The following is a 111,967-nucleotide window of genomic DNA, read 5'->3' as shown; positions in this document are numbered from 1 at the left end:
CCCACGTCGTAGGCCCGCTCGGGGTACTTCTTCATGAGCTTCGCGATGCCGGTCGGCTCGGCCATGGCGGCGGTGATGCCGACGATGTCGGCCCGCTCGTCGGCGATCGCGACCAGCTCGTCGGCGAAGACGCCCGTCCACTTGACCGCGGCCGGGGCGAGCAGCTTGCCGGTGTCGATGTCGAAGGCGCTGCTCGGGCCGTGCAGGCAGTCGGCCTCGTCCTCCTCGGCGGGCCGGTAGCCGAAGCCCTTGCGGGTCACCGCGTGCACGATCACCGGGCCGCCGAACGACTTCGCCTTGCGCAGCGCCGACTCGACCGCGACCTGGTCGTGGCCGTCGACGGGCCCGACGTACTTGATGCCGAGGTCCTCGAACATCGCCTGCGGCGCGACCGCGTCCTTGATGCCCTTCTTGACCGCGTGCAGCACCTCGTACAGCGGCGGGCCGACCAGCGGCGTGCGGCCGAGGGAGTCCTTGACCAGGTCGAGGACCTTCTCGTAGCTCGGGTTGAGCCGCAGGTTGGACAGGTGGTCGGCGAGCCCGCCGATCGTCGGGGAGTAGGAGCGCCCGTTGTCGTTGACCACGATCACGAGCGGGTTCTTCGCGCCGGCGATGTTGTTGAGCGCCTCCCAGCACATGCCGCCGGTCAGGGCACCGTCGCCGACGACCGCGACGACGTGGCGGGGCTCGCCGCGCAGCGCGAACGCCTTCGCCAGGCCGTCGGCGTAGGACAGCGCGGTCGAGGCGTGCGAGTTCTCGATGATGTCGTGCTCGCTCTCCGCCTGGCTCGGGTAGCCGGTGAGGCCGCCACGCTGGCGGAGCAGGTCGAAGCCGCCCTGGCGACCGCTCACGATCTTGTGCACGTACGCCTGGTGGCCCGTGTCGAAGAGGATGCGGTCCTTCGGCGAGTCGAAGACCCGGTGCAGGGCGAGCGTCAGCTCGACCACACCCAGATTGGGGCCGAGGTGGCCGCCGGTGCGGGAGACCTTGGCCACGAGGAAGTCGCGGATCTCGGCCGCGAGGACCTCGAGCTGCTCCGTCGAGAGGTCGCGGAGGTCACCCGGGCTGCGGATCGCGCTCAGCAGGGTGGCGGCCTCGGTCTCTTCAGTGCTCATGGGGCCCAACTGTAACGGGGTCCCGCATCGGCGCACGTCGGCCGGTTGAATCTTGACAGCTTCCACACATGCCCGTTACCAGGCCACCGCAGGTGGGACCGGTCGCGCCCGGGGCGTCACCCCGCGGCCGCGGCGGCGAACTTCACGGTGTCCCCGTCCTGCACGAACAGCGTCAGCGCCGCGTCGATCGCTGAACTGCGCACGGTACCGGCGACAACACCGTGCGTGAGCGAGCCCACCACCCGGGTCGCGCTGTCGGTCCACTCGGCGATCGCCTGCGCGAGATAGCCGGTGTACCGCGACTTGTCGGCGTCGAGCCGGGCCGGCACGGACCCCTTCTGCGGGTTGAACGCGTCCTGGCCGCTGACCGAGCCGCACTCGATCAGCCACTGCTCGGCGGCCCGGCGGTGCGGCGCCCCGGCGGGCAGCGTGAACGAGTCGGACAGGAAGTCGTAGACCCCGTCCGACCCCGGGGTCGGCACGACCGAGTAGCCCTCCTGGAACACCAGGCCCCTGGTCCGCAGGTACGCGTCGGCCCAGTCGCCCATCACGTTGTACGCGGCGGTCCCGGCGACGACCTTGTCCAGCGCCGGCTGCCAGTCGTCGGCGGCGGCGTCGGCGGCGTCGGACTGCGCCAGGACCTCGATGAACCGCGTGAGCGCCTGCCGGGCGGGGGCGCCGGCCCAGTCGGTCGCGCCGGTCCACAGGCCGGTGTACCCGTCCGCGCCCAGCTCGCCGAGCAGCACGCACTCCAGCAGGTGCTTCTGGGTCCAGGCGGGCCCGATCGACAGCGGCAGGACGCCGCGCCTGCGCAGCGCCGCCGCCTGGGTCAGGAACTGCGGCCAGGTCTCGGCCGGGGTCAGCCGCTGGGCCTCGAGGACCGCCGGGTTGTACCAGAGCAGGTTCGCCCGGTGGATGTTCACCGGCACCGAGTAGATCCTGCCGTCGAACGTCAGCGCCTCGACCAGCCCCTTCGGCAGCCGGTCCCGCCAGCGCTGCTGGTCGTACAGGTACCGGACGTCCTCGACGTAGCCGGCCTCGATGTCGCTGGCGAGCTCGAGGCCGGCGTGCGCCTGGTACGAGTCGGGCGGGTCGTCGTTCTCCAGCCGGGTCGCCAGCACCGTCCGGGCGATCGTGCCGGCGCCGCCCGCGACGGCGGCGTTGCCGAACTCGATGCCCGGGTTGCGCTGCCGGAAGTCCGCGACGAGCGCCTCCAGCCCTTCCTTCTCGCCGGGCCCGGCCCACCAGGAGAAGACCTCCACCTTGCCGGACCCGTCGTCGGCCGGCTCGTCCCCGGCGACGGCGCACGCGGGCAGCCCGAGGAGCGCCAGCCCACCGGCGGCGAGCAGACTTCTCCGGCTCAGTCCCACTTCCGCAGTATCTTCGCCGGGGACTGCCGCGTCAGCGGTTCGGCGGCATCCAGTCGGAGTCCGACCCCTGCTGCGCGGGCGGCTGCTGCGGGTCGTGAGCCGGCGGGCCGTACGCCTGCGGGTCGTACGCCTGCGGGTCGTACGCCTGCGGCGGCGGGGTCAGCCCGGCCTCGTCGGCGAGGGTCGCCGTGGTCAGCGGCTCGACCCGGGCCCGCATGTCGGCGTACGCGGCGAGGGTCAGCGGCGCCGTCAGCACCGCACCCGCCCGCGCCAGCAGGTCCGCCACCACCGTGCCCGCGACCACCGCGACGATGTACCCGGTCCCGACACCCCCGAACGGGCTCGACGACTCCGGGTCGAACCTCGGCGACCCCGGCACCAGCTGGATGATCGTGTTGACGATGTACGCGACGACCCCGATGCCGATGCTGATCCCGGCAATCGTCGCGATCCGGCTGATCGAGGCCGCCAGGTCCTGGTGGAACAGCCGGAAGCAGCGGCTGATCGCCGACGCCCCCCGCTCGAACGTCACCACCACCGGCAGCACCATGAACACCGCCGCGAGGTAGATCGCCGGCACGACGCACGCGCACACCCCGGCCAAGGTGATCAGCCCGGCCAGGATCTGCCACCCCAACAGCGGGAACATCCGCCGCACCGCCAACCCCAGCGCGGCCCCGATCCGCGGCCGCACCCCCGCCGCGACCGACACCGCCACGTGGTTGCACGCGATCGCCACCACGAAGCTCACCATCACCGCGAGGAACGCCCCGACGACCGTGAACCCCAGGACCGTGAACAGCGGCCCGAGATCCGGCGTGACCGGCCGTCCCGTGTCCGGGTCCACGGTCCGGCTCGCCCGCTCCAGCTCGTCGGTCATGTTCAGCAGCAGCAACGCCTGCGGCACGCTGAACAGCAGCGACACCGCGAACCCGATGAGCTGCAGCACCGCCAGCGACCGCCAGCCCTGCCTGAGCACCGCGACCGCCCGCCGCCACCAGCCCGAGTAGTCCGGGCTCACCAGGGGGTCACCCTCCCCGATCACCCCGGGGAACGCCCCACCGGCCGGCACCGCGTGATAGATCATGTACGGCTGCGACGGGTCGTACTGCCCCGGGTACGGCTGCGACCGGTCGTACCCGCCCGCCGGGTACTGCGGCTGCCCCACATACCCGCCGGGCGCCGCCTGCCCCGGATACCCGGGGTAGCCCTGATACCCGGGATACCCGGGCTGCCCGGGTGCCGCGTAGCCCGGCTGCGCGCCCTCACCGGCAACGGGCGCTCCGGGCACCGTCGGCGGCCCGGCGGCCGGCACGGTCGGCGACCCGGACGCCGGCACGGTCGGCGACCCGGACGCCGGGGCGGTCGGCGACCCGGACGCCGGGGCGGCGGGTGGCGCGGCGGCGGCCGGGGTGGTCTCCTCCGGCGGCGCGGTCTCCCGCTGCTGCCCAGGATCGGCCGGGGGCACCGGCTCGGATGGCTGGGCCGGGCCCGTGGACTCGTCGGGCCCCGGGGGCTGGGTCATGGTTCCTCCGTATCGCGGACTGCGCCGGGCGGCACGACACAGAAGATAGGGCCACGCGGCCAGGACCGCCGCCCCCACCGGTGGCGAACCCGGTCACCCGATCAGTCGAGCAGCCCCGAATACACCGTCGTCAGCACGAACCCGACCAGCCACAGCCCGCCGCACCACCAGGTGAGCCGCACCTCGGTGGCCCTGTCGGTGGCCCGCAACGCCTTCACCGCGAGCAGCGCCGACGTCACCATCACCGCGAGGCTGGCGATCCACACCACCCACGCGGCCTGGCTCCGCTCCACCTTCGGCCCGTCGTCGAGCCCGAGCACCAGCCGGATCAACGGCACCAGGAACAGCACCGTGAACGCGATCGTCACCTGCGCCACGGTCCGCCGCACCGGCCGCCACTGATCCCTGCGCCCGCCGCCGCCCGCCCCAGCGCGCCCCGCGGCCGCCGGCTCCGACACCCCAGACGCCTCGGACCCCGCAGCCGCACCGGACGGCTCCACGACACCCGCACCAGACGGCTCCACGACACCCGCGCCCGACGGCTCCACGGCACCCGCACCAGACGGCTCCACGACACCCGCACCCGACGGCTCCGCGGCACCCGCGCCCGACGGCTCCGAAACCGCCGACGGCTCAGACAGCCCGGAAACCTCCGACGCCTCGGACGGCTCAGGTGCGCCCGACGAACCAGAAACGCCCGACGACCCAGAAGCCTTCGGCGACTCCGAAGCGTCCGACGGCCCACAAGCCCTCGGCGACTCCGAAGCGCCCGACGGCCCAGAACCACCAAGCGACTCAGACGGGTCCGACCGCCGAGAAGCGCCCGGCGACTCCGGCGCACCCGGCGGCGTGGACGCACCACCGGCGCCAGCGCCCCCGGCCGCCGCCCCCGAAGAAGGCCGCGCCCCCTCGCCCCCGCGCGGCAGGTCGTCCGCCCCGGAGGCTCCCGTCGGCTCAGTCACCGGACCGCCGCCGGGCGAAGCGGGGTGAGAACAGCTCCAGCAGCCGCACCGTCTCCTCGAACGGCAGCTGCCCCGGTGCCGGCCGGCCGCCCATCGCCGAATAGGTGATCCGCGAGCCGAGCACCGGCAGCATGACGCGGGAGGCGGCGCCCTCGGCGCCCATGCCGATGACGATCACGCCGCGGTGCTGGTGGCGCAGGGTCAGCTCGGTGAGGGTCCGCACGTCGTCGGGGCCGTGGGCCATCGTGCTGATCTTGACGAGGTCGGCGCCGGCGGCGAAGCCCTCCTCGACGAGCGAGTCGAGCGCGGCCGCGGACGGGGTGGCGGCGAAGTCGTGGTGGGACAGGACGACGAGGGTGCCGTGCGCGCGGGCGGCGGCCACCACGCCGGGGCGGATCTCGGCGGAGGCCAGCTCGACATCCACGGCGTCGACCTCGGGCATGACCGCCTCGTAGAGCCGCAGCCGCGCCGGCTCGTCACCCGCCCAGTAGCCCCCCTCGTCCTTCGACCGGATCGTGGCGAGCGTCGGCACCCCGGCGAACGGCCGCACCTGCTCCAGCGCGTGCTCGGGCTGCGTGGAGGCATACCAGTCGACGCGCAGCTCGGCGACGTCGACGCGCAGGTCGCGCGCGAGCGCCGCGTCCCGCGCGGCGTCCTCGTCGCCGAAGCTGACCGCGACCAGCGGCACCTCCTCGGCGAGCCGCTCCCGCAGTGTTGCCATACCCGACACTCCCCCCGCCCCCGAAACCACCGCTCAACGACAGGGGGAGTCTACGTGCCAGGTACGACACTTCACCGCCGCCGGCGCAGCGTCCGCTCGTAGTCCTGGAAGCGGGCCTTGGCGATCACCGAGCGGTCCGGGGCGCGCAGCACGAGCCCCTCGGCGCGGCCCTCGGCGCCGTCCAGCCCGACGAGGGTGGCCGGCAGCGTCGCCGTGAGCAGCTGGTGCATGTCCTCGATCCCGGCCGGCAGCTCGGCGCCGGGCCGGTGCCACAGCCGCGGGGTGAGCTCCAGCCCGGCCTGCGCGGCGAGGGCGACCAGGGCGTCCTCGGGCAGCCACGGCTGGCCGCCGGACTCCCGCCACGCCGAGATCTTCGCCGGCGACCAGGTCAGCGGCTCCTGCCAGTCGGCCAGCTCGGCCACGTCGAAGAGGCGCCACCCGAAGCGTGCCGGGTCCCGGGTGTACTGCTTCGCCGCGCCGCCGACCTTGCCGCCGTACAGCTCCAGGTAGTACACGCGGATCCCGGCACCGCGGGGCAGCCGCTCCGCGACCGGCTTGAGCTGCTCGACGATGCCGAGGGCCGGGTTGCCGATGAGGTCGCCCTTCGCGTACAGCAGCTCCTCCCGCGACCCGATGAGGTAGGACCCGTCGGGCAGCAGGACGAGCCGGCTGTTGGTCCCGTCGACCTTCTCGGTCGCGACGACCTCGCCCGGGAACACCGTGGCCGGCGCGGCGAGGCACCCGGAGCCCGGCTCCAGGGTGTGGTATGTGGCGATCGACGGGTACTTCGTCAGCGAGTTGAGCAGCCGCAGGTCGACGGCGCGGACATCGAACATCACCACATCATCGCCGCCGGAAAATGGCGCGCGCCACGCGAATATCCGCTGCTACGGTTCCCGGCACACGATGTCCCGTCGTGGTGACCCGGTGCGTAGACGCCGGATACTTCGAATCCTCATCGAGAGGTCGCAGGTTCGAATCCTGCCGTCCCGGCCCATCGGGGCGTAGCTCAGCGGTCAGAGCACTGTGTGCCGGCGTCGCCTGGATCTCGGGTCACCACGACGGGACATCACCGTCTTCCCAGCACACCAGCCCCGAAGGAGGGTGATCCCACCATGGCCAAGTTCAACCGGCAGCGCACCCGCCGCCCCGACGGGGTCACCTACCAGGGTGGCGCCGGCTACGCCCGCGACCCGCGGTCGGAGCTGTTCCTGCTGGCGGTCGCCAACATGGTCGGCGAGCAGACCTTCTACGAGCCGGGTGCCGACCGCGACCAGCGCTACCGCGAGCTGATCGCGGCGGCCGCCGTCGCGCACCCGCAGTGGACCGCGGCGCTGCTGCGCTGGCTGCGCGGCGGCGCGAACCTGCGCACCGCGGCGCTGGTCGGCGCGGCCGAGTACGTCCGCGCCCGCCTGGCCGCCGGCCTGGTCAACGGCACCGGCGAGCACCGCCGCGTGGTGGCCGACGTGCTGCAGCGCGCCGACGAGCCCGGTGAGCTGCTCTCGTACTGGACGTCGCGCTACGGCCGGGCGGTGCCGAAGCCGGTGAAGCGGGGCGTCGCTGACGCGGCCCGGCGGCTGTACACGCAGCGCAGCCTGCTCAAGTACGACACCGCCAGCCACGCGTTCCGCTTCGGTGACGTGCTCGACCTGACCCACCCGTCCCCGTCCGGGCCGGCGCAGGGCGACCTGTTCACGTTCGCGCTCGACCGCCGGCACGCCCGGCCCGAGCCACGCGTGGCGGCGTCGCTGGCGACGGTCGCCGCCAACGCGGCCCTGCGCGCCGACGCGGCGGACGACCCGGCGGTGCTGCTGGACCCGCAGCGGCTCCGCGTGGCCGGCATGACCTGGGAGGACGCGTTGTCGCTCGGCGGCTCGCGGCTGCCCAAGGCGGCCCTGTGGGAGGCGATGATCCCGTCGATGGGGTACATGTCCTGCCTGCGTAACCTGCGTAACTTCGACCAGGCGGGGGTGTCGGACGAGGTCGCGGCGGGGGTCGCGGCGCGGCTGGCGGACCCCGGCGAGGTGGCGCGGTCGCGGCAGCTGCCGATGCGGTTCCTGTCGGCCTACCGGGCGGCACCGTCGCTGCGCTGGGCGTGGGCGCTGGAGCAGGCGCTGAACCTGAGCCTGGCGAACATCCCGTACCTGCCGGGCGACACGCTGATCCTGATCGACACGTCCGGCTCGATGCACTCGCCGTTCTCGAAGGACGGCACGCTCATGCGGTGGGACGCGGCGGTGCTCTTCGGGTTGGCGCTGGCGCTGCGGTGCGAGCGGGCGAAGGTCGTGTCGTTCTCGACCCGCACCACGGTGTTCCCGGTGCAGCGGGGTGAGTCGCTGCTGCGCGGGATCGACCGGTTCAAGGCCAAGGGGCACTTCCACAACGGCGGCACCAACACGGCGTCGGCGGTGCGGGAGCACTACCGCGGCCAGCACCGGGTGGTGATCCTGACCGACGAGCAGGCGTCCTTCGACGGCGACGTGTCCACGTCGGTACCGGCCACGACCCCGCTGTTCACCTGGAACCTGGCCGGGTACCGGATGGGCCACACCCCGCAGGCGCGCAACCGCTGGACGTTCGGCGGCCTCACCGACGCGGGGTTCGGCATGATCACCCTGCTGGAGGCCGGCGAGCGCGGCGACTGGCCGTTCTAGGAACGGCTGAACAGGCCGATCGTCTCGAAGTGCTGGGTCATCGGGAAGCTGTCGAAGGCGCGCACCTGCGACAGCTCGTAGCCGAGGCCCAGCAGCAGGCCGGCGTCCCTGGCGAACGCGGCCGGGTCGCACGCGACGTACGCGATCGCGCGCGGTGACCTGGCCGCGATCGACGAGACGACCTCGCGCCCGGCGCCGGCCCGGGGCGGGTCGAGCACGACCAGGTCGACGCTGCGCCAGCGCGGGTTGGCGATCGTCGCGGCCACGTCGCCGTTGACGAAGCGGACGTCCGGCAGGTCGCGCAGCGCCTTGCGGCCGGCGGCGACGGCGCGGCGGTCACCCTCCACGACGGTGACCGGGCCGCAGTGCGGGGCGATGGTGGCGGCGAAGAGGCCGACGCCGCCGTACAGGTCCCAGGCCCGCTCCCCGGCCGCGGGGCGCAGCATGTCCAGCACGGTGCCGGTGAACGTCTCCACGGCGTGCGGGTGGACCTGCCAGAAGCCGCCGGCGTCGACGCTCCATTCGTGGCCGGCGGCGACCTCACGGACCCGCACGGGCGGGCCGGTGAGCGCGCCGCTGCGGCCGGCCCTGGTCAGCACCGCGGTCTCCCCGCCGGACGCGGCGACGGCCTCCACGGTCGAGCCGGGCGGCCACCGGCGGCCGGTCACCGGCAGCGCCTGGATCGCCGGGTGCGCGATCCGGCACCGGTCGACGGGCACCACCTCGGCGGAGCGGTGCCGGTGGAAGCCGGCCCGTCCCTCGTCGTCGACGGCGTACTGGACCCGGGTGCGCCAGCCGAGCGCCCCTCCGGGCAGGGCTTCCACCGGTACCGACGCCGAAAATCCGGCGAGGCGGGCCAGCTGCTCGCTCAGGACCTGGGACTTCATCCGGCGCTGGGCGTCGGGGGCGGCGTGCTGCCAGTCGCAGCCGCCGCACGCGCCGGGGCCGGAGAACGGGCACGGCGGGATGACCCGGTCGGGTGAGGGCAGCAGGATCTCGACGGCGTCGGCGCGCAGGTAGCCCTTGCGCTCCTCGGTGATCCTGGCCAGCACCCGCTCGCCGGGCAGCGCGTGCCGCACGAAGATGACGCGGCCGTCGTGCCGGGCGACGCAGTGCCCGCCGTGCGCCACCGCCCCGATCTCCAGCTCGAGCATCATTCGGTGGGGGTCTCGGCGGCGCGGCGCGGGCCACGCTGCGGTCCGCGGGTGAACGCGGCGTCGAGCTTGGCGATGTCGACGTCGTCGATCGAGCTGAGCTGCCACGGGACGCTGGTGACCATGACACCCGGCTCGAACAGCAGGCGGCCCTTGAGCCGCAGCGCGCTCTGGTTGTGCAGCAGGTGCTCCCACCAGCGGCCGACCACGTACTCGGGGATGAAGACGGTGACCACGTCGCGGGGCGAGTCGCGCCGCTTCGACCGGACGAAGTCCAGGATCGGGCGGGTGATCTCGCGGTACGGGCTCTCCACGACCGTCAGCGGTGCCGGGATGCCGCGGCGCTCCCACTCCGCCTGCAGGTTGCGGGTGTCGTGGTCGTCGACGTTGACGGTCAGCGCCGTCAGCGAGTCGGGCCGGGTGGCCTGCGCGTAGGCGACGGCCCGCAGCGTGGGGCGGTGCACCTTGCTGACCAGCACGACGGCGTGGTTGCGCGACGGCAGGACGGGCCGGTCCTCCGACGGCATCAGCTCCCGGGCGACGGTGTCGTAGTGCTTCTTGATGCCGACCATCAGGAAGTAGATGACGATCATGGCGATAATGGCGATGTACGCGCCGAGCAGGAACTTCGTGATGAGCACGACGATGAGCACGGCGCCGGTCATGCTCAGGCCGATCATGTTGATCGTGCGGGACCGGATCATGCGGGCCCGGGTGCTCTTGTCCCGTACGGTGCGCAGCAGCCGGTTCCAGTGCAGGATCATGCCGGCCTGCGACAGCGTGAACGACACGAACACGCCCACGATGTACAGCTGGATGAGGCGGGTGACCTCGCCCTGGAACCCGACGATGAGCACCATCGCGGCGAGGGCCAGCAGGATGATGCCGTTGGAGAACGCCAGGCGGTCGCCGCGGGTGTGCAGCTGGCGGGGCAGGTAGCGGTCCTGGGCGAGGATCGAGCCGAGCACCGGGAAGCCGTTGAACGCGGTGTTCGCGGCCAGGAACAGGATCAGCGCGGTGATCACGGCGACGACGTAGAGCATGATCGAGCCGGAGCCGAAGACGGTCTCGCCGAGCTGGGTGGTGACCGTCTTCTGCACGTAGTTGTCGGGGCCGCTGACGATCTGCCGGGCGGGGTCCTCGACGTACTGCAGGCCGGTCTTGCCGGCCAGCAGGATGATGCCGAGCAGCATGGTGATCGAGATCGAGCCGAGCAGCAGCAGCGTGGTCGCCGCGTTCTTGCTCTTCGGCTCCCTGAACGCCGGCACGCCGTTGGAGATCGCCTCGACGCCGGTGAGCGCGGCGCAGCCGGACGAGAAGGTCCGCAGCAGCAGGAACGCCATGGCCCAGCCGCTCAGGTTGGCGTGCTCGGCCTCGATGGTCAGCCCGGCGCTCGGCGCGCGCAGGTCGTCGCCCAGGACGAAGATCTTGAAGAAGCCCGTGATGACCATGCCGATCATCACGATCATGAAGCCGTACGTGGGGATCGCGAAGGCGCTGCCCGACTCGCGGATGCCGCGCAGGTTCAGCGCGGTCAGGATCGCGATCGCGATGATCGAGATCGCGACCTTGTGGGTGGCGACCCACGGCACGACCGAGCCGAGGTTCGCCACGCCGGACGCGGTCGACACGGCGACGGTCAGCACGTAGTCGACGAGCAGCGCGCTGGCGACCGCGACGCCGAAGCGCGGCCCGAGGTTGACCGACGCCACCTCGTAGTCGCCGCCGCCGGACGGGTAGGCGTGCACGTTCTGCCGGTAGCTCGCGACGACCGTGAGCATCACCACAGCGACGGCCAGGCCGATCCACGGCGAGATGAGGAACGCCCCCGCCCCGGCGATCGACAGCGTCAGCAGGATCTCGTCCGGCGCGTAGGCGACCGACGACAGCGCGTCGGAGGCGAAGACGGGCAGGGCGATGCGCTTGGGCAGCAGCGTGTGTTTCAGCCGGTCCGAGCGGAACGGTCGGCCCAGGAGCAGCCGCTTCATCAGGGAGGTGGGACTGGCCACGACCGCTAAGCGTACGGGTCGCGCGCCTGCCGGATGCACCGGTCCGGCCCGCGCATGGCATCCTCAACACGGGTGCCGCACACATCGGAGGCGTTACGTGCACGTGGTGATCATGGGGTGCGGGCGCGTGGGCTCGACCCTCGCACTGAGCCTTGAGCAGCGCGGACACTCGGTCGCGGTGATCGACTCCGATGCCGACGCGTTCCGCCGCCTGGGCGGGGACTTCACCGGCGCGACCGTCACCGGGATCGGCTTCGACCGCGACGTGCTGCTGTCCGCCGGCATCGAGCGGGCCGACGCCTTCGCCGCGGTCTCCTCCGGCGACAACTCCAACATCATCTCGGCCCGGGTCGCCCGCGAGACGTTCGGCGTCGAACGGGTCGTCGCCCGCATCTACGACCCGAAGCGCGCCGAGGTGTACGAGCGCCTCGGCATCCCGACCGTCGCCACGGTCCGGTGGACCGCCGACCGCATGCTGCGCCACCTGGTCCCCGAGGGCAACGTGGAGATCTGGCGCGACCCCACCAGCACCGTCTCCATCATGGAGATCCCGATGCACCCCGACTGGATCGGCCGCTCGGTCGGCGACCTGGAGGCGCACAGCGGCACCCGGCTGGCGTACCTGATGCGCTTCGGCCTGGCCATGCTGCCCACCGAGTCGACCGTGATCCAGGACGGCGATCTCGCCTTCATGCTCGTCACGGACGAGATGGTCGCCTCCGTGACGAAGGTCACCGGCTCCGCTCCCGAAGGGGGACACTGATCATGCGGATCGCCATCGCCGGGGCCGGCAACGTCGGCCGCTCCATCGCCACGGAGCTGGTCGACAACGGCCACCAGGTCATGCTCATCGAGCGCGTCCCGCGCATGGTCCGCCCCGAGCGCGTCCCCGCCGCCGAGTGGATCCTCGCCGACGCCTGCGAGCTGTCCTCCCTGCAGGAGGCCGACCTGTCCTCCTGCGACGTGGTGGTCGCCGCGACCGGCGACGACAAGGTCAACCTCGTCGTGTCGCTGCTGGCGAAGACCGAGTTCGCGGTGCCGCGGGTGGTGGCCCGCATCAACCGCGCCGAGAACGAGTGGCTGTTCAACGAGCAGTGGGGCGTCGACGTCTCCGTGAGCAAGCCCCGCCTGATGGCGGCGCTGGTCGAGGAGGCCGTCTCCGTCGGCGACCTGGTCCGGCTCATGACGTTCCGCCAGTCCGAGGCCAATCTCGTGGAGATCACGCTGCCGGAGACCGCGCCGTACGTCGGCCACCCGGTCCGCGAGGTGCCGCTGCCGCACGACTCGGCGCTGGTCGCCATCCTGCGCGGCAAGCGGGTCCTCGTCCCCACCCCGGACGACCCCCTCGAGGCCGGCGACGAGCTGGTCTTCGTGGTCACCTCGGAGATGGAGGACTCGGTGCGCGCGGTGATCCTCGGCGCCGACTCGGTGGAGAACACCCGCAAGAAGCGCGGGCCGCAGTTCTTCTAGCCCCGTCCGGGCCTCCGGCCCGTCCGGCGCTCTGGCCCCCGTCCCGTCCCGGGCCGGGGGTCAGTCGGCCGGGCGGGCGACCTCGACGGCGGGCGTGGCGGGCTCCGAGTCGCGGATGATGCGCCGCGCCTGCCAGATCGTCAGCGCCGCCAGCAGCGCGTACGGCGGCCAGCCCAGCGCCAGGCGGGCGACGCCGAGCAGGTCGGCGGCGTCCTCGCGCCAGAGCTGGATCTGCACGCCGAGCTTCGCCAGGTAGACGACGGCCCACAGGACCGTGAGCCAGGCGAAGGCACGGCGCAGCCGGGGGTTGTCCCGCCAGCGGGTCTCGCCCTTGTCGAGCATCACGGACCACAGCCAGCCGACCAGGGGCCGGCGGAACGCGACCGAGGCGAGCATGCCGACCGCATACGCCGCGGTCAGGGCCATGCCCGGCAGGTAGATGTCCTTGGCGTCGCCGCTCTTCCAGGCCAGGTACGCGCCGATCGCGATGCCGAACACGCCGTTGACCGAGTGGCGGACCGACTCGCGCCGGCTCAGCCGGTACACGGCCATGGACAGGGCGGCGGCGACCGCGACGATCAGCGACGTGCGCAGCGACCACCAGTGGAAGTGGTCGCCCAGGAAGTTGACCACGATGAAGAGCGTGATCGGGATGCTCGACTCGATGAGGCCGCGGGCCCCGCCCAGCTGCTCGGACATCTGCACCGAGAACGAGGGCAGCGGCGCTTCTTCCTCGGCGTCGGCGGTCTTACCTGGCTGCATCCGGCCTCATCTGGGTGTGTCGAGCTCGTAATACGGGTTGTAGAGCACCTTACGGCCGTCGCGGACCGCGATGCGCCCCTTCGCCGTGATCGCTCGACCGGGCTCGATGCCGGCGATGTGCCGGCGACCCAGGAAGACCAGGGTCACCAGATCGCTGCCGTCGAACAGCTCCGCCTCCAGGGTGGGCAGGTTGGTGCGCGGCGTGTAGACCACGGTGCGCAACCGGCCCTTCAGGCTCACGACCTGACCGCGCCGGCAGGCGAGCGCGGGCATGCTGCCGCACTGCTTGGCGTCGCGCTGCAGCTCTTCGGCGTCGAGCTCCGCCTCGCTGGCGGTGAGGCGGCGGAAGAACCTCCGCAGCCCCCTCGCCTGCTCGACGGACGGATCGACGACTTTCTCACTGTCCGTGGTCATGATGTCGGTGCCACCCTCCTCGGCCAGACATGACACCTCACTACGACGGTACAGCTCACAACGGCTATTTGCGCCGGGGCCTCGGTGACGGCTTTCGGCGCTCCGCCCCACCGGCGCCATTGGCACCGTCGGCCGCGTCCGTGACGGGAGCCTCGGACTGGCCCTCGGCGGCGGTCGCCTCGGCGACCTCCTTCGGCAGGTGCAGCGGCAGCGGCTCGCGGACCGGCATCGCCTCGTGGCCCCGGTCGACGACCAGGTTGCGCAGGCACTGCAGCAGCTGCGGCGCGACGCTCGGGTCGACCGCGGCCGGGCCCTGGAAGACGGCACGGACCAGCCAGCGGGGGCCGTCGATGCCGACGAACCGGATGTCGGTCAGGCCGTCGGGGGTGCGCACGCGGGCGCGCAGCTCGACCCCCCACTCGCCTTCGGCGTCCTCGGCCGCGACGCCGTCGGTGAACAGCTGCTTGCGGATCTCGCCGCGGACCTCGTCCCAGATGCCCTCGCTGCGGGGCGCGGCGAAGACGCCGAGCTGCAGGGCGCTGTCGTTGTGGACGAGCACGATCTGCTGGATCTTGCCCTCGTTGTCGGCCTGGACGCGGACCTCCACGTCGTCGACCGCGGGCACCTTGAGCGCGCCCAGGTCGAGCTGCGGGATGCCGGCGGGCGCCTCGGTGATGTCATACGGGCCCTCGGGCCGGTCCGCCTTGGGCGCCACCGCCTCCTCCGGCTCGTCGTCGACGAGGCCCAGCTCCTCCTCGAGCCGGCGGGTCCCGCTGGGGCGGGTGTCGTCCTTCGCGTGCCGCCCGCTCCCGCGATTGCGCGAGAAGATCACTGCTCTGCCTCCAGTTCAGCATGCCCACCGGTGGATCCGTGACCCCCGGCTCCGCGCACAGTATCGGGAAGGTGGTCGACGCCGTGGAAGTGTGCCCGCTCCACCCGCTGGACCACAAGCTGGGCAATCCGGTCACCTCGGCTGATTTTGGCCGTGATCACCCGATCGTGATTGACGAGGTTCACCAGGATCTCGCCGCGGTACCCCGCGTCGATCGTGCCCGGCGCGTTGAGCACCGTCACGCCGAGCCGGTGCGCCAGGCCCGACCGCGGGTGCACGAGGCCGACGTAGCCGTCCGGCAGCGCGATCGCGATCCCCGTGGGGACCAGCGCCCGCTCGCCCGGGGCGATGTCGACGTCCCGCGCCGCGACCAGGTCGGCGCCCGCGTCGCCGGGGTGCGCGTACGCCGGCAGCGGCAGCTCGGGGTCGAGCCGCCGGACGTGAACCTCCACCGTCATGCCTCCATCCTGCCGGGTGCCCCTGCGCACCGGACACGTACCCTCGCACACGTGGCACAGCCGACCTCGTACCGTGAGCGCCTCACCGTCGCCTGGTGGCTCTGGCTGCCGGCGGTGGCGGTCGCCGGGCTCCTCGCGGCGGAGGTCCGGCTCGGCGCGCCCGGCCTGGCGACGTGGATCCCCTACCTCGTCCTGCTGCCGTTGACCACCGTAGGACTGTGGTGGCTGGGGCGCATCCGCGTCGAGGTGTCCAACGGCGAGCTACGGGTCGACGACGCGCACATTCCGCTGCGATACGTCGGTGAGGTGACGCCGCTGTCGGCCGCGGACAAGCGCGACCTGCTCGGCCCGTACGCGGACCCGGAGGCGTTCGTGATCCAGCGGCCGTGGATCGCCGGCGCGGTCCGCGTCGATGTGACCGACGACGCAGATCCGACGCCGTACTGGCTGATCAGCACCCGCCACCCGGAGCGGCTCGCGGCGGCGCTCAGCCCTCGATGACCTTGCGCCCGGCCTGGAGGTCCTTGCGGATCTCGGTGCCGAGCGCCAGCGTGGCCCGGCGGTTGAGGAACCCTCCGACGGCGGCGCCGGTCAGGAACGGGCCCAGGGTGCTCAGGTTGCGCCCGAAGCGCTGCAGGAGCCGGTCGCGCAGCTCCTTGCGCAGCGCGGTGCCCATGGCGGCGGCGACGCTGCCGCCGACCCGCAGCGGGTTGACGCCGCGGCGCTCGGCCCACGCCTGGATCAGGACCACCGCGCGCTCGGCGCCGGTGCCCTCCACCGGGCGGCCGTAGACGGCGTGCAGCTCGCCGATCAGCTTCATCTCCACCGCGACCACGGCGACCGTCTCGGCGGCCAGCAGGACCGGGGCGGTCAGCAGGCTGGGGGTCACGGCCCACTCGACGGCGGCCACGCCGCCGCCGGCGGCGCCGATGCCGGCGGTGACCCGCGCCGCGTTGCGCACCAGCCGGTCCGCGAGCGCGTCGCCCTCCAGCCCGGGGTGGTGCACCCGCAACGTGTCGAGGTCACGCACCGGGATGTGCGGTGCGACCGTCGTCACCGTGTCGGTGATCCAGTTGAGCGCCTTCTTCGGCCGGAACAGGTCCTTGACGCCCCGCTCGCGGATCTCGAGACGGACCAGCCGGCCGAGCAGGCGCCGGCGCTCCTTCTGCTCGACGCCCTCGTCGGTCAGCGCCGCCACCGCGGTGGACAGCTCGGCCTCGTCGACCGGGACGGCGGCGCCCGAGGAGGCGGCGGCGCCGTCCAGCGGCTGGTTCTCGGCGAGCTCGTCAGGCTGGGCCATCGTCTACCTCCGGAGGTGCGAAACGGTGCCGCCTATGACTCAAGCACGCCTGCGCCAGGTCCGCGTGATCAACTCACCGTCAGGCGCACTCCCGGCAGATCAGCTCCCCGTTGCGCTCGGCCGCGAGCTGGCTGCGGTGGTGCACCAGGAAGCAGCGCGAGCAGCGGAACTCGTCGGCCTGCATCGGCAGGACCTTGACCGTCATGTCCTCGTCGGCGAGGTCGGCGCCGGGGAGCTCGAAGGTCTCGCCCAGCTCCGTCTCGTCGACGTCGACGATCGCCGACTGCGCATCGGTCCGGCGGGACTTCAGCTCCTCGAGGCTGTCCTCCCCGAGGTCGACCTCGTCGCGACGTGGCGCGTCGTAGTCGGTGGCCATCGGTGTTCACACTCCCAATTCATTCGCCCGTAGGTGTCGCGCCCGGTGTAACGTCCAACGGGCGGCGTACCTTACCGCCCTCGTGCGTTTGTTGTACGCCCACTCGCGGAAACTTGTTCCCAATGTGACCGAGGCGACACAACAACGTCCCCGGCTTCTGATCCACCGGGGGCCACGGCGATGCGACCTTACCGCCACCCGGCCGTTCCCGTGGGGAGTCGTCCTGCAACGGCGAGTAGGAACTTTGTGGTAACCCGGGTGGGGACTTCAGCATGTTCCCCCGGCAGGCGCTAACCTTCCCGGCAGCCAGAGCGTCTATCTGGTGACGGAGTCGCTCTGGGGGCGGGGAGAAGCACTGCCATGAGTTTCGCGCGGGTGAGAGCCCTGGCGCTGGTTGGCCTGCTCGTGGTCACCGCGGCGGTCTTCGTGACCATCGCCCTGGTGAAGGACCGCCAGACCGGTCCCATCAAGGCCAACGAGTGTGCCCAGGACGCCGTGATCGTGAACGACAGGTTGCCTGAAGAGAAACAGGTCAACCTCAACGTGTTCAACGCGACGAGCAAGCCCGGCCTGGCCGGCGAGATCACCAACGACTTCGCCAGCCGCGGGTTCAAGGCCACGGTGCAGAACGGGGCGCCCAACCCGCCGGTGAAGAAGGCCAACGAGAAGGTGGCCGTCATCCGGTTCGGGCCGAAGGCGGTCGGCGCCGCGTGGCTGGTGCGGGCGTACTTCCTGGACAAGTCCGAGGACGAGTTCGACAAGAACCGGCAGGACGACAAGGTCGACGTCATCCTCGGCGGGAAGTTCCAGCAGCTGCCGACGGTGACCGAGGTCAAGCAGTCGATCGGCGCCCTGGGCAACCCGGAGCTGCCCGAGGGCACCTGCGCCGAGGCCCCGGGCCGAGGCTTGACCGGGCCGAGGCTTGACCGGGCCGAGGCTTGACCGGGCCGAGGCTTGACCGGGCCGAGGCTTGACCGGGCCGAGGCCTCAGGGCCCCTTGTCGGCCCCGAGCTCGACCAGGCGGTCGTGCAGGCCCTGGTGCAGGGCCGGCGGGGCCGCCACCACCATGTCGGGGCCGGCCGTGGCGCCGCGCAGGCCGGTGACCAGCAGGCCGGCCTCCGCGGCCACCAGGCCGCCGGCGGCGTGGTCCCAGGCGTTGAGGCCCTTCTCGTAGTAGGCGTCCAGGCTGCCCTCCGCCGCCAGGCACAGGTCGATCGCCGCGGCGCCGAACCGCCGCACGTCACGGATGTCGCCGATCAGGCCCGCCAGGACGGCCGCCTGGTGCAGGCGACGGTCGGCCGCGTATCCGAAGCCGGTGCCGACCAGCGCCTGGCGCAGGTCGGTCTGCCCGGAGCCGGACAGCCGCCGCCCGTCGGCGTAGGCGCCGCCGCCCCGCACCGCGGTCCACTCCCGCCCCGTCGCGGCGTTGATGACCACGCCGGCCACCACCTCGCCGTCGACCTCGGCGGCCAGGGACACGGCGTACTGCGGCAGGTCGTAGAGGTAGTTCACGGTGCCGTCGATCGGGTCCAGGATCCAGCGCACGGCGGCGCCGTCACCCTCGCCGCCGCCGAACTCCTCCCCCAGCACCACGTCGCCGGGGCGGGCGGCGTGGATCGCGTCGCGGACCTGCCGCTCCACCGCCCGGTCGGCGGCCGTGACCACGTCGGTGAGCGTGGACTTCGTCGCGACGGGGTCGACACCGGCGGCCCGCATCGCCCGGGCCCGGGTCGCAGCCTCCCGGGCGATCGACACCGCGAGGTCCAGCAGTTCGTGTTCCCGATCCATGCACCCCATCCTGTCAGGCCCGGTTCCGCCCATCCGTTCGGTCACAACGTGGGGTCAGGATCGCGGGTCGGGCCCACAGAGCGGGATGTTGGGGCGAGAGAGCGTTACAATTCACGCGCTGCCCGCTGTCGCTCGTGAATCCGCCCCGGACGCACGGCACACGGGCGCCACCAAAAGCACCCAAGGCCCACTCAGCACGGCCGCGCCGTGCGCGAACTCGGCCGCACCGGCCGTCGCTCGCTCATCGCACCGGAAGGTCGTTCGTGACAGCAGCTCACCAGCCCAGCGTCGACGTACGCTCGCTCGCCGACTCGCTGATCGCGCGTGCGGCCGCCAATGGCGGCCACCTCACGTCGGCGGAGGTCGCGCAGGCGGTCGACACCGCAGATGTGACCCCCGCACACGCCAAGAAGCTGCTCAGGAGTCTCGCCGAGGCCGGAGTCACCGTCGTCGTCGACGACTCCGCCAACGGGCGGCGCCGGGTCGCGGCGGCACGCTCCGCGACCCCCGCGTCCAAGGCGGCCACCGCCAAGGCCGCGCCGGCCCGTAAGGCGCCGGCACCGAAGCCGCTGACAGCCGTCGAGTCCCCACAGGATTCGGGGGTGGAGAGGGCGCCCGTGAAGAAGGCAGCGACACCCGCAGCACCCGCCAAGAAGGCCGCCCCCGCGGCGGCGGCGCCGGCGAAGGCCGCGCCGGCCGCGCCCGCGAAGAAGGCGGCGCCGGCCAAGAAGGCCGCCGGGCCCGCGAAGAAGGCCGTGCCCGCGGACGCCGCCGACCCGGGCGCCGGTCCGAAGATCGCCGGCGACGAGCCGGAGCTCGAGGAGATCGACGACGCCGCGCTCGTGGCGGAGATCGAGGACGTGGTCGCCGACGAGCCGGTCGAGGTCGTCAAGGCCGTCGAGGCCGACGCCGAGGCCACCGCGACCGACGACGACTTCGCGTGGGACGACGAGGAGTCCGAGGCGCTCAAGCAGGCCCGCCGCGACGCGGAGCTGACCGCGTCCGCCGACTCGGTGCGCGCCTATCTCAAGCAGATCGGCAAGGTCCCCCTGCTCAACGCCGAGCAGGAGGTCGAGCTGGCCAAGCGCATCGAGGCGGGGCTGTACGCCGCCGAGCGCCTGCGGGCCGCCGAGGACGCGGGCGAGCCGATGGTCATGCCGGCCAGCCGCGACTTCATGTGGATCTCCCGCAAGTTCTCCACCTACGCCACCTGGTGGATCCGCCAGGCCATCACCCGCGCCATGGCCGACCAGGCCCGCACCATCCGCATCCCGGTGCACATGGTCGAAGTGATCAACAAGCTCGGCCGCATCCAGCGTGAGCTGCTCCAGGACCTGGGCCGCGAGCCCACCCCGGAGGAGCTGGCCAAGGAGATGGACATCACGCCGGAGAAGGTGCTGGAGATCCAGCAGTACGCGCGTGAGCCCATCTCGCTCGACCAGACCATCGGCGACGAGGGCGACAGCCAGCTCGGTGACTTCATCGAGGACTCCGAGGCCGTCGTCGCGGTCGACGCCGTGTCGTTCTCGCTCCTGCAGGACCAGCTCCAGCAGGTGCTGCAGACGCTGTCGGAGCGCGAGGCGGGCGTCGTGCGGCTGCGGTTCGGCCTCACCGACGGCCAGCCGCGCACCCTCGACGAGATCGGCCAGGTCTACGGCGTGACCCGCGAGCGGATCCGCCAGATCGAGTCCAAGACGATGTCGAAGCTGCGCCACCCGTCGCGTTCGCAGGTCCTGCGCGACTACCTGGACTGACCTTTCACATTCCGCTGTGCGCGAACCCGGGCTGTCCCTTTTGGGGCGGCCCGGGTGTGTTTCCGGTCACCGAGGGCATGAGGGAGGGGTGCCGCCGCCTCAACCCACTTGTGATCGCCGCCGAGGCGCGATAGGAAGCACGTAGCGGGTGTTGCGGTCCGGGCTCTCGCAGGCACGACGGAAATGTGACATCGGTCCCCCTCATCCGGTGGGAACGATGTCAGGCAAGACGGTGTTGAACCATCTGTGAACGACGCAAGGAAGCGTTCGTCGGTGACGATCAGAGGAGGAAGGCGATGACCCCGACCCTCACGCCGCCGCCGGAGACGGCAGCGCCCCCAGCCGCCGAGGAACGGTGCGACCGCTGCAGCGCGGCAGGCAAACTACGAGTTCGGCTCGCCGAAGGCGGCGACCTGATCTTCTGTGGACATCACGCAAACAAGTACGCCGACCAACTGGTCAAGATCGCAGTTGAGGTGGCGGTCGCCCCGGACTTCACGTGGCGAGGCTCCGAGATCACGGCCAGCTGACCATACCCTGTCCGTAGGGCGTCCCGAGCGGGGCGCCCTACGACCGTATTCCGGCCCGGCCGAGGTCTCGACGGCCCCGGGCGTCCTCCGACTGCCCGGGGCGGCGCTGACGGCCTCAGGTGACGTTCGACGGCCCTGGGCTTCGACGGCCGGGGCTTCGACGGCCGGGGCTTCGACGGCCCGGGCCGCGTTCGACGGCAGGGCTTCGGACGGCAGGGCTGCGGACGGCCCCGGGCGGCGTTCGACGGCTCAGGGTGGCGCTGACGGCGCCCGGGGTGGCACGACCCCGTCCGGGGACAGACCGGCCTTCGAAGCGCCCGACGGGTCCGGCTCGGGTGGCGACAAGCACGGCCGAGCCGGCTGCGGCCTCCACGCGACGTGGAACGGCCTGCCATCGACCGACCGGCACCGGCCCGACCCGCACAAATCCGCCCAGCTGCCCACAGGCTGGCGTGCCTGTCCACGGGACCGGCACCGGGCACGCCGGCATCGTGCCAGGCCACGCCCACCCCGCCGGGCCGTGGGGAACCCACCTCGCGGCCCGCGTACCGGGCTCACATCGTCTGGATGGTGGCGATCCGCTCCTCGAGCTGCTCGATCGTCGCCTGGGCGCTCGGCGGCCCGCCGCACAGCCGGCGCAGCTCGGCGTGGATCTTGCCGTGCGGCAGGCCGGTGCGGTGGTGATGGGCGGCGACCAGCGTGTTCAGCTGCCGGCGCAGGACGATGCGGCGCTCGCCCGCGGTCTTCGGCGGCTCCGGGGCGAGGGTCGCGGCGGCCGGGGCGCGGCGCTTCTCGGCGGCGACCTGCTCGGCCTGGCGCTTGCTGAGCAGCGCCGAGACCTGGTCGGCGGTGAGGAGGCCGGGCAGTCCCAGGTACTCCTCCTCCTCGGGCGTGCCGGTCTGCGCCGGCACGCCGAACGTCGCGCCGTCGAAGATGACCTGGTCCAGCTCGGCGGTCGCGGACAGCGCCTCGAAGCGTTTGAGCAGGTCGTCGCCGACCTTCTCCTCGCGCTGGGCGCGTTCCAGCAGCTCGTCGTCGTAGCCGTCCTTCTCCTTGGGGGCGCCGAGGACGTGGTTGCGCTGGGCCTCCATCTCGGAGGCGAGCTCCAGCAGGTGCGGCACGCTGGGCAGGAAGACGGTCGCGGTCTCGGCGGTGCCGCGGGCCCGCACGAAGCGGCCGATCGCCTGGGCGAAGAACAGCGGGGTGGAGGCGCTGGTGGCGTACACGCCGACGGCCAGGCGGGGGATGTCGACGCCCTCGGACACCATGCGGACGGCGACCATCCAGCGCTCGTCCGACGCGGAGAACGTGGCGATGCGGCCCGAGGCGCCCTGGTCGTCGGAGAGGACCACGACGGCCTTCTCGCCGGTGATGTCGTGCAGGACCTTCGCGTACGCCCTGGCGGCCGTCTGGTCGCTGGCGATGACGAGACCGCCGGCGTCGGGCATGCCGCCGGCGCGCAGCACCTTCAGGCGGGCGTCGGCGGCGCGCAGGACCTGCGGCATCCAGTCGCCGGTGGGGTCGAGGGCGGTGCGCCACGCCTGGGCGATGAGGTCCTGGGTCATCGGCTCGCCCAGGCGCGCGGCCAGCTCGTCGCCGGCCGACGTCCGCCAGCGGGTCTCGCCGGAGTACGCGAGGAAGATGACGGGCCGCACGACGCCGTCGGCGAGGGCCTCGGCGTAGCCGTAGGTGGTGTCGGAGCGGGACCGGGCGATGCCGTCGTTGCCGCGCTCGTACTGCACGAACGGGATCGGGTTGTCGTCGGAGCGGAACGGCGTGCCGGTGAGCATCAGCCGCCGCACGGCGGGCTCGAACGCGGCCTTGACCCCGTCGCCCCACGACTTCGAGTCGCCGGCGTGGTGGATCTCGTCCAGCACGACCAGGGTCTTCCTGGTCATCGTCCGCCGCCGGTGTACCGCGGGAGCCACGCCGACCTGCGCGTACGTGACGACGGTGCCGTGGAAGTCGGACGCGGCGTGCACGTCGGCGTTGCGGAAGCCGGGGTCGAGGTCGATCCCGACCCGGGCGGCGGCGTCGGCCCACTGCTTCTTCAGGTGCTCCGTCGGCGTGACGACGGTGAGGTTGTCGACGGTGCCGTCGGCGAACAGCTCGAGGGCGATCCGCAGCGCGAACGTGGTCTTGCCGGCGCCGGGCGTGGCGACGGTGAGGAAGTCCTCCCGTTTGCCCCGCAGGTATTCCATGAGTGCCTTGCGCTGCCACACCCGGAGCGTCTGTCCTGCCTGCACCACCGGACGCGGCGGCATGCGGCACCCCCTTGAGGACCTGAAGAAACCCACACAGAAACGCCTCCGGGTCACTGGACCTCGAAGGCGTTGCTCAGCCTAGCGGGCGCGGGCCGGCGGAGCGCCGATCCGCGCCGAACGTCACTACGACAGCTGGACGGCCCGTCAGGAGGGGTCGTCGTTCTGCACGACGTTCTCGTAGATGTCCTTGCAGACCGGGCACACCGGGAACCGGCTGGGGTCGCGCGACGGGACCCACAGCTTGCCGCACAGCGCCCGCACCGGCGTGCCCTCGATCATGGCCTGCATGATCTTGTCCTTGGGGGCGTAGTGCGAGAACTTCTCGTGGTCGCCGGCGTCGTAGCGGTAGTCGGTCTGCTCTTCGACGCGCTCGTCGGTGAGCGTCGAGCCACCGTTGTCTGGAGTCGTTGTCACGGTCCCAGTCTGCCAGGCGAACGGCCGGCCTGCCGCACGGCGGCCGGGGTTATCGTTGCCAGGTGATCAACCATGCCATCCGCTTCGGCGCCGAGGTCGCGGCCGCCCGGGAGTCCGGCGCGCCGCTCGTCGCGCTGGAGAGCACCATCATCTCGCACGGGCTGCCCCGGCCGTCGAACCTGACCGTCGCGAAGGAGATCGAGGCGACGGTCCGGGCCGCGGGCGCGGTCCCGGCGACGATCGGCATGATCGGCGGCGAGATCGTGGTCGGCCTGTCCGACGAGGAGATCCACCACCTGGCCGGCAGCGACGACGTGGTGAAGCTTTCGGTGCGCGACCTGGCCCCGGCCGCCGCCGCGCGGGCCGACGGCGCCACGACCGTGGCGGCGACCTCGGCGATCGCGGTCGCGGCCGGCATCGCGGTCTTCGCCACCGGCGGGCTCGGCGGGGTGCACCGGGGCGCGGCCACCACGTTCGACGAGTCGGCGGACCTGACCGCCCTGTCGCGGCTGCCGATCACGGTGGTCTGCGCGGGCGTCAAGTCGATCCTCGACGTCGGCGCCACCCTGGAGCGGCTGGAGACCCTGGGGGTCAGCGTCGTGGGGTACCAGACCAGGCGCTTTCCGGGGTTCTACCTGACCGACGGCGGGTTCGACCTGGACTGGTCCGTGGACGACCCGGCGGGGGCCGCGGCGATCGTGCGGGCGGCGCGCGCCCAGGCGGTGCACACCGGCGCGCTCATCGTGGCGAACCCGCTGCCGGCCGGCGAGCAGCTCGACCCCGGCCTGCACGACCGGGTCCTCGCCGACGGGCTGGCCGGCCTGGAGCGCGACGGCGTGACGGGCAAGGACGTCACCCCGTTCCTGCTGTCGCACTTCCACGCCGCGACCGAGGGCCGCAGCCTGGACGTCAACGTGCGGATCATCCTGCGCAACGCCGACCTGGCGGCGCGCATCGCGGCGGCCCTGTGACGGTGATCGTCGTCGGTGACGTGGTCACCGACATCGTGACCGTGCACGAGGGTCCCCTGGCGATCGGCTCCGACACCCTCGCCTCGGTCCGCGTCGGCGGCGGCGGGTCCGCGGCGAACACCGCCGCGTGGCTGGGCTCGCTGGGGCACCCGGTGGTGTTCGCGGGGGTGGCCGGCGACGACGAGCCCGGCACGGCCCGCCTCGCCGAGCTGGCCGCCGCGGGCGTCACCACCTCGGTGCGCCGGGTGCCGGGCACGGTGACCGGCACGGTGGTGGTGCTCGCCTCCGACGCGGAGCGGACCATGTTCACCGACCGCGGCGCCAACCGGCTGCTCTCCCCCGCCGACGTCGACCGGGCCCTGGACGCGACGCCGGACGCCCGGCACCTGCACCTGTCGGCGTACGTGCTGTTCGACCCGGACTGCGCGCCCGCCGGCCGGCACGCCCTGCTCGCCGCCCGCCGCCGGGGGCTGTCGACCAGTCTGGACGCCGCCTCGGCCGCGCCGTTGCAGCGGCTCGGGAAGGCGTTCTGGGCGTCGGTACCGGCTGTGGACCTGCTCCTGGCCAACCTGGACGAGGCGAGGGTCCTCGCGGGCCCCGGCGGCTCCGCGGCACGGCTGGCGGCGGCGCTGCTGGACCGGGCCGGCGCGGTGGTCGTGAAGTCGGGCGCCGACGGGGCGACCTGGGCCGCGCCGTCCGCGCTGCCGGTGCACGTGCCCGCCGCACCCGTCGCGCGGGTGGTCGACCCGACGGGCGCCGGCGACGCGTTCGCCGCCGGCTTCCTCGCGGCCTGGCTCACCGGCGCCCCGCCGGCCGACGCGCTGGCCGGCGGGGCCCGCCTCGGCGCCCGCGCGGTCGCGCAGGTCGGTGGCAGGCCCGCCGCTACAGATCGATGATCTTCGGGTCGGTCCGCTCCCGGTCGGTCAGCGCGTGCGCGGGGTCCGGATGCGACTGCTGCCGCTCGCGCCGGGCCTGGAGCTTGTTGCGGAAGCGGTGCTCGGGCCGGGGCCCCCGGTCGTTGGCGAGCAGCACCGCCGCCCAGGGCAGCACCGCCGCCCCGATCAGCAGCAGGGTGAGCCACAGCCACAGCAGCGGCACCTTGGCGGTGACCAGGATCGCCGCCACGATCACGCAGAGGCCGCGCAGCAGCATCATCGCGACGTAACGCCGCTCCCGGGATCGGAGCTCCTGTTCGGGCGTGCGCTCAGCGGTGGTGATCAGCTGCGGTTTCGGCCTGCGTCCCATTACCACCGAGTCTGCCACGCGCACGGGTGAAGCGCGCTCAGGTGTCGCTCGGCTTCACCGGCGCGGCATGCGCGCCGCCGACCGGGTCGACCGGCCGGTCGGTGGGCCGGTTGACGGTGCCGGTCGCGAGCAGGTCGCGGATCTCGGTGAGCAGCCGGATGTCCTCGGCCGGGGCGGCCGGCTCGGGCTCGATGCCCCGCTTGCGCCGCTCGGCGAGCTTGTTCATCGGCAGCACGACCAGGAAGTAGACGGTGGCGGCGGTGAGCAGGAAACCGATCACCGAGTTCAGGAACGCCGGCCACGCCAGGAACTGCGACCCGATCGGCAGCCCCTGGTTCTTGTCGTCGACCCCGATACCGCCGGTGAGCTTGATCAATGGTTGGAGGAAGCCGTCGGTGAACGCCTTGACCACGTCGTTGAACGCGGCACCGATGACGACGGCGACGGCAAGCTCGATGACATTGCCGCGCGAGATAAAGTCCTTGAAACCCTTCAGCACGTTAGGCACCCTACGACCCTCGGTGCCCGCGCGCACGCCACGTGGCTACCCCTGTTTCGTGGCGGCCTTCATCTGCTTCTTGTACTCCCGGACCCGCCCCAGCGACTCACCGTCGACGATGTCCGCGACCGAGCGGAACGAGCCCTCCTCGCCGTAGCCGCCGGCGGCCTCCCGCCAGCCGTCCGGCCGCACCGAGTACTGCTTGCCCAGCAACGCGACGAGGATCTGCGCCTTCTGCCTGCCGAACCCGGGCAGCGCCTGCACCCGGCGGAACAGTTCGGCACCGGAGCCGGCCCCGGCCCACAGCGCCGCCGGGTCGCCGTCGTAGCGGTCCACGAGGACCCGGCACACCTCCTGCACCCGTGCCGCCATCGCCTTCGGGAACCGGTGCAGCGCCGGCGGCGTCGCGAAGATCTCCACCAGCGCGCCGGGGTCGAACTCGGCCAGCTCCTGCGCGGTCGGCTCGTGCCCGAGCCGCTGCCCCAGCACCCACGGCGACGTGAACGCCTTCTCCAGCGGGATCTGCTGGTCCAGCGTCATCCCGATGAGCAGCGCCAGGGGGTCGCGGTCCAGCAGCGCGTTCGCTTCGGCGGGGATCGGCAACGAGAACGGCATGGGCGTCATTCTTCCTCACCCCCGCCCACCCGCGGCGGAACCCGGCGGGGCCCGCCCGGTCGCCGACCGGCCGGGCCCGCCGGGCGGCGGTCACTTCTTGGTCTTGCGCAGCGCCTTCAGGTCGGTGTGGGCGGTCTTCGCGGCCGTACGGATCGGCTGGAGCTGCGACTTGATCGCGTCGGCGTCGGGGCCCGGCTTGACGGCCAGGAGGGCGTCGACCTTGCCCTTGAGGGTGGCCTCGACGGCGTCGAGCTTGGCGGTGTCGGCGCCGGGCTGGGCGCGTAGCTTGGCGATGACGGCCAGCTCGGTGTCGATGGCCGCGGTGAGGCGGACCTTCGGGCCGGTCAGCACGAAGACGCGGTAGCCGGTGACCATCGACTGGGCGTCGTCCTTCACGGCGGCGGCGGTCGTCTCGCCCTGGACCTTGGTCTTCAGGGCGGTCAGGCCGGCGCGCTGGTCGGCGATGAGCTTGGTGAGGGTGTCGCGGTGCGCGGGCTGGACCTGTTTGGCCGCGGCCAGGCTCGTCTCGAACTTCTGCAGCGCGGTCAGGCGCTGGTCGATCCGGCCGGCGACGGCGTCCTTCGCCGCGTCCAGGGTGACGGCCCGCACCGAGGGGCGCGCCGACGGTTCGGCGGCCGCGGCGCCGGCGGTACCGGCCACGAGCGCGGCACTGAGGGTGAGGGTCAGGGCGATCAGGGTGCGCTTCACGGTGGATCCCTCTCAGTCTTCGTCGCCGGCGGGCTGGGCGTCCCCGGACAGTTGCTGGTCGACCTGGTCGAGGAGCTGGTCGACGTCGTCGGCCGCCGGGGCGTCCTGGGCCGGCTGGGCCGTCCCGGCCGGCTGGGTCGAGACCGCGGCCGGGCGCTGGTCGCGCCGGTCCTTGCGGTCCTGCCGCCCGCAGCCGCCGGCGAACAGCAGCGCGGCCGCGAGCGCGATGGCGATCGTTCGTCTCATGCCGCACATGGTGTGTCCCGCGGGTAAGCGCGGCCCGCGGGACAACGTAAGGATCAGGTCAGGACGCGGCGACCGCGGCCACCACCTCGACCTCCAGCAGCGCCCCGTCGCGGAACAGCCGGGACACCTCGACGGTCGTGCTGGTCGGCGGCGGGCCCGTGAACACCCGCCGGCGGACCTGGCCGTACTGCGGCAGCTGCGCCATGTCGGTGAGGAACGTGCGGATGTTCACCACGTCGGCGAGCGTCGCGCCGTGCGCGGCGAGGATCGCGCCGATCAGCTCGAACACGCGGGTGGCCTGCGCGGCCATGTCGCCGGGGCCGACCAGCGCGCCGTCGTCGTCCAGGGCGATCTGCCCCGACAGGAACAGCAGCGTCCCGGTGCCGACGTCGACCCGCGCCACGTGCGAGTACGCGCCGGCCGGTGCGGCGACCGTGGAGGGGTTGTCTATGACGAGCATGCGGGTCCTTCCGTCACGATGGTGGTCAGGTCCGCCTCCGGGTCGGCGGCGGCCAGGTGCCGGGCCGCGGCGAGCGCGACGGGCAGGTCCCGGTCGCCGAGGCTGAGCGTCAGGTCCTTGCGCGCCAGCCGTACGGGGAAGTGCGCGGCCCGCGCCCCGGTCACCCGCTCCACGGCGATGCCGAGCGGGCCGCCGCGCAGCGCCTCCAGCGCGCCGGCGCGCGGCACCCCGACGGCGTCGGCGACCAGCAGCACCTCGGCCAGGGCGGCGAGGGCGGTCACGAGGGCGGTGTTGAGGACCACCTTCATCGCCGCGCCGCTGCCGGACGGGCCGCACCGGTGCAGCTCGCCGAGCGTGGCGAGCACCGGCGCGACCCGGTCGACCGTGGCCGCGGTGCCGCCGGCGAAGATGCGCAACGTGCCACCCGCGGCGGCCCCGGTGCTGCCCGCGACCGGCGCGTCGACCAGGTCCACCCCGGCGGGCAGGGCCGCGGCGAGGTCGCGCACGGCGTCGGGGCCGATCGTCGACATGTCGACCAGCGTCGCCGGCCCCGCGACCGCCGCCGCGGTCACCACGTCGCGCACCACCGTGCCGTCGGTGAGCATCGTGATGACGACGTCCGCGCCGCGGACCGCCGCCGCCGGGTCCGGCGCGGGGGCCACCCCCTCGACGGCCCGCGCGCTGCGGCTCCACCCCGTGACCGGGAACCCGTGGGCGGCCAGTCGCCGGGCGATCGGCGCCCCCATGTGCCCGAGCCCGAGCACCGCGATCTTCTGCATGCGGCGACCGTATGCGCCCCGCTGACATGTCACCAACGAATGTCTGGCATCGCTACCATGCAGTATGGGAATGTCGTGCGGTGCAGACCGAGATGTTGGAGGTGTTCCGGGAGGTCGCCCGGCACCGCTCGATCACCGGCGCCGCGACCGCGCTGCGCTACACCCAGTCGGCGGTGTCCCGGCAGATCGCGGCGCTCGAGCTGGAGGTCGGCGCCCGGCTGTTCGACCGCCTGCCGCGCGGCGTCGCCCTCACCGCCGAGGGCACCTGCCTGCTCACCCACGCCACGGCGGTCCTGGACCGGCTGGCGCTCGCCCGCCGCGAGGTCGACGCCGTGCGCGCCGGCGCCTCAGGCCACCTGCGCGTCGGCGCGTTCGCCACCGCCGACGCCGCGCTCGTGCCGCGCGCCCTGGCCCGCTTCCGCGCCGGCCACCCCGGCGTCCGGCTGTCCCTCGTCGAGGGCGTCACCGGCTCGCTGCTGTCGGCGCTGCTCGCCGGCGACGCCGACGTGGTGCTGGTGACCGCCTGCGCCGATCCCCGCTTCGCCGTGCACCACGTCCTGTCAGAGCCGGTGCTGCTGGCCGTGCCGCGCGCCCATCCCCTGGCCGGGACCCCGTCGGTGGTGCGCCTCGCGGCGCTGGCGGACGAGGCGTGGATCGCGGGCTCGGCGGCGCCGGAGGAGACGCTGCTGGCACCGAGCGTGCGGCTCGGGTTCCGGCCGCGGATCGCGTTCGTGGCCGGCGAGTGGACCGCGAAGCTCGGCTTCGTGGCGGCCGGGCTCGGGGTGACCCTGGTGCCGGCCCTCGCCGCGCGGGCCGCCCCGGCGGACGTCGCGCTGCTGCCGCTGCACCCGGACGAGGTGCCGCCGCGCGACGTGCTGGCCGCGACCCTCGCCGGGCGCACCGTGCCGGCCACGGTCACCGCGTTCCTGACCGCCCTGCGCGCCGAGGCGGCGCTGTTCCCCGCGGATTGACCCCGGCTCCCGGCGCGCCGGACGCCCGTACGGTCTAGAGGCTGCTCAGGTCGATCAGCTTGGCCAGGCCGACCAGCTTCGGCAGCAGGTCGGCGCCCGCGGGGTCCGGGGTGCCGGGCGGCAGGTGGACCGACAGCTGGATGATCCGCTTGTTGCCGGCGAGCCAGCCCACCTCCGCGCCCGCGCCGGTGGCGTCCGTGGCCGGGATCTGCAGCTGGTACGCGGCGGCGCCCAGGCCCTCGACCGGGACGGCACCCTTCGGCTGGACGGCGGAGGCGTAGATGTCCGCGCCGATGGTGGTCGCGGTCACCGACAGGACCAGGTCGGGGGTGGCGGCGCCGCGGGGCTGCAGGACGCAGGTGAAGGTGTTGTCCTGGGTCGCGGCGGCGGCGACGGCGAGGTCCAGGCCGAGCTTGGTGTTGACGACCGGGAAGTCCAGCAGCTGGCACGCGCCGCCGGCCGCGGCGGCCGGGGCGGTGGACGGCGCCGGGCCCGGATGCGCGCCGGCGTCGTCGCAGCCGGCGAGCAGGATCAGCACCGCGAGCACTCCGGCAACCGTACGCACGCGCGCACCCTACCGCTCAGCGCGGCAGGCGGTCGACGATGTACCTGGCGATCTCCAGGGAGCTGGTGGCGGCCGGTGACGGGGCGTTGAGCACGTGCACCTGCCGGCCTTCGACGACGATGAGGAAGTCGTCGACGAGGGCACCGGACGGGGTGATCGCCTGCGCCCGTACACCTGCCGACGCCGGCACCAGGTCGGCGGCGGTCACCGCGGGCACCAGGCGGGCCAGGCTCGCGGCGAAGCGCTGCTTCGACAGGGAGCGGCGGACCTCGGTGAGGCCGTAGCGCAGGTGCTTGCGGGCCAGCTGCCACATGCCGGGGTAGCTGACCGTGTCGGCGATGTCCCGCGGGCGGACGCGGGACCAGGAGTAGCCCTCGCGGGCGGTGGCGAGGACCGCGTTGGGGCCGGCGTGGACGCTGCCGTCGACCATCCGGGTCAGGTGCACGCCGAGGAACGGGAACTGCGGGTCCGGCACCGGGTAGATCAGGCCGTTGACCAGGTGGCGCCGCTCGGGGCGAAGCTCGTAGTACTCGCCGCGGAACGGGATGATCCGGGCCGGTGGCGTGATGCCGGCCAGCTTCGCGACCCGGTCGGCGTGCAGGCCGGCGCAGTTGACGAGGACGTCGGCGAACACGTCACCGACGGTGGTGTGCACGACCGTCTCGCCGTGCAGGGTCGAGATCCCGGTCACCCGGGCGCCGAGGCGCAGGGTCGCCCCCGCCTTCTCCAGCAGCGCCGCGAGGGTCACGCAGACGGCGCCGAAGTCGGCGATGCCCGTCGAGGCGACGTGGATGCCCTGGACGCAGGCGACCTCCGGCTCGTACTCCCGGGCCTCCGCCGCGTCGACCAGCCGCGCCGGCAGGCCGTTGGCGAGGGCACGGTCGTACAGGCCGCGCAGGCGGGGCAGCTCGGACGGGTCGGTCGCCACGATCAGCTTGCCGGTCACCTTGTGCGGGATGTCGTGCTCCCGGCAGAACGCCACCATCGAGGCGCTGCCGGCCTTGCACAGGGTCGCCTTGAGGCTGCCGGGCTTGTAGTAGACGCCGGCGTGGATGACGCCGGAGTTGTGGCCCGTCTGGTGCGCGCCCCAGGTGAGCTCCTTCTCCACGACGGTGACCTCGGCGCCGGGGTGCTCCAGGGTGAGCCGGTGCGCGGTGGCCAGACCGACGATGCCACCACCGATGACGACGTACCGCACGCTGCCTCCTCGGGCTCCGACCGTCGCATCGTAGCCGTGCTAGCGTTCCCGTCCGTGGGTCAGCCTGTCGTCGAAGTGGCACCAGCCAAGCCGTGGCGGGCCCGCCTGATCAGCGCCGTCCGGGTGCTCGCCGCGCTCGGCATCGTCTACTTCATCGTCGCCACCACGATCGACCAGTGGTCGGCGGTGCAGGCGACGTTCCGCGGCCTGTCGTGGCCGTCCCTGATCGCCGCGCTGTTCGCCGCCGTGCTGTCGCTGTGGACGACGATGATGGCGTGGCGGGCGATGGTCGGCAGCATCGATCACCCGCTGCGGGTCCGTGACGCCGCCCCGATCATGCTGGTCGGCTCGCTCGGCAAGTACCTGCCGGGTTCGGTGTGGGCGTATGTCGTGCAGATGGAGCTCGGCCGCCGCGCCGGGGTGTCCCGGTCCAAGGTGTTCATCGGCTCGGTCCTGGTCAGCGGCCTCGGCGTCACGTCCGGGCTGATCCTGACCTCCCCCGGCTTCGGCACCGCCTTCGACGGCGTGCGGGCGTCCGGGCACGAGGTGTTCGGCTCGCTCGCGGTGTGGGCGTCGATCATCCTGCTGCCGTTCGCCGTGGCCTGCTGCTACCCGCCGCTGCTGACCTGGCTGGTCGGCCGCGCCATGCGGGTGCTGCGCCGCCCGCCGCTGGACCGGCCGATCACCTGGCGCCCCGTGCTGGAGAGCGCCGCCTGGTGCATCGCCGGGTACCTCGCGGCGGGCCTGCACGTGTGGCTGCTGGTCCGTGCGCACCTGCCGGGCCTGCACGGCCTCGCCGGCAGCGTCTTCGCGATGGCGCTCGCGATGAGCATCAGCACGTTCGTGATCGTCGCCCCGTCCGGCCTCGGCGCCCGCGAGTTCCTGATGGCGCTCGCCCTGGCCGGTCTCGGCGTGCCGTGGGCGACGGCGTGGGCGCTGACGCTCGTGTCGCGCCTGCTCTTCACCGTCGCCGACGTGGCCGCCGCGGGCGTCGCCGCCGCGGTGGGGCTGCGGCGCATCCGCCACTCATCGCCGCCGCAGGAGGAACTCCTCCCAGGTGCCGGTCCCGCCGCCGGGCCCGGTCCCCGCGCCGGCGCGCAGCGCGCGGAAGATCCGGCCGGGTAGCCTGACCGGCACCAGCAGCCGCCGCTTCCCGGCCTGGCGCAGGTACGCCCGCCACAGGTCCCGCCCGCTGCGCCGCTGCGGCCCGGAGAAGTCGCCGGGCGTCGCCGGCAGGTCACCCTCGACGATCTCCGCGAGCCGCACCGCCACGTCGTGCACCTCGACGGGCCGCAGGTCGAACGCCGGGTAGAAGCCGATGAGCGGCAGCGTCGTCAGCGCCTTGGCGAGGGTCAGCACCAGGTCGTGGAACTGGCTGGCGCGCAGCGACGTCCCGCCGTACGCGGCCACCATCCGCTCGATCGTGACCTTGTCCTTGTAGTAGCCCAGCGGGATCCGGTCGACCCCGACGATCGACACGAACACCAGCTGTGGCCGGCCGCCGGCCTTCATGGCCTCGATCAGCTTCCCGGCCGCGGCGACGTCCCTGCGGCCGTCCGTAGCCGCGTGCACGACGACGTCGACCCCGTCGAGCGCCGCCGCGAGCCCTTCCCCGGTGAGCAGGTCACCGTGGGCGTGACCGGGCTTCGACCGGCTCAACCCGCGCACCTCGTGGCCGCGTTCCCTGAGGACGGCGACGAGGTCCCGCCCGAGCGTCCCGGTCGCGCCGGTGACGAGCACTGTTCGCTTCATGCGGTACCAGACGGCGCAGCGCCCGGAACGTGACGCGGTGTGTCCGGCGTCTCAGCTCAGGTCCGGCACCTCACCGGCGATCAGCGCGTCGATGGGGTCCTTGCCGACCTCGGTGTAGACCCCGTCGGTGAGCCGGAACCGCAGCACGGTCCCGTCCGGCTCGACCCGCCAGAAGTGGGCGATCCCGGCGTCGGCGTATTCACGCGGCTTCACCCACCGGTCGGTCCGTTCCGACCCCGGCGACACGACCTCGACGGCGAGCAGCACCTCGGCCGCGGCGAGCCAGACCGTCTCGGGCGGGACGTCCCCCTTCGCCACGACGATGTCCGGCGTCCGGCCGTTGCGGTCGTCGTCCGCGGTCCTGACGCCGGTGGACAGGGTCGTGCGGTCGAGGAAACCGTGCGTGAGCAGCCATACGCCGAGTCGCGTGGCGATGATCTGGTGCCGCCTGGGGTGCGGCGGCATGACCACGAGGTTGCCCTCGGTCAGCTCGAACCGGTGCAGCTCGTCGGCCTCGGCGAGCGCCGTCACGTCCTGCAGGGTGAGCGGGCGGGGTGGCAGCTCCGGCACAACCGTCACGCCATGGAGTCTACTTGTGCGCATATGCTCATGTCGAGCGAACGATCAGGTGCGGGTGTCGTAGCGCTCGCGGGCCTGGGCGACGTCCGCGCGGTGCCGCTCCGCCCACGTGATGATCGTGAGCAGGGCGGCGTGCAGCTCCTGGGCCATCGGGGTGAGGCTGTACTCGACCCGTGGCGGGACGGTCGGGTAGACGGTCCGCACGAGCATCCCGTCACGCTCCAGGTTGCGCAGCGTGAGGGTCAGCATGCGGCGGCTGATGCCGGTGATGGCCCGCTCCAGCTCGGTGAAGCGGATCGGGCCGTCGGCGGCCGCCACCAGGATGCACACGCTCCACTTGCCGGCGACCCGGTCGACCAGCTCCTGGACGGTGCATCCGGGCAGCATCAGTGCGCCGCGACGAACACCCGCGACGCGACCTCCCGCGGCAGCCGGATGCGCTCGCCGGCCCGGTCGATGCTGACGCCGTCGCGCTCCTGCGCCACGGTGACCGTCGCGCCCGGGTCGATGCCGGCGGTGTGCAGCTGGCGCAGCACGTCGGCGTCGGTCTGGACGCTCTCGCAGATCCGGCTCACCACGACCGCCCCGGCCAGGCCGGGGAAGGCGAGGTTGCGCTCGGGGTCGGAGGGGTCGTGCGACTTGTCGGCGCTGCCCTCGAGGCCTTCCAGCCCGGGGATCGGGTTGCCGTACGGCGACCGGGTCGGGCGACCGAGCAGCTCGTAGACCCGCTGCTCGACGGCGTCGCTCATCACGTGCTCCCAGCGGCAGGCCTCTTCGTGCGCCTCCTCGTAGGGCAGGCCGATCACGTTGACCAGCAGCAGCTCCGCGAGGCGGTGCTTGCGCATGACCGCGACCGCGTGCACGCGACCCTCGTCGGTCAGCGCCAGGTGGCGGTCGCCCTCGACGATCAACAGGCCGTCACGCTCCATACGGGCGACGGTCTGGCTCACGGTGGGGCCGCTCTGGTGGAGTCGCTCGGCGATCCGGGCGCGCTTGGGAACGACGCCTTCCTCTTCGAGCTCCAGGATCGTCTTCAAGTACATCTCGGTGGTATCGACCAGGTCGTTCACTGCCTTGCCCTCCCGGTACGCGATAGTACTCGTCGCGTACGTCAAGATTGGAACGTGACAGCCAACCAAGCGATCTTGGACGGTGCCGTCGTCGCCGAGCTGGTGTGGGAAGCGGGGGTCACCGCGTCCTGCAATCCTACCGGCGCGCGCAGGGTCCCTGCGCACACTGCGAAGGAGGGGCCGGTCACGTGAACACGCTGGTCATGTGGGACGACGCATTGCTGCGCTACGACATGGGCGAGCATCCGCTGGACCCGGTGCGGGTCGAGCTGACCATGGCACTCGCCCGTGACCTGGGCATCCTCGCCCGCGAGGGGGTCACGGTGCGGGCTCCGCAGCAGGCCGGCGACGAGGTGCTCGGCACCGTGCACGACCCGGACTACATCGCCGTGGTCAAGGCCGCGTCCACCGGCCGGCGGATCGGCATCATGGGGCTCGGCACCACCGACAACCCGACGTTCACCGGCATGCACGAGGCCAGCGCCCTGATCGCGGGCGCGACCCGGGCCGCCGCCGAGGCGGTCTGGCTGGGCGAGGCCGACCGGGCGGTCAGCATCGCCGGCGGGCTGCACCACGCGATGCCGGCCCGGGCCGCCGGGTTCTGCGTCTACAACGACCCCGCCGTCGCGATCGCCCGGGTGCTGGAGCTCGGCGCCGAGCGGGTCGCGTACGTCGATATCGACGTACATCACGGCGACGGCGTACAGGAGATCTTCTACGACGACCCGCGGGTGCTCACCGTCAGCCTCCACGAGTCGCCGCGGTCGCTCTTCCCGGGCACCGGCTTCCCCGAGGAGACGGGCGGTCCCGGCGCGGAGGGCTCCGCGGTCAACGTCGCGCTCCCGCCGGGCACCGACGACGCCGGCTGGCTGCGCGCGTTCCACGCCGTGGTGCCCGGGGTGCTGCGCGCGTTCCGGCCGCAGCTGCTGTTCACCCAGTGCGGCGCCGACACGTACCGGCACGACCCGCTGGCGAACCTGCGGCTGACCGTCGACGGGCAGCGCGCCGCGTACCTGGCGCTGCGTGCGCTCGCCGAGGAGGTCGCCGGCGGCAAGTGGGTCGCCAGCGGCGGCGGCGGGTACGCGCTCGTCGAATGCGTCCCGCGGGCGTGGACGCACCTGCTCGCGGTCGTCACCGGCGACGCGCTCGACCCGGCGACGGTCACCCCGCCGTCGTGGCGGGCGCTCGCGGCGGCGCGCCGGCCCGGCCACCCCGTACCCACGGCGATGACCGACGGCGGCACCGGCGCGTGGACGCCGTGGGTGCCGGGGCAGACGCCGGACGCCGTCGACCGGGCCGTCATGGCGACCCGCGCCGCGACCTTCCCGTTCTTCGGCCTCGACCCGCACGACCCGCGGGACTAGCGAACGACCCGCGGGTCAGTTCCGCACGGCGGCCTCGAGCCGGCTCAGGCGCTGCTTGATCCGGTCGAGCTCGGCCAGCATCGCCGACTCCGCCGCCGTCGACGTGCCGAACGACGCGTCGGGCGCCGGCGCGCCCCGCAGCGCGGCCAGCTCGTCGTGCAGCGCGGTCAGCGCCTGCGCGACCACGTCGAGGAACGCGTCGACCTCGTCCTCGTCATAGCCGCGCTTGCCGAACGCCGCCTTGGTGAACCGGACGGCTTGCACGTCGGCCGGGGTGAGCATCATCCCGACACGGTACTAAACCGCAGTGGCACGATGAGGACGTGACCGAGATACCGGACCGGGCCGCGGACGTCCTGCTGTCCGACGGCACGACCGTCCACTTGCGACCGATCCGGCCCGACGACGCCGACCGGATCGTCGCGCTGCACTCGCGCTTCTCCGAGCGGACCCGCTACCTGCGGTACTTCTCCGCGTACCCGCGGATCCCGCAGCGCGACCTGGACCGCTTCGTCAACGTCGACCACCACGACCGGGAGGCGTTCGTCGTCGAGCACGCCGGCGGCCTGATCGCCGTCGGCCGGTACGAGCGCCTCGGCGCCGGGTCGCACCAGGCGGAGGTCGCCTTCGTCGTCGAGGACGCGCACCAGGGCCGCGGCATCGGCTCCGTGCTCATCGAGCACCTCGTCGCGGCCGCGTCGCAGGAGGGCATCACCGAGTTCGAGGCCGACGTCCTGCCGGTCAACCAGGCGATGCTGCGCGTCTTCATGGCCGCCGGCTTCCACATCGAGCGCGAGTTCTCCGACGGTGTCGTGCACCTGTGGTTCCCGATCGCGGCGACCCCCGACTCGATGCGCGTGCAGTGGTCCCGCGAGCAGCGCGCCGAGGCCCGCTCGATCGGCCGGCTGCTCAACCCGCGGGGCGTGGCCGTCTACGGCGCCCGCGCCGACGGCACCGGCGTCGGCGCGGCCATCCTCGCGCACCTCAAGGCGGCCGGCCCCGCCGGACCGCTCGTCCCGGTGCACCCGAGCGCCGCGGTCGTCGGCGGGCTGCCCGCGGTGGCCGCCCTGGCCGGCTCCGGCCATCCCGTCGATCTGGCGGTGGTGGCGGTACCGGCCGAAGCGGTGCCGTCCGTGGTGGCGGACTGCTCGGCCGCCGGCGTGCACGGTCTCGTGGTCGTCTCCGCCGGGTTCGCCGAGTCCGGGCCGGTCGGCGCGCAGGCGCAGGCGGCCCTGCTGCGCTCGGTCCGCAGCCACGGCATGCGGCTCGTCGGCCCCAACTGCCTCGGCATCGCCAACACCGACCCCGGCGTGTCGCTCAACGCGACCCTCGCGCCGCTGCTGCCCCGCCGCGGCCGCGTCGGCTTCTTCAGCCAGTCCGCCGCGCTCGGCACCGCCCTGCTCGCCGAGGCCGACCGGCGCGGGCTGGGCCTGTCGACGTTCGTCTCCGCCGGCAACCGCGCCGACGTGTCGGGCAACGACGCGCTGCAGTACTGGCGCGAGGACCCGCACACCGACGCGGTGCTGCTGTACCTGGAGACCTTCGGCAACCCGCGCAAGTTCGCCCGCATCGCCCGCGAGCTGGCCCGGCGCAAACCGGTCGCGGCCGTGGCCAGCCCGGTCCGCCCGCCGGCCCTCGACGCCGTCACCACCGGCCCCGACGCCCGTGGCGTGGCCGCCCTCTTCGCCAGCTCCGGCGTGATCCGCGTCGACACCGTCGCCGAGCTGTTCGACGTCGGGCTGCTCATCGCCGGCCAGCCGCTGCCGACCGGCGACCGGATCGCCGTGGTCACCAACGCCGCCGCCCTCGGGGTGCTCACCGTCGCCAAGGCGCCCGCCGCCGGGCTGCGGGTCGCCGAGGGGTACCCGCGCGACCTCGGCCCCGAGGTGAGCGACGCCGACTTCGTCGCCGCCGTGCGGGAGGCCCTCGCCGACGACGGCGTCGACGCGGTCGTGGCCGCGTACGCGCCCGCGCTCTCCGTCGCCGGTGAGCTCGGCGTCGCGGACCTGCTGCGCACCTCGACCGTCGAGTCGGCCCGCCCGCTCGCGGTCGTCCTGCCCGCCGACCCGTCGTTCACGTTTGCCCCCGCGTACCGGGAGAGCGACCCGGCCGCCCTGCCCACGTACCCGGCGATCGAGGAGGCGGTGCGCGCCCTCGGGCGGGTCGCCCGCTACGCCGCCTGGCGCCGCGAGCCGGTCGGCACCGTCCCCACGTACCCGGGCGTGCCGGCCGCTGCGTCCACCGGCATCGAGGCGCTGCTGGCCGCGTACGGCGTCCCCGTGGTGCCGTCGCGCCGCGCCGCGGGCCGGGACGTGGCCGCGGTCGCCGCCGAGCTCGGCCTGCCGGTCGCGTTGAAGGTCGCCACGGGACCGTGGCGGCACCGCATCGACCTGGGCGCGGTCCGGCTCAACCTCACCGCGCCAGACCTCGTCGAGGAGGCGTACCAGGAGCTGGAACGCCTCTTCGGGCGCGGCGTGGAGGTCCTCGTCCAGCCGATGGTCGCCCCGGGCGTGGCCTGCGTCGTCGAGGTCGTCGACGACCCCGCGTTCGGCCCGGTCGTCGGCTTCGGCCTCGGCGGCGAGGCCGCGGACCTGCTCGGCGACCGCGCCTGGCGGCCGGCCCCGCTCACCGACCGCGACGCGGCCGCCCTCGTGCGCGCGCCGCGCGCGGCGCCGCTGCTGACCGGGTACCGCGGCGCCGCCCCGGTCGACCTGGACGCCCTCGCCGACCTGCTGCTGCGCGTCGGCCGCCTCGTCGACGACCAGCCGACGCTGTCGTCGCTGTCGCTGAACCCGATCCTGGCCCGGCCCCAGGGCCTCGCGGTGCTGCACGCGGCCGCCGAGTTCACCGCGCCGGTGCACCGCCCCGACAGCGGCCCGCGGCGGCTGTACTGAACCGCCGCGGACGGCGAACGCCTTGACCGACAGGGACGTCCGGCTGTCGCCGCAGCCGCAGGTTCCTGCCGATCAAGGCGCTTCTGGTCGGGTCGTGCTCAGCTGGCGTAGGCCTCCAGGCGCTTCGCGCGCGACGGGTGGCGCAGCTTCAGCAGGGTGACCTTCTCGATCTGGCGGATGCGCTCGCGGGACAGGCCGAACTCGCGGCCGACCTCGTCCAGGGTGCGCTGCCGGCCGTCGTCGAGGCCGAAGCGGAGCCGGATCACGGCCTGCTCCCGCTGCGACAGCGTGGACAGGACGATCTCGACCTCGGACTTGAGCATGCCCTGCGACACGCTGTCGGCGGGCTCCTCGCGGGGGTCGATGCGGGCGACGAAGTCACCCAGGGCGCTCTCGCCGTCCTCACCGACGGCCTGGTCGAGGCTGACCGGCTCGCGGTCTGGTGTAGTCGAACTTCTCCACGGCGCGGATGAGGCCGAGGTTGCCTTCCTGGATGAGGTCCAGGAACGCCATGCCGCGGCCGGTGTAGCGCTTGGCGATGCTGACCACCAGGCGCAGGTTGGCCTCGAGCAGGTGCGCCTTGGCGGCGCGGCCCTCGCGGACGATCACCTCGTAGGTGTTCATCCACGCGGGGTGGACGTCGCCCGTGCTGAGCTTCTCCTCGGCGTAGAGCCCGGCCTCGATCCGCTTGGAGAGGTCGACCTCCTGCTCGGCGGTGAGCAGCTTGGTCCGCCCGATCGTGTTGAGGTATGCGCGAACGAGGTCCGCTGAGACGCCCGTGTTGTCGATCTGGGGCTCGTGCTGCTCGTCGGTCTCGACGTCGACTGCGTTGAACTCCGTGGTGTCACTCAGCGGCTGGGCCACTTCGCTCGCCTCCCGTGTGCCTGCACCAGTGCCCTGTCCAGTGGCGCGATCATTCCTACGGGTAGAAGCTTCGCTGAGTGCGCGTGAAGTGGCGGTGAGGCGGCCGAGCCGTGGCACGAATCCGTGAGTCTCAGATTTCGAGCATCACCGTGTGGGGTCCGACGTTCACGCTCTCGACGAGCATGTGGGTGCGGAAGCGCCCGGTTTCCACCACTGCGCCCCGATCTCGCAGATACCGGCAGAAGTCCTCGATGAGCGGCTCCGCGACCTCGGGGCGAGCCGCGGCGATCCAGGTCGGGCGGCGGCCCTTGCGCGCGTCGCCGTACAGGGTGAACTGCGAGACGACCAGCAGCGGCGCGCCCATGTCGGCGGCGGACCTCTCCTCGGGCAGGATGCGCAGCTCGTGCACCTTGCGGGCGAGCGTCGCGGCCAGCGCCGGGGTGTCGGTGTGCGTGACCCCGACCAGGACGAGCAGGCCGTCCCCGATCGCGCCGACCACGGTGCCGTCGACGGTGACCGACGCCCGGCTCACCGTCTGGACCAGGGCGCGCACTAGCCGGCCGCCGGCAGCAGGATGCCCCGCTCGACCAGGTGCGACACCAGCGGGACCGCCACGTCGGCGAGCAGCTCCGCCGGTACGCCGTGCGCCGCCGCCAGCACGTCGACCTGGTCGCGCAGCGTCACGGTGCCGTTGCACGCGCCGACGAGCGTGATCGCCACCTGGTCGACCTCCTCGATCCAGCGCAGGCCGTCGGGCAGGCTGAGCAGCTGCCGCTCGACCTCCCAGCCCTCCGCGCCCTGCGTCGCCTCCTGGCGCAGCCGCAGGCCGGGCGCGGCGGTGAGGCGGGCGCCGAGCAGGTCGCCGTCGCGCAGGAAGTCCTGCCGGGCGAACCAGTCGCCGATCAGCGGCCCGAACGGCCCGTCGACGGTCTGCCGCAGGTCCTCGATGCGCACCGTCGGGTCCTCGTGGCCGCCGGCGCGCAGGGTGATCAGCCCGAAGCCGACCGCGTCGACCTTCTGCGCGTCGAACCAGTCCAGCCATGCCGCGGCGATCGCCGGCTGCCGGGCCGGGTCCTCGGAGGCGTCGGAGAGCCACAGGTTGACGTACGCGACCGGGTCGGACACCTCGCGCTGGATCACCCACGCGTCGAGGCCGGTGCCGGCCAGCCAGTCCGCGACCCGGTCCTCCCACTGCTCGCCGGTGACGTGCAGCCAGTTGGCCAGGAACTGCATGTGCCCGCCGTCGTTGAGCAGCCGCGGCGCGGCGGCGACCAGCTCGGCGCAGACCGCGTCGCCGGGACGGCCCGAGTCGCGGTACGTATGGTCGGTGGTGCCCGGCCCGGCCACGAACGGCGGGTTGCTCACCACCAGGTCGAAGCGGCGGCCGGCGACCGGCGCGGTCAGGTCGCCGTGCAGCAGCTCCCAGTCCAGCCCGTTGAGGGCGGCGGTGGTGGCGGCGAAGCGCAGCGCCCGGGGCAGCAGGTCGGTCGCGGTCACCTTGGCCGCGTGCGTGGACAGGTGCAGCGCCTGGACCCCGCAGCCGGCGCCGAGGTCCAGCGCGGTCGCGACCGGGTGCCGCAGCGTGGCGGCGGCGAGGGTGGTCGAGGCGCCGCCGATGCCGAGCACGTGGTCGCCGGGCAGCGGCCGGCCCGGGCGCATGCCGGCGGACAGGTCCGCCACCACCCACCAGTCGCCGTAGGGCTCCAGCTCGACCGCGGCGCGCACGCCGTCACCGTCGGCCTCCAGCAGCGGCAGCGCGGCGGCGAGGGGCAACGGGGCGAGGGCGTCGGCGACCGCGTCCAGGGACTCGGTCTGGCCGCACACGAACAGGCGCACGAGGGTCGACAGCCGGCCGGGCTGCTCCTGCGTGCGTTTGAGCGCGGCACGGAAGTCGTTGCGGGCCAGGGCGGCCGTCGCGGGCTCACCCAGCAGGTCCTTGATGCCCTGGGAGGTGTACCGGGCGGAGGTCAGCGCCTCACGGAGCCGGGCGAGACCGTCGGCGTCGAGCAGTGCGTCCACCCTGACATCCTGCTACGTCAACGTTGGTCGATCCCTAAACAGGCCACGACGCGGCTCGCGTCGGCGGTGAGGAAGAGCTGGAAGTGCGTCGGCGGGTCCTCGACCTTCGCCTCGCCGATGCGCAGCGGCTGGTCCCCGGAGACCCGCAGGCTGGCGAGCGCGTCCTCGCCGCCGAGCATCGGGGTGCCGATCTTCGCCATGTGCTGGGCCCGCCGTGAGTAGCTGCGGGCCAGTGCGTCGGCCGGCACGGTGTCGTCCCACACGACGTAGTCCGCGCCGGCCCTGATCGCGTCCTTGCAGGCCACGAACGCTTCCCCCGGCACCTCGTCGAGGAGCCGGAGCAGTACTTCACGATCCATGACCTATGTGACCATAAAGCGGGACTTTTGGTTAGTCCCTCGTCATCAACTTCCGCAGTTCTTGAGCTGCTTGAGCACCGCCGCCGGGACCTGGCCCATGCAGACGTTGTCGGTGCCGCCGGCGATCGCGAGCCACTGCTTCTTCGCGGTGTCGTACTGGAACAGCACCGTCGCCTTGTCGTTGGCCTCCGGCTGGGTCCGGGCGGTCGCCCAGTTGTCGGCGCAGCTGATGTCGGTGAGGCCCTTGCCGATGTCGACGGCGTTGGACACCTCGAGGTTCGCCACGAACGCCTTCTCCAGCGTCGCCGCGTCCACCGGGCACCCCGCCTGCGGGCTGGCGCCCGGTTTCGTCGGCGCCGGGCCGGTCTGCGGCAGCAGGGACTCCTGCGTGGTGGGGGCCGCGGCGGTGGCGTTGTCCTTCGGCGGGTCGTCGGAGCAGGCGGACAGCACGCCGGTCAGTGCGAGGGCCGCGGTGGCGGCGGCGCACCCGAGAAGTCGCTTCATCACACGCGGAATCCTCAGCCCGGCCGAGCGTTGAGACAACCCTCTATCTCTGCAGGAACAGCCCTATCGCCTCGACGACGAGGGCGTGGTCGTCGGCCTGCGGCAGCCCCGAGACGGTGACCACGCCGACCACACCGACGTCCACGATCCGGATCGGGAACGCGCCGCCGTGGGTGGCGAAGTCGGCCGGGTCGACCCCGTACGCGGCGTCCATCGCCGTGCCCTTGGCCGCCATCCGCCGGCCGACCAGGTACGACGACGCGTTGAGCCGCTCCACGACGCGGATCTTGCGCTCGATCCACCGGTCGTTGTCGGGTGCGGTGCCCGGCAGCGCGGCGTGGAACAGCTGGTGACCGTGGCGGCGGATGTCGACCGTGATCGGCAGGCCGCGCTCCTTGCCCAGCCGCACCAGCAGCGACCCCAGCTCCCAGGCGTCGTCGTTGTCGAACCGGGTGAACCGCAGCCGCTCCTCCTGCGCCTCCAGCTCGGCGATCAGGTCCTCCACCGCGGTGCTCCTCGCTCGGACGGGGGTACGTGGTGATCAGCCTACGGCGGTGCCGCCAAGTCGGGCGCAAGCGCCTCCCAAGTCACCCGCGCACGATGTGGGCATGAGGACTTCGACGTGCAGCCTGTACATCGCCGCCGACCCGGCCCGGGTGTGGCGGGCGATCACCGAGCCCGCGTTCACCCGGCGCTTCTACCTCGGCCTCGCGGTCGAGTCGCAGTGGACGCCGGGCGCGCCCATCGTCTACCGGGCCGCGGCCGGCCCCGTCCCCGACGTCCTGCACGGCGACATCGTGCACGTCGAGGAGGGGCGGCTGCTGGTGCACAACCTGTACACCGGCATCGGCGTCGCGCAGGAGGTGCACTGCTGGCTCACGTGGGAGCTCACCCCCACCGAGCCCGGTCTGTGCCGGGTGGCGCTGACCTGCGACGACGTCGACCGCGACCCGGACCCGGAGCGCGACGAGACCTGGTCGCGCATCCTGAGCGGGCTCAAGACGGTGCTCGAGTCCGTCCTGCAGGACGGGCTGGAGGACGGCCTTGGGGACGGGCTGGAGGACGGCCTTGGGGACGGGCTGGAGGGCGGCCGCTTCATCCCAGGTTCGTGAACGCCGCGGTGACCTGCCCGGCCGCGTCGAGGGCCTCGAGGCGGCCGTGGGCGAGGTTGGCGCTGCGGAACGAGAACGTGCGCACGCCGGGCTCCGCGTCCAGCAGCGGGATGCCGCGCGCCGCGCCGCCGGGCGCCGAGGTGTACCGCAGCCGCGCCACCTCGGCCCCGACGACGCCGTTGACCCGCACCTTCGTCTTCTCCCGGCGGACCAGGAACGTGACCGGCTGCCCGGGCACCGGCGCGCCGGTGAAGTAGAAGTAGCGGGGGTTGGTGAGATCGTCGGCCGAGTACGCCTTGAACGTCGGGTCGGCGCCGGCCGGCAACGGGGTGAGCGCGAGCACGGCCAGGCCCGCGACCGCGGCGACCGCGATCCGGCGGGCGGTGCGCAGCCGGGTCGAACGCAGCCGGGCGACGGCGACCCCGCCGAACCCGGCGACGCAGACCGCGACGAGCCCCACCGACCGGGCGTTCTCCAGCAGGAACTGCCAGCCCGGGTAGAGCGCCACACCGCGCAGCACCACACCCAGCGACAGCGTCATGACGACCAGCAGCACCACACCGGCGACCCGCCGCCACGCCCCCTCGGCGGCGACCAGCAGCATCGCCGCGAGCACCGTCCACACCTGGTGGTGCGTCCAGGACACCGGCGAGGCGGCCACGGTGGCGCAGCCGACGAGCACCGCGGCCCGCACCGGCTCGCCGTGCCGGTGCAGCTGCCGGGCGCGCAGCAGGGCGGCGCCGCAGATCGCCGCGATCAGCACCGCCCACACGACCGGCAGCGCCGCCGGCGAGAGCCCCACGCGCAGCAGCATGCCGTGCACGGACTGGTTGCCCAGCGAGGCCAGGTCACCGATGCGGGACGTCTGGAAGATGGTGCCGCTCCAGTACCGCACACTGGCGCCGGGCATGACCACGGCCGCGACCGCCGCACAGCCCACGAACGCCGCCACGGCCCGCGCCGCGTCCTTGTACCGCCCGGCCACCAGGAAGTACACGACGAACAGCAGCGGCGTCAGCTTGATCGCCGCGGCCACCCCGACGAGGACGCCGCGGTACCGCGCCGGCACCACCTGCCCCGCGTCGACCAGCGCCAGCAGCACGATGAAGATGCTCACCTGCCCGAACCGCAGGTTGCTCTGCACCGGCGCCGACACCAGCAGCGCCGTGGCGACGGCGGCGACGAGCACTCTCGCGCCGGCGGGCGTACGGATCCACGGCCAACCTGCCGTCCCGGCGCCGGCCGTGGTGGTCCCGGCGGCCGTGACGGTCCCGGCGGGCCGCCTGGTCACGGTGCGGGCGATGGCGATCACCGCGGCGCACGTCATCGCCAGCCACAGCAGGCCGAGGGTCGCCTCGGGCAGCAGGCTCAGCGGCCGGAACAGCACCATCGCGAAGGGCGGATACGTGAACGGCCCACCGTTGCTCGCCACGTAGTCGTAGAGCGGCCCGTCGAACTTCGCCGCCCCGTAGTAGATGTGCAGGTCGGACAGGCGTTGCGCGTCAGGCCGCCGCAGCACCAGCCCCGCCGACAGCACGGCGATCCCCGCGAACGCGGCCCACGCCGCCATCACCCTCCGCTCGAACATCACCCCAGGCTATGGTCGGCGATCAAGCCCCACCCCCGCCGCCACGCCGCCCCCGCACCGGCGTTCACGCAGCGTGCACACCCTGCACCCGGCCTGATACCACCCCGGCGTCGCGTTCCCGACCCCAGCTCAGCCGATGCCGGTCCCGCTCGTGAACCGCGCGACCCACCGCTCGGCCACAGCAAGCGCCGCCGGCAGCGCCACCCCGGGCGCGGCGGTGAGGCCGTCTCCGGACGTCGTGTCCCAGAGGTGCCCCTCGGCGAGGTAGTCGGCGAAACCGTCCGGGTCGTCGCCGACGAACCGCTCGTAGTCGAGCGTCGCCTGGCGCATCTCCTCTTCCCGCTCCAGACGTCGTGCCGCCTCCTCGAGCAGGACGGACATCGTCGTGCGGCGGCTCGCGGCGACGGCTGCGAGCATGTCACGCGCGTCCGTCGACACCCGGACCGCCACCTTCGCCATGGTCAAGGTCCTTTCAGCGGCGATGCACGGGCGAGCGCGTGCCTTCGTCGGAAGCGCCCGGCGTTCGGGTGGTCATCCAACCCGTCCGACCGACGACGGCCGCGGCACACGTGCGCTCAGACGGCAAGGTGAAGGCGGAGCGCCTCGTCGAGGCTGCGGACGGTGTCGTCCTTGAGGCTGCCGAGCTGGCGGCCGAGCCGGCGCACGTCGACGGAGCGGACCTGCTCGGCCTGGGCCTTCGAGTCGACGGCCAGACCGCCGTCGCCGGCGCTGATGAAGGTCTGGAACGGGTGGATCCTGGCGGTGTTGGACGTGACCGGGACGACCGTCACGACGCCCCGACGGTTGCGCTCGGCGACGCGGTTGGCGGCATTGTTGCTGACCAGCACGGCGGGGCGGAACTTGGCGGCTTCCGAGCCGACCGCCGGATCGAGCTCGACCATGAAGACGTCACCGCGGCGCATCGGTGATCCCGTCGGCGGCGGTGCGCTCCCACAGCTTCGCGTCGTCGCCGTCCGCCCACTCGTCCCAGGCGTCCGAGTAGGACTGCTCCATCTCGCTGAGCCGGAGCAGCTCGATGGCCTGGTGCAGCACCGATGAGCGGGACGCGTTGCCACGCCGCCGGGCGTAGTCGTCCACGAACGAGATGTCATCGGACGGGAGACTCACACTGACCTTCATACCCGCGATGCTACCGGATGAACGCCTTGGTAGCATCGATTTTCCTACCCAAAGCTGCTCGAGTGCGCCACCGGTAGGCACACACGTGTCAGCATAAGACAACATGCGGCGATGCTAGCGGTGTGCACGGACGTGCGCCAACTCGCCACGACCCCGCGATGGATGCGGCGCCGCGGAAATGCCGGGACGGGTGGCACGGTTACCGTGGTCGAGTTCCGCACGAGAGGTGAGCTGACGTGACCCAGACCGGTGACCGGCCCGAGCCGGACGTGACCGCGGTGCTGCTCGACGCCCTCAAGAGGGCCGCCGACGCGCACCACGCCTACGAGGCGGAGACCGGCACCCCCGACGCCGACTGGCCGGCCTGGTACGCCGCGCACATGGCGGGCACCTTGCGCGACGCCGGGTACCGCCTCGAACGGTCCTGACCACGAGGGGGCCGCCGGTCAGGGCATGACGATCTCGATCGAGGCGGCCGGGTGGCGGTCGCGGAGGGCCTCGGCGCGGACGCGGGCGTCCTCCGACAGCACGAGCAGCCGCATCGGGCCGGGCATCCGGGTGACGACGGCGTCGAGGCGGGCCGGGGAGTTGATCGGGCCGACGTGGTAGGTGGCGCCGGCCATCGGGCCGGAGGTGCGCTGCAGCGTTGAGATGAACAGGGTCAGCCGGTACGAGTCGTACCCGGGGTCGTCGCCGATGACGACGGTCGGGCGGCCGGGGCGCAGGGCGAGGGCGGCCCTGGCGTAGGCGCGCTGGTCCGCGCCGGCGCCGGCCAGCCAGCTCGTGCTCGCCTCGATCCGGGCCGGCCCGTCGCTGGCGCGTTCGCCGCCGATGAGGGCGACGATCGCCATCAGTACCGACGCCGCCCGCAGCTGTGCGTGGGGCACGGGGCGGCGCGGCAGGTGCAGTGCCAGGGCCCCGGTGCCGGCCAGCAGGAGCGCCAGGACCAGGAACAGCGCCTTGTTGGCGTAGTAGCCGCTGCCCGAGCCGAACAGCCGCTGCACGGCCAGCATGCCGATGGCGAAGCCGGCGACGGGGACGAAGACGAGGGCGTACGAGCGCCAGATCCCGCTGCGCCGGCCGCGCCTGGTGAGCATGCCGGAGGCGACGAGGCACACCAGGACCGCGAGCCCTTCGCGGCCGACCTTCAGGGAGCCGACGCTGAGCAGCGCGCCGGCCTGACCGGCGACGAGGACCCCGATGGCGAGCGGCACGGCGCTGGTGACGGCGATCGCGAGGGCGAGGGCGGGGACGCGCCGGGCGCGGTGCCGGCGGCGTTGCCGCATCAGCCACAGGATCGCGGCGAGGCCGACCGGCGGCAGGTACAGGTAGTACGTGAACCCGACGGCGGCGAGCAGGGCCGCGACGAGCAGCAGCTGCTGGCGGGGGCGGGGCACCGGCCGGACGAGGACGCTCAGCAGCATGACCGCCTCGGCGAGGCCGAGGACCTGGCTCGGGTACCCGAACCGGACGAGGTCGAGCAGCTCCCCGAACGCGCACAGCCCCGCGATCCCGGCCGCGACCGGGACCGTGCGGGCGGGGGTGAGCCCGCCGGCGCCGATCCACTGCGCGGCCCAGACGAGGGTGGCGGCGAGCAGCAGGTACCCGGCGGCGACGAACGCCAGGTAGTGGTCGAACATGCCGGCGCCGGTGCCGTGCGCGGCGGCCGAGGACCGGAGGAACCCGTCGAGCAGCGCGGCGGTCACGTGCTCGCCCTGCGGGTAGGTGACCATGCCCTCGTAGACCAGGGTCCTGCCCTGCGCTGGGTGCTGGAACAGGTACCCGCCGGCGCGGCGGATCGCGTCGAACAGCGCCGCGTGCCGGGCCAGGTCCTCGCCGTCCATGACGCGGGCGAGCCGCCCGGTCCGCCCGTCGCGCAGCAGCGGCCAGGCGACGACCGCCCCGACGGCGGCGACGGCGGCCACGGCGATCGCGTCGGTGGCGCCGGGCCGCGGCAGCCGCGGCCGGCGCCCGGTCCGGGCGGCGGTGACGATCAGGGCGGTGGCGGCGGTCCCGCCGGCGGTCACCGGGTGCAGGCCCCACGGCCAGACGGCGAACACGAGCGCGCCGAGGCAGGTCAGGCCGAGCAGCAGCCCGGTCGCGAGCATCACCCGGTCGAGGACGGTCCGGCCGCCCCGCAGCAGCGCGGCGGTGCCGATCAGCAGCAGCGGCGGGACGAGGACGGCCACCCCGGCGAGGTACAGCAGGGCGATGACCAGCCAGGCGGCCGCGACCAGCCCGGCGGTGACGAGTTGCTTGGGTGTGGTGTCCGTGGCGGGGGGTGCGGATACTGACACAATTCACTTAACGACGAAGTCGGGCATCTGGTCGTTTGTCTGAATGTGTTGGCTGACCGCTACTCGCCCCGCGCGAACGCCCTCGGATTCCTGCGGCTCTGCCTGGCCCTCGCGGTGCTGGTCGGCCACTCGTGGCCGCTCGGCGCCGGCCGGCCCACCCCCGGGCTCGGGGTCACCCACGGGCAGGCCGACCTCGGCGCGCTCGCCGTCGACGGCTTCTTCGTCCTGTCGGGCTTCCTGGTCACCGCCAGCGCGGCGCGGCTCGGGTCGGTGCGGTTCGCGTGGCACCGGTTCCTGCGGATCTTCCCCGGGCTGTGGGCGTGCCTGCTGGTCACCGCCGGCTGCGCCGGGTGGTTCGCGTCGCTGCCGCAGGCGCTGGCGTTCGCCAGGGGCAACGCGCTCGGGCAGCCGCACGTGTGGGGCATCGGCACCCTGTTCGGCGACAACCCCTACGCCCGGCTCACCGGGGGCGGCTCGGTCGTCAACGGCTCGCTCTGGAGCCTGTCGTTCGAGCTGTTCTGGTACGGCGTCCTCACCGCCCTCACCGCCTGCGGAGTCATCCGCCGCTGTCCCCGGCTCGTCCTGCTGCTCACCGCCGGCGCGTACGCGGTGCTGCTCAGCGACTTCCTGCACCAGCTGCCGTCGACCCCGTACACCGTCCCGCAGCCCCGCGGCACGTTCGGCCCGATCCCGCTGTTCGGCGCGCTGAACACCCAGACCCTGGTCTACCTGGGCTTCCTGTTCCTGCTCGGCGCGTCGGCACAGCTGTACCAGCACCGCGTGCCGGCACACCCGGCGCTGGCCGCCCTCGCCGCCCTCATCCTGGTGGGCACCCTGCGCCTCGGCGCGTTCCACGTGCTCGGCTACCCGGCGTTCGCGTACCTGCTGCTGTGGGCCGCGTGCAGCCTGCCACCGTGGTCGCACCGGATCGGCCGGGCCCGCGACTACTCGTACGGCATCTACATCTACGCGTTCCCGACCCAGCAGACCCTCGCCGCCCTCGGCGTCCAGCACTGGGGCCTGCCGTGCTACATCGCGGCGTCGGCGCTGGCGACGACGGCCCTCGCCGCCGCGTCCTGGCACCTGGTGGAGCGCCCGGCGCTGCGCCTGAAGGACTGGACCCCGCCGGTGCGTCGGCCGCGTCCCGCGCCACCACGCCCCGCCGGGGTCGCGGACCAGGAGCCGGTCCTGCCCAGGACGGGCTGACCAGACGGTCGTGGCCCGCCGCGACGGCGAAGTCCCCCGAACGGTAGCGCCCGGGGGACTTCGGTCGGTCAGGTCACCGACGGCCGTGCCTGCTCAGTGTCAGCTGCAGCCGCTGGTCGAGCCGCAGCCCTCGCACACGTAGCAGCTGCCCGCCGGGCGCATCTTCGTGCCGCAGGTGAAGCACAGCGGCGCGTCGGCGGCCTTGCCCTGGACCAGTTCGAGCAGCTCGGTCGACGAGCCGACCCGGCGCGGGGCGGCGACCTCGACCGGCTTCGCGGCGGGGGCCTCGGCGGTGGTCGCCGCCGGCTTCGCGGCCGACTCCACCGGGGCGGAGTTGCGCATCTCGGTCAGGTCGACGTCCGGCTCGCCGGCCTCGGCGCGCAGCTGGGCGGCGCGCTCCGCCGAGGTGAGGATGCCCAGCTCCGAGCGGGTGTCGAAGTCGAGGAAGTCCAGCGCCAGGCGGCGGAAGATGTAGTCCATCACCGACGAGGCCAGACGGATGTCGGGGTCGTCGGTCATGCCGGCCGGCTCGAAGCGCATGTTGACGAACTTGCTGACGTACGTCTCCAGCGGCACGCCGTACTGCAGGCCGATGGAGATCGCGACGGAGAAGGCGTCCATGACGCCGGCGAGGGTCGAGCCCTGCTTCGACATCTTCAGGAAGACCTCGCCGAGGCCGTCGTCCGGGTACGACGACGCGGTGAGGTAGCCCTCGGCGCCGGCGACGGAGAACGACACGGTCGAGCTGGGCCGCTTCTTCGGCAGCCGCTTACGCACCGGGCGGTACTCGATGACCTTCTCGGTCTTGACGACCTCCTGGACGACCTCCCGCACCGCCTCGGCCGGCTCGTCCTTCTTGGACTTGTTCACCGCGGACAGCGGCTGGCCGACCTTGCAGTTGTCGCGGTAGATCGCCAGGGCCTTGAGACCGAGCTTCCAGCCCTGGAAGTAGATCTCCTCGACGTCCTCGACGGTCGCCGCCTCCGGCATGTTGACCGTCTTGGAGATCGCGCCGGAGATGAACGGCTGGATGGCCGACATCATCCGGACGTGCCCCATGGGGGCGATGGTCCGCTCGCCCATGGCGCAGTCGAAGACCGCGTAGTGCTCGGCCTTCAGGCCGGGGGCGTCCACGACGTGCCCGTGCTCGGAGATGTGCTCGACGATCGCCTCGACCTGCTCCTCCTGGTAGCCCAGGTTGCGCAGGGCCCGCGGGACGGTCTGGTTGACGATCTGCATCGAGCCGCCGCCGACGAGCTTCTTGAACTTGACCAGGGCCAGGTCCGGCTCGACGCCCGTGGTGTCGCAGTCCATCATCAGGCCGATGGTGCCGGTCGGGGCGAGGACGCTGGCCTGCGAGTTGCGCCAGCCGTGCTTCGCGCCGATCTCGTTGCCGCGGGCCCACTCGGCGGTCGCCGCGGCCTTGATCGCCACGTCGACGCCGCCGACGGTGGTGATCGCGTCGTTGGCGGTGGCGTGCTGGCGCATGACCCGCTGGTGCGGGGCGGCGTTGCGGGCGTAGCCGTCGTATGCGCCGACGATCCCGGCCAGCTCGGCCGAGCGGCGGTACGCGGTGCCCGTCATGAGGCTGCTGATCGTCGCGGCGACCGCGCGGCCACCGTCGGAGTCGTACGCCAGACCGCTGGCCATCAGCAGCGCGCCGAGGTTGGCGTAGCCGATGCCGAGCTGGCGGTAGGCGCGGGTGGTGGCGCCGATCTTCTCCGTGGGGAAGTCCGCGAAGCAGATCGAGATGTCCATGGCCGTGATGATGAACTCGACGGACTTGACGAACTTCTCGACCTGGAACGTGCTGTCGGCGTTGAGGAACTTCATGAGGTTCAGCGAGGCGAGGTTGCAGCTGGAGTTGTCCAGGTGCATGTACTCGCTGCACGGGTTCGACGCGGTGATCCGGCCGGTCTCCGGGCAGGTGTGCCAGGCGTTGATCGTGTCGTCGTACTGGATGCCGGGGTCGGCGCACTCCCACGCGGCCTGCGCGAGCTTGCGGAACAGCTCGCGGCCCTTGACCGTGGACACGACGCTGCCGTCGAGGCGGGAGCGCAGCGCGAACTCGGCGTCGTCCTCGATGGACTGCATGAACTCGGCGGAGACGCGGATCGAGTTGTTGGCGTTCTGGTACTGGACGCTGACGATGTCCTTGCCGCCGAGGTCCATGTCGAAGCCGGCGTCGCGCAGGGCCCGGATCTTGTCCTCTTCGCGGGCCTTGGTCTCGATGAACTCCTCGACGTCGGGGTGGTCGACGTCCAGGATCACCATCTTGGCCGCGCGGCGGGTCGCGCCGCCGCTCTTGATCGTGCCGGCGGACGCGTCGGCGCCGCGCATGAAGCTCACCGGGCCGCTGGCGGTGCCGCCGCTGCTCAGCAGCTCCTTCGAGGAGCGGATCCGGGACAGGTTCACGCCGGAGCCGGAGCCGCCCTTGAAGATCAGCCCCTCCTCCTTGTACCAGTCGAGGATGCTGTCCATCGAGTCGTCGACGGCGAGGATGAAGCAGGCGCTGACCTGCTGCGGCGACTGGGTGCCGACGTTGAACCAGACCGGGGAGTTGAAGCTGAACACCTGGTGCAGCAGCATCCAGGTCAGCTCGTGGGCGAACACCTCGGCGTCGGCGGGGGTGGCGAAGTAGCCGTGGTCCTCGCCGGCCTTGCGGTACACGGTGACCACGCGGTCGATCAGCTGCCGCAGCGACCACTCGCGGGCGTCGGTGCCGACGGCGCCGCGGAAGTACTTGGTGGTGACGATGTTGGCCGCGTTCACGGACCAGAAGTCGGGGAACTCGACGCCGCGCTGCTCGAAGTTGATCGAGCCGTCGCGCCAGTTGGTCATGACGATGTCGCGACGCTCCCACGTCACCTCGTCGTAGGGGTGGACCCCCTCTTTCGTCCACACCCGCTCGACGCGCAGGCCCTGTGCCTCTTTGCGCGACGCTGCCTTGGTCTTCGTCTCCCCCGCCATCCGCGGCCCCCTCATGTCTTCTGTCTTCTGTTGTCGGTGCTGCTTCGCTGCTGTACTGCGGTGCTCGCGTCGTCGCCTCAGCCGACGGGCTCGGCGGCGCGCTCCCCCTGTGACGGTGCTGCCTGGTGCTGGGTCGCGCTCGCCGGGCGGTTCGCCGCCGCCCGGAGCGCGGCGATCTCGCGCTCGAAGTCCTGCAGCGAGTCGAACGAGCGGTAGACGCTCGCGAAGCGCAGGTACGCCACCTCGTCGAGCTCCCGCAGCGGCGCGAGGATGGCCAGGCCGACCTCGTGGCTGGGCAGCTCGGCGGCGCCGCGGGCGCGCACGGTCTCCTCGACCTTCTGCGCGAGCACCGCGATCGCGTCCTCGTCGACCGGGCGACCCTGGCAGGCCTTGCGGACCCCTGCGATGATCTTGGAACGGCTGAACGGCTCGGTGACCCCGCTGCGCTTGACCACCGCGAGGACCGCCTCCTCGACCGTGGTGAACCTCCGGCCGCACTCGGGACAGGACCGGCGCCGGCGGATGATCTGGCCGTCCTCGGCCTCCCGCGAGTCGACCACCCGCGAGTCGGCGTGTCGGCAGTACGGGCAGCGCATGCGATGGCCTTCCAGTCTACGTCGGACATGTCCTGATAAAACGCACACGAATGCCCAACGGTCAGCCCGGGTCGCAGGCCTCCGCTGGTCTTCACCGTCAGTAAGGGTGATTGCCGAATCCACAACCTGTGGACGACTTACAGCCCTGTAACTACTACATCTAGGGGTAGACGCTATGCCGATGCCTACGCCGACGCAAGTTGAACGGCGGATTACGACCCTCGCGTGTCGCACGCCACTTGCCAGGTGGCTCGTTTGCCCTGATCAGCCCCGTCGAGGGAGGGTCAGCCGCTGCCCGGCGTCGACACTGTAGCCGTCCAAGTGGTTGAGACGGCGGATCTCCTCGATGGTCGCGTCCCGCCCGCGACCCCCGGAATGCCGGGTCGCGATGTCCCACAGCGTGTCGCCCGGCTGCACGATCATGACCGGCGCCGGCCCCGGCTCGTCGGCCGCCTGCCCCGGCGCCGACACGAGGGTGATGAGCCCGCCCGCGACCGCCAGCAGCAGGCAGAAGAGCACGATGCGACCCCGCCGGGTGAGCCGGATGGGTGGGTTTCGCGGGTGTCGTCGCATCTGCGCCCTCGATTCCGTACAGCCGTTCGATCGAACGGACGTACGATGGTCTACCAGAGCGGGAAGACCCGAGTCCAGCGACGCGCCGAAAAAACGGCGCGCCACGTAGTACAGATGTTTGAAACTGTCACACCTCGGCGATACGGTGATCCACACACGATCGAGACGTTTGATCGGGATACCCGAAATTTGCGACAGCCGGCGCCGTCACACCCGGTGGCGGTCAAGGTGGCGGGCCACCCCACGGCCCGTCCGCACCCGCGGCCTTCCCACCGCGGGTGCCAACAAGAGGGAGGACGACGTGTCAGCCGACGACCGCACCGACGAATCCGCCGAGGTCACCGCGATCGGCGCCGGCACCACCCGCCGCGCGAGCACCCGCCGCCGTGGCGGCGAGCCGGAGATGCGCGCGGTCACCGCGGTGGTCAGCGCCTTCCCCGACCTCTTCGCCGCCGACCTGACCGTCCGCCAGCGGCGCATCCTGGAGTTCATCCGCAGCGCGGTGGAGCGCAACGGCTACCCGCCGAGCGTCCGCGAGATCGGCGAGGCCGTCGGCCTGGTCTCCCCCTCCAGCGTCGCCTACCAGCTCAAGGAGCTGGAGCGGAAGGGCTACCTGCGCCGCGACCCCAACCGCCCGCGCGCCGTCGACGTGCGCCCGCCCAGCGAGCTCGTCGCCGTCGACGAGGAGGCGGAGCGCGCCGCCCGGCCCTCCCCGGCGTATGTGCCGGTCCTGGGCCGCATCGCCGCCGGTGGCCCGATCCTCGCCGAGCAGGCCGTCGAGGACGTGTTCCCCCTCCCCCGCGAGCTCGTCGGCGAGGGCACCCTCTTCATGCTCCAGGTCAAGGGCTCCTCGATGATCGAGGCCGCCATCTGCGACGGCGACTGGGTCGTCGTGCGCCAGCAGCCCACCGCCAACAACGGCGACATCGTGGCCGCCATGATCGACGGCGAGGCCACGGTGAAGACGTACCGCAACCGCGACGGCCACGTCTGGCTCATGCCGCAGAACCCGGCCTTCGAGCCGATCCCCGGCGACCACGCCACCATCCTCGGCCGCGTCGTCACGGTCGTGCGCCGCATCTGACCCTGTGCGCGCCGCCGACCGCTCCGCCTATGCGCGCGGGGTGGCGGTGGCGCGGTCCGGTTCGAGCAGGGCCCGCCCGGCGGCGTCGCGCGAAGCGCGGCTCCTGGCCGAGGCGGGCCTTCGCGTCCGTTCGGGCGCCGAAGGCATGCGCGCGTCCCCTGCCGCGCCGCCCGGCCTCCTTGCGGTGTCCTCGGCCGGGTCCGCGGCCGTCGACCGGCCAGGTGCACCCCGCCGCCCTTCGTGCCGGGCAGCCCGATCCCGCCGGACAGACCGTCCCCTGCCGCGCCGGGGCCCGCTGCCGGGCGACGAACCGCTCGGCCGACGGCCCACGCACGACCGTCGCGACCACCGCGGATGCGCTCGAGCCAGGTGACCACCGGCCACTGGGCCGGCTCGACCACCCGCACCGCCTCACCGCGACCGCCCACTTCGAGCCACCGCGGGGTCCGCCGCCACGACCGCGCCAGGCGACCGTCCTGAGGAGACCGCGCCGCACATCCGGAAACGGGCGGAAAACGACGTTGACCACTACACGCCGCGGCGTGTAGTGGTCAACTTTCTATGTCGGACGGGCTCGTTGCCCGTCACTGGAGAAGTCTCTTGATCAGCCGGTGTGCTCGGCCATGGCAAGGAACTTGCGCTTGCTCTCCAGGGCCTTCTCGGCCTCCTTGATGCGGCGCTGGTCGCCGGCGGCCTGGGCGGACGCCAGCTGCTGCTCCGCGCGGGCCACCTGCTCCCGCATCTGGGCGAGCAGCGGGCTCGCCTCCGGCGGGGTCCGGCGCCACGCGGCGTCCATCGCCGTCTTCACCTTGTCCTCGACGACGCGCAGGCGACGGTCGAGGCCCGTCTGCGCCTCGCGGGAGACGCGGCCGATCTCGTGCCACGCGGCCTGGATGTCGCGGAGCTTGGCCTGGGCGGCCTTCGGGTCGGCGTCGACGTCGAGGGCCTCGGCCTCGACCAGCAGCGCCTGCTTGGCGTCGAGGTTGCCCTTGAACTCGGCGTCCCGGGCGCTGAAGACCTCGCTGCGGCGCTTGAAGAACGAGTCCTGGGCGGCACGGAACCGCTCCCAGAGCTTCTGCTCGGTCTCCTTGGCGGCGCGCGGGGCGGCCTTCCACTCGGTCATGAGCTCCTTGAGGCGGGCGGCCGTCGCGTTCCACTCGGTGGACTCGGCGATCTGCTCGGCCTCGACGACCAGCTCCTCCTTGCGGCCCTGCGCCTGCTTGCGGCTGGCGTCGAGGGTGGCGAAGTGGGCACCGCGGCGGCGGGTGAAGGCGTCGCGGGCGGCCGCGTAGCGCTTCCACAGCTCGCTCTCGGCCTTCTTCTCGACGCCGTGGATGGACTTCCACTCGTCGAGGATCTCTTTGAGGCGGTCGCCGGCGGTCTTCCAGCCGGTGGCCTCGGCCGCGATCTGCTCGGCCTCCTCGACCAGGGTGGTCTTGCGGGCGAGGGCCTCGGCCCGGGCGGCGTCGCGGGCCGCGCGGGCGGCGCCGGCCTTCTCCTCGGCGATCGAGGTCAGCTTGTCGAGGCGGGCGGCGAGCCCGTCGATGTCGCCGACGACGTGCGCCTCGTCGAGGCCGCTGCGCAGCCGCTTGATGGTGGACAGCGACTGGCCTGCGTCGGCGGCGCCGCTGCCGAGCCGGGCCTCGATCAGGTCGACCTCGGTCACCAGGTCGGCGAACCGGCGGGCGAAGTGGGCAAGGCCCTCCTCCGGTGTGCCGGCCTGCCACGATCCGATGGCCCGCTCTCCGGCTGCCGTCTTCACGAAGACGTTGCCGTCAGCGTCGATCCGTCCAAACGTCGTAGGCTCGCTCATCTGCCATCCTCGCTCCCGGCGCCCGTGGGATCGGGTATCCCACTGTCACGCCGCCATCGCACAGCAAAGTTCCCCATGGCATTCTCACAGGTGTGCCCCGGGGCCGGTCGAGGGCCTGCGGCCGAACCGTGACCATTCCGGTGCCGAACGGGTCGCAGGATGCCGCAAAGACCATCCCCGATAACGTTAAGACCGTGCCACTCGTCGCCGCCGCCGTCTGCCCACATCCGCCGTTGCTCGTGCCGGAGGTGGCCGCCGGGGCCGCGGGCGAGCTGGACGACCTGCGCGCCGCCTGCCGTGCCGCCGTGACCCACCTCCACGCCGCTGACCTGCTCGTCGTGGTCGGTGCCGACGCCACGACGATACGCCGTGAGCCGCCGTTCGGGGGGACCCTGGCACCGTGGGGCATCGACCGGCGGATCGGCGAGGCCACGGACGACCCGCTGCCGCTCAGCCTCCTCATCGGCGCCTGGCTGCTCGAAGACGTAAATATCGGAAATGTGCAGTTCCAGAGTATCGCCGCCGACGCGTCACCCGCCGAGTGCATGGCCCTGGGCAGTGCGCTCACGGCCGGCGGGACCGACGTCGCACTGCTCGTCCTCGGTGACGGCTCTGCGTGCCGGGGTGAGAAGTCACCCGGCTACGACGACCCACGGGCCGAGGCGTTCGACACCGCCGTCGCGGAGGCGCTCGCCAAGGGTGACACCGCGGCGCTGCGGCAGCTCGACCCCGGGCTCGCCGCCGAGCTGCTCGTCGCCGGCCGGGCGCCGTGGCAGGTGCTCGCCGGCGCGGCGGACCGGCCGTTCGGCACCACCGAGCTGCTGCGTCACGAGGCGCCGTACGGCGTCGCCTACCTGGTAGCGAGCTGGCGGTGACCCGCGTCGTCGCCGTGGTCGGCCCGACCGCGGCCGGCAAGTCGGCGCTGAGCCTGCGCCTGGCGCACGAGCTGGACGGCGAGGTGGTCAACGCCGACTCGATGCAGCTCTACCGGGGCATGGACATCGGCACGGCCAAGCTCACCCTCGCCGAGCGCGAGGGCGTGCCGCACCACGTGCTGGACATCTGGGACGTCACCGAGCCGGCGAGTGTCGCGGTGTACCAGCGGCTGGCCCGCGCCGCGATCGACGACATCGCCGCCCGGGGGCGGGTCCCGCTGCTGGTCGGCGGCTCGGGGCTCTACGTGCGGGCGGTGCTGGAGGACTTCGACTTCCCCGGCACCGACACCGCGCTGCGCGAGGCCCTGGAGCAGGAGCTCGCCGAGGTCGGCCCGGAGGCGCTGCACGCCCGGCTGCGCAGCACCGACCCCGAGGCCGCGGAGCGGATCCTGCCCGGCAACGGCCGCCGGATCGTGCGCGCGCTGGAGGTCAACGCGCTGACCGGGACCACGTTCACGGCCCGCCTGCCGTCGCAGCCGCGGCCGGTGTACGACGCGCTGCAGCTCGGCGTCGACGTCGACACGGCGGTGCTGGACGGGCGGATCGAGACGCGCGTCGAGGCGATGTGGGCCGCCGGCCTGGTGGACGAGGTGCGGACCCTCGAGGCGGCCGGGCTGCGCTCGGGGCGCACCGCGGGCGCCGCACTCGGGTACAAGCAGATATTGGACTATTTTTCCGGCCAGTCGGACGAAGCGACCGCGAAGGCCGAAACGGTGCGCGCCACCCGGCGGTTCGTGCGCCGGCAGCGGTCCTGGTTCCGCCGCGACGGGCGGATCGTGTGGCTCGATGGTGGTGCGGGCGACATCACCGCAGCGGCGCTGGAGATCGTGCGGCAAGATTGACGCCATGCGCTTCGCCAAGGGACATGGAACGGGCAACGACTTCGTCATCCTGCCCGACCCCGACGGCGTGCTGCCGTTGACGCCGACGTTCGTCGCCGCGCTCTGCGACCGCCGGCGCGGCATCGGCGCCGACGGCGTCCTGCGCGTGGTCCGCAGCGCCGCCCACCCCGACGCCGAGGCGTCGGCCGGCACCGCCGAATGGTTCATGGACTACTGGAACGCGGACGGCTCGCAGTCGGAGATGTGCGGCAACGGGGTGCGCGTCTACGCCCGCTACCTCGCCGAGGCCGGCCTGGTCGCCCCGGAGGGGTCGTTCAACCTGGTCACCCGGGCCGGGGTGGTGCCGGTGACGATCGGTGAGGAGATCTCCGCCGGGATGCCGATGCCGCGCGTGTACGTGCGCAGCGAGGCCACCAGCGACGGCCGCGTGTTCGGCGGCACGGCCGTCGACGTGGGCAACCCGCACCTGGTCTGCCCGGTCGACGAGCCGACCCTGGAGCGCCTGGACCTGACCCGCGCGCCCGGCGTCGACCCGCTGGTCTTCCCGGCGGGCGTCAACGTCGAGTTCGCCGCGGCGGGCTCACCGCCGGCCGGTGCCGACCTGTACCGGCGGATGCGCGTCTACGAGCGCGGCTCCGGCGAGACCCAGTCGTGCGGCTCGGGCGCGTGCGCGGTGGCGGCGGTCGCCCTCGAGCACGCCGGGCTGGAGACAGGCGTGGTCGTCGTGGACGTGGCCGGTGGCCGGCTCACGATCACCCAGACCGCGTCGGAGTTCCTGCTGGCCGGACCGGCCGTGATCGTCGCGCACGGTGACGTCGACGCCCAGGCGATCCGGCAGCTGGCGCCGTCCTTCTGACCTCAGACCCGCTCGACGGGCGACGGGGCCGAGGACGGCTCGCCGTCCACGGTGCTGTCCAGGTGCGGGCCCTTCGCGGCGGCCCGGACGGCGGCCGCCACCGCCGGGGCGACCCTGGCGTCGAAGACGCTGGGCACGATGACGCTCGGGTTGAGCTTGTCCTCGCCGACCGAGTCGGCGATCGCCTGCGCCGCGGCCACGGCCATCGCCTCGGTGAACTCGCGCGCCTGCGCGTCGAGCATGCCGCGGAACACGCCGGGGAAGGCCAGCACGTTGTTGATCTGGTTCGGCTGGTCGGAGCGGCCGGTCGCGACGATCGCCGCGTGCTCGCGGGCCTCCCGCGGGTCGACCTCCGGGTCCGGGTTTGCCAGGGCGAACACGATCGAGTCCGGCGCCATCGTGGCGATGTCGTCGCCGGTGAGCAGGTTCGGCGCGCTGACCCCGATGAACACGTCGGCGCCGCGCAGGGCGCCCTTCAGGTCGCCGGTGTAGCCGGCCTTGTTGGTGTTCTCGACCAGCCACGGCCAGGCGCCGGTCAGCCCGGTCATGCCGCGGTGCAGGGCGCCGGGCCGGTCGGTGGCGATCACGTCGCCGACGCCCTGGCGCAGCAGCAGCTTGATGATCGCCGTGCCGGCCGCGCCGGCGCCGCTGACCACGACCCGGATGTCGCCCATCGACTTGCCGACCACCCGCAGCGCGTTGGTGAGCGCGGCGAGCACGCAGATCGCGGTGCCGTGCTGGTCGTCGTGGAACACGGGGATGTCCAGCATCTCCCGCAGCCGCTCCTCGATCTCGAAGCAGCGCGGCGCGGCGATGTCCTCCAGGTTGATGCCGCCGTACGCCGGGGCGATGGCCCGCACGATCGAGATGATCTCTTCGGTGTCCTGGGTGTCCAGCGCGACCGGCCAGGCGTCGACCCCGCCGAACCGCTTGAACAGCGCGGCCTTGCCCTCCATGACCGGCATCGCGGCGGCCGGGCCGATGTTGCCCAGGCCGAGCACCGCGGATCCGTCGGTGACGACGGCGACGGTGTTGCGCTTGATCGTCAGGCGGCGGGCGTCGTCGGGGTTCTCGGCGATCGCCAGGCAGACCCGGGCCACCCCGGGCGTGTACGCGCGCGACAGCTCGTCACGGTTGCGCAGCGCGACCTTCGGGGTGACCTCGATCTTGCCGCCGAGGTGCAGCAGGAAGGTGCGGTCGGACACCTTGCGCACGTCGACCCCGTCGAGCTTCTCCAGGCAGGCCACGACCTGCTCGGCGTGGGCTGAGTCGGCGGTGTCGCAGGTCAGGTCGACGACGACCGCGGTGCTGTCGGAGTCGACGACGTCGACCGCCGTGACGACGCCCCCCGCCTCACCGACCGCGGTGGTGAGGCGGCCGATCGCCGAGGCGTCGGCACGGACGGAGACACGGATCGTGATGGAGAACCCGGCGCTGGGCAAACGGTGCGTGGCAGTCGTCACGTCACCCATTCTTATCCCCCGCCCGGCCCCGCCCTCGCACGGGGACATATCAAGTGCCGGGAAGGCGGCGAGGTGTCACGATTGGAGGGTCCTGCAGATCGGAACAAGGAGAACATGTTGCGCGCAACTGCCGCAGAAACCTGGGATCTCGCCGAGGACGGCGACGGCCTGGAGCTCGAGGAGCGGCATGCGCTTCGCCGTGTCGCCGGTCTGTCGACCGAGCTCGCCGACGTCACCGAGGTCGAATACCGCCAACTGCGCCTCGAGCGGGTCGTGCTCGTCGGGGTGTGGACCGAAGGCACCGCCACCGACGCGGAGAACTCCCTCGCGGAGCTGGCCGCCCTCGCCGAGACCGCCGGCTCGCAGGTCCTCGACGGGGTGATCCAGCGCCGCAGCCGGCCCGACTCCAGCACCTACATCGGTAGCGGCAAGGTCGACGAGCTGCGGGCCGTGGTGCAGAGCACCGGCGCCGACACGGTCATCTGCGACGGGGAGCTGTCCCCCTCGCAGCTGCGGACCCTGGAGGCGAAGGTCAACGTCAAGGTCATCGACCGGACCGCGCTCATCCTGGACATCTTCGCCCAGCACGCGAAGAGCAAGGAGGGCAAGGCCCAGGTCGAGCTGGCCCAGCTGCAGTACTTCCTGCCGCGCCTGCGCGGTTGGGGTGAGGCGCTGAGCCGGCAGGCCGGTGGCTCCGCCAGCGGCAACGGCGGCGTCGGCCTCCGTGGTCCCGGTGAGACCAAGATCGAGACCGACCGGCGCCGGATCCGGACCAGGATCAGCCGCCTGAAGCGGGAGATCGCCGCGATGGCGACGATCCGCGACACCAAGCGCGCCACCCGGCGCCGCAACCGGGTGCCCAGCGTCGCGATCGCCGGGTACACCAACGCCGGCAAGTCGAGCCTGCTCAACCGGCTCACCGGCGCGGGCGTGCTGGTGGAGGACGCGCTGTTCGCCACCCTGGACACCACGACCAGGCGGGCCCGCTCGGAGGACGGCCGGATCTACACGCTGTCCGACACCGTCGGGTTCGTCCGGCACCTGCCGCACCAGCTGGTCGAGGCGTTCCGCTCCACCCTCGAGGAGGTCGCCGAGGCAGACCTGGTCCTGCACGTGGTGGACGGCGCGCACGCCGACCCCGAGGAGCAGGTCCGCGCGGTCCGGGAGGTGCTCGCGGAGGTCGGTGCGGATGCGGTACCGGAGCTGCTCGTCGTCAACAAGATCGACGCCGCGGACGAGGAGACCCAGCTGCGGCTGAAGTCCCTGTGGCCCGACGCGGTGTTCGCCTCGGCCCGCACCGGCGCCGGCATCGACGCGGTCCGCGCCGCGGTGGAGCACCGGCTGCCGTGGCCGGCGATCGAGCTCACCGCCGTGGTGCCGTACGAGCGCGGCGACCTCGTCGCCAGGGTCCACACCATCGGTGAGGTGCTCGAAACCGCGCACCTGGCGGAAGGCACCCGCATCCGGGCGCGGATCAACGACGCCCTGGCCGCGGAACTCGCCCCTTTTGCCGTGAAGTCGTAGGTTCAGCCAGTCACTACGAGTGAGAGCCGGACCGGGCGCACCCACGACCGGTCCGGCTCTGCCAAACTTGTCCGATGCGACAACGGGTGGCCTTTGCTTGTGGTGTGGTGACGAGTCTCTTCCTGGGGCTCGCGGCACCTGCCGCGGCCGCCCCGAGCCCGTCCGCCGGCGCACCGCAGTCGGCCGCCGCGGGCGCCGGTCAGCCCGTCTGCACCCCGGACTCGCAGAAGATCAACGAGATCTCCGGCCTGGTCGCGACCGCCACCGGCTACGTAGCGGTCAACGACAGCGCGCCGGCCGGCGGCAAGGCCCGCATCTTCACCCTGGACACGGCCTGCAAGGTGGTCGGCACGCCGATCAACTACGACCCGACGGCCCGCGACCCCGAGGACCTCGCCGTCGACAAGAACGGCACGCTGTGGATCGCCGACATCGGCGACAACATGGAGTCCACCGGCGGCAGCTCCACGCCCCGCCCGACCGTCGCCGTGTGGAACCTGCCGCAGGGCGCGAAGGCCCCGGTCATCAACCGGCTCGCGTACCCCGACGGCAAGAAGCGCGACGCCGAGGCCCTGCTGCTCAACGGCGACGGCACACCGATCATCATCACCAAGGACCCGGTCGGCGAGATCTGGGTGCCCGAGGGCCCGCTGCAGCCCAACACCACCAAGGGCGTCAAGCTCACCCAGCGCGGCACCTTCAGCCCGCAGGAGACGAAGACCGCCAACCCGCTCGCCTTCCTCGGCTGGAAGGCGATCACCGGCGCCGCCTCCTCCCCCGACGGCTCCCGCGTCGTCATCCGCACCTACTCCGACGCCTACGAGTTCGACGTCCAGGGCGGCGACGTCATCAAGGCGATCACCACGGGCAAGCCCCGCATCACGCCGCTGCCCAACGAGGCCCGCGGCGAGGCGATCACCTACTCCACCGACGGCAAGCAGTACATCACCGCCTCCGACGTGCCCGCCGACGTGAAGGCGCCGATCCTCAAGTACACGCCGCAGAACGTCACCCCGGGCAAGGGCGGCGGCGCGGTCCTGCCCACCCCCAAGCCCGACGACCGGTCGTTCCTGGAAGACCTGACGCTGCAGGACATCACCTACATGGTCGCCGCGCTCGGCGTGCTCGGCCTGATCCTCGTGGTCGCCGGCATCATCGGCATCCGCCGCTCCCGCGCGGGCCGTCGCGCCGCCGCCGCCGCGGGCGGCCCGGTCCGCGGCTCGGCCCGCGCCCCCGCCGACGACGACCTGCCGCCGCCTTCCGACGACAACGCCCCGGGCACCGTGTACGGCGCCCGCCCGGCCGCCGCCACCACCCGCGGCGCCGCCGCCGGCGGCACGGTCTACGGCGGCGGTGGCGGTCTTGGTGGCGGCCCTGGTGGCGGTCCCGCGCAGCCCGACCCGCGTGACTTCGACCGCCAGCCGAGCTATCCCCCGCCGCCGCCGTACGACCAGCCCCGAGGCTTCCAGCAGGGCGGCTACCCACCCCCGTCCGCCTCCCCCCAGGGCGCCGTGTACGGCGGCGGTGGCGGGGCCTACGACCAGCGCGGCGGCTACCCGGGCCCGGGCGACCACGACGGCTACGAGCGCGGCTACGCCCCACACCGCTGAACACCGTTGGGCGCTGCCTCCGAGCACTGACGCTGCCGGCGCAGACCAGCCGGCGTCGAAGTGCCGGGGCTCGCACCGTTGGTCATCCGCACGGGCTGACCACACGGGTGGCCGTTCCCACACGGATGCCCGCACGCACCTTGGCGTCGGCGGCATCTGGAGTCTGCGACTGCACCGGAAGAGGCTGCCGGACCCGACGCTGCCGACGAACGGCCACGCCCGCACGGACAGCCGCGTCCGCGTGGACGGTGTCACCGCGCTCTGGCCTCGGCATCAACGGGGTCTGCGGCTGCACCTGAAGGAACTGCCGGGCGCGGCGCTGTCATCCGGGCCCCGCAGTGTGCGACGGCCGCCTCGGTGGCTGATCGCCGTTTCGGACGATCCCCGCCGTTCCGGCACCGATCGCCGTTTCGGCGTCCGACCGCGGTCGCGGACACCCCATCACCGGTTCGGACGCCCGACCGCCGCACCTGAGCACCGGTTCAACGCCCGACCGCCGCACCTGAGCGCCGATGCAGAAGCTCCCCGATCGACGCTTCCGGCGCCCGGTTGCCACCTCGGCAGCACCCGATCACCGTTTCAGGCGCGCGAACGCCGCTTCGGATGCCCGCGCGCCACCTCAGGCGCCTGGCCGCCACCTTCCTCGCGCCTGATCGCTGTTTCGGGCAGGCAGGCAGGCGGGACGCGGCGTTCAGCCCCATGGCGCGCCGCGGGGCCCGGTTGCGCGCCGGTGAGGCGTCAGCCGGGTCCAGCGGGACGCATCAGCAGGAGCGGGCGGAGGCCGGGGCCGGGGGTGGGGTGCCGATGGTGGGCATGCCGAGCGAGACGCCCGGGGTGCGGGTGACGCGGCCGGCCTCCCAGGCGTCGCCGGCGCGGGTGCGGCGGTGGGACAGCAGGGGGCCGTCGGCGTTGAGGTGGTGGGGCGCGGCGTACGTCACCGTGGTGTGCACGATGTCGCCGGGGCGCAGGGAGAGCGACGGATCGGCGGCGAAGTGCACCAGGCGGCCGTCGCGGGCGCGGCCCGACATGCGGCCGGTGGCGCCGTCCTTGCGGCCCTCGCCGACGGCGACCAGGACCTCGACCGGGGTGCCGACGAGCTTCTTGTTCTCGTCCCAGCTGATCTCCTCCAGGGTGGCGATCAGCCGGTCGTACCGCTCCTGCACGACGGCCTTCGGCACCTGCAGGTCCATGGTGGCCGCAGGGGTGCCGGGGCGCTTGGAGTACTGGAAGGTGAAGGCGCTGGAGTACCGGGCGGCGCGCACGACCTCCAGGGTGCGCTCGAAGTCAGCGTCGGTCTCGCCGGGGAAGCCCACGATGATGTCGGTGGTGATGGCCGCGTCGGGCATGGCGGCGCGGACCTTCTCGATGATGCCCAGATAGCGCTCGGCGCGGTACGAGCGGCGCATGGCGCGCAGCACGTCGTCGGAGCCGGACTGCAGGGGCATGTGCAGCGAGTGGCAGACGTTGGGGGTCTCGGCCATCGCGGCGATGACGTCGTCGGTGAAGTCCTTCGGGTGCGGGCTGGTGAAGCGGACCCGCTCGAGGCCCTCGACGTCGCCGCAGGCGCGCAGGAGCTTGCCGAAGGCGAGGCGGTCGCCGAACTCGACGCCGTAGGAGTTGACGTTCTGCCCGAGGAGGGTGACCTCCAGGACGCCCTCGGCGGCCAGGGCGCGGACCTCGGCGAGGATGTCGCCGGGGCGGCGGTCCTTCTCCTTGCCGCGCAGCGCCGGGACGATGCAGAACGTGCAGGTGTTGTTGCAGCCGACCGAAATCGACACCCAGCCGGCGTACGTCGACTCGCGGCGGGTAGGCAGCGTCGAGGGGAAGACCTCGAGGGACTCCAGGATCTCGACCTCGGCGGCGGCGTTGTGGCGGGCGCGCTCCAGCAGCACCGGCAGGGAGCCGATGTTGTGGGTGCCGAAGACGACGTCGACCCAGGGCGCCTTCTTGACGATCTCGCCGCGGTCCTTCTGCGCCAGGCAGCCGCCGACGGCGATCTGCATGCCGGGCTGGGCGAGCTTCGTCGGGCGCAGGTGGCCCAGGTTGCCGTAGAGGCGGTTGTCCGCGTTCTCCCGCACGGCGCAGGTGTTGAACACCACGACGTCCGGCTCCGCGCCGGTGGGCACCGGGACGTAGCCGGCGTCCTCGAGCAGGCCGGAGATGCGCTCGGAGTCGTGCGCGTTCATCTGGCAGCCGTAGGTGATGACCTTGAAGCTGCGAGGGGTCTCAGTCATAGCAGCGCAAAGTCTAGCCGCCGACGTGTTCGCCGGCGGTATCCACCAGCCCGGGCAGCGCGATGTCCGACGCCTCCCGGGACGGGCGCACGGGTGTGACCGCGACGTAGCCGTCCAGCAGCCACGCGTCGTCGCTGCCCGGCTCCGCGCCGTGGTCGCTCTGCTCCAGGGACATCCGCACGTACCCGTGGCCCTGCTCCATCAGGACCATCTGCACGGCGCCGAACTGCGCGAGGGTCGCCCGGCGGATGCCGCGCAGGTCGCCGGCGTCCAGGTTGGGCACGTTGACGTTGAGCACGAACTCGGGGCTGAGCAGCGGCATCAGGTCGCCGGCCACCTCCGCGGCGGTCTCCCAGTAGGCGTACGGGTCGTCGTCGGTGGGGCGGAAGGACACGTCGAGGGAGACCGCCATGGCGCGGCAGCCGTTGGCGACGGCGGTGAAGGCGGCGCCGACGGTGCCGGAGTGCAGGACGGCCGCGCCGGTGTTGGGGCCGCGGTTGATGCCGGAGAGCACGACGTCGGGCTCGGGGCCGTACGCGCCGCGGGTCGCCATCAGCGCGATGAACGCCGGCGACGCGGAGACGGCGAACGTCGGCACCCCGGGGAAGAGCTCGGCACGGATGTCGGTGGCGATGCGCCCGTCGGCCTCGACACCGGTCAGGGACGTCCCCGCGCCGCTGGCCTCGCGGGCGGGGGCCGCCACCACCACGTCGTGGCCCTGGCGGACCGCCATCGCGGCGAGCGCGTGCAGGCCGGGGCTGTCGATGCCGTCGTCGTTGGTCACCAGGATGCGCATGGTCATCATTGTGACAAGCCCAGGCCGTTATCCGTCCGTGACCGCTATGCGGGTGTTCGTGGGCATCGCCACGGCTAACGTCGAGCCCACCGACGGAGCCAGGGTGCACAGCGATGGGGCGGATGATGACGAACGAGCCTTTGATCGTGCTCAGCGGCGTCAACAAGTGGTTCGGCGAGTTGCACGTCCTCAAGGACGTGAACCTGTCGATCGCGCGCGGCGAGGTCGTCGTCGTGATCGGCCCGTCGGGCTCGGGCAAGTCGACGCTGTGCCGGGCGATCAACCGGCTGGAGCCGATCAACAACGGCGAGATCGTCTTCGACGGCACCCGCCTGCCGGAGGAGGGCCGCCCGCTCGCCCGGCTGCGCAGCGAGGTCGGCATGGTGTTCCAGTCGTTCAACCTGTTCGCGCACAAGACCATCCTCGAGAACGTGATGCTCGGCCCGGTCAAGGTCCGCAAGGAGAAGTCGGACGTGGTGCGGCAGCGCGCCATGAGCCTGCTGGACCGGGTGGGGATCGCCGCGCAGGCGCAGAAGTACCCGGCGCAGCTGTCCGGCGGTCAGCAGCAGCGGGCCGCGATCGCCCGGGCACTCGCCATGCAGCCCAAGGCGATGCTGTTCGACGAGCCGACCAGCGCGCTGGACCCGGAGATGGTCGGCGAGGTGCTCGACGTGATGACGGGCCTGGCGAGCGAGGGCATGACGATGGTCGTCGTCACGCACGAGATGGGCTTCGCCCGCCACGCCGCGAACCGGGTCGTGTTCATGGCCGACGGCCAGCTGGTCGAGGAGGCGGACCCGAAGACGTTCTTCGCCAATCCGCGCACCGATCGGGCCAAGGACTTCCTGTCGAAGATTCTCACCCACTGAAAGGGGATAGCGACCATTATGCGTATCACGCGGATCGCCGCGGCAGCCGCCGCCGTCACGCTTGCGCTGGGCCTGGCCGCCTGCGGCAAGGAGGGCACGCCCACGCCGTCGGCTGACGGCGGCACGTCCGGCGCGCCGACCAGCGACGCCTGCACCTCCTCGGGCACCACGTTCACGCCGGCCAGCGGCGTGGCCATCGCGGGCAGCCCGACGTTCGAGAAGATCAAGGCGGCGGGCAAGGTCGTCATCGGCGTCAAGTTCGACCAGCCCAACCTGGGCTACAAGGACGCGTCCGGCAAGCGCTGCGGCTTCGACATCGAGATCGCCCAGCTGATCGCCTCGAAGCTCGGCATCGACCCGGCGAAGATCGAATACAAGGAGATCGCCTCCGCCAACCGCGAGACGGCGATCAAGGGTGGCGAGGTCGACTACTACGTCGGCACGTACTCGATCACCGAGAAGCGCAAGGCGGACGTGTCGTTCGCCGGCCCGTACTTCGTCGCCGCCCAGGACCTGCTGGTCCGCAAGGACGACACGTCGATCACCGGCGCGGACTCCCTCAAGGGCAAGACGGTCTGCTCGGCGACCGGTTCCACGCCGATCCAGCGGGTCCGTGACCAGAAGCTGACCGACAAGATCGTGGAGTTCAAGACGTACTCCGAGTGCGTGTCGCAGCTGCTGGACAAGAAGGTCGACGCGGTCACCACCGACGACGCGATCCTGAAGGGCTTCGCGGCGCAGAGCCCGTCGCAGCTGAAGGTCGTCGGCAAGCCGTTCGTCGACCCGGCGACCGGCAAGGCCTACCCGGAGAAGTACGGCATCGGCCTGCCGCACGACGACAAGGCGCTGCGTGACTTCGTCAACGCCGCCCTCGAGGCCGCGTTCACCGACGGCACCTGGCAGAAGGTGTACGACGGCACGCTCGGCAAGTCCGGCTCGGCGGGCAGCCCGCCGGCGCTCGAGAAGTACTGATCCCTGACGTGACGGGGCGCCGCCTTCGCCGGCGGCGCCCCGCGCGCATGTCCCAACCCCAACCAGCGAAGCGGAGGTGACGGCGTGAACGAATTCATCCACGTCCTGACGGACAACTGGGACGTCTTCGGCTCCCACTTCCTGGAGACGATCAAGCTCTTCCTGATCGCCGCCGTCGGTTCGATGGTGCTCGGCACGCTGCTGGCCGCGATGCGGGTGTCCCCCGTCCCGGCGCTGCGCGGGTTCGGCAGCACCTACGTGCTGCTGCTGCGCAACACGCCGCTCACGCTGGTCTTCGCGCTGCAGGTGTTCGCGCTGCCGAAGCTCGGCGTCACGTTCGACTTCACCACCGGCGCCTGCGTGGCGCTGACGGCGTACACCAGCGCGTTCGTGTGCGAGGCGCTGCGCTCCGGCATCAACACGGTGCCGGTCGGGCAGGCCGAGGCCGCCCGCGCGCTGGGCATGACGTTCACCCAGGTGCTGACCAACGTGGTGCTGCCGCAGGCGTTCCGCACCGTGGTGCCGCCGCTGGTGAGCGTGCTCAACGCGATGCTCAAGAACACCACCGTCGCGGCCGGCTTCTCGGTCGCCGAGGCGGGCGCGATCACGTTCTACCTGTCCGAGCGCGGTGAGAACCAGATCTACGGGCTGCTCTGGATCGCGATCGGGTTCCTGGTCCTCGTCGTGCCGCTGGTAGCGGTACAACGGATGCTCGAACGACGCTGGAAGGTCGCGCGATGAGCAACGTCCTCTACGACCTGCCCGGCCCCAAGGCCCGGCTGCGGTACCGCATCATCGGCATCCTCAGCGGCGCCGCGATCGTGCTGCTGCTGGCGTACATCGGCTGGCGCTTCTACGACACCGGCCAGTTCGAGCCGATCCGCTGGCAGCAGTTCCAGTTCAAGCAGATCCAGCAGGACCTGCTCGACGGCTACCTCACCACGCTCAGCGCCGCCGGGACCGCCGCCGTGCTCGCGCTGCTGCTCGGCGCGGTGCTGGCCACCGGGCGGCTCAGCGACCACATGGTGTTCCGCGCGCCGGCCACGAGCTTCGTCGAGCTGTTCCGCGCGGTCCCGCTGCTCATCCTGATCTTCTTCGCGTACTACGGCCCGATCCAGCTCGGCTACAAGGTCGGCCCGTTCTGGCCGCTCGTGATCGGCCTGACGTTCTACAACGGCGCCGTGCTGTCGGAGATCTTCCGCGCCGGCATCCTCGCCGTGTCCCGCGGGCAGTCCGAGGCCGCGTACGCGCTCGGCATGCGCAAGTCGCAGGTCATGCTGTCGATCCTGCTGCCGCAGGCGGTCCGGGCGATGCTCCCGGCGATCGTCAGCCAGCTGGTCGTGCTGCTCAAGGACACCGCGCTCGGCTTCATCATCCAGCTGCCGGAGCTGCTGTACTTCGGCAAGCAGATCGGCGGGCGGCTGCCGTTCGGCTTCCCGTACGTGCCGAGCTACCTCGTCGTGGCCGTCGTCTACATCGGCACCTGCGGCCTGCTGTCGTGGTTCGCGTTCTGGCTGCAGCGGCGCCTCATGGGCGGCCCGAAGCAGGTGAAGACCACCGCGAAGGCCGTCAAGCTGACCGACGTCGGACAGGCAGTTTGAGCTAGCCGAACGATGATTGGCAAGGTTGCGCAGAGTACGTACGCTGCGCGGGTGGCGGACACCGGCTTTCGTTTGGGCATCGACTTCGGCACCTCGAACACCGTCGCCGTGCTCCGCTGGCCGGACGGCCGCACGAAGCCGCTGCTGTTCGACGGTTCGCCGCTGCTGCCCTCCGCCGTCTACGTCAACGCCGACGGGACCATCCTCACCGGCCGCGACGCGGTGCACTCGGCGCGGCTGCAGCCGCACCGGTTCGAGCCCTACCCGAAGCGGCGCGTCGAGGAGGGCACCGTCTGGCTCGGCGAGCAGGACGTGCCGGTCATCGACCTCGTCGCGACCGTCCTGCGCCGGGTCGCCGCCGAGTCCTACCGGGTGGCCGGCACCCACCCGGCCGAGGTCAACCTGACCCACCCGGCGACGTGGCCGCCGCAGCGCCGGCAGACCCTCGCCCAGGCCGCCACGGCCGCCGGGTTCCCGCAGCCGTTCCTGTCCTCGGAGCCGGTCGCCGCGGCGTCCTACTTCGTCGGCACCGTCGGCACGCACGTCCCCGTCGGCGGCATCGCCGTCGTGTACGACTTCGGCGCCGGCACCTTCGACGCGAGCGTGGTGCGCCGCAACGCCGGCGGCGGCTTCGACGTCCTCGCCAGCGAGGGCCTTCCCGACGCGGGCGGCCTCGACGTCGACGCCGCGGTCGTGGCGTACCTGGGCCGCAACTTCACCGGCCGGGAGGGCGACCAGTGGCGCCGCCTGACCAACCCGGAGAGCGAGGCCGACCGGCGCGCGGCGTGGCAGCTGTGGGAGGACGCCCGGCTGGCCAAGGAGATGCTCAGCCGCGCCGCGACCACCTACGTGCACGTGCCGCTGTTCGACGAGAGCGTGCCGATCGGACGTGAGCAGCTGGAGCAGCTCGCCAAGCCGATCCTGGACCGCACCGTCACCGCGACGCAGCTGGCGGTGACCTCCGCGGGGGTCGCCGGGCAGCCGCTCGCGGCGGTGTTCCTGGTCGGCGGCTCCTCGCGCATCCCGCTCGCCGCGACGCTGCTGCACCGCGCGTTCGGGCTGGCACCGACCGCGATCGAGCAGCCCGAGCTGGTCGTGGCCGAGGGCGCGCTGCACCTGGCGCCGCCGACCGGGCGCGCCCCCGTCGCCGGGGTGCCGGCCGGTGGCCCCGCCGGTTCGCCGACGTCCGGCGCGTCGGGGCCGTTCGGTCCCGTGCCGACCTCCGGTGTGCCCGCATCGGGCGGGCCGTCCTCGGGCGGACCGTCGTCCGGCGGGCCCGCGGGCGGCGGTCACGAGCCGAGCGGGGACGTGTCGGCGCAGCCGGTGTCCGCGCAGCCGGTGTCGCCGGGCTTCAGCGTGCCGTCGATGAACCCGGGGTTGCCGCCGCTGCTGCAGACCGGGTCGATGCCGGTGGTGCCGGGCGGGCAGCAGCCGCCGCAGCAGGTGTACCAGCAGCCGGCGCCGCGGCCCGGGGTCCCGACGCACGGCCAGGGGGTGCCGCAGCAGCGGCCCGGGGTGCCGCAGGTCCCGCCGCAGGGAGTGCCGCCGCAGGGGATGCCGCAGCAAGGAGTGCCGCAGGGGCAGCGCCCGCCGGTCCAGCCGCAGGTGCAGCAGCGGCCGCCGGTCGTGCCGCCGGTCGCCGCGCAGCCCGTCCAGCAGGGCTTCCCGCAGCCCGTCCCGCCGCAGCCGCACCAGCCGGTCCCGCAGCAGGCGGCCCAGCCGTTCCCGCCGCAGGCGCAGCCGTTCCCGCCGCAGCAGCCTGTACCGCCGCAGCCGCAGCCGCAACCGCCGGTCCAGCCTGCGCCGCCCGTACCGCAGCAGCAGCCACAACCCGTGCAGCAGGGCTTCCCGCAGCAGTTCCCGCCGGTCGCCGTGCCGCGGCCGCAGGTGAGCGCGCCACCGTCGTCCGGCCCGCCGGTGTCGGGACCGCCGGCCGGTCCGGGGCAGGGCTGGCCGTCGGGCGGGCAGGGCTTCCCGCCCGGCACCCCGCGCCGGCGCCGGACCGGCACGCTGGTCACCGCGGTCGGCGGCGGGGTCCTCGCGCTGATCCTCGTCGTCGCCGGCGTCGTCTGGGCCGTCAACCGCGACGGTGGCGGCGGCACACCCGGCGGCGACGGCAGCAGCGGCCCGTCCTACCAGGCCGGCCCGGCGGTGTCCGCGGCCTGCGGGCACAAGATCGCCTTCCTGGGCATCCTCGCCGGCACCGGCTCCAAGGACAGCAACGGCATGCGCAACGCCACCAAGCTGGCCGTCGACGACTACAACGCGAAACACCCCGGCTGCAACGTCGGGTTCGCGGAGTTCGACACGAAGGGCACCGAGGCGGGCAGCAAGACCGCCGCCGAGGACCTGGTCGCCGACAGCGAGGTGATGGGCGTCGTCGGACCGGCGTACCGCACCGAGATCCTCGCCGCCGCGCCGGTGCTGGAGAAGGCCGGCATCCCGTTCCTCACGCCGTTCGCGCCGGACGTGGACCTCGCCGGGAAGGGCTGGTCGACGTTCCACCGGCTCATCGCCAACGACAAGGACCAGGCCGAGGCCGGCGGCCGCTACCTCAAGAACAAGCTGCGCGCGTCGAAGGTCGTCGTGGTGTACGACGACAGCGACGTCGGCGGCGTGGCCCGCCAGGCGGTCACCAGCACGCTCGGCGGGGCGGTGGCGGCGAGCGTCGCGATCCGCCGCAAGGACACCGAGTTCGCCGGCCCCGTCGGCCAGGTGACGAACGCGAACCCCGACGCGGTGTACTACGCCGGCGAGTCCGACGACGGCACCACGTTCATCAAGGCGCTGCGCACCGCGAAGCCGGGCCTCCCGGTCGTCGTCACCGACCGGCTGTTCACGCAGCTGTTCGTCGACACCCTCGCCAAGACCGCGGACGGGATCGTGGTGACCTGCCCGTGCATCCCGAGCGACCAGGCCGGCGGGGACTACGCGTCGCGCTACCAGGCGGTGTACAAGGCCAACGCCGGCTATTACGGCCCCGAGGCGTACGACGGCGCGAACATCCTCCTGGCGGGCTTCACGGCCGGCAAGGGGACCCGCGCGGACCTGCTCGCCTTCGTGCACAAGTACGAGGGCAAGGGCGTCGCGCGCGCGTACAAGTTCGCGGCCAACGGCGACCTGTCGGTGCCGGAGCCGCTGATCTGGTCGTACAAGATCACCAGCCCGTACACGTCGCCGGAGTCGGTGATCGCCCCGTAGGCGGCGTGCCTACCGGGCGATCTCGGTGACCCGCGACTCGCGCACGACGGTGACGCGGATCTGGCCGGGGTAGGTCAGCTCCTCCTCGATCTGCTTCGCCACGTCGCGGGCGAGCACGGCGGCGCCGATGTCGTCGACGTCGTCGGGGCGGACCATGACCCGGATCTCGCGGCCGGCCTGCATCGCGAAGACCTTCTCGACGCCGGACTTGCCGGCGGCGATCTCCTCGATGCGTTCGAGGCGCTTCACGTACGCCTCCAGGCTCTCCCGGCGGGCGCCGGGGCGGCCACCGGAGCAGGCGTCGGACGCCTGGGTGAGCACGGCCTCGATGGTCTGCGGGAGGACCTCGTTGTGGTGCGCCTCGATGGCGTGCACGACGTCCTCGGACTCGCCGTACTTGCGGGCCACGTCGGCGCCGATCAGCGCGTGGCTGCCCTCGACCTCGTGGGTCAGGGCCTTGCCGATGTCGTGCAGGAACGCGCTGCGCTTGATGAGCTTCGGATCCAGCCGCAGCTCGCTGGCCATGATGCCGGCGATGTGGGCGGTCTCGACGAGGTGCTTGAGGACGTTCTGCCCGTAGGAGGTCCGGTACCGCAGCCGCCCGAGCAGCGTCATCAGCTCCGGGTGCAGGTCGGTGATGCCGACCTCCACGAGGGCGTCCTCGGCGGCGCGCAGGCAGAGGCGCTCGACCTCGTGCTTGGCCTGCTCGAACACCTCCTCGATGCGGTGCGGGTGGATCCGGCCGTCGAGCACGAGCTTCTCCAGCGTCAGTCGGCCGATCTCCCGGCGCACCGGGTCGAAGCAGGACAGCAGCACCGCCTCCGGCGTGTCGTCGATGATCAGGTTCACCCCGGTCGTCGACTCGAACGCGCGGATGTTGCGGCCCTCGCGGCCGATGATGCGGCCCTTCATCTCGTCGCTGGGCAGGTGCAGCACGCTGACGACGCTCTCCGCGGTCTGCTCGCTCGCGACCCGCTGGATGGCGTCGACGACGATGTGCCGGGCCCGCTGGTCGGCGGTGTTGCGGGCGTCGTTCTCGATGTCGCGCACCAGCAGCGCGGCCTCGCGCTTCGCCTGCGCCTCGATCGTCTCGATGACCTCGAGCCGGGCGGCGTCGGTGGTGAGCCCGGCGACCCGCTCGAGCTCCTCCCGGTGCCGCTCCTCGCCGGCGGCGATCTCGGCCTCGCGGCGGGTCAGGGCCGCCTCCCGTTCGAGCAGGTCCGCCTCGGTGGCGGTGATGCGCCGGTCCCGCTCGGCGAGCCGCTCGGCCTCCTCGGCGAGCAGCCGCTCCCGCTCGTCCAGCCGGCGCTGGCGCCGCTCCGCGTCCTGCGACTGCTCCTTCGCCACGGTCGTGAGCTGACTGACCTCGCGCTCCCCCGCGCGGCGCGCGGCGGCCCGGGCCTGCTCGGCGTCGACCTCCGCCTGCCGGTGCGCGCGCTCCAGCAACGAGTCGGCCTCGGCCCTCGCCCCGTCGAGGATGCGCCGCGCCTCCGACCGCGCGGAGCTGGCCTCCGCCTTGGCCGCCGCCGCTTCGGTACGCGCGGCCGCCGCCACGGCCCTTGCCTCCTCGACGGCGGCGGTGGCATCCTCGGCGGCGGTCCGCAACGAGGCGAGCGAGTGCTCCTGCCGGTCCTTCTCGGCGAGGAACGCGGGATCCTCGGCAACAGGCTGAGCGGGCGCGGTGGCGGCGGTGTGCAGCCGGCGCATGACCTTCAGCGAGAGCAGCAGCGCGGCCAGGACGCCGAAGCCGATGACGACGACCACGACGACGAGCACGGCCTGGAGCCCGGTCACGCGGTCACCTCGGCGGCTGCGGTCGCGGCCGGGTGGCCGGCGAGCGGCCGGCGGGCGGGCGGGTCGCCGATGACCGGTTCACCGGCGGCCGGTTGGCTGGCGGGTCGTTCGCTTGCGGGTCGTTCGCAGCGGATGACCGGGGCGCATTCCGTCACGACGTCACCTCGCTCCGCTCGGCGCTGCGCAGAGTGGCGCAACGCGGGATGTTGTGGAGGAGACGCCCGACCACACACTGCCATCAAGATGTATCAATATCGAGGCACAGGGTGCCCCGATAACGGGTCGACACCGCCACCTCCCGCAAGGCGCGATGCTTATATGTCGTGCGTAAACGTTGCTGATCTGTGACGCGATCTATGTTGTGCGGTAAACCCGCGGTGGTTGGGCGGTCTCCATCTGGTAACGCCGAGGCTAGGTCGTGAAGGGCGCTTCGGTCAAGGACTCATGATCGGGCACCATACGGGACGTAAGTCCGTCAAGACCCTTGCCAGGCGAAACACCCTACCAGCGCCATTTGACCAGAACTTTCCGGCATGTCGGTCGTAGAACGGCCAATCTTGTCGACCGACTGTAGCCACCCGGACGCGCCCCGCTCAACTCGGACCTTGACGCCGCTGCAATCATCCCACCACAGACCGTACAACCGCCAATCACCTCATCGACGCCCGTCGCATCCTGGCGGAGGTTGGTGACCGCTCACACGACCCCTGGGCGGTCGCCTGCGGCGGGGAGCGGATGGTGGCCTGCTGATCACGGAGGGTTTCCGCCGCGGTGACGATGTCGGCCGGCCTCCCGCTGCCGGCGCGGCGTGCTGGTGCCTTGCGTCGCGGTCCGCGTGCGGGACCTGGTTCGCCGACGAGTGCTGCGCCCTTCGCGGTCCCGCACGCCCTTCGCGGTCCCGCACACCCTTCGCGGTCCCGCACGGGCCTGCCCGCCGCGCGGGCGGGTGGCGTGGTCTCGGTCCGTGCCGTGGTCGCGGTGCTGGTCCCCGGGCGCGTCCTCACCTGATCGGCCGCCTTCGGCCGGCACGGCCGGTCAGCGTTGGTCGGGGTCGAGGGCGGCGTCGGCGAGGGCGTCCGGATCGATCCCGTCGGCGAACTCGGCGGCGTCGGCGCGCTCGGCCAGGCAGTCCTTCACGATGCGGATGGCCATGCCCGGCGGGTACCCCTTCCTGGCCAGCATCCCGACCAGCCGCCGGAACACCGCCTCGGGGGGAGCGCTGGACTCCACCCGCAGGCGCCTGGCGACCAGGGCCCTGGCGGTCTGCTCCTCGACGTCCGGGTCGAGCTCGTCGAGCGCCTCGCCGACCTCGTCGGACGAGACCCCCTTGCGGCGCAGCTCCCCCGCGAGCGCCCGCCGGGCGAGCCCTCGCCCGTGGTGCCGGCTGGCCACCCACGCCCGGGCGAACGCGGCGTCGTCGATGATGCCGACCTCGTCGTACCGGTCGAGGATCTCGTCGGCGATCTCGTCCTCGACCCCGCGCTTGCGCATGGCGGTGGCAAGCTCGAGCCGGGTCCTCGGCCGCACCGCGAGCTGCCGCAGGCAGATCTCCCGCGCCGCTTCCCGCGGATCGAGCGGCGCGGCCGGCTGACCACCCCGCCGTCCACCGCCGCCTCGCCGCCGGCCCCGCCCCTGCGGCTCGTCCCCGTCCCGCGGTGCCCCGGTGCCGTCGTGCTCAGCCGCGCCCCCGCCCTGAGGCGCGGCGTCGTCCCGCTGGAGCCCGGTGTTGTCGCGCTGGAGCCCGGTGTTGTCGCGCTGGAGCCCGGTGTTGTCGCGCTGGAGCCCGGTGTTGTCGGGCTGGAGTTCAGTGCCGTCGGGCTGGAGTTCGATGCCGTCGGACGGGAGATCGGCGCCGTCGGGATGGAGCCCGGTGCCGCGCTCGCGTGAGTCGCGCCGAGAACGTCTGCCGGAGGATCGGCCCGTCCGGGGGCTCTCGGTGTTGCGCTGACCGGTGGCCGGGCGGTCGCCGGCGGGTCGGCGCCGGGTGCCGGGACTGCCGCCGGCTGGGGTGCCGTTGTCGAGGTCGGCCAGCCAGGCGGGCGGGGCGACGCGCTCGGCGGGAGGGATGCGGGTGGCCGAGACGTCGCTGTGCTCGGGGTCGGACGGCCAGCCCGGTGGGACGGCTCCCGGGGCGGTCCTCCTGGAACTCGCCGGTCGCCCAGCGGTGGCGCCGCCCGGCTCAGGTCCGGTGCCCGGGTCGCTCCAAGGGTTGAAGGACCCGGCTCCCCACGGACCGGTCTCCGACGACCCGCCGCTCACAGGTTCGACGCCCGCAGGTCCGGCGGTCGCAGGTCCGGCGGTCGCAGGCGGAGCAGTCGCGGGCCGAACAGCAGAGGGCCGAGCAGTGGCGCCCCCGGAGGTCGCAGGGCCGGTGGTCGTCTCGGCCTCGGCGGACAGCCAAGGATTGTCGTCGCCCATGTCGGCAAAGAGCCAGGGGTTGTTCGCCGACGCGGCCGCGAGCGCCGCTGTGACGTCGGACCCGGCCGCGGGCGCCGCCGCGGCACCGGGCTCGGCGGCGGGCGCCGCTTCGGCGCGGCTCTCGCCCGGCTGACCGCCTGGATCGGTGGGATCGCTGGATCGCCGCCTGGCCGGCACGAGCACACCTCCGAAGAACCATGAAACGAGCCCACGACAGGCGGCGCACCGCGCCACCCGAGGGCAAGGCTGCCACCCGCACACCGGGCAGAGCCCCAACGCAGCCAGGCGCCCGGCCCGGACAAGGGCCGGCGGGGCCGGGCCGCGGGGCGGGCCTCCCGACGGAGGTCCTCCCGCGGACCGGCACCGAACGCCGTGGGTCGCGCGTGGGACGAGGAGCGGCGCGGTCAGAAGTCGACCGGGACCACCTCGGGGCCGCTGGCGGCGTCCGTGGCCTGGCCGACGCCCACGCCCAGCTTCTCCTTGATCTTCTTCTCGATCTCGGCGGCGACGTCGGGGTTCTCCCGCAGGAACTTGCGGGAGTTCTCCTTGCCCTGGCCGAGCTGGTCGCCATCGTAGGTGTACCAGGCGCCGGCCTTGCGGATGATCGTCTGCTCGACACCGACGTCGATGAGGGAGCCCTCGCGGGAGATGCCCTTGCCATACATGATGTCGAACTCGGCCTGCTTGAACGGCGAGGCCACCTTGTTCTTCACGACCTTGACGCGGGTGCGGTTGCCCACCACGTCGGTGCCGTCCTTGAGGCTCTCGATGCGGCGCACGTCGAGACGGACCGACGAGTAGAACTTCAGCGCGCGACCACCGGTCGTGGTCTCCGGGCTGCCGAACATGACGCCGATCTTCTCGCGGAGCTGGTTGATGAAGATCGCGGTGGTGCCGGCGGTGTTGAGGGCACCGGTGATCTTCCGCAGCGCCTGGCTCATGAGGCGGGCCTGGAGGCCGACGTGGCTGTCGCCCATCTCGCCCTCGATCTCGGCGCGCGGCACGAGGGCGGCGACCGAGTCGATGACGATGATGTCGAGGGCGCCGGAGCGCACCAGCATGTCGACGATCTCGAGGGCCTGCTCACCCGTGTCCGGCTGGGAGACGAGCAGCGCGTCGGTGTCGACGCCGAGGGCCTTGGCATAGTCGGGGTCGAGGGCGTGCTCCGCGTCGATGAACGCGGCGATGCCGCCCTGGGCCTGGGCGTTGGCGATGGCGTGGAGGGCGACGGTCGTCTTACCGCTGGACTCGGGGCCGAAGACCTCGATGACCCGGCCGCGCGGCAGGCCGCCGATCCCGAGCGCCACGTCGAGGGCGATCGAGCCGGTCGGGATCACGGACATCGGTGCGATGACCCGCTCGCCCAGCCGCATGACTGAGCCCTTGCCGAACTGCTTGTCGATCTGCGAGAGGGCGAGCCCGAGCGCCTTCTCCCGGTCAGGTTGCACTGCCATGTCCGTCACCCCTGAGTTCGCGGTCTTCGTCGGCGTTCGTTTATTCACGCTGACAAGGTAAGCGCCGGGTATGACAAAAAACCGGCACCGACGCCTGAGGAGAGTACCCGTACATCTGTACGATCAACGAGCCGACACGCCAAAAAACATCAGCGTAGCCTGCTAGGAACACGCTCCGGATATGCGGCGACCACAGCGCGCCACACCACCGCGGTCTCCTCGCCGCCCGCGAGGGCCTCCTTGATGGTCCGGCCGCCGAGTTGCGTCAGCACCTGGTCGTTGGCGACGCTCCCGGCGTACGCCGCGCCGAACACCTGCTCCAGTCGCTGCCAGAAATCCGTCAGTCGCACGGGCCAAGACTAAGACCTTCGCAGCGCCAGAGCAGCCAGCGGCACCACGGCGACGACCGCCAGTACCGACAACGTGGCGAATCCGAACAGGTCGACCACGACGCCGGCCAGGGCGCCCGCGGAGGCCGCCGCGACCCCCATGATGACGTCGGACAGGCCCTGCACCCCGGCGCGCTCGACCACGGGCACGGATTCGGACAGCAGGGTGGAGCCGGCCACCATCGTGCAGCCCCAACCCACGCCGAGCAGGCCCATCGCGACGGACAGCTGGACCGTGCGGTCGCCGGCGGTGCCGCTGAGCGCGCACGCGAGGGTGAGCAGCAGGATCCCCGTGAGGATGACGGCCCGGCGGCCGAAGCGGTCGGCGGCCCAGCCGGCGAGCGGCGACAGCGCGTACATGCCGGTGATGTGGATGCTGATCACCAGGCCGACGACGCGCAGCAGATCGCCGTGTTCGTGCACGTAGCCGCCGATGTGCACCGGCGTCATGGACATCACGCCGACCATCACCACGTGGCCGACCGCGACGGTGGAGACGCCGAGCCGCGCCCCGGCGCTGCCCCGGACGGCGGCGAACGCCGACCGCCACGAGACCGGCCGCTCCGGTACGTCGGACGCGGCGGCGAGCCGGGCGGTCACCAACGGATCCGGCCGCAGCAGCACGAACAGCACCAGCGCCGCCAGGCCGAACGCCACGGCACTGAACAGGTACGGCCCCGCGTACTCCGGCGCGCCCCACGGCATCGTCACCCGATCGGCGAACGGCGCCAGGTTCGGCCCCGTCACCGCCCCGAGCGTGGTCGCCCACACGACCAGCGACAGGTGCCGCGCCCGGTGGTCACTGTCGGCGAGGTCGACCGCGGCGTACCGTGACTGCAGGTTGGCCGCGCTCGCCCCGCCGAACAGGAACGTGCCCGCGAACAGCAGCGGCACCGACCCCAGCCAGACGGCGGTGACGACCAGCAATGATCCGGTCACTCCCGCGGCGTACCCGAACACCAGCCCCGGGCGCCGCCCACCGGCCCGCATCAGCCGGGCCGCCGGGATCGCGATCAGTGCCGCCCCGATGACCGCGGCGCTGCCGGACAGCCCGGCCGCGGCCGGACCGGCCATCTCCGCGGCGAGCAGCGCGCCGATCGACACCCCGCTCGCCACGCCCAGGCCACCGACGACCTGCGTGGAGACGAGCAGGCCGAGGGTGCGCCGCTGGAGCCTGGCGACGGGGGGAGCGTCGATCATGACGGTCATCCTCGCGTACGCACCGCGAAGCGCACCACTCCTTACTCGGCGGCCGCCAGCACCGCCACGGCGGCGTCGAGCGCGACGCCGGCGTCCTCGCCCGTCGCGCGCACCAGCACCGAGGATCCGGCCCGGGCGTTGAGCCCCATCACCGCGAGCACGCTGCGGGCACTCGCCTGCTTGCCACCGAAGTGGATCTCGACGGTACTGGTGAAGCCCGCGACGGCCCGCACCAGCGCACCGGCCGGCCTGGCGTGCAGGTCGGCCGGCAGCACGACGGTCGTCTCAGAGCTTGCGGACATCGCGGGCCTCCGTCGCGGCCCGGGTGCACTCGGCGAGGTCGGCACCGGCGCCGGCCAGTACCGCCGCCGCGACCGCCCCCTCGACGAACGGCGCGTCGACCAGCACGGCCGTGTTGGCGACCCGGTCCTCGAGCACGGTCTGCGCGGTGAGGACGGCGCTGCCCAGGTCGGTCAGGACGAGCACCCCGGCGCCCCGGTCGGCCCGATCGATCGCGACGAGGATGCGGTCGTAGCTCGTGCCGAGGCCGCCGTCGTCCGTGCCGCCGGCCGCCTCGATCGGCACCTCCTCCCCCGCCACCTGCACGAGCATGTCCCGCAACCCGTGCGCGAGCCGTTCGCTGTGCGAAACAAGGACGATTCCCACCATGTGTGCCACGCGGGCAATGCTATGCAGCGGCCGTACCCGCAAAATGGCAGGCATGAAGAAGTTCATCAACGATCCGGACAACGTGGTCCGGGAGGCCCTCGCCGGGATGGCCGCCGCGCATCCCGAGCTGCGGGTCGACCTCGACGAGCAGATCATCGTGCGGGCCGACGCGCCGCGCCCCGGCAAGGTCGGCATCGTCTCCGGCGGCGGCTCCGGGCACGAGCCGCTGCACGGCGGGTTCGTCGGGCCGGGCATGCTCGACGCGGCCTGCCCCGGGGAGATCTTCACCTCACCCGTGCCGGACCAGATCCTGGCCGCCACCAGGGCCGTCGACGGCGGCGCCGGGGTCGTGCACATCGTGAAGAACTACACCGGCGACGTCATGAACTTCGAGCTCGCCGCCGAGGACGCCGAGACCGAGGTGGAGAGCGTCCTCGTCGACGACGACGTCGCGGTCGACGGCTCGACCTGGACCGCGGGCCGCCGCGGCACCGGCGCGACCCTGCTCGTCGAGAAGATCGCCGGCGCACTCGCGGAGGAGGGCGCCCCGCTCGCCGCGGTCGCCGCCGTCGCCAGGGACGTCAACGCCCGGTCGGCGTCCTTCGCCATCGCCCTCACCGCGGGCACCACGCCGGCCGCCGGCAAGCCCGGGTTCGACCTGCCCGAGGACGAGATCGAGGTCGGCGTCGGCATCCACGGCGAGCCCGGCCGGGCCCGCGAGAAGCTGCGCCCGGCGCGTGAGCTCGCCGCCCGGATCGTCGAGCCGGTGCTGGCCGCGAAGCCGCTCGAGCCCGGAAGCGAGGTGATCGTGCTGGTCAACGGGCTCGGTGGCACGCCGCTGCTGGAGCTGTACGTGATGTTCGACGAGATCAGCCGGCTGCTCGCGGCCGCCGGGGTCCGCATCGCCCGGAGCCTCGTGGGCAACTACGTCACCAGCCTTGACATGGCCGGGATGTCGCTCACCGTGTGCCGGGTCGACGACGAGCTGCTGCGGCTCTGGGACGCCCCGGTCCGCACCGCCGGCCTGCGGTGGGGTGCCTGACGTGGACGCCGCCCTGGCCCGCGCGTGGGTCGCCGCCGTGGCCGCCTCGGTCACGGCGCACGCCGCCGAGCTGACCGACCTCGACGCCGCCATCGGCGACGGCGACCACGGGGTCAACCTGCGCCGCGGGTTCGACGCGGCGGTCGCCGCCCTGGCCTCGTTCGAGGCGGACTCCGCCGGCGCGGTCCTGACCAAGACCGGCACGACGCTGGTGTCGAAGGTCGGCGGCGCCTCCGGCCCGCTGTACGGCAGCTTCTTCCGCGCCCTCGGCAAGACGCTCAGCGACGACCCGGACGCGTTCGCCGACGGGCTGCGGGCCGGCCTCGACGCGGTCGTGCGGCTCGGCAAGGCCGAACCCGGCGACAAGACCATGGTCGACGCGCTCGTCCCGGCGGTCGACGCCTACGCCGCCGCGGCCCCGTCCGGCTTCGCGGCGGCCGCCACCGCGGCGGCCGGCGCGGCCGCGGACGGGGCGGCCGCGACGACACCGTTGCAGGCCCGCAAGGGCAGGGCCTCCTACCTCGGCGAACGCAGCGCCGGCCACCAGGACCCGGGCGCCACGTCCACCGCGCTGATCTTCGCCGCCTTGGCGGGCCTCGGCTAGACCCCCAGGCTCCGCCCGATGATCTCCTTCATGATCTCGGTGGTGCCGCCGTAGATGGTCTGGACGCGGCTGTTCAGCCAGGCCTTCGCGACCGGGTACTCCATCATGAAGCCGTACCCGCCGTGCAGCTGGACGCAGCGGTCCGCGACCTTGTTCTGCAGCTCGGTCGTCCACCACTTCGCCTTGGCCGCGTCGGCGACGGTGAGCCGCCCCGCGTTCTGCTCGGCGATGCACTGGTTCAGGAACGTCCGCGCGATCGTCACCTCGGTGTCGAGCTCGGCGAGCACGAACCGGTTGTGCTGGAACGACCCGATCGGCTTGCCGAACGCCTGCCGCGTCTTGGCGTACTCGAGCGTGATCGCCAGCACCTGCTCGGCCGACGCGACGGCGGCCACCGCGATGCCGAGCCGCTCCCGGGGCAGGTTCGCCATCAGGTGGTAGAACCCGGAGTTCTCCTGGCCGAGCAGGTGGTCGGCGGGGATCCGGCAGTCGTCGAAGAACAGCTCGGCGGTGTCGTTGGCCTTGAGCCCGACCTTCTCCAGCCGCCGTCCCCGCGTGAAGCCCGGCGTGCCGGTCTCCACCACGAACAGGCTGATGCCGTGCGCCCCCTGCGCCGGGTCGGTCTTCGCCACCACGACCACCAGGTCGGCGAGCTCACCGTTGGTGATGAACGTCTTCTGCCCGTTGAGCACCCACGAGTCACCGTCACGCACCGCCGAGGTCCGCACGCCCGCGAGGTCGCTGCCGGCGCCCGGCTCGCTCATCGCGATGGCGGTCACGATGTCCCCGGAGCAGAACCCGGGCAGCCAGCGCTTGCGCTGCTCCTCGGTCGTCAGGTCGGTCAGGTACGGCGCGACCACGTCGTTGTGCAGCCCGAACCCGAGCCCCGACGCGCCCGCCGCGACGATCTCCTCGACGAGGACCGCGTTGAAGCGGAAGTCCTTCTGCCCGCCGCCGCCGTACTCCTCGTCCACGTCCATCCCGAGCAGCCCGGCCGCGCCCGCCTTGCGCCAGACCTCCCGGTCGACGATGCCGGCCTTGTCCCACTCGTCGTTGTACGGCACCGCCTCCCGGGCCAGGAACGCCTTGCACAGTTCCCGGAAGGCTTCGTGTTCGGCTTCGTACAGGTGCTGTTCCATGACGTGCAGTGTTGTCCGTGAGACACCGTCTCGCCTAGGCCCGCCGCCGCTGCCATGCCCGCGCCAGCCGCCGCGCGACGGTGTCGCCGGCCGCCGCCGACGGGAACGACACGGACGGCCGCCGGGCAGAGAACCGCCGCCTGCAGGGCCGACGGACGGTCGCATGACCCCGCCCCGACGCCCCGCGCAACGGCCCGGCAGGTAGCCGCACGGCTGCGACACGACCGCGACCCGCCCGACCAGCCCAACCGCCTGGCGGCGGCCACCGAACCAGCCACATGGCCGCCACATGCCGGGCCCGACCGACGGCCCGACGGCCCCGCGCCCCGACGGCCCCACGCCCCGACGGCCTGGCGGACAGCGCGGGCCGCCGCGGCACCGGTCGGCGGCGCCGAGCTTCGCGCGACTCAGGCCGGTGCGGCGCGCGTCAGAGGCCGAGCATGCCGTACAGGTGGTCGGGCAGCGGCGTGGCGCCGGACGGGGCGGTCGTGGTCAGCGTGGAGCCGAAGTCCGAGTACGTGGCGGTGACCGGGTTGTCCGGGATCTCCACCTTCATCGCCACCAGGCGGTCCTGCTCGTCGACGGTCGCCTCGAACGGCATCCTCGTGGCGACCTCGCCGAGCTGGATCACCTGCGGGATGTTGACCGGCCCCCAGGTGGTCACGCGGGTCAGGTCGACGGTGCCGGTGAAGGCGCGGTCCTCCCGGCGTACGTCACGGGTGGCGGCGACCAGCGCCTGCACGCCCGTCGGGTCCTTGATGGCGCTGAGGCCCAGCGAGCCGGGGCGCGTCACCCGGGCGGGGTCGACCCGATACCAGGTGGCTCCGTCGAAGCCGGGCATCGGCAGGCCGGTCAGGCGGATGTACGCCGAGCCGCCCACGCCGATCGTGTCGATCTTCAGGCTGGCCCCGTCGGAGGAGACGCTGACCGTGGCGTCGAGCAGGCCGGCGACGGGGTCGATGCCGCCGGTGTAGGTGCCCTCCTTGGCCACCACCTTGAACTTGTACCCTCCGCTCAGCGCGCGCAGGCTCCTGGCCAGCTCGCTCTGCGACGGCGCCACGGACGGCCCGGTGGTCGGCCGCGGCGGCCCGCTGCCGCCCGAGGTGCAGCCGGCGAGCGCGACCACGGCGACCAGCGCCGAGACCACCGCCGCGAACAGCGCCGGCCGCACGCGCACCGACCGCGTCGGACCCGGCCGCGGCGCCAAAGGCCGCACCGACCAGCGCCACGTCGAGGGTCGCGTCAAGGAGTGCCGCATCGAGGAGCGCCGCATCGGAGGAAGCCGCATCGGGTCAGCCGTTGAGCAGGCCGTAGACGGCGGCGGGGGCGGCCAGGACGTCGGCGGCCTTCGGCGCGGCGACGGTCACCGGCTGGCCGTGGCCGGTGTAGTCGACGGTCAGCGCCTGCTCGGCGACCGTGCCATACGCCGGGACGGTGATCTTCAGCGAGACGAGGTGCTGGCCGTCGAGGGTCGCCGTGAACGGTGCCGCCTTGGCCTTCTCGCCGAGCGCCTGCAGCACGGCGTCGTCGTCGATGCCGAGGTCGCCGCCGCCGGTCAGGTCATACGTGCCGGTGATCGTGGTCGGGGCGGTCTGGTTGGCGGTGACGACCCGGGCGACCAGGCCCTGGCTGCCGGTGGGGTCCTTGGCCTCGATCAGCCCGATGATCGCGTCCTTCTTGATCTTCGAACGGTCCAGCTTGTACCACTTCTTGGCGTTGACGCCGACGGTCGGGATGCTGGTCTTGAAGTAGTAGTCGGTGGCGAGCGCGATGCCCTCGATCGTGTACTTGACGCCGCCCGCGGCGACCCCGTCGACCTTGACCTGCTGCTTGCCGGCGGGGTCGATCGAGCCGGTGAACGTGCCCTCGGGGATCTTCATCGTGTAGCCATAGGTGCCCGCGTTGAGGTCCTTGACGGCCGCGGCGAGCACCTCCTTGGCGGCGGGTGAGGCCGACGCGGCACCCCCGGCGCTCTTCGAGCTGCTGCTGGTGGCCTTCTCGTCGCCGCCGCAGGCGGTGGTCAGTGCCAGCGCGATCGCCGCGACGACCGTGCCGAACGTCCTGAACGTGCTCGTGCGCATGTCACTGCCTCCCTGGATGACGCGCCCCGAACCGAGCGGGGGCCGGTCGCGGACCGTGCCCGGCCCTTCCTTCTCGCTGGTTCAACCGCCGTTCGACGATTTCGGGTGCGTCGATGACCGGCGGCACCCGTGATGCGATGTCATGCCGTCGGACACTAGCGGCAGGGTCTGACAGTTCCCGGCGCAAGGGGTCCCGTGGCCCGGACAAGGGTCGATTGTCACACCTGCCGTCGGGACGGGTCGGTGAGCCGGCGGGCCACGGCCGCGGCGACCCGACCGGCGTCGCGCGGGTCGAGGGTGGCCGTGGTGATGCGGATCGCGGGCGGCGTGAGCAGCCGGTACATGGATCCGGGCGCCACCGCGATGCCCTCCTCACGCAGCCCCGCCACCATCGACGTCTCGTCGGGCACCGGAAGCCACACGTTGATCCCGCTCACGCCGTGGGCGGGCAGGTCACCGAGCGCGGTGCGCAGCGCCTCCCGGCGGGTCGCGTACGCCTCGCGGGCCCGGGCGACGGCCGCCGTGGCCTGCGGGTCCTGCCACAGCGCCACGACCAGGCGCTGCAGGACGGTCGAGACCCAGCCCACGCCGAGCCGCATGCGGCCCTCGATGCGCGCCACGGTCACGTCGTCGCCGACGATCGCCGCGACCCGCAGGTCCGGCCCGTACGGCTTGGACAGCGACCGTACATATGCCCAGGAATCGGTCGACCCGACCAGCGGGTGCACCGGCTCGTGCGCCAGCTCGGCGGCGTGGTCGTCCTCCAGGACCAGCAGCTGCCGGTACAGGCTGAGCTGCCGACGCAACGCCGCGGACCTGCGGCTGGAGATCACCGCCCCGGTGGGGTTCTGCGCGCGGGAGGTCACGACGAGACCCGCGACGCCCGCCTGCAGCGCCGCGCGCAGTCCGTCCTCGGTGGGCCCCTCGTCGTCGACCGGGACCGGCACCGGGGTGAACCCGAGCGCCGCGACCAGGTCCAGCAGGTTGGCCCAGCCGGGGTCCTCGACGGCGACCCGGTCGCCCGGGCGCAGGTGCGCGACGAGGGCCCGCTCGAGGCCGTCGAGCGCGCCGCCGGAGACGGTGAGGCGCCCGGACGGGATGCCGTCGGCGGCGAACCGCTCACCGGCGAGCTCGAGCAGCTCGGGCAGCGGGCCGCCGCCGGAGTAGCCGACCGGCGGCATGCGCTCGGCGAGCCGGATGAGGTGCGGCGCGTAGTGCGGCAGCAGGTTGTGGTCGGGGCCGCCGCTGGCCAGGTCGAGGGCGCCGGGGGGCACGGGCAGGGCGTGCCGGGTGCGCCTGGCCACGGGTGGGCGGGGACGGACCCGGGTGCCGCCGCGGCCGGCGGTCTCGACCAGCCCTCGGTCGCGCAGCACCCGGTATGCGGACGCGACCGTCGCGGGGCTCACGCCGAGGTCGGTGGCGAGCGCCCGCACGGAGGGCAGGGGTGTGCCGGGGTCGAGCGCTCCGGTGCGGATGCCGCTCTCGACGCTGGCCGAAATCTCGGCTGCCGTGGCACCCGTCGGCTGATACTGTACTGCCACAGTTCAGCGATTGTACTAGAACAAACGAGGTCATGGTGGAGACATATCCGAAGACGGCACGGACGACCCCCAGACGGCTGGGCGAGCGCGCGTCGTATGACGCCGACGTGGTGCACGCCGTCCTCGACGAGGCCTACGTCTGCCACCTCGGATTCGTCGTCGACGGCGAGCCACGCGTGCTGCCGACCCTGCACGCGCGCGTCGGCGACACGATCTACCTGCACGGATCGACCGGCAGCCGGCCGCTGCTCGCGGCCCGTGACGGCGGCCTGCCGGTCTGCGTGACGGTGACACTGCTGGACGGCCTGGTGCTGGCCCGCTCGCAGTTCCACCACAGCGCCAACTACCGCTCGGTCGTCGCGCACGGCACCGCCCGCCTGGTCACGGACCCGCGGGAGCGGGACACGGCGTTCGCGGCGCTGGTCGACAAGGTCGCGCCCGGCCGCGCCGCCGACAGCCGGCCGCCCAACGCGAAGGAGCTGGCGCAGACCGCCGTGCTGGCCCTGCCGTTGCGGGAGGTCTCGGCCAAGGTCCGCACCGGCGGCGTGTCCGACGACGCGCCCGACCTCGACCTGCCGCATTGGGCAGGTGTCGTACCGCTGAAGCTCGTCGCCGGGACGCCCGAGCCGGCGCCGGACGTGCGGGTCCCCGTTCCGGCGTACCTGCGCCCGGCCGCGACCGGCTGGCACGGCGCGCCCACGCTGCGGGGGCGGCACGTGCTCATCGAGCCGCTGGACCAGGCGCACGCGCCGGGGCTGTTCGCCGCGCTCGACGACGCGGAGGTCTGGACCCATCTCACCGTCGCCCGCCCCGGCTCGGTCGCGCAGATGTCGTCGATCATCGACGCGGCGCTCAAGGATCCGGGGCGGACCCCGTTCGTGCAGCGGGACCCGGACACGGGCGAGATCCTCGGCAGCACCTCCTACTACGCGATCGACGAGGCCCGGCGCTCGATCGCGATCGGGCACACGATGCTGGGGCGGCCGCACTGGCGCACCGCGATCAACACCGAGTCGAAGCTGCTGCTGATGGCGCACGCGTTCGACACGCTCGGCGCGGTCCGGCTCGAGTGGCACACCGACATCCGCAACGAGCGCTCCCAGCAGGCCATCGCCCGGCTCGGCGCCGAGCGGGAGGGGGTGCTGCGCGCACACCGGCAGCGCCCCGACGGCAGCTGGCGCGACACGGTCTGCTTCTCGATGCTCGCCGGCGAATGGCCCGCGGCGCGGGACCGGCTGACCGCCGCGCTGCAAGCCGGTGCGCGCTGATGCTCGGCGTGACCAACCCGTGGACCTACGTGCTCGGCACCGCCGCCATCGTGCTGCTGCCCGGGCCCAACTCGCTGTACGTGCTGTCCGTCGCGGTCCGCCGCGGCGTGCGGGACGGGTATCGGGGCGCCGCCGGGGTGTGGCTCGGCGACGCGGTGCTCATGACGCTGTCGGCCGGCGGCGTGGCGTCGCTGCTGCACACGTACCCGTGGCTGTTCGTGCTGGTGAAGTACGCCGGCGCCGGCTATCTGGCCTATATCGGCGTCCGGCTGGTGGTCGACACGGTGCGCCGGCTGCGGGCACCGGCGTCGGCACCGCGGCCGGAGCCGCCGGCGGACCGGCCGTTCCGGCGGGCGCTGACGATCAGCCTGCTCAACCCGAAGGCGATCCTGTTCTTCGTGTCGTTCTTCATCCAGTTCGTCGACCCGGACTACCCGTATCCGGCGGTGAGCTTCCTGCTGCTCGGCATCGTGGCGGAGGTGCTCAGCGCGGTGTACCTGACGGTGCTGATCTTCGCCGGGCGGCGCCTGGCGGAGCAGTTCCGCGCGCGGCGCGGGCTGGCGGCCGGGTTGAGCACCACGGTCGGCGGGCTGTTCCTGGCGTTCAGCGTCAAGCTGGCGACGGCGAGCCTGTCCTAGCGGTCCGCAACGCATGGAGGGTCCCCCACTGGTTCATGGGGGACCCTCTTCGCTGCCCGGCCAGGCAAGTCCTCAGTGCTCCACGATCAGGTCCGCCCGGCCCAGTTCGCGGAGCAGGTCGTTGACGACCCGGTCGTCGTCGCCCTGGCGGCGGCGTTCGGCGGGTGCGCGGCCGCCGGTCAGCAGCGCCAGCCGGGCGCCGCCGGGGCGGGCCGGGCCGTCGCCGGTCGCGCCGCGGTAGACGAAGTAGTGCACGGCGGCCCGGACGCGGGCCCGGTCGACCGCGCTCGACCTGGCCGTGTCGGCGATGAGCTGGCGCAGTGCGGCGGCCATCCGCTCGGCGTGCGCGACGTCGACGGTCCCGCGACCGGTCCGCAGCGCGGCGAGGTAGGCGTCCAGCTGGCGCAGCAGCACGTCCGATTCCTGGCGGATCGCCCGCTGGGCGATCGTGCGCTGTGCTGCCACCGGCTGCTCCTGTGCTTGGGGATTGGCATACTCTAGCCAAACTCCTCCTTTCGTACAAATCGGACTAATCCGATCGACGGGGTCGGCCTGTCCGGGAAAAGTGTCGTACCCCGGGGGCAGGATGGAGGCATGGATGAGCTGGGTCGGTTCCGGGCGGCGACGCGGGAGTGGTTCGGTGCGGCGTTCGCGGCGCCGACCGCCGCACAGGCCGGTGCCTGGCGGGCGATCAGCGCCGGGCGGCACGCCCTCGTGGTGGCGCCGACCGGATCCGGCAAGACCCTCGCCGCGTTCCTCTGGTCGCTCGACCAGCTCGCCGCCCGCCCCGACGTGGAGGCCGCGAAGCGCTGCCGGGTGCTGTATGTCAGCCCGCTGAAGGCGCTCGCCGTCGACGTGGAGCGCAACCTGCGGGCCCCCCTGGCCGGGATCAGGCAGGCGGCCGCGCGGCTCGGCCAGGAGCCGCCCGACATCAGGGTCGGCATGCGCACCGGCGACACCCCCGCCGACGAGCGGCGCGCGTTCACCAAGACCCCACCCGACATCCTGATCACCACGCCAGAGTCGCTCTTCCTGCTGCTCACCTCGCAGGCCCGGGAGTCGCTGCGCAGCGTCGAGACGGTGATCGTCGACGAGGTCCACGCGGTCTGCGCGACGAAGCGCGGCGCGCACCTGGCGCTGTCCCTGGAGCGGCTCGACGCCCTGCTGGAGCGCCCCGCGCAGCGGGTCGGGCTGTCCGCGACCGTCCGCCCGATCGACGAGACCGCCCGGTTCCTCGGCGGGTCCGCGCCGGTCGAGGTCGTGCAGCCGCCCACCGCCAAGACCATCGAGGTCGAGGTGCAGGTGCCCGTCGAGGACATGACGGCCCTCGGCGAGAGCGACCCCGCGCAGGACGACGACGGCGCGCCCCGGCAGGCGTCGATCTGGCCCGCCGTGGAGGAGCGGGTGCTCGACCTGATCGAGGGACACCGCTCCACGATCGTGTTCACCAACTCCCGCCGCGGCGCCGAGCGGCTCTGCGCCAGGATCAACGAGCTGGCCGCCGCCCGCGCCGGCATCCCCACGCCCACCGCGCCGCGCACACCGGCGGAGATGATGGCGCAGGCCGGCACCGCCAACGGCGCGGCGCCCGTCGTGGCCCGCGCCCACCACGGCAGCGTCTCCCGCGAGGAGCGCAAACACATCGAGGAGGCGCTCAAGTCGGGCCAGCTGCCGGCCGTCGTCGCCACCTCCAGCCTGGAGCTGGGCATCGACATGGGCTCCGTCGACCTCGTCGTGCAGATCGAGGCGCCGCCGAGCGTCGCGGCGGGCCTGCAGCGGGTCGGGCGCGCCGGGCACCAGGTCGGCGCGGTCTCCCGGGGCGTGGTGTTCCCGAAGCACCGCGGCGACCTCGTCTCGTGCGCCGTGGTCGCCGAGCGGATGGTCGAGGGCGGCATCGAGGAGCTGCGCTATCCGCGCAACCCGCTGGACGTCCTCGCCCAGCAGATCATCGCGATGGTCGCCATGGAGCCGTGGCACGTCGACGAGCTGGCGGCCCTGGTCCGCCGCACCGCGGTCTTCGCCGACCTGCCCGAGTCGGCGCTGTTCGCGGTGCTGGACATGCTCGCCGGTCGCTATCCGTCGACCGCGTTCGCCGAGCTGCGGCCGCGGGTCGTGTGGGACCGCACCGACGGCGTGCTCACCGCCCGGCCCGGCGCCCAGCGCCTCGCCGTCACCAGCGGCGGCACCATCCCCGACCGCGGGCTCTTCGGCGTGTTCCTGGCCGGCGCCGAGAAGGCCGCCCGCGTCGGCGAGCTCGACGAGGAGATGGTCTACGAGTCACGCGTCGGCGACGTCTTCCTGCTCGGCTCGACCTCGTGGCGCATCGAGGACATCACCCCCGACCGGGTGCTGGTCTCCCCCGCCCCGGGCGCCGCCGCGAAGATGCCGTTCTGGAAGGGCGACTCCCCCGGCCGGCCGGTCGAGCTGGGCCGCGCCATCGGCGCCCGGCTGCGCGGTTTCGTGAAGGCCGGCGACGAGGCCGCCCACGCGCAGCTGCGCGGCGGCGGGCTCGACGAGTGGGCCGCCGACAACCTGCTGGCCTATCTGCGCGAGCAGCGCGAGGCGACCCGCCACCTCCCCGACGACCGCACCGTGCTGGTCGAGCGGTTCCGCGACGAGCTCGGCGACTGGCGGATGACCGTCCACTGTGTCCTCGGCGCCCGCGTCAACGCGCCGTGGGCGCTCGCGATCGCCCGCCGGCTCAACGAGCGGTATGGCGTCGACGCCCAGGTCATGCCCAGCGACGACGGCATCGTGGTCCGCCTGCCCGACGTCGCCGACGACCCGCCGGGCGCCGACCTCGTCGCGTTCGACCCCGACGAGATCGCCGGCATCGTCGAGGAGACCGTCGGCACGTCGGCGATGTTCGCCGCGCGGTTCCGCGAGTGCGCCGCCCGCGCGCTGCTCCTGCCGCGCCGCGACCCGCGCCGCCGCCAGCCGCTGTGGCAGCAGCGGCAGCGCTCCGCCCAGCTGCTCGACGTCGCCCGGGACTACGCCGACTTCCCGATCACGCTCGAGGCCGCCCGCGAGTGCCTGCAGGACGTGTTCGACGTCGCGGGGCTCGTCGGGGTCATGCGCGACATCGCCGGCCGCAAGCTGCGCCTCGTCGAGGTCGAGACGCCACGGCCGTCACCGTTCGCGCGGTCGCTGCTGTTCGGCTATGTCGGCGCGTTCCTGTATGAGGGCGATTCGCCGCTCGCCGAGCGCCGGGCCGCCGCCCTCGCCCTCGACCCGACGCTGCTGGCCGAGCTGCTCGGCCGGGTCGAGCTGCGGGAGCTGCTCGACCCCGAGGTCGTCACCGAGACCGAGCGGACCCTGCAGTGGCTCGGTGACCAGCGCACCCCGCGCGACGCCGAGGACGTCGCCGAGATGCTGCGCGTCCTGGGCGACCTGTCCGACGCCGAGCTCACCGCCCGCGGCGCCGACCCCGCGTGGGCCGCCGAGCTCGCCGCCCAGCGCCGCGCCATCCAGGTCCGCGTGGCCGGCGAGGCGCGCTGGATCGCGGTCGAGGACGCCGCCCGCTACCGCGACGCCCTCGGCGTGGCGCTGCCCGTGGGCCTGCCCACCGCATACCTGGAGCCGGTCGCGGACCCGCTCGGCGACCTCGTCACCCGGTATGGGCGCACCCACGCCCCGTTCAGCGCGGCCACCAGCGCCGCCCGCTTCGGTCTCGGCGTCTTCGTCCTCGAGCAGGCCCTGCGCCGGCTGCCGTCGATGGTGTCCGGCGAGTTCACCCCCGGCGGCGCCGGCACCGAGTGGTGCGACGCGGAGATCCTGCGGCTGCTGCGCCGCCGTTCCCTGGCGGCGCTGCGCCGCGAGATCGAGCCGGTGCCGCCGCGCGCCCTGGCCCGGTTCCTGCCGCAGTGGCATCAGGTCGGCTCGTCCCGGGCTCGGGGCATCGAGGCGGTCGCCGCCGCCGTCGAGCAGCTGCAGGGCATCGCCATGCCGGCGTCCGCCCTGGAGCGGCTGATCCTGCCCGCCCGCGTCGCCGACTACACCCCCGCCTATCTCGACGAGCTGTGCGCCTCCGGTGACCTGCTCTGGTCCGGCGGGGGCGCCATCGGCGAGCACGACGGGTGGATCAGTCTCGCCTTCGCCGACACCGCCCCGCTGCTCCTGCCACCCCCGTCCGACGTGGGCGGGCCGGTGCACGCGGCGGTCCTCTCCGCCCTCGCCGGCGGGCAGGCCCTGTTCCTGCGCACCCTGGCGGAGCGGGTCAACGAGATCCTCGCCGTGTCGCCGCCCGCCGCCGTCGACCTGTTTGACCCGGGTGACGGGTCGATCAGCGGCACACCTCCCGGTGGACGGCCCGCCTTCGTCGGCGAGGCGGAGCTCATCGACGCCGTGTGGGACCTGGTGTGGGCGGGGCTGGTCTCCAACGACACCCTCGGCCCGCTGCGGGCGAAGCTCAGCGGCGGCGGAGGCGCGCACCGGGCCAAGCCGGCGCCCCGGTCGCGATACCGGCGTGCCGGGATCGCGGCGGCGCGCGCGTCCCTCGCGTCGGCGCGGTCCGGGCCGACGACCGGCGCGGGGCGCTGGCACCTGCTGCCGGACCGGGACCTCGACCCGACCCGCCGGGCCACGGCCAACGCGGAGCTGCTCCTCGACCGGCACGGGATCGTCACGCGCGGGGCGGTGATGGCCGAGGACCTGCCGGGGGCGTTCGCCGGGGTGTATCCGGTGCTCGCCGCCATGGAGGAGCGCGGCGCCGCACGGCGCGGCTATTTCGTCGAAGGGCTGGGCGCCGCGCAGTTCGCACTGCCGGGGGCCGTCGACCGGCTCCGGGGCGGCACCGACGGCCGGGACGCGCTCGTGCTCGCCGCGACCGATCCGGCCAACCCGTATGGTGCGGCGCTGCCCTGGCCGGAGCGGGTCGTCGACGCCGGCGACGGCGAGCGCTCGGGCCATCGCCCGGGCCGCAAGGCGGGCGCGCTCGTCGTCACCGTCGGCGGCGACCTGGTCATCTATGTCGAGCGCGGCGGCCGGACCCTGCTGTCCTACGTCGAGGACACCGACCTGCTCGCGCTCGCCGCGAAGGCCCTGGCCGACGCGGTCCACGGCGGGGCGCTCGGCGCGATGTCAGTCGAGCGCGCCGACGGCGAGTCCATCCACGCCTCGCCACTCGGCGACGCCTTGTCCGCGGCCGGTTTCCGGACCACCCCGAAAGGCCTGCGCCTGCGCAGCTGAAGGACGGCGCCCGTGAGGACGGGCCGCCGGCGAAAGGACGGCGCCCGTGAGGACGGGCCGCCGGCGAACTGCAAAGGGCTCCGCCTCGCGCTTCGCGCGACGCCCGACGGAGCCGGACGACGATCACGGGAGGAGGGCGGCACAGTGGCCGAGCCCGCAGGTGCGGAACGGGTGTCGCTGTTCGAGTACGCCGGTGGCGCACCGGCCTTCCAGGCGCTGGCGGCCGCGCTGCACGAGCGGTGCCTCGCCGATCCGGTGCTCAACCATCCGTTCTCACATCCGGGGCAGCATCCCCAGCACGTCGAGCGGCTCGGGTGGTACCTGGCCGAGGTGTTCGGCGGGCCGCCCGCGTACTCGCAGGCGGCCGGCACCCACTTCGGCATGCTCGACCTGCACGCCCGGCAGGGCGCCGACGACGACCTCGGCGAGCGGTTCGTGCGGTGCTTCGTGCTCGCCTGCGACGACGCGGGACTGCCCGCCGACCCCGCGTTCCGGGCCGCGCTGCGCGATTACATGACCTGGGCGGCGGCGGACGTCATGCAGTACTCGCCGCCGGGCTCCCAGGTCCCCGCCGACGTCCGCATGCCGCGCTGGACCTGGGAGGGCGCCGTTGACCGTACGCGGCGCCGTTGACCGTACGCGGCGCCGCTGACCGTACGCGGCGCCGCTGACCGCTCAGGGCCGCTGGCGCGCTTGGCGTGTCGACCGTCCTGCGTTGGTCACTGGGCTCGGCGCCGCTGGCTGGGCGAGGCGGTCGACCGAGATCGGCCCCGCCGACCGTCCGGCGCGCCGGCCGTCGGAGGTGCTGGCCGTTGGCGCTGCTGCATGGGCTGGGCGCCGCTGGCCGGGCGCGGCGTCGACCGGGATCGGCCCAACTGACCGTCCGGCGCGCCGGCCGTCGGCGCTGCTGAACGGGATCGGCGTCGCTGGCTGGACGCGGCGGCGGTCAGGCGGGGGACGGGTCGGTGAGCCGTTCGAGCTGGATGATCGCATCGCCGTCGGTGAGGTGGGCGGTGCGGCCGGTCGGGGTGTACCCGGCGGCGGCGTAGAGGCGTTGGGCGCGGTCGTTGGAGCGGCGGGTCCACAGCGTCGTGCGGGTGTAGCCGAGGGCGTCGACCGCTCGGAGCAGGTGGCGGCCGTAGCCGTTCGACCAGTGGGAGGGGTGGACGAACACCATCGACACGTGACCGTGGCCGGGGACCGGCGCACCGGCGCCGTCGTCGGCGCGGCCCGGCTCGACCAGTGCCATGCCGACCACCCGGGTGTGATCGGCCGCCGAGCCGGGTCCGGCCGCCGGGCTCGGTCCGGGTGCGGGTCCGGCCGTCGGCGCCGGCGCGGGTTTGGCCGCAGGTGCGAGCGCGGGTGCATGCAGCGGAGCAGGTGCGGGCCCAGCCGCGGGCACGCGTCCAGCCGCGGGTATGTCCGGCGGAGAAGGAAGCGCGGCCGATGCGGGTGTGGGCGTCCCGGGCAGCGTGGCCACGAGGACCGTGGCGTCGGGAGCGGTCAGCTTCTCGCGGATGCGGGCCAGGCGGTCAGGGCTCGGCGGCAGGCCACGCGCGGTGTTCGCCGCCTGCCAGACCTCGACGGCGGCGGGCAGGTCGGTGGGCAGTGCGGTGCGCACGTCGAGCATGGCCATCATTGCAGCACGTCGGGCCCGCCGCCGCTGGACCACGGACGGCGGGAAACGCCCGTGGTGGGGATGGGCGCGTCACCACTGCAGGACCTGGCGGTTCATCGGTGTGAGCTGCTGGCAGAGCGCCGGGCGGGGCCAGGTGACGTCGCGGAGCTCGTCGTCGTACGTGCGCCAGTAGTGGCCGCTGCCGTCGTGGTCGAAATAGGCGTGGGACTCGTACGCGACGCGGTGCAGCGGGTCTTGGACCCAGGCTCGAGGGTGCATCAGTCCCCACGACGGCGGGCCCATCGGGACGTAGCCGCTGACCAGCAGGGCGCGCCGGTCGCCGGTGGCGCGGATCGCGTCGACGGACTGCTGGGCGGCGCGTTCCCACAGCCGGGCGCCGGCGCGGCCGTCGGCGGCGAGGCGGGTCGGTTCGTTGAGCAGGCCCAGGCCGATGACGGCGGGGCTGTCGGCGGCGGGGGCCATGCGGCGCCAGAAGTCGGCGAGGGCGGTGGTGGGCAGGCCGGGCGAGCCGAGGCGCAGCAGGGTCTGCCGGTGCTGGCCGCCGCCGAGGGCGAAGTCGCCGTACCCGTGCAGGTCCAGCACGACGAGCAGGCCGGCGGCGCCGGCGTGGTCGAGGGCGGCGCGGACGCGGGTGACCTCGGCGGAGGACAGGGGGCCGAACGGGACCGGTTGGAGGCGTTCCCAGTTGACCGCGAGGCGGACCAGCCTGACGCCGCGACCGGCGAGGAACTCGTAGCTCTGCGGGGTCTCGTACGTGTAGTCGTGGCCGTACCGGCCGGGGTTGGCGCTGCCGAAACCGCCGTTGACCTCGGAGGTGGCGAAGGAGCCCGCGGCCAGGTTGACGCCGCGCAGGTAGCCGGCGGCGCTGCCGTGGCGCTCGACGACCTTGGCCTGCGGGCCGGCGACGTCGACGTCCATGCCGTGCGCGACGGGGCGGTAGACGGCCATCGGGTAGTTCGCGGGCCAGGTGCCGGCGGCCCACGCCGTGACGGGCAGGCCGACCGCGTCGGCGGCGTCGTACCAGGCCTCGGCGACCCCGGTCCAGCGGTGCGCGTCGCGGTCGGCGGGCCAGCCGATCTCGCCGATGAAGCCGGTGGCGTTGTTGCGGCGCAGCCACGCCGAGAAGTTGGCCAGCCCGGCGACGGCCCTGGCCTGCACCAGGTCGGTCGTGCACACCGTCTGCTCGGGTCGGGGCCATGTCACCGGGACGAGCAGCGCCGTCACGAGCAGCAGCACCATCGCCATCGCCGGGGCCTTGGGCAGCACCGCACGGCACTGCCCGGCGGGGGCCGGGTCATGCCTGCGAAGGGTCAGACCTTCTTGGCGACGCCCCCGTAGACGGACACCTGCGTGTCGGTGACGTCGGGCGACACCTGCGCGTCGGGGCGCCACTTCGTGACCACGGGCAGGCCGGGCTCGACGAGCTCCAGGCCGGTGAAGAACCGGGCGATGTCGTCGTGCGAGCGGACCTGCATCGTCACGCCCTGGCGGGCGTAGATCGCGGCGACGTGCTCCCAGGCGACCGGGTCGAAGTCGCCGGTCAGGTGCGACAGCGCGAGGTAGCTGCCCTTCGGCAGGGCGTCGACGAGCTCCTGGACGACCGCGTACGGCTCGTCGGCGTCACCTACGAAGTGCATGATCGCGATCAGCAGCAGCGCCACCGGCTGGTCGAAGTCGATGGCGTCGCGCAGCTGGGGGGAGTCGAGGATGCGGCGCACGTCGCGCAGGTCGGCGTCGATGTACTCGGTGCGGCCCTCGGGCTTGCTGGTGAGCAGGGCACGGGCGTGGGCCAGGACGATCGGGTCGTTGTCGACGTAGACGATGCGGGCGTCGGGGGCGATCGACTGGGCGACCTCGTGCACGTTGGGTGACGTCGGGATGCCGGTGCCGATGTCGAGGAACTGCCGGATGCCGGCCTCCGCGGCGAGGTACTCCACGGCGCGGCGCAGGAAGGCCCGGTTCTCCCTCGGGGGGATGCGGCTGTTGGGGTTGGCGCGCAGGCCGGCCTCGGCCGCGCCCCGGTCGGCGGGGAAGTTGTCCTTGCCACCCAGCAGATAGTCGTAGACCCGGGCGGGGTGCGGCCGGTCCGTCTGCAGGTCGACCGGCTCGTGGGTCTCGTCGGGCTTGGGCTTCATCCAGTCGGCGCCTGACATGTCCACTCTCCGCCACGTGTGATCCGCTTGGGCATCCCCGTCCGGCTTGGATCATATGCCGCGGCATCACCCTGCGTCAGTACCGAACACCGCCGGCATCGTGACGGGCACGGATGGTCACGAGGTCCCCGGCGCGGGTGTCGAGCAGGGCCGCGGCGCTGCCACCGTTGACCGCGACGGCCAGGTACCCCGCCGAGTCGGTGAACACCACGAGCCCGCCCGGGGCGGCGTCGCCGAACGTGCCGCCGGCGGTCGCCGCCCGGCCGTCGACGGTCACGGCGCCCGGCCCCGGCACGGTGTCCGCCGGCGCGGCCAGCTGCAGGTTGCCGAAGCGGTCGACGGTGAGCACCTCGGCCGTCACGCCGTCGGGCAGCCGGCGCAGGTGCGGCGGCGGCAGTCGTACCGGATCCGCGACCGCGCTCCCGGCGGAGGCCAGGTCGGCACCCAGGGCGAGGCGCGCGGCGACCGGCGCGAAGATGTCCCGGCCGTGGAAGGTGCGCGAGACGACCGGGGCGAACCAGGCACGGTCGGTGAGGTGTACGGCCCGACGGATCCCGCCGAGGGCCTCGGCCGCCGGGACCAGCAGGCCGTTGTCGGGGCCGACGAGGAACCCGCCGTCGGCCGCCTCGATCGCGATCGGCCGGCGTTGCGTGCCGACGCCCGGGTCGACGACGGCGAGGTGGACGCCGCGCGGCAGCGACGGGACCGTCTGGGCGAGCACGTGCGCGCCGCGGCGGACGTCGCCGGGCGGCACGAGGTGGGTCACGTCGATCACCCGCGCCTCGGGGGCCAGGCGGGCGATGACGCCGTGGCAGGCGGCCACGAACCCGTCGTCGAGCCCGTAGTCGGTGGTGAAGGAGATCCAGCGCTGGTCCATCAGGATAGTGTCGGGTCCATGCGGCTCTGCGTGTTCATCGAACCCCAGCTGGGTGCCACGTACGACGACCAGCTCGCCGTCGCGCAGCGGGCCGAGCGGCTCGGCTTCGAGGGTTTCTTCCGCTCCGACCACTACACGGCCGCGCGTGGCGGGGCGCCGGGGCCGACCGACTCGTGGGTGACGCTCGGCGCGCTCGCCCGGGAGACGTCCACGATCCGGCTCGGCACGCTGGTGTCCTCGGCGACGTTCCGCCTGCCGGGGCCGCTCGCGGTCGCGGTCGCGCAGGTCGACCAGATGAGCGGCGGCCGGGTCGAGCTGGGGCTCGGCACCGGCTGGCACGAGCAGGAGCACCTCGCGTACGGGATCCCGTTCCCTCCGGTCGCCGAGCGGTTCGCCCGGCTGGAGGAGCAGCTGGAGATCCTGACCGGGCTGTGGTCGACGCCGGCCGGCGCCACGTTCAGCTACCAGGGCCGCCACTACGACCTCACCGACTCACCGGCGCTGCCGAAGCCGGTGCAGCAGCCCGGGCCGCCGGTGATCGTCGGGGGCACGGGGCCGAGGCGGACGCCGCGGCTCGCGGCGCGGTTCGCCGACGAGTTCAACGTGCCGTTCTCCTCGCTGGCGCAGACCTCGGCGTCCTATGACCGCGTGGTGGCCGCGATCGAGGCGGAGGGGCGCGACGGGCGGGCGCCGATCGTGTTCTCGTTCGCGCAGACGATCGTGTGTGGCGTGGACGACGCCGAGGTACGGCGGCGGGCGGAGGCGGTGGGGCTCGACCCGAACGGGCCGTCGGCGGCGGGCGGGCAGCTGTACGGCACCCCGGCGCAGGTGGCGGAGCAGCTGGCCGACTTCGTGAAGGCCGGCGCGTCACGGGCGTTCCTGCAGCTGCTCGACCTGCGGGACCTGGATCACCTGGAGCTGATCGCCGCCGAGGTGGCGCCGCTGCTGCCCTGAACCACGCGACACGGCCCTCGCGGCGGGCCGGCGGCGGCGGTTCAGCGGCCGGCGGAGCGGGCAAGATGGGGTGGTGCCCGAAGGCGACACCGTCTGGAACACCGCCCGCGTGCTCGCCACCGCGATCGAGGGCCAGGTCCTCACCCGCAGCGACTTCCGCGTGCCGAAGCTCGCCACCGCCGACCTGTCCGGCTGGCTGGTGGCCGAGTCCGCCAGCTACGGCAAGCACCTGCTGCTGCGCCTCACCAGCGACGGCGAGCCGGTCCGGGCGATGACGCTGCATTCGCATCTACGGATGGACGGGGCGTGGCGCACGTACCGGCCCGGCGAGCGGTGGACCGGACGCCCCGCGCACCTGGTCCGGGTCGCGCTGCACGCCCCGAAGGCCGTCGCCGTCGGCTTCCACCTGCACGAGCTGGCGATCGTGCCGACCGCGGAGGAGCACCGGCTGATCGGGCACCTCGGGCCGGACCTCATGGGCGACGGCTGGGACCCCGCCGAGGCCGTGTCCCGGCTCGCCGCGACGCCCGACCGGCCCATCGCCGACGCCCTGCTCGACCAGCGCAACCTCGCCGGCATCGGGAACCTGTACAAGGCCGAGGTGCTGTTCCTGCGCGGGGTCAACCCGTGGACCGCGACGGGCGCGGTGCCGGACCTGGCCGCGATGGTGGAGCTCGCGCACCGGCTGCTCAACTCCAACCGGGGCCGCTGGACGCAGACGACGACCGGGTCGCTGCGCCGGGGCGAGACGAACTGGGTGTTCGAGCGGGCCGGCCGGCCCTGCCGCCGCTGCGGCACGAAGGTCGAACGCTGGACCGGCGGCGACTACGAACGGATCACCTACTGGTGTCCGCACTGCCAGCCGGTTGTCGCGCCGCCACCCGGCCCGTAGGCTGCGATCCCGCTGGTCAGGCAAGGGAGAGCGGACGTGCAAGGGGTACACCGGCTGGGGCGCACGGACCGGACGCTGCTGTGGGGCACGACGGCGCTGATCGCGTTCACGCTGGGTGCCGTCACGGTCGCGCGGATGGGTGGCGGCGGCTCGGTGACCGGCGCGGGCGAGGACCGGCGCTGCTACAACTCCGCGGGCGTCGGCGCCGCGTGCCTGCCGCCGGCACCGACCGGCTTCGGCGGCCCGGCCGACGCCACCCCGGCGCCACCGTCACCCACCGTGTCCGATCCGGCACCGGGGGCCACTGCCGCCGGTATCACCGCGACGCCGGCAAAGCCCACCACGACGCTTCCCCCGACCACTGCCATCTCGCCGCCGGCCGCAAAGCCGTCCGCCTCCGCCAGGGTTCCGGCCGGCGCCTCCACCAGCGCCTCCGCCAGGGTCGACACGACGCCGGCGTGGGCCGTCGGGGTCGCGTACCCCGTCGGCGCGCGGGTCACGTACCAGGGCGGCGGCTATGTGTGCAGGCAGGCCCACACGTCGCAGGCGGACTGGCCACCGGCCGCGACACCCGCGCTCTGGAGCCGGGTGTCGTGAGGTTTACGCCCGCGCACTGATCATTGCGGGCACGCGGTAGGGTCTTGGGCGTGACGCTGGGTGTGGTGTTGTACCGGTGGATCACCGGCTGAGCCGGCGGGGCCTGTTCGTCGGCTCGGCGGCGCTCCTGGCGTCCGCGCTCGGCGGTTGCGAAGGGACCCCGCTCGCCGCCCCGACCAGCGCCCCGACGCTGCGACCGCCCGACGGCACGCCGCTGGCCGTCTGGGAGCTGACCGGCGGGCTGGTCGGCACGGCGATGCTCGCGCTGCGCCCGCCGCGCCTCGTCGTGTTCGGTGACGGCGACGCGATCGCCGACGCGGCCTACCGGTCCCGCCTCGACGCCGACGAGCTGCGGAGCCTCACCGACGGGCTGCTCGACGACCTGCGCTCCAGCGACGTGCAGAAGCAGCGCACCGTGCCCTCGCCGGTCGCCGGCGCGCCGGTGACGAAGATTTCGGTGTGGTCGCCGGCGGGGATGCTCACGTTCACCGCCGAGGGGCTCGACGAGTTCAAGGCCGAGCACGTGTACGCCGACGTGTTCTACGACGCCCGTGACCGCCTCGCCGCGGTGCACAAGACGGTGTCGGCGACGGCCCAGCCGTACCTGGCGGACCGGGTCCGGCTGGTGGCGATGCCGGTCGACGGCGAGCCCGCGACGGTGGGCACGTGGCCGGTGGACGTCGCGCTGCCGGAGCCGGACCGGGGGGCGTTGCGCCGGGCGGACCTGTCGGGTGACGCCGCCCGGGCGGTCGTGCGGACGCTGACCCGCGACCTGGACCAGCGCGGCGCGTGGCCGGCGTACCGGACCGCGGCCGGCGACATCGTCCGCGCCAGCTGGCGCTACCTGCTGCCCAACGAGTAAGCGCCCCGCCCCGGCGAGCGCCCGCCCGCCCGGCGAAGCAGCGCGGACGAACGGCCCACCCCGCGGGCCGGCGGCGCCCCACGTGGAGGCGTCGCCACGCGTACAAGCGCGAACGCCGAACGGCACCGGCGGGCGAACGCCTCCCGGCCGAGCCGGCAAGGGTCAGGCCGGGGTCGGCCGCGGGTTCGTGGTGCGCAGGTCCGACAGCGCCTCCGCGACCCCCTTCAGGAAGGCGGTGGCGTCGGCGAGGTTGCCGATCGTGGCGCTGTCCTCCGCGACGCAACCCGCCGCCGCGGTGACGAACTGCTCATACGCCGCCACGCCCTGCTCCAGCTGCGCGGCGAGGACCGCGTGCGCGGGGCGCAGCGACTCGCCGGCCGGGCCGAGCCCGATGGCCCGCTCGACGGAGGCGGTGCGCTGCGCGAGGTCGCGCAGGGACTGCTCGGCGACGGTCGCGTCGAGCACGGCGGCCTCGGCGTGCGGCCCGAGCCGCCCGATCAGGCCGTGCAGCATGGCCGAGGCCCGGTCCAGGCGCCGCCACGGCTCGGCGACGGTGAGGCCGCGCAGCTTGAACGACTCCCGCTGCCGCCCGAACTCGGCGATCGCGGTGCGACCGGCGGGCATGCGGGCGACGATGCCGACGAGCTTCTCCTTCGCCTGGGCGCCGATGACGGCCGGGTCGGGCTCGGGCGGGACGGGCAGGGCCCGGAAGGCCCGCAGGTCGATCCACCGCCAGATCGCTATGGCGATGGAGCCACCGGCCCCGGCCGCCCAGAAGGCGTCGGGCAGTCCGAGGCCGCTGTACGGCACGAGGACCGCCGTGGCGCCGGTCAGCAGGCCGGCCCGCACCGACCAGCCGCGGGCGGAGCGGTGCAGCCGCCGCAGTCGCTTCAGGTGCTTCGTCCGCTCCGACGCCATGACCCGCTCTCCCCCACTGTCGAATACGTCAGCTCGCGCTGGCGGCGTCCCCCGCCTGCTTGTCCTTGTTCAGCCCGGCCCGGATCTCGTCGAGGCGGGCGACGCTGGCGTCCTTCGGCCCGCTCGACGCGGCGGCCTGCGGCGTGCCCGGCGTCGCGGGCGCGGCGGCGAGCTGGTCGCCGGCCATGCTGGCGCGGATCTGCTCGAGGCGGGAGCTGCCGGCCATGTCGAGCGTGGTGCGCTGCACCTCGAGCATGCGCCCCTCGACGGAGTTGGAGGCGAGCTCAGCGCGGCCCATCGCGTTGGCATACCGCCGCTCGATCTTCTCCCGCACCTCGTCCAGCGACGGCGTGTTGCCGGGCGCGGCGAGGCCGCTCATCGACTCGAGGGACTTGGCGACGGTCTCCTGCATCTTCGCCTGCTCCAGCTGGCTGAGCAGCTTGGTGCGCTCGGCGAGCTTCTGCTGCAGCAGCATCGCGTTGCTCTCGACCGCCTTGCGCGCCTGGGCGGCCGCGTTGAGCGACTGGTCGTGCAGCGTCTTGAGGTCTTCCATGCCCTGCTCGGCCGCGACCAGCTGGGTCGCGAAGATCTGGGCGGTCTGCTCATACTCGACGGCCTTCGCCTCGTTGCCCTCGGCGCGCGCCTTGTCGGCGAGCACGAGCGCCTGCCGGGCGGAGCCCTGCAGCTTCTCGACCTCACCCATCTGCCGGGAGAGCCGCATCTCGAGCTGCCGTTGGTTGCCGATCACGGCCGCGGCCTGCTGCACCAGCGCCTGGTGCTGGCGCTGGGCATCCTCGATCGCCTGCTGGATCTGCACCTTGGGATCGGCGTGCTCGTCGATCTTGGCGCCGAACAGCGCCATCAGGTAATTCCAGCCCTTAGCGAACGGATTCGCCATCTCGCGGTCCTCTCTCGGCCGGCACTACGAACGTGCGGCTTCCATCGTGTCAGGCGAGCGCTAGAGCGTCACGCCCAGCGTGTGGGCAAACGGTAGGAGAAAGCGGTCAAACAGCCAGAAACTCCGCGCGACTCAGGGTGATCTCAGGGATGCGCACTACTGCACCTGCCCGCCGGTGAGCGCCGAACGCGACAGCCGCTCGGCCTCGGCGAGGCCGTGACGCATGCCCTCGAGGTCGCTGGTCAGCTCGGCCACCTTCGCCGCTGTCAATGATGCCCCGCCGTCGGCGGTCGCGTGCAGGGCGAGCAGCTCCGCCATCCGCGCGACGAGGCCCTCCAGGCCGAGCACCGCCGCCTGCATCCGCGCCAGCAGCATCTCCCGGGCGCCGTCCAGCCGGCGCGCCACGTCGAGCTGATCGGTCACGGCGCGCAGCGCCCGCTCCCGCTCCGTGCGCAGCGGCCCGGGCGGCAGGCCGTGCAGCCCGCGCTGGAGCTCGGCGAGGTCGACCCGCAGCCGGCCGACGTTGATGCCGGCCGCGGTCTGCTCGATCAGCGTGACCTGACCGGCGAACCTCGCGAGGTCGTCGAGCGCGCGGCCGGCCTGGTCGTCGACGCCGCCGACCTGCGCGCGCAGCCCGGCGTCGGTGGGTGTGCCGGCCTGGCGGTGCAGGGTGCGCACGGCCGCCCCGGCCCGCCGCAGCCACCGCTCGGCGTCCCCGCCCCGCGACGGTGCCGGCAGGTCCGGTGCGGGCCGCGGCGACGGCAGCGCGGCGGTGCGGTCGACCAGCGCGCCGAGCCCGACACGGATGCCGTACACGGCGGCGGCCACGGCCAGCCCGACCGGCAGCCCGGCGAGGATCCCGGCCGGGGCGAGCGCCGCGGCGACCGCGCCGGCCAGGCCGCCGAGCACGCCGGCGGTGACGAGCCCCCACGGCTCGGTCAGCTGCTCCCGCACACCCACACCGCCAGTCTGCCCGCAGCCGGGGCCGTTCAGAAGTTGCTCAGGACGTTCACGAGCACCTTGTCGATCGTCGTCGGGTCGCCGGCGTCGTACGCCGCGGCCCGGGACGCCGACGAGATGCGCTGCAGCACGCCGAGGTCGGCCTGACCGCCGTACGCGACGGTGAACACGCGCACCGGGATCTCCTTCTCGGTGGTGTCGATGTCGCGCACCAGGGACTCGAGGTCGTTGTCCTTCGCGTACTCGTTCTTGCCGTCGGTCAGCACCACCACGGCGTTGATCCGGGACGGGTCCGCCGAGCCGGCGAGCTGCTGCTGCGCCGCGCGGGTGGTCGCGTACAGGGCCGTGCCACCCTCGGCGCTCAGCCCCTTGAGGACCTGCTCGAGCTTCGCCCGGTTCGCCGACAGCGCGCCGATGTCGACCATCGGGGTGTACGGCGTCGCCGCCCCGGCGGCCTCGGTCGAGAAGGTCCACAGCCCGACCTCGTCGTCCGGCGCGAACAGCCGCAGCGCCTGCAGCGCGGCCGCCTTCGCCAGCTCCAGGCGGCTCTTGCCGTTGCCCGCGCTGGTGTTCATCGACCCGGACACGTCCAGCACCAGCAGCACCCTGGCCCGCTTGCGTTGCGCGTCCCAGCCGGCGAGCGCCTTGTCCAGCACCTCCGGCGCCGGCGGGTCGATCACGGCGAGCCCCGCGTCCGGCAGCAGCCCGTTGGCCTGGGTCAGCCCGGCGCCGCCCTTGCCCTCGTACGTGCGGAACGCCGCGTCGGTGAACCGCTGCTGACGGGCCGGCTCCTGCACGTACCTGAGGAAGTCGGCGGCGGCGGCCCGCTGCTCGTCGCTGGCGGTGCGCAGCACGACGAACGGGTGGTCCGACAGTAGCGTGCCTTCCTTCGGGTACACCGCGACCAGCGGCACCCGGGGCTTCGCGCCCTTGCCCGCCAGGGCCGGGTCGCCGGTCGGGTTGCCCTGGTTGTAGTCGTAGACCGACTTCTCCTCGACCGCGACCGCGCTGATGTAGCTGAGCCCCCGGCCGGCCTTGTCGGCGGCGGCGAGGTTGGACAGGAACGTCAGCGTGGTGTCGCCGTAGTGCACGACGCCGGACTCGACGGACCGCACGTACTGCAGCACCTTCGGGTCGGCGAGGTCCTTCGCCGTCAGGTCCGTCGAGCGGCCGGTCGCGGCGAAGTAGGCGCCGACGGTCGCGTTCAGCCCGGACGTCGAGAAGTGCGGGTTGGTCTTGCCGAGCTTGAACCTGCCCCATTCCGGGTGCCCCTTGGCGCCCCAGCCCCGCGGGTCGGTGGTCAGCCCCAGCACGTCCGACCAGCCGATCGGCGTGGCCGGCCAGCCCAGCGCCTCGGCCATCGGCTTCGGCATCGCCAGGACGAGCGGCGACTGCGCCAGCGTCGGGATCTTGCCGTCGGGCACCAGGGCGCCCTTGTCGGTGCTGGACAGCCGCTGCTGCAGCAGCGCCACCCACGACGAGGACGCGGGCGTCCACACCTGCGGCTCGGGGCCGTCCTTGGCGGTGTTCCAGCCGGCGGCGAGCGCGTCCAGCGCCGCACCGGACGCCTTCGAGGTCACCACCGGGTCGGCGCACCGGCCGTCGAAGCGCCGGTCGGACCGGATGTACTCGTCGGCGAGCTGGCTGAGCAGCGCGGCCTTCTCGCTCGACGCGCTGATCGCGAGCGGGACGCAGCCCTCGCGGCGCGGCGCGGCGCCCTGCTTGTCGCCGGTACGGTCACCGTCACGGTTGACCAGCACCAGGTACACGCCGCAGATCGCGAACAGGCCCACCACGATCGCGATGACGATCGGCAGGGGGTTGCGCCGCCGGGCCGGTGCCGGGAAGGTCACGGGTCGCCTCCACGAAGGTGCTCACGCCTGCTGGCGTGGGCCCAGTGTGGCAGGTGAGGTCCAGGCACGATGCCCTGTGGACGCTCCCGGCGGCCCTCATCGATCACGGCCGGAGGGGTCAGGCGGCGTAGACGACTTCCCGCGGGTTGCGGGTGGCGCGCAGCGTCGTGCGCAGCGGGCCGTCGTGGTGCACCGCGACCGACAGCTTCGCGTCCGCGCTGACCTTGGACCTGGGCGCACCGCGCCCGATCCTGGCCTCCGCCGCCGGAGCGGCCGCCGGGGCCGGCTCTGGCGCCGGTGCGGCCTCCGCGGCGGACTCCGACTCGGGCGCACCCACCGGCACGAGGACACGTGGCAGGTCCTCGGCGGTCGCCAGGGTGTCGCTCACATCCCGCAGGACCTCCGACAACGCGGCCCCGAGCGCCTCACAGATGGCGGCCAGCAGCTCGCTGGACGCCTCCTTCTGCCCGCGCTCGATCTCGGACAGATAGCCGAGACTGACGTTGGCGGCGGTCGACACCTCGCGCAGGGTCCGGTGCTGGGCCTGCCGCCGCGCACGCAGCGCGTCACCGATCACTCGACGAAGCAGCACCTTGGCACCCCCTCTGAGGCAGTCCGCGAATGGAGCCCGCGAAAACTGGTACCCGCCACGGTACCTGGTGCGGCGCCGATCGACACCCTGCCCCGCCGTTATCGCGAGGTGATGGTGATCGCCAGCCGCTCGGCGAGGAGCGTGACGGCCGCCTCGACGGCTCCGGCGCGCACCGCGGCACGATCACCCGGCAGGGTGAGCTCCCGGACGGCGGCATGGTCCGGCAGCGGCCCGGCGACGGCCACGTAGACCCTGCCGACGGGCTGGCCGGCCTGCGGATCGGGGCCCGCGACGCCGGTGGTGGCGGCGGCCCAGTCGGCGCCGCAGCGGTCCCTGGCCCCGGCCGCGAGGGCGGCGGCGACGGAGGGGTCCACGGGCCCGTGCGAGTTCAGCAGCGGCAGCGGTACGCCCACCAGCGCGGCCTTCAGATCGGTCGCATATGCGACGAGCCCACCGCGGAAGACCAGGCTGGCCCCGGGCACGGCGACGAACTCGGCCGCGAGCAGCCCGCCGGTCAGCGACTCGGCCACGGCGAGGGTCTCCCCCCGCTCCTGTAGCACCGACAGCACCTCGGCGGCGCTCATGCCGTCGCCTCCGCTGCGCTCCAGCGCCGGCCTGAGCTCCACCCTGAGCCCATGATTCGCAGCCCTCCGCTGCGCTGCGGGCCGCTCATGCCGTCACCTCCGCTGCGCTCCGGCGCCGTCCTGAGCTCCACCCTGAGCTGCCGATTCGCAGCCCTCCGCTGCGCTGCGGGCCGCTCATGCCCTCGACCTCCGCTTCCCGGCTCACGCGACCGGCTCGTCGGCGGTGGGCGCGACGGCCGGGGCCGGGGCCGGGGCGCTGAGCATCTGGTCCGGTAAGGACGCCCCCGGCCCGTCGCCGAAGCCGTCCGGGCCACCGGCCCCGCCGCCCGGCTGGCCGGCGGCGCGGCGGCGCAGGGAGTCGCGGCGGACCCGGTACGCCCGCAGCACGTAGTCCAACCCGGTGACGACCGTCACGATGACCGCGGCCGCCATCAGCCACGGCCCGACCGCGGCGAGCCCGTCCGGCAGCGGCGTCAGGTACCAGCCGATCGCCAGGATCTGCAGGGCGGTCTTCGCCTTGCCGCCCCGGCTGGCGGCGATGACACCGTGGCGGATCACCCAGAAGCGCAGCGCCGTGACGCCCCACTCGCGCACCAGGATGAGGACCGTGACCCACCAGGGCAGCCGGTCGTACAGCGACAGCAGCACGAGCGCGGCGCCGGTGAGGGCCTTGTCGGCGATCGGGTCCGCCACCTTGCCGAAGGAGGTGACGAGGTTGTGGGTGCGGGCGATCCACCCGTCGACGTAGTCGGTCGCCGACGCGACGACGAACGTGAGGCCCGCCGCGATCTGCCAGCCGGTCTCCGTCATCCGGCCCGCCACGACGAAGATCACGAAGACGGGGACGAGCACCATCCGCACGACGGTCAGGACGTTGGCCGCGTTGAGCAGTGGGACGGGCTTCAACACCGTCATGAGTCCGCCGGACTGATCATCTCGATCGGCACGGCGACCAGGTCGACGCCGACGCTGTCGACGACCTTGGCCCGGACGAGGTCGCCGCGGCGCAGCGCGAACGGGTCGAGCCCGTCGCCGCCCACGAGGGTCGTGGAGCCGTCGACCTCGGGCGCCTGGTGGGCGGCCCGGCCCTCGACCGAGTCGTCGAGCACGTCGTCGACCAGCACGTCGACGTGCGAGCCGATCCGGTCGGCGGCCCGCTGCGCGCACAGCTCCTCGGCGAGGGCGCTCATCCAGTCGTACCGCTTCTTGATGTCGCTCTCGGACACCTTGTCGGGCAGGTCGGCGGCCTCGGTGCCGTCCTCGTCGCTGTAGTCGAACACGCCGACGGCGTCGAGGCGGGCCTCGGTGAGGAACCGGGCCAGCTCGTCGACGTCCTCGCGGGTCTCGCCGGGGAAGCCGACGATCACGTTGCTGCGCGCGCCGGCGTCCGGGTCGAGCCGGCGGACCGACTCGAGCAGCTCCAGGAACCGCTCGGTCGAGCCGAAGCGGCGCATCCGCCGCAGCACGGGCTCGCTGGAGTGCTGGAACGACAGGTCGAAGTAGGGCGCGACGCCGGGCGTCGTGGCGATCGCCTCGACCAGGCCCGGGCGGGTCTCCGCCGGCTGCAGGTAGGACACCCGCACGCGGACGATCCCGCGGACCGCGGCGAGCTGCGGCAGGAGCCGCTCCAGCAGGCGCGGGTCGCCGAGGTCCTTGCCGTAGGAGGTCGAGTTCTCACTCACCAGCACCAGCTCGCGCACGCCGCTCGACGCGAGCCACTCGGCCTCGGCGAGCACCTCGTCGGGCGTCCTGGACACGAACGCGCCGCGGAACGACGGGATCGCGCAGAACGTGCACCGCCGGTCACAGCCACTGGCCAGCTTCAGCGGCGCCACCGGGCCCGACTCGAGCCGCTGCCGCATCACGCCGCGCAGGTGCGCCGGCAGGTTGCCCGCGCCGTGACCGGGCACGACGACCTCGGCGGCCGCCTGCCGCGCGACCGGGGTCA

Annotated in this window: 108 protein-coding genes, 1 tRNA gene and 3 pseudogenes (2 of these 112 only partly in view); 39 read left to right on the top strand and 73 right to left on the bottom strand. The window is 73.2% G+C overall.

All coding sequences use genetic code 11. The features are described 5' to 3' along the window. The 6 genes from dxs to OP18_RS07465 all read right to left on the bottom strand — a co-directional run. Positions 1-1,115: the 5' portion of a 1-deoxy-D-xylulose-5-phosphate synthase gene (dxs, locus tag OP18_RS07495; protein WP_033357978.1), read on the bottom strand. The gene continues 841 nt to the left of window position 1, outside the view; 1,115 of the gene's 1,956 nt are visible here — the first part of the coding sequence; it begins with the start codon at positions 1,113-1,115; its stop codon lies off the left edge, out of view. 116 nt (positions 1,116-1,231) lie between these two features. Next, positions 1,232-2,485: an ABC transporter substrate-binding protein gene (locus OP18_RS07490; RefSeq protein WP_033357977.1), complete on the bottom strand. Its 1,254-nt coding sequence runs from the start codon at positions 2,483-2,485 to the stop codon at positions 1,232-1,234. Positions 2,486-2,516: 31 nt separating this feature from the next. Beyond that, positions 2,517-4,010, bottom strand: a complete 1,494-nt coding sequence (locus OP18_RS07485) for a hypothetical protein (protein ID WP_156089337.1) — start codon at positions 4,008-4,010, stop codon at positions 2,517-2,519. Positions 4,011-4,111: 101 nt separating this feature from the next. Further along, positions 4,112-4,378, bottom strand: a complete 267-nt coding sequence (locus tag OP18_RS07480; protein ID WP_156089336.1) for a hypothetical protein — start codon at positions 4,376-4,378, stop codon at positions 4,112-4,114. Between the two features lie 586 nt (positions 4,379-4,964). Then, the gene (gene aroD / locus OP18_RS07475; RefSeq protein WP_052386337.1) at positions 4,965-5,693 is read right to left on the bottom strand and encodes a type I 3-dehydroquinate dehydratase; all 729 of its coding nucleotides are present in this window, start codon (positions 5,691-5,693) and stop codon (positions 4,965-4,967) included. Between the two features lie 71 nt (positions 5,694-5,764). After that, positions 5,765-6,529: an RNA ligase family protein gene (locus OP18_RS07465; RefSeq protein ID WP_033357973.1), complete on the bottom strand. Its 765-nt coding sequence runs from the start codon at positions 6,527-6,529 to the stop codon at positions 5,765-5,767. 88 nt (positions 6,530-6,617) lie between these two features. On the opposite strand from OP18_RS07465, the gene OP18_RS56860 reads away from it, so the two are divergent. Then, positions 6,618-6,690: transfer RNA gene (locus OP18_RS56860), tRNA-Ser, on the top strand. Between the two features lie 118 nt (positions 6,691-6,808). After that, positions 6,809-8,347, top strand: coding sequence for a TROVE domain-containing protein (locus OP18_RS07460; RefSeq protein WP_033357972.1), 1,539 nt, complete (start codon positions 6,809-6,811; stop codon positions 8,345-8,347). On the opposite strand, the gene OP18_RS07455 is transcribed toward OP18_RS07460, so the two are convergent. After that, a complete protein-coding gene (locus OP18_RS07455; protein ID WP_033357971.1) occupies positions 8,344-9,504 on the bottom strand; it encodes a class I SAM-dependent RNA methyltransferase in 1,161 nt (386 codons plus the stop codon). The genes OP18_RS07460 and OP18_RS07455 overlap by 4 nt on opposite strands. Further along, positions 9,501-11,510 (bottom strand): APC family permease, encoded by a 2,010-nt coding sequence (locus OP18_RS07450; protein ID WP_211273458.1) that lies wholly within the window; start codon positions 11,508-11,510, stop codon positions 9,501-9,503. Before OP18_RS07450 ends, OP18_RS07455 begins: the two co-directional genes overlap by 4 nt. A 97-nt stretch (positions 11,511-11,607) precedes the next feature. On the opposite strand from OP18_RS07450, the gene OP18_RS07445 reads away from it, so the two are divergent. Further along, complete coding sequence (locus OP18_RS07445) at positions 11,608-12,273, top strand: potassium channel family protein (protein WP_033357970.1); 666 nt, start codon at positions 11,608-11,610, stop codon at positions 12,271-12,273. Next, a complete protein-coding gene (locus OP18_RS07440; RefSeq protein ID WP_033358080.1) occupies positions 12,270-12,980 on the top strand; it encodes a potassium channel family protein in 711 nt (236 codons plus the stop codon). Before OP18_RS07445 ends, OP18_RS07440 begins: the two co-directional genes overlap by 4 nt. Before the next feature lie 60 nt (positions 12,981-13,040). Here OP18_RS07440 and OP18_RS07435 read toward each other — a convergent pair whose 3' ends face one another. From OP18_RS07435 to dut, 4 genes are all read right to left on the bottom strand, one after another. Further along, positions 13,041-13,742, bottom strand: a complete 702-nt coding sequence (locus tag OP18_RS07435) for a DUF3159 domain-containing protein (RefSeq protein ID WP_033357969.1) — start codon at positions 13,740-13,742, stop codon at positions 13,041-13,043. 6 nt (positions 13,743-13,748) lie between these two features. Next, on the bottom strand, positions 13,749-14,156 hold the full coding sequence (locus OP18_RS07430) for an OB-fold nucleic acid binding domain-containing protein (protein ID WP_033358079.1): 408 nt from the start codon (positions 14,154-14,156) through the stop codon (positions 13,749-13,751). A 64-nt stretch (positions 14,157-14,220) separates the two neighbouring features. After that, a complete protein-coding gene (locus OP18_RS07425) occupies positions 14,221-14,988 on the bottom strand; it encodes a DUF3710 domain-containing protein (RefSeq protein ID WP_063745447.1) in 768 nt (255 codons plus the stop codon). After that, positions 14,985-15,446, bottom strand: coding sequence for a dUTP diphosphatase (gene dut / locus OP18_RS07420; RefSeq protein ID WP_033357968.1), 462 nt, complete (start codon positions 15,444-15,446; stop codon positions 14,985-14,987). The genes OP18_RS07425 and dut overlap by 4 nt, the downstream gene beginning before the upstream one ends. A 51-nt stretch (positions 15,447-15,497) precedes the next feature. On the opposite strand from dut, the gene OP18_RS07415 reads away from it, so the two are divergent. Beyond that, positions 15,498-15,947 carry a DUF3093 domain-containing protein gene (locus OP18_RS07415; protein ID WP_033357967.1) on the top strand — a complete coding sequence of 150 codons (450 nt, stop codon included), beginning with the start codon at positions 15,498-15,500 and terminating at the stop codon, positions 15,945-15,947. Here OP18_RS07415 and OP18_RS07410 read toward each other — a convergent pair. Then, positions 15,934-16,746 (bottom strand): hypothetical protein, encoded by an 813-nt coding sequence (locus tag OP18_RS07410; RefSeq protein WP_245635280.1) that lies wholly within the window; start codon positions 16,744-16,746, stop codon positions 15,934-15,936. The two genes, OP18_RS07415 and OP18_RS07410, sit on opposite strands and share 14 nt — an antisense overlap. Before the next feature lie 79 nt (positions 16,747-16,825). Next, positions 16,826-17,122 carry a DUF4193 domain-containing protein gene (locus tag OP18_RS07405; protein ID WP_033357966.1) on the bottom strand — a complete coding sequence of 99 codons (297 nt, stop codon included), beginning with the start codon at positions 17,120-17,122 and terminating at the stop codon, positions 16,826-16,828. A 360-nt stretch (positions 17,123-17,482) separates the two neighbouring features. On the opposite strand from OP18_RS07405, the gene OP18_RS07400 reads away from it, so the two are divergent. Next, positions 17,483-18,064 (top strand): LytR C-terminal domain-containing protein, encoded by a 582-nt coding sequence (locus OP18_RS07400; RefSeq protein ID WP_052386335.1) that lies wholly within the window; start codon positions 17,483-17,485, stop codon positions 18,062-18,064. A 45-nt stretch (positions 18,065-18,109) separates the two neighbouring features. Here the strand turns inward: OP18_RS07400 and OP18_RS07395 are convergent, their stop codons facing one another. Next, a complete protein-coding gene (locus OP18_RS07395; protein WP_081970461.1) occupies positions 18,110-18,910 on the bottom strand; it encodes an inositol monophosphatase family protein in 801 nt (266 codons plus the stop codon). Between the two features lie 263 nt (positions 18,911-19,173). On the opposite strand from OP18_RS07395, the gene OP18_RS07390 reads away from it, so the two are divergent. Together OP18_RS07390 and OP18_RS54850 are read left to right on the top strand one after the other, a co-directional pair. Beyond that, positions 19,174-20,664: an RNA polymerase sigma factor gene (locus OP18_RS07390; RefSeq protein WP_033357964.1), complete on the top strand. Its 1,491-nt coding sequence runs from the start codon at positions 19,174-19,176 to the stop codon at positions 20,662-20,664. 296 nt (positions 20,665-20,960) lie between these two features. Then, positions 20,961-21,194, top strand: coding sequence for a DUF7455 domain-containing protein (locus OP18_RS54850; protein WP_033357963.1), 234 nt, complete (start codon positions 20,961-20,963; stop codon positions 21,192-21,194). Between the two features lie 554 nt (positions 21,195-21,748). Here the strand turns inward: OP18_RS54850 and OP18_RS07380 are convergent. Together OP18_RS07380 and OP18_RS07375 are read right to left on the bottom strand one after the other, a co-directional pair. After that, positions 21,749-23,458, bottom strand: coding sequence for a DEAD/DEAH box helicase (locus tag OP18_RS07380; RefSeq protein ID WP_033357962.1), 1,710 nt, complete (start codon positions 23,456-23,458; stop codon positions 21,749-21,751). 144 nt (positions 23,459-23,602) lie between these two features. Beyond that, positions 23,603-23,872, bottom strand: a complete 270-nt coding sequence (locus OP18_RS07375; protein WP_033357961.1) for a DUF3039 domain-containing protein — start codon at positions 23,870-23,872, stop codon at positions 23,603-23,605. Between the two features lie 62 nt (positions 23,873-23,934). On the opposite strand from OP18_RS07375, the gene OP18_RS07370 reads away from it, so the two are divergent. Together OP18_RS07370 and OP18_RS07365 are read left to right on the top strand one after the other, a co-directional pair. After that, positions 23,935-24,843: a pseudouridine-5'-phosphate glycosidase gene (locus OP18_RS07370; RefSeq protein ID WP_033357960.1), complete on the top strand. Its 909-nt coding sequence runs from the start codon at positions 23,935-23,937 to the stop codon at positions 24,841-24,843. After that, positions 24,840-25,739 (top strand): carbohydrate kinase family protein, encoded by a 900-nt coding sequence (locus tag OP18_RS07365; RefSeq protein WP_033357959.1) that lies wholly within the window; start codon positions 24,840-24,842, stop codon positions 25,737-25,739. Before OP18_RS07370 ends, OP18_RS07365 begins: the two co-directional genes overlap by 4 nt. Here the strand turns inward: OP18_RS07365 and OP18_RS07360 are convergent. The 7 genes from OP18_RS07360 to OP18_RS07330 form a co-directional block, all read right to left on the bottom strand. Continuing rightward, positions 25,726-26,088, bottom strand: a complete 363-nt coding sequence (locus OP18_RS07360; RefSeq protein ID WP_033357958.1) for a DUF3099 domain-containing protein — start codon at positions 26,086-26,088, stop codon at positions 25,726-25,728. The genes OP18_RS07365 and OP18_RS07360 overlap by 14 nt on opposite strands. A gap of 37 nt (positions 26,089-26,125) precedes the next feature. Then, positions 26,126-26,587 carry a large conductance mechanosensitive channel protein MscL gene (gene mscL, locus OP18_RS07355; RefSeq protein ID WP_052386334.1) on the bottom strand — a complete coding sequence of 154 codons (462 nt, stop codon included), beginning with the start codon at positions 26,585-26,587 and terminating at the stop codon, positions 26,126-26,128. 45 nt (positions 26,588-26,632) lie between these two features. Then, on the bottom strand, positions 26,633-27,202 hold the full coding sequence (locus OP18_RS07350) for an HhH-GPD-type base excision DNA repair protein (protein WP_211273457.1): 570 nt from the start codon (positions 27,200-27,202) through the stop codon (positions 26,633-26,635). A gap of 90 nt (positions 27,203-27,292) precedes the next feature. Beyond that, positions 27,293-27,910, bottom strand: a complete 618-nt coding sequence (locus OP18_RS07345; RefSeq protein WP_033357956.1) for a hypothetical protein — start codon at positions 27,908-27,910, stop codon at positions 27,293-27,295. Between the two features lie 12 nt (positions 27,911-27,922). Next, positions 27,923-28,156: a hypothetical protein gene (locus OP18_RS07340; protein ID WP_033357955.1), complete on the bottom strand. Its 234-nt coding sequence runs from the start codon at positions 28,154-28,156 to the stop codon at positions 27,923-27,925. Between the two features lie 58 nt (positions 28,157-28,214). Continuing rightward, positions 28,215-28,616 carry a RidA family protein gene (locus OP18_RS07335; protein ID WP_033357954.1) on the bottom strand — a complete coding sequence of 134 codons (402 nt, stop codon included), beginning with the start codon at positions 28,614-28,616 and terminating at the stop codon, positions 28,215-28,217. After that, positions 28,604-29,395: an NAD(P)-dependent oxidoreductase gene (locus tag OP18_RS07330; RefSeq protein ID WP_033357953.1), complete on the bottom strand. Its 792-nt coding sequence runs from the start codon at positions 29,393-29,395 to the stop codon at positions 28,604-28,606. The genes OP18_RS07335 and OP18_RS07330 overlap by 13 nt, the downstream gene beginning before the upstream one ends. A gap of 80 nt (positions 29,396-29,475) precedes the next feature. On the opposite strand from OP18_RS07330, the gene OP18_RS07325 reads away from it, so the two are divergent. Continuing rightward, positions 29,476-30,366, top strand: a complete 891-nt coding sequence (locus OP18_RS07325; RefSeq protein WP_033357952.1) for a LysR family transcriptional regulator — start codon at positions 29,476-29,478, stop codon at positions 30,364-30,366. 34 nt (positions 30,367-30,400) lie between these two features. Here the strand turns inward: OP18_RS07325 and OP18_RS07320 are convergent, their stop codons facing one another. Both OP18_RS07320 and lhgO read right to left on the bottom strand, forming a co-directional pair. Then, positions 30,401-30,931, bottom strand: a complete 531-nt coding sequence (locus OP18_RS07320; protein WP_033357951.1) for a hypothetical protein — start codon at positions 30,929-30,931, stop codon at positions 30,401-30,403. Between the two features lie 16 nt (positions 30,932-30,947). Then, a complete protein-coding gene (lhgO, locus tag OP18_RS07315) occupies positions 30,948-32,129 on the bottom strand; it encodes an L-2-hydroxyglutarate oxidase (protein WP_033357950.1) in 1,182 nt (393 codons plus the stop codon). 54 nt (positions 32,130-32,183) lie between these two features. Between lhgO and OP18_RS07310 the strand changes: the two genes are divergently transcribed. Then, entirely contained in the window at positions 32,184-33,254 is a 1,071-nt protein-coding gene (locus OP18_RS07310; RefSeq protein WP_162189750.1) for a lysylphosphatidylglycerol synthase transmembrane domain-containing protein, read from the top strand. On the opposite strand, the gene OP18_RS07305 is transcribed toward OP18_RS07310, so the two are convergent. Genes OP18_RS07305 through OP18_RS07290 form a run of 4 tightly spaced genes read right to left on the bottom strand, consistent with a single transcriptional unit; the run spans position 33,156 to position 35,530 of the window. Continuing rightward, positions 33,156-33,881 carry an SDR family oxidoreductase gene (locus OP18_RS07305; RefSeq protein ID WP_033357949.1) on the bottom strand — a complete coding sequence of 242 codons (726 nt, stop codon included), beginning with the start codon at positions 33,879-33,881 and terminating at the stop codon, positions 33,156-33,158. The two genes, OP18_RS07310 and OP18_RS07305, sit on opposite strands and share 99 nt — an antisense overlap. 51 nt (positions 33,882-33,932) lie before the next feature. Beyond that, positions 33,933-34,460: a Uma2 family endonuclease gene (locus tag OP18_RS07300; protein WP_162189749.1), complete on the bottom strand. Its 528-nt coding sequence runs from the start codon at positions 34,458-34,460 to the stop codon at positions 33,933-33,935. Positions 34,461-34,505: 45 nt separating this feature from the next. Continuing rightward, the gene (locus tag OP18_RS07295; protein ID WP_033357947.1) at positions 34,506-34,847 is read right to left on the bottom strand and encodes a winged helix-turn-helix transcriptional regulator; all 342 of its coding nucleotides are present in this window, start codon (positions 34,845-34,847) and stop codon (positions 34,506-34,508) included. After that, positions 34,847-35,530, bottom strand: a complete 684-nt coding sequence (locus OP18_RS07290) for an iron-dependent transcriptional repressor DtxR (protein WP_033357946.1) — start codon at positions 35,528-35,530, stop codon at positions 34,847-34,849. The genes OP18_RS07295 and OP18_RS07290 overlap by 1 nt, the downstream gene beginning before the upstream one ends. A gap of 203 nt (positions 35,531-35,733) precedes the next feature. On the opposite strand from OP18_RS07290, the gene OP18_RS07285 reads away from it, so the two are divergent. Further along, a complete protein-coding gene (locus tag OP18_RS07285; RefSeq protein ID WP_033358073.1) occupies positions 35,734-36,894 on the top strand; it encodes an acetoin utilization protein AcuC in 1,161 nt (386 codons plus the stop codon). Positions 36,895-36,909: 15 nt separating this feature from the next. On the opposite strand, the gene OP18_RS61765 is transcribed toward OP18_RS07285, so the two are convergent. After that, entirely contained in the window at positions 36,910-37,179 is a 270-nt protein-coding gene (locus tag OP18_RS61765) for a DivIVA domain-containing protein (protein ID WP_052386330.1), read from the bottom strand. A 38-nt stretch (positions 37,180-37,217) separates the two neighbouring features. On the opposite strand from OP18_RS61765, the gene OP18_RS07275 reads away from it, so the two are divergent. Then, on the top strand, positions 37,218-39,788 hold the full coding sequence (locus OP18_RS07275; protein ID WP_033357945.1) for a bifunctional acetate--CoA ligase family protein/GNAT family N-acetyltransferase: 2,571 nt from the start codon (positions 37,218-37,220) through the stop codon (positions 39,786-39,788). A gap of 98 nt (positions 39,789-39,886) precedes the next feature. Here the strand turns inward: OP18_RS07275 and OP18_RS51105 are convergent. The 6 genes and pseudogenes from OP18_RS51105 to OP18_RS07245 form a co-directional block, all read right to left on the bottom strand. Further along, positions 39,887-40,577 (bottom strand): annotated as a pseudogene (locus OP18_RS51105) (sigma-70 family RNA polymerase sigma factor). Positions 40,578-40,782: 205 nt separating this feature from the next. Next, complete coding sequence (gene dtd, locus OP18_RS07265; protein WP_033357944.1) at positions 40,783-41,205, bottom strand: D-aminoacyl-tRNA deacylase; 423 nt, start codon at positions 41,203-41,205, stop codon at positions 40,783-40,785. Next, positions 41,205-42,671 (bottom strand): DUF7782 domain-containing protein, encoded by a 1,467-nt coding sequence (locus OP18_RS07260; protein ID WP_033357943.1) that lies wholly within the window; start codon positions 42,669-42,671, stop codon positions 41,205-41,207. Before OP18_RS07260 ends, dtd begins: the two co-directional genes overlap by 1 nt. A gap of 17 nt (positions 42,672-42,688) precedes the next feature. Then, complete coding sequence (locus OP18_RS07255; RefSeq protein WP_033357942.1) at positions 42,689-43,030, bottom strand: hypothetical protein; 342 nt, start codon at positions 43,028-43,030, stop codon at positions 42,689-42,691. A 45-nt stretch (positions 43,031-43,075) separates the two neighbouring features. Then, positions 43,076-43,534: a hypothetical protein gene (locus OP18_RS07250; protein WP_033357941.1), complete on the bottom strand. Its 459-nt coding sequence runs from the start codon at positions 43,532-43,534 to the stop codon at positions 43,076-43,078. 43 nt (positions 43,535-43,577) lie between these two features. Next, complete coding sequence (locus OP18_RS07245) at positions 43,578-44,039, bottom strand: heme-degrading domain-containing protein (RefSeq protein WP_033357940.1); 462 nt, start codon at positions 44,037-44,039, stop codon at positions 43,578-43,580. 103 nt (positions 44,040-44,142) lie between these two features. On the opposite strand from OP18_RS07245, the gene OP18_RS07240 reads away from it, so the two are divergent. Then, complete coding sequence (locus tag OP18_RS07240) at positions 44,143-44,646, top strand: SRPBCC domain-containing protein (protein WP_033357939.1); 504 nt, start codon at positions 44,143-44,145, stop codon at positions 44,644-44,646. Here OP18_RS07240 and OP18_RS07235 read toward each other — a convergent pair. From OP18_RS07235 to OP18_RS07220, 4 genes are all read right to left on the bottom strand, one after another. Next, entirely contained in the window at positions 44,630-46,234 is a 1,605-nt protein-coding gene (locus OP18_RS07235; protein ID WP_052386329.1) for a glycosyltransferase 87 family protein, read from the bottom strand. The two genes, OP18_RS07240 and OP18_RS07235, sit on opposite strands and share 17 nt — an antisense overlap. Before the next feature lie 129 nt (positions 46,235-46,363). Next, positions 46,364-46,693, bottom strand: a complete 330-nt coding sequence (locus OP18_RS07230) for a hypothetical protein (RefSeq protein ID WP_033357938.1) — start codon at positions 46,691-46,693, stop codon at positions 46,364-46,366. A 116-nt stretch (positions 46,694-46,809) separates the two neighbouring features. Continuing rightward, positions 46,810-47,157, bottom strand: a complete 348-nt coding sequence (locus tag OP18_RS07225; protein WP_033357937.1) for a type II toxin-antitoxin system PemK/MazF family toxin — start codon at positions 47,155-47,157, stop codon at positions 46,810-46,812. Then, on the bottom strand, positions 47,144-47,374 hold the full coding sequence (locus OP18_RS07220; protein WP_033357936.1) for a ribbon-helix-helix domain-containing protein: 231 nt from the start codon (positions 47,372-47,374) through the stop codon (positions 47,144-47,146). The genes OP18_RS07225 and OP18_RS07220 overlap by 14 nt, the downstream gene beginning before the upstream one ends. Before the next feature lie 236 nt (positions 47,375-47,610). Here OP18_RS07220 and OP18_RS07215 point away from each other — a divergent pair, with 236 nt between their 5' ends. Next, complete coding sequence (locus tag OP18_RS07215; protein WP_033357935.1) at positions 47,611-47,802, top strand: hypothetical protein; 192 nt, start codon at positions 47,611-47,613, stop codon at positions 47,800-47,802. 18 nt (positions 47,803-47,820) lie between these two features. Here OP18_RS07215 and OP18_RS07210 read toward each other — a convergent pair whose 3' ends face one another. After that, the gene (locus OP18_RS07210) at positions 47,821-49,671 is read right to left on the bottom strand and encodes a hypothetical protein (RefSeq protein ID WP_033357934.1); all 1,851 of its coding nucleotides are present in this window, start codon (positions 49,669-49,671) and stop codon (positions 47,821-47,823) included. A gap of 48 nt (positions 49,672-49,719) precedes the next feature. Here OP18_RS07210 and OP18_RS07205 point away from each other — a divergent pair, with 48 nt between their 5' ends. After that, positions 49,720-50,877: an acyltransferase family protein gene (locus OP18_RS07205; RefSeq protein ID WP_052386328.1), complete on the top strand. Its 1,158-nt coding sequence runs from the start codon at positions 49,720-49,722 to the stop codon at positions 50,875-50,877. Between the two features lie 99 nt (positions 50,878-50,976). Here OP18_RS07205 and OP18_RS07200 read toward each other — a convergent pair whose 3' ends face one another. The 3 genes from OP18_RS07200 to OP18_RS07190 form a co-directional block, all read right to left on the bottom strand. Continuing rightward, complete coding sequence (locus tag OP18_RS07200; protein WP_033357933.1) at positions 50,977-53,847, bottom strand: vitamin B12-dependent ribonucleotide reductase; 2,871 nt, start codon at positions 53,845-53,847, stop codon at positions 50,977-50,979. Positions 53,848-53,924: 77 nt separating this feature from the next. Beyond that, a complete protein-coding gene (gene nrdR, locus OP18_RS07195; RefSeq protein WP_033357932.1) occupies positions 53,925-54,443 on the bottom strand; it encodes a transcriptional regulator NrdR in 519 nt (172 codons plus the stop codon). A 264-nt stretch (positions 54,444-54,707) separates the two neighbouring features. Then, entirely contained in the window at positions 54,708-54,962 is a 255-nt protein-coding gene (locus OP18_RS07190; protein ID WP_052386327.1) for a LysM peptidoglycan-binding domain-containing protein, read from the bottom strand. A gap of 457 nt (positions 54,963-55,419) precedes the next feature. Here OP18_RS07190 and lexA point away from each other — a divergent pair, with 457 nt between their 5' ends. Then, positions 55,420-56,100: a transcriptional repressor LexA gene (lexA, locus tag OP18_RS07185; RefSeq protein ID WP_211273465.1), complete on the top strand. Its 681-nt coding sequence runs from the start codon at positions 55,420-55,422 to the stop codon at positions 56,098-56,100. A 604-nt stretch (positions 56,101-56,704) separates the two neighbouring features. Here lexA and OP18_RS07180 read toward each other — a convergent pair. Then, positions 56,705-57,913: a DUF349 domain-containing protein gene (locus tag OP18_RS07180; protein WP_033357930.1), complete on the bottom strand. Its 1,209-nt coding sequence runs from the start codon at positions 57,911-57,913 to the stop codon at positions 56,705-56,707. A 194-nt stretch (positions 57,914-58,107) separates the two neighbouring features. Here OP18_RS07180 and OP18_RS07175 point away from each other — a divergent pair, with 194 nt between their 5' ends. The 3 genes from OP18_RS07175 to dapF are packed head-to-tail and all read left to right on the top strand — an operon-like array spanning position 58,108 to position 60,546. After that, the gene (locus OP18_RS07175) at positions 58,108-58,788 is read left to right on the top strand and encodes a class III extradiol dioxygenase subunit B-like domain-containing protein (RefSeq protein WP_033357929.1); all 681 of its coding nucleotides are present in this window, start codon (positions 58,108-58,110) and stop codon (positions 58,786-58,788) included. Beyond that, on the top strand, positions 58,683-59,690 hold the full coding sequence (gene miaA / locus OP18_RS07170) for a tRNA (adenosine(37)-N6)-dimethylallyltransferase MiaA (RefSeq protein WP_081970459.1): 1,008 nt from the start codon (positions 58,683-58,685) through the stop codon (positions 59,688-59,690). Before OP18_RS07175 ends, miaA begins: the two co-directional genes overlap by 106 nt. A gap of 4 nt (positions 59,691-59,694) precedes the next feature. After that, positions 59,695-60,546, top strand: a complete 852-nt coding sequence (gene dapF / locus OP18_RS07165; protein WP_033357927.1) for a diaminopimelate epimerase — start codon at positions 59,695-59,697, stop codon at positions 60,544-60,546. Between the two features lie 2 nt (positions 60,547-60,548). Here dapF and OP18_RS07160 read toward each other — a convergent pair whose 3' ends face one another. Then, a complete protein-coding gene (locus OP18_RS07160) occupies positions 60,549-62,009 on the bottom strand; it encodes an NAD-dependent malic enzyme (RefSeq protein WP_389251538.1) in 1,461 nt (486 codons plus the stop codon). Positions 62,010-62,123: 114 nt separating this feature from the next. Between OP18_RS07160 and hflX the strand changes: the two genes are divergently transcribed. Both hflX and OP18_RS07150 read left to right on the top strand, forming a co-directional pair. Continuing rightward, entirely contained in the window at positions 62,124-63,533 is a 1,410-nt protein-coding gene (gene hflX / locus OP18_RS07155; protein ID WP_033357925.1) for a GTPase HflX, read from the top strand. 104 nt (positions 63,534-63,637) lie between these two features. Beyond that, the gene (locus OP18_RS07150; RefSeq protein WP_052386326.1) at positions 63,638-65,143 is read left to right on the top strand and encodes an SdiA-regulated/phytase-like domain-containing protein; all 1,506 of its coding nucleotides are present in this window, start codon (positions 63,638-63,640) and stop codon (positions 65,141-65,143) included. A gap of 761 nt (positions 65,144-65,904) precedes the next feature. On the opposite strand, the gene miaB is transcribed toward OP18_RS07150, so the two are convergent. Beyond that, positions 65,905-67,377, bottom strand: a complete 1,473-nt coding sequence (gene miaB, locus OP18_RS07145; protein WP_033357924.1) for a tRNA (N6-isopentenyl adenosine(37)-C2)-methylthiotransferase MiaB — start codon at positions 67,375-67,377, stop codon at positions 65,905-65,907. Positions 67,378-67,390: 13 nt separating this feature from the next. Continuing rightward, a complete protein-coding gene (gene surE, locus OP18_RS07140) occupies positions 67,391-68,173 on the bottom strand; it encodes a 5'/3'-nucleotidase SurE (protein WP_245635279.1) in 783 nt (260 codons plus the stop codon). A gap of 122 nt (positions 68,174-68,295) precedes the next feature. Between surE and OP18_RS07135 the strand changes: the two genes are divergently transcribed. From OP18_RS07135 to OP18_RS52110, 5 genes are all read left to right on the top strand, one after another. Beyond that, positions 68,296-69,042 (top strand): amino acid ABC transporter ATP-binding protein, encoded by a 747-nt coding sequence (locus OP18_RS07135; protein WP_389251617.1) that lies wholly within the window; start codon positions 68,296-68,298, stop codon positions 69,040-69,042. A gap of 18 nt (positions 69,043-69,060) precedes the next feature. Next, positions 69,061-70,014 carry a glutamate ABC transporter substrate-binding protein gene (locus tag OP18_RS07130; RefSeq protein WP_033357922.1) on the top strand — a complete coding sequence of 318 codons (954 nt, stop codon included), beginning with the start codon at positions 69,061-69,063 and terminating at the stop codon, positions 70,012-70,014. A gap of 84 nt (positions 70,015-70,098) precedes the next feature. Continuing rightward, positions 70,099-70,755, top strand: coding sequence for an amino acid ABC transporter permease (locus OP18_RS07125; protein ID WP_245635278.1), 657 nt, complete (start codon positions 70,099-70,101; stop codon positions 70,753-70,755). Further along, complete coding sequence (locus tag OP18_RS07120; RefSeq protein WP_033357921.1) at positions 70,752-71,615, top strand: amino acid ABC transporter permease; 864 nt, start codon at positions 70,752-70,754, stop codon at positions 71,613-71,615. The genes OP18_RS07125 and OP18_RS07120 overlap by 4 nt, the downstream gene beginning before the upstream one ends. A 51-nt stretch (positions 71,616-71,666) precedes the next feature. After that, positions 71,667-74,816 (top strand): ABC transporter substrate-binding protein, encoded by a 3,150-nt coding sequence (locus OP18_RS52110; RefSeq protein WP_162189748.1) that lies wholly within the window; start codon positions 71,667-71,669, stop codon positions 74,814-74,816. 9 nt (positions 74,817-74,825) lie between these two features. Here OP18_RS52110 and rny read toward each other — a convergent pair whose 3' ends face one another. Continuing rightward, the gene (gene rny / locus OP18_RS07105; RefSeq protein WP_389251614.1) at positions 74,826-76,523 is read right to left on the bottom strand and encodes a ribonuclease Y; all 1,698 of its coding nucleotides are present in this window, start codon (positions 76,521-76,523) and stop codon (positions 74,826-74,828) included. A 1,122-nt stretch (positions 76,524-77,645) separates the two neighbouring features. Beyond that, a pseudogene (locus tag OP18_RS60360) lies at positions 77,646-78,266 on the bottom strand (regulatory protein RecX); the annotation flags it as partial. A gap of 15 nt (positions 78,267-78,281) precedes the next feature. Here OP18_RS60360 and OP18_RS60355 point away from each other — a divergent pair. Beyond that, positions 78,282-78,497 carry a hypothetical protein gene (locus OP18_RS60355; protein ID WP_033357917.1) on the top strand — a complete coding sequence of 72 codons (216 nt, stop codon included), beginning with the start codon at positions 78,282-78,284 and terminating at the stop codon, positions 78,495-78,497. 935 nt (positions 78,498-79,432) lie between these two features. On the opposite strand, the gene recA is transcribed toward OP18_RS60355, so the two are convergent. The 5 genes from recA to dhaM all read right to left on the bottom strand — a co-directional run bounded on the left by recA (position 79,433) and on the right by dhaM (position 82,740). Further along, positions 79,433-80,482, bottom strand: coding sequence for a recombinase RecA (gene recA / locus OP18_RS07090; protein WP_033358065.1), 1,050 nt, complete (start codon positions 80,480-80,482; stop codon positions 79,433-79,435). A 149-nt stretch (positions 80,483-80,631) separates the two neighbouring features. After that, complete coding sequence (locus tag OP18_RS07085) at positions 80,632-80,832, bottom strand: DUF3046 domain-containing protein (protein WP_033357916.1); 201 nt, start codon at positions 80,830-80,832, stop codon at positions 80,632-80,634. Positions 80,833-80,841: 9 nt separating this feature from the next. Further along, positions 80,842-82,080 (bottom strand): MFS transporter, encoded by a 1,239-nt coding sequence (locus OP18_RS07080; protein WP_033357915.1) that lies wholly within the window; start codon positions 82,078-82,080, stop codon positions 80,842-80,844. Between the two features lie 32 nt (positions 82,081-82,112). Then, positions 82,113-82,373: an HPr family phosphocarrier protein gene (locus OP18_RS07075; RefSeq protein ID WP_033357914.1), complete on the bottom strand. Its 261-nt coding sequence runs from the start codon at positions 82,371-82,373 to the stop codon at positions 82,113-82,115. Beyond that, positions 82,357-82,740 (bottom strand): dihydroxyacetone kinase phosphoryl donor subunit DhaM, encoded by a 384-nt coding sequence (dhaM, locus tag OP18_RS07070; RefSeq protein ID WP_033357913.1) that lies wholly within the window; start codon positions 82,738-82,740, stop codon positions 82,357-82,359. The genes OP18_RS07075 and dhaM overlap by 17 nt, the downstream gene beginning before the upstream one ends. Positions 82,741-82,792: 52 nt before the next feature. On the opposite strand from dhaM, the gene dhaK reads away from it, so the two are divergent. Beyond that, positions 82,793-83,782, top strand: coding sequence for a dihydroxyacetone kinase subunit DhaK (dhaK, locus tag OP18_RS07065; RefSeq protein ID WP_033357912.1), 990 nt, complete (start codon positions 82,793-82,795; stop codon positions 83,780-83,782). Position 83,783: 1 nt separating this feature from the next. Beyond that, on the top strand, positions 83,784-84,386 hold the full coding sequence (gene dhaL / locus OP18_RS07060; protein WP_033357911.1) for a dihydroxyacetone kinase subunit DhaL: 603 nt from the start codon (positions 83,784-83,786) through the stop codon (positions 84,384-84,386). On the opposite strand, the gene OP18_RS07055 is transcribed toward dhaL, so the two are convergent. The 4 genes from OP18_RS07055 to OP18_RS07040 all read right to left on the bottom strand — a co-directional run bounded on the left by OP18_RS07055 (position 84,383) and on the right by OP18_RS07040 (position 89,147). After that, positions 84,383-85,525, bottom strand: a complete 1,143-nt coding sequence (locus OP18_RS07055; RefSeq protein ID WP_033357910.1) for an acyl-CoA dehydrogenase family protein — start codon at positions 85,523-85,525, stop codon at positions 84,383-84,385. The genes dhaL and OP18_RS07055 overlap by 4 nt on opposite strands. A gap of 427 nt (positions 85,526-85,952) precedes the next feature. After that, complete coding sequence (locus OP18_RS07050; protein ID WP_156089331.1) at positions 85,953-86,702, bottom strand: hypothetical protein; 750 nt, start codon at positions 86,700-86,702, stop codon at positions 85,953-85,955. A 115-nt stretch (positions 86,703-86,817) separates the two neighbouring features. Beyond that, a complete protein-coding gene (locus tag OP18_RS07045) occupies positions 86,818-87,606 on the bottom strand; it encodes a hypothetical protein (protein WP_033357908.1) in 789 nt (262 codons plus the stop codon). A gap of 218 nt (positions 87,607-87,824) precedes the next feature. Further along, positions 87,825-89,147 (bottom strand): aminotransferase class I/II-fold pyridoxal phosphate-dependent enzyme, encoded by a 1,323-nt coding sequence (locus tag OP18_RS07040; RefSeq protein WP_033357907.1) that lies wholly within the window; start codon positions 89,145-89,147, stop codon positions 87,825-87,827. Positions 89,148-89,179: 32 nt separating this feature from the next. Between OP18_RS07040 and OP18_RS07035 the strand changes: the two genes are divergently transcribed. Both OP18_RS07035 and leuE read left to right on the top strand, forming a co-directional pair. Continuing rightward, positions 89,180-90,415: a bifunctional pyridoxamine 5'-phosphate oxidase family protein/GNAT family N-acetyltransferase gene (locus OP18_RS07035; RefSeq protein WP_033357906.1), complete on the top strand. Its 1,236-nt coding sequence runs from the start codon at positions 89,180-89,182 to the stop codon at positions 90,413-90,415. After that, positions 90,415-91,053, top strand: a complete 639-nt coding sequence (leuE, locus tag OP18_RS07030) for a leucine efflux protein LeuE (RefSeq protein ID WP_033358064.1) — start codon at positions 90,415-90,417, stop codon at positions 91,051-91,053. Before OP18_RS07035 ends, leuE begins: the two co-directional genes overlap by 1 nt. A gap of 72 nt (positions 91,054-91,125) precedes the next feature. Here the strand turns inward: leuE and OP18_RS52105 are convergent, their stop codons facing one another. Continuing rightward, positions 91,126-91,518 (bottom strand): hypothetical protein, encoded by a 393-nt coding sequence (locus OP18_RS52105; protein ID WP_052386323.1) that lies wholly within the window; start codon positions 91,516-91,518, stop codon positions 91,126-91,128. Positions 91,519-91,647: 129 nt separating this feature from the next. On the opposite strand from OP18_RS52105, the gene OP18_RS07020 reads away from it, so the two are divergent. Together OP18_RS07020 and OP18_RS07015 are read left to right on the top strand one after the other, a co-directional pair. Beyond that, on the top strand, positions 91,648-96,240 hold the full coding sequence (locus OP18_RS07020) for an ATP-dependent helicase (protein ID WP_033357905.1): 4,593 nt from the start codon (positions 91,648-91,650) through the stop codon (positions 96,238-96,240). Positions 96,241-96,411: 171 nt separating this feature from the next. Then, the gene (locus tag OP18_RS07015) at positions 96,412-96,873 is read left to right on the top strand and encodes a globin domain-containing protein (RefSeq protein ID WP_156089347.1); all 462 of its coding nucleotides are present in this window, start codon (positions 96,412-96,414) and stop codon (positions 96,871-96,873) included. Between the two features lie 313 nt (positions 96,874-97,186). Here the strand turns inward: OP18_RS07015 and OP18_RS52100 are convergent, their stop codons facing one another. From OP18_RS52100 to OP18_RS06995, 4 genes are all read right to left on the bottom strand, one after another. Further along, entirely contained in the window at positions 97,187-97,870 is a 684-nt protein-coding gene (locus OP18_RS52100) for a GNAT family N-acetyltransferase (RefSeq protein WP_052386322.1), read from the bottom strand. 78 nt (positions 97,871-97,948) lie between these two features. After that, on the bottom strand, positions 97,949-99,145 hold the full coding sequence (locus OP18_RS07005; protein WP_033357903.1) for a glycoside hydrolase family 5 protein: 1,197 nt from the start codon (positions 99,143-99,145) through the stop codon (positions 97,949-97,951). A 44-nt stretch (positions 99,146-99,189) separates the two neighbouring features. Then, a complete protein-coding gene (locus OP18_RS07000; protein ID WP_052386321.1) occupies positions 99,190-100,032 on the bottom strand; it encodes an SAM-dependent methyltransferase in 843 nt (280 codons plus the stop codon). 76 nt (positions 100,033-100,108) lie between these two features. Continuing rightward, positions 100,109-100,909, bottom strand: coding sequence for an SAM hydrolase/SAM-dependent halogenase family protein (locus OP18_RS06995; protein WP_033357902.1), 801 nt, complete (start codon positions 100,907-100,909; stop codon positions 100,109-100,111). Positions 100,910-100,927: 18 nt separating this feature from the next. On the opposite strand from OP18_RS06995, the gene OP18_RS06990 reads away from it, so the two are divergent. The 4 genes from OP18_RS06990 (at position 100,928) to OP18_RS06975 (ending at position 104,214) form a co-directional block, all read left to right on the top strand. Next, positions 100,928-101,863, top strand: coding sequence for an LLM class F420-dependent oxidoreductase (locus tag OP18_RS06990; protein ID WP_033357901.1), 936 nt, complete (start codon positions 100,928-100,930; stop codon positions 101,861-101,863). A 73-nt stretch (positions 101,864-101,936) separates the two neighbouring features. Next, on the top strand, positions 101,937-102,755 hold the full coding sequence (locus tag OP18_RS06985) for a DNA-formamidopyrimidine glycosylase family protein (RefSeq protein WP_033358060.1): 819 nt from the start codon (positions 101,937-101,939) through the stop codon (positions 102,753-102,755). A gap of 36 nt (positions 102,756-102,791) precedes the next feature. Further along, positions 102,792-103,352 (top strand): carbohydrate-binding protein, encoded by a 561-nt coding sequence (locus OP18_RS58560; RefSeq protein ID WP_033357900.1) that lies wholly within the window; start codon positions 102,792-102,794, stop codon positions 103,350-103,352. 76 nt (positions 103,353-103,428) lie between these two features. Then, a complete protein-coding gene (locus OP18_RS06975; RefSeq protein WP_033357899.1) occupies positions 103,429-104,214 on the top strand; it encodes a hypothetical protein in 786 nt (261 codons plus the stop codon). Positions 104,215-104,376: 162 nt separating this feature from the next. Here the strand turns inward: OP18_RS06975 and pspM are convergent, their stop codons facing one another. The 8 genes and pseudogenes from pspM to rimO all read right to left on the bottom strand — a co-directional run. Beyond that, complete coding sequence (pspM, locus tag OP18_RS06970; protein ID WP_033357898.1) at positions 104,377-105,132, bottom strand: phage shock envelope stress response protein PspM; 756 nt, start codon at positions 105,130-105,132, stop codon at positions 104,377-104,379. 28 nt (positions 105,133-105,160) lie between these two features. Next, the gene (locus OP18_RS06965; RefSeq protein ID WP_033357897.1) at positions 105,161-106,030 is read right to left on the bottom strand and encodes a PspA/IM30 family protein; all 870 of its coding nucleotides are present in this window, start codon (positions 106,028-106,030) and stop codon (positions 105,161-105,163) included. A gap of 156 nt (positions 106,031-106,186) precedes the next feature. Next, on the bottom strand, positions 106,187-106,984 hold the full coding sequence (locus OP18_RS06960) for a hypothetical protein (RefSeq protein WP_033357896.1): 798 nt from the start codon (positions 106,982-106,984) through the stop codon (positions 106,187-106,189). Between the two features lie 35 nt (positions 106,985-107,019). Continuing rightward, entirely contained in the window at positions 107,020-108,843 is a 1,824-nt protein-coding gene (locus OP18_RS06955; protein WP_033357895.1) for a substrate-binding and VWA domain-containing protein, read from the bottom strand. Positions 108,844-108,961: 118 nt separating this feature from the next. Further along, on the bottom strand, positions 108,962-109,435 hold the full coding sequence (locus tag OP18_RS06950) for a helix-turn-helix domain-containing protein (protein WP_033357894.1): 474 nt from the start codon (positions 109,433-109,435) through the stop codon (positions 108,962-108,964). A 98-nt stretch (positions 109,436-109,533) separates the two neighbouring features. Further along, positions 109,534-110,019 carry a CinA family protein gene (locus tag OP18_RS06945; RefSeq protein ID WP_052386351.1) on the bottom strand — a complete coding sequence of 162 codons (486 nt, stop codon included), beginning with the start codon at positions 110,017-110,019 and terminating at the stop codon, positions 109,534-109,536. 360 nt (positions 110,020-110,379) lie between these two features. After that, a pseudogene (gene pgsA, locus OP18_RS06940) lies at positions 110,380-110,934 on the bottom strand (CDP-diacylglycerol--glycerol-3-phosphate 3-phosphatidyltransferase); the annotation flags it as partial. After that, positions 110,931-111,967: the 3' portion of a 30S ribosomal protein S12 methylthiotransferase RimO gene (gene rimO, locus OP18_RS06935; protein WP_033357893.1), read on the bottom strand. It continues 406 nt past the right edge of the window; 1,037 of the gene's 1,443 nt are visible here — the last part of the coding sequence; the start codon falls outside the window, past its right edge — the gene reads right to left on this strand; it ends in the stop codon at positions 110,931-110,933. The gene rimO and the pseudogene pgsA, both read right to left, overlap by 4 nt.

Origin of the sequence: Dactylosporangium aurantiacum (genome assembly GCF_000716715.1) — a bacterium.
GTDB lineage: Bacteria > Actinomycetota > Actinomycetes > Mycobacteriales > Micromonosporaceae > Dactylosporangium > Dactylosporangium aurantiacum.
This window is presented reverse-complemented; position numbering and strand designations above follow the sequence as displayed.

Excerpts from the sequence above, each read along its gene's own strand:
- OP18_RS07220 (WP_033357936.1), bottom strand. The coding sequence starts at position 47,374 with ATGAAGGTCAGTGTGAGTCTCCCGTCCGATGACATCTCGTTCGTGGAC.
- OP18_RS07230 (WP_033357938.1), bottom strand. The coding sequence starts at position 46,693 with ATGGCGAAGGTGGCGGTCCGGGTGTCGACGGACGCGCGTGACATGCTC.
- OP18_RS07250 (WP_033357941.1), bottom strand. The coding sequence starts at position 43,534 with ATGAAGCGACTTCTCGGGTGCGCCGCCGCCACCGCGGCCCTCGCACTG.
- OP18_RS07285 (WP_033358073.1), top strand. The coding sequence starts at position 35,734 with ATGTGGGACGACGCATTGCTGCGCTACGACATGGGCGAGCATCCGCTG.
- OP18_RS07075 (WP_033357914.1), bottom strand. The coding sequence starts at position 82,373 with ATGTCCGCAAGCTCTGAGACGACCGTCGTGCTGCCGGCCGACCTGCAC.
- OP18_RS06995 (WP_033357902.1), bottom strand. The coding sequence starts at position 100,909 with ATGGACCAGCGCTGGATCTCCTTCACCACCGACTACGGGCTCGACGAC.
- OP18_RS07240 (WP_033357939.1), top strand. The coding sequence starts at position 44,143 with ATGAGGACTTCGACGTGCAGCCTGTACATCGCCGCCGACCCGGCCCGG.
- dut (WP_033357968.1), bottom strand. The coding sequence starts at position 15,446 with ATGACGGTGGAGGTTCACGTCCGGCGGCTCGACCCCGAGCTGCCGCTG.
- dhaM (WP_033357913.1), bottom strand. The coding sequence starts at position 82,740 with ATGGTGGGAATCGTCCTTGTTTCGCACAGCGAACGGCTCGCGCACGGG.
- hflX (WP_033357925.1), top strand. The coding sequence starts at position 62,124 with ATGTTGCGCGCAACTGCCGCAGAAACCTGGGATCTCGCCGAGGACGGC.
- OP18_RS07410 (WP_245635280.1), bottom strand. The coding sequence starts at position 16,746 with ATGGCCCAGCCTGACGAGCTCGCCGAGAACCAGCCGCTGGACGGCGCC.
- OP18_RS07330 (WP_033357953.1), bottom strand. The coding sequence starts at position 29,395 with ATGCAGAAGATCGCGGTGCTCGGGCTCGGGCACATGGGGGCGCCGATC.
- OP18_RS06965 (WP_033357897.1), bottom strand. The coding sequence starts at position 106,030 with ATGGCGAATCCGTTCGCTAAGGGCTGGAATTACCTGATGGCGCTGTTC.
- OP18_RS07465 (WP_033357973.1), bottom strand. The coding sequence starts at position 6,529 with ATGTTCGATGTCCGCGCCGTCGACCTGCGGCTGCTCAACTCGCTGACG.
- aroD (WP_052386337.1), bottom strand. The coding sequence starts at position 5,693 with ATGGCAACACTGCGGGAGCGGCTCGCCGAGGAGGTGCCGCTGGTCGCG.
- OP18_RS07430 (WP_033358079.1), bottom strand. The coding sequence starts at position 14,156 with ATGACCACGGACAGTGAGAAAGTCGTCGATCCGTCCGTCGAGCAGGCG.
- OP18_RS07335 (WP_033357954.1), bottom strand. The coding sequence starts at position 28,616 with ATGCTCGTCATAGACAACCCCTCCACGGTCGCCGCACCGGCCGGCGCG.
- OP18_RS07055 (WP_033357910.1), bottom strand. The coding sequence starts at position 85,525 with ATGGAACAGCACCTGTACGAAGCCGAACACGAAGCCTTCCGGGAACTG.
- pspM (WP_033357898.1), bottom strand. The coding sequence starts at position 105,132 with ATGGCGTCGGAGCGGACGAAGCACCTGAAGCGACTGCGGCGGCTGCAC.
- OP18_RS07360 (WP_033357958.1), bottom strand. The coding sequence starts at position 26,088 with ATGGGACGCAGGCCGAAACCGCAGCTGATCACCACCGCTGAGCGCACG.
- OP18_RS07035 (WP_033357906.1), top strand. The coding sequence starts at position 89,180 with ATGGTGGAGACATATCCGAAGACGGCACGGACGACCCCCAGACGGCTG.
- OP18_RS07460 (WP_033357972.1), top strand. The coding sequence starts at position 6,809 with ATGGCCAAGTTCAACCGGCAGCGCACCCGCCGCCCCGACGGGGTCACC.
- dapF (WP_033357927.1), top strand. The coding sequence starts at position 59,695 with ATGCGCTTCGCCAAGGGACATGGAACGGGCAACGACTTCGTCATCCTG.
- recA (WP_033358065.1), bottom strand. The coding sequence starts at position 80,482 with ATGGCAGTGCAACCTGACCGGGAGAAGGCGCTCGGGCTCGCCCTCTCG.
- OP18_RS07135 (WP_389251617.1), top strand. The coding sequence starts at position 68,296 with ATGATGACGAACGAGCCTTTGATCGTGCTCAGCGGCGTCAACAAGTGG.
- dhaK (WP_033357912.1), top strand. The coding sequence starts at position 82,793 with ATGAAGAAGTTCATCAACGATCCGGACAACGTGGTCCGGGAGGCCCTC.
- OP18_RS07180 (WP_033357930.1), bottom strand. The coding sequence starts at position 57,913 with ATGAGCGAGCCTACGACGTTTGGACGGATCGACGCTGACGGCAACGTC.
- lexA (WP_211273465.1), top strand. The coding sequence starts at position 55,420 with ATGCGCGCGGTCACCGCGGTGGTCAGCGCCTTCCCCGACCTCTTCGCC.
- OP18_RS07130 (WP_033357922.1), top strand. The coding sequence starts at position 69,061 with ATGCGTATCACGCGGATCGCCGCGGCAGCCGCCGCCGTCACGCTTGCG.
- OP18_RS07305 (WP_033357949.1), bottom strand. The coding sequence starts at position 33,881 with ATGAAGCGAACAGTGCTCGTCACCGGCGCGACCGGGACGCTCGGGCGG.
- OP18_RS54850 (WP_033357963.1), top strand. The coding sequence starts at position 20,961 with ATGACCCCGACCCTCACGCCGCCGCCGGAGACGGCAGCGCCCCCAGCC.
- OP18_RS07405 (WP_033357966.1), bottom strand. The coding sequence starts at position 17,122 with ATGGCCACCGACTACGACGCGCCACGTCGCGACGAGGTCGACCTCGGG.
- OP18_RS07120 (WP_033357921.1), top strand. The coding sequence starts at position 70,752 with ATGAGCAACGTCCTCTACGACCTGCCCGGCCCCAAGGCCCGGCTGCGG.
- OP18_RS07350 (WP_211273457.1), bottom strand. The coding sequence starts at position 27,202 with ATGCCGTTCTCGTTGCCGATCCCCGCCGAAGCGAACGCGCTGCTGGAC.
- OP18_RS07485 (WP_156089337.1), bottom strand. The coding sequence starts at position 4,010 with ATGACCCAGCCCCCGGGGCCCGACGAGTCCACGGGCCCGGCCCAGCCA.
- OP18_RS07340 (WP_033357955.1), bottom strand. The coding sequence starts at position 28,156 with ATGAGACGAACGATCGCCATCGCGCTCGCGGCCGCGCTGCTGTTCGCC.
- OP18_RS07295 (WP_033357947.1), bottom strand. The coding sequence starts at position 34,847 with ATGCTGCCCGGATGCACCGTCCAGGAGCTGGTCGACCGGGTCGCCGGC.
- OP18_RS07235 (WP_052386329.1), bottom strand. The coding sequence starts at position 46,234 with ATGTTCGAGCGGAGGGTGATGGCGGCGTGGGCCGCGTTCGCGGGGATC.
- OP18_RS07200 (WP_033357933.1), bottom strand. The coding sequence starts at position 53,847 with ATGGCGGGGGAGACGAAGACCAAGGCAGCGTCGCGCAAAGAGGCACAG.
- OP18_RS52100 (WP_052386322.1), bottom strand. The coding sequence starts at position 97,870 with ATGCTCGACGTGCGCACCGCACTGCCCACCGACCTGCCCGCCGCCGTC.
- OP18_RS07395 (WP_081970461.1), bottom strand. The coding sequence starts at position 18,910 with ATGGATCGGGAACACGAACTGCTGGACCTCGCGGTGTCGATCGCCCGG.
- OP18_RS07400 (WP_052386335.1), top strand. The coding sequence starts at position 17,483 with ATGAGTTTCGCGCGGGTGAGAGCCCTGGCGCTGGTTGGCCTGCTCGTG.
- OP18_RS07080 (WP_033357915.1), bottom strand. The coding sequence starts at position 82,080 with ATGACCGTCATGATCGACGCTCCCCCCGTCGCCAGGCTCCAGCGGCGC.
- OP18_RS07455 (WP_033357971.1), bottom strand. The coding sequence starts at position 9,504 with ATGATGCTCGAGCTGGAGATCGGGGCGGTGGCGCACGGCGGGCACTGC.
- rny (WP_389251614.1), bottom strand. The coding sequence starts at position 76,523 with ATGCGCCGGCTGCACACCGCCGCCACCGCGCCCGCTCAGCCTGTTGCC.
- OP18_RS06945 (WP_052386351.1), bottom strand. The coding sequence starts at position 110,019 with ATGAGCGCCGCCGAGGTGCTGTCGGTGCTACAGGAGCGGGGGGAGACC.
- OP18_RS07435 (WP_033357969.1), bottom strand. The coding sequence starts at position 13,742 with ATGCAGCCAGGTAAGACCGCCGACGCCGAGGAAGAAGCGCCGCTGCCC.
- OP18_RS06990 (WP_033357901.1), top strand. The coding sequence starts at position 100,928 with ATGCGGCTCTGCGTGTTCATCGAACCCCAGCTGGGTGCCACGTACGAC.
- OP18_RS07380 (WP_033357962.1), bottom strand. The coding sequence starts at position 23,458 with ATGCCGCCGCGTCCGGTGGTGCAGGCAGGACAGACGCTCCGGGTGTGG.
- leuE (WP_033358064.1), top strand. The coding sequence starts at position 90,415 with ATGCTCGGCGTGACCAACCCGTGGACCTACGTGCTCGGCACCGCCGCC.
- nrdR (WP_033357932.1), bottom strand. The coding sequence starts at position 54,443 with ATGCGCTGCCCGTACTGCCGACACGCCGACTCGCGGGTGGTCGACTCG.
- surE (WP_245635279.1), bottom strand. The coding sequence starts at position 68,173 with ATGCGCATCCTGGTGACCAACGACGACGGCATCGACAGCCCCGGCCTG.
- miaB (WP_033357924.1), bottom strand. The coding sequence starts at position 67,377 with ATGACTGAGACCCCTCGCAGCTTCAAGGTCATCACCTACGGCTGCCAG.
- OP18_RS07255 (WP_033357942.1), bottom strand. The coding sequence starts at position 43,030 with ATGGATCGTGAAGTACTGCTCCGGCTCCTCGACGAGGTGCCGGGGGAA.
- OP18_RS07000 (WP_052386321.1), bottom strand. The coding sequence starts at position 100,032 with ATGTCAGGCGCCGACTGGATGAAGCCCAAGCCCGACGAGACCCACGAG.
- OP18_RS07045 (WP_033357908.1), bottom strand. The coding sequence starts at position 87,606 with ATGCGCACGAGCACGTTCAGGACGTTCGGCACGGTCGTCGCGGCGATC.
- OP18_RS07225 (WP_033357937.1), bottom strand. The coding sequence starts at position 47,157 with ATGCGCCGCGGTGACGTCTTCATGGTCGAGCTCGATCCGGCGGTCGGC.
- OP18_RS61765 (WP_052386330.1), bottom strand. The coding sequence starts at position 37,179 with ATGATGCTCACCCCGGCCGACGTGCAAGCCGTCCGGTTCACCAAGGCG.
- OP18_RS07020 (WP_033357905.1), top strand. The coding sequence starts at position 91,648 with ATGGATGAGCTGGGTCGGTTCCGGGCGGCGACGCGGGAGTGGTTCGGT.